Raw genomic sequence first — 115,343 nt, forward strand, 5'->3', positions numbered from 1 at the left:
CCGCGATGGGCTATCCCACCGAGATCTTCGAGGTGACGAGGGAGATCGCCGAGAACTGGGAGAAGTACGCACTGATCGTCAGCGACGTCTTCCCGTTCGCCGAGGCCCGGAAGGCGCTGGAGACCGCGTCGACACCGGGTGCCGCCGACAAGGTCGTCGTCACGTTCTACGACTGAACCCCGGAGTACGAGATGCGGGCGGTTGGCGGCGTGCGCTAGGCTCGCCGGCATGACGAACGCGTATCGATGGTTTGAGTGGCCGGCCGGAGGCCGGCGACACGCCATCTAGCCTGTCGTCAACTTCCCGAGCCGGCGCTTTGTTCACCGAGACCGCCGGCCGGGCCAGGAATCCCGGCACTCCGTGCGCCTTGCCGGCAGAAATCCTGGAACGTCATGACTCTCACCCTCACTGCGGCCGATCTTGACAACCAACGCATCGACCGCATGATCCCGCTGGTCACGCCAGCCCTGCTGCACCACGAGCTGCCGCTCACCCCGTCCGCGGCCGACACCGTGCGACGAGGTAGGGAGGCGGTCGCCCGTGTCCTGCACGGCGAGGACGACCGCCTACTCGTGATCACCGGACCGTGTTCGATCCACGACCCCGCCGCCGCGATCGACTACGCCGACAAACTCGCTGGGACAGCCGCCGAACTCAGCGACGACCTGCTGATCGTGATGCGGGTGTACTTCGAGAAACCCCGCACGCTCGGGGGTTGGAAGGGGCTCATCAACGACCCCCACCTCGACGGCACGGGCGACGTCAACCACGGCCTGCGGATCGCACGGCAGCTCCTGCTCGCGCTCGCCGAGCTGGGGCTGCCCGCGGCGTGTGAATGGCTCGACACGACCATCCCCGCCTACCTGGCGGACACGGTCTCCTGGGGTGCGATCGGGGCCCGCACGGTCGAAAGCCAGACCCACCGCATGCTCGCCAGCGGCCTGTCCATGCCCGTCGGGTTCAAGAACCGCCGCGACGGCCACATCGGCGTCGCGCTCGACGCGATCCGCGCCGCCGCCGGCCGGCACGTCGTTCCCGGCGTGAACCCCAGCGGGCTGCCCGCGATCCTGCACACCACCGGCAACCCCGACTGCCACCTCGTCCTGCGCGGCGGCGACACCGCCCCCAACCACGACCCGGCGTCCGTCCACACCGCACTCACCGCTCTGGACAAGGCCCGCCTGCCAGCGCGGGTCGTGATCGATGCCAGCCACGACAACAGCCGCAAGGACCACGAACAGCAACCTGTTGTCGCCACGGCCATCGCCGAGCAGATCAGCGATGGGCAACACGGCATCGTCGGCGTCATGCTCGAGTCCAACCTCCAGGCGGGCCGCCAGGACCTCCACCCGGAACGTGCACTCACGTACGGCCAGTCCATCACCGACGCCTGCATGGACTGGGACACCACGAAAGCCGTCCTGAACACCCTCGCCGCCGCGACCGCCGCACGCCGAGCCTGAGCCCGAGGCGATGAAAGTACGCCTTCCTCACGCCCACGGTGAGGAAGGCGTACTTTCATCGCACCTCAGCTGGTCCGGAGGTCGAACAGGCGGACGCGCGCCACGTCCAGCGCGCGGGTGATCGCGCCCTGGAGCACACCGCTGTCGCCCAAGGTGCTGGCCACCACGTCCGGTCGCAGTGGGCCCAACTCCTCGATGCGTTCGCTGATCGCGGCGCTCAGCATGTCCAGGTTTCGGCCGACGCCGCCGCCGAGGACCACCACCTCCGGGTCGAGGATGGCGGTGACGGCGGTGACGAGTGAGCCGATCCGGCGGCCCTCGGCGGTCACGATGGCCTTGGCGGTCTCGTCGCCGTCGGCCGCCGCGGCGAAGACCTCGCGGGCCGAGTTGACGACCATGCCGGCCTCGCGTGCCGCAGCCGCCACTCCCGCCGCGCCGGTGACGGCCTCGGTCATCCCCCGCTCCCGACTGTCCGATATGGACACCACGGCGTCCGGGGTTGGGACGAACGACACCTCGCCGGCCGCGCCGCGGGCGCCGGTGTAGAGACCGCCGTTGATGACGATGCCCATGCCGACGCCGGTGCCGATCGACACGAACACGAAGTCCGACCGGCCCTGACCGGCACCGCGGGCCAACTCTCCCACGGCGGCCAGGTTGACGTCGTTCTCGATGGCCAGTTCGATCTCGAGGGCGGTGCGCAGCCGGTCCACGAGGCCGGGCCGCCCCCAGCCCGGCAGGTTCTGCGCGAAGGCGAGGCTGCCGGTGGTCTCGTTCAGCACGCCGGGGCTGCCGACCACCGCGTAGGTCACCGCCGACCACGCTAGGCCCGCCTCGCCGGCGGCCTGGTCCGCGAGCCCGCGCACCCGCCGGACGAGGTCGGCCGCCGACCGCGCCGTGTTCCTGGCGTCCTGCCGAGCGACGATCTCCCCTCGCAGGTCGGCGATCGCGACCCGGACCCAGTCCCGGCCGATGTCGACGCCCGCCACGTGGCCTGCCGTCGCGTTCATGTCGTAGATCGCGGTCGTGGGGCCCGGCCGGCCGCCGACCGCGCCGACCATCACCACGAGCCCGGCCTCCTCGAGGCCGCCGAGGGCCGCTGAGACCGTGGGCTTGGACAGCCCCGTCGCCTTGGCCAACTCGCCCCGCGACGCCGGGCCGTGCTCACGCAACCGGTCCAGCAGCAGCCGCTCGTTCATGGTCCGCAACAGCCGCGGTGTGCCCACCTGGCTCGACATCGAGATCTCCGTCCGTCCCCTATGGACATAGCAGTTGGTAGTAAACTACCTTTCTTACCATCGTTTGGCCACCCGACCCGTCCACGCCACCCGGGGTGACACGAATGCACCGAGTTAGGCCCATCCTCACCGCGCTGCTGTTGCTGACGGCCACCGCATGCGGCAACTCCGAAGCCGGCGGCGACGCCGACAAGACGACCATCGCCCTGTTCCTGCCGGAGTCCAAGACCACCAGGTACGAGGCCTTCGACCGGCCGCTGTTCGAGGCGAAGGTCAAAGAGCTGTGCAAGGACTGCGAGGTGTTGTACGCCAACGCCGACCAGGACGCCGCCAAGCAGCAGAGCCAGGTGGAGTCGGCGCTCACGCAGGGCGCCGACGTGCTGGTGCTCGACGCGGTCGACGCCGCGGCCGCCGCGCCGCTGGTGAACCAGGCCAAGCAGAAGGACGTGCCGGTGATCGCCTACGACCGGCTGATCTCCGGCATCTCCTACGAGTACTACGTGTCCTTCGACAACGTGCGCGTCGGCGAGGTCCAGGGCGAGGCCCTGCTCGACGAACTGGAGAAACGCGGCACGACCGGCGGCAAGGTCGTCATGCTGAACGGATCGCCGACCGACCCCAGCGCGGCGGACTACAAGAAGGGCGCGCACCAGGCGCTGGACGGCAAGGTCGAGATCGGCCGCGAGTTCGACACGCCGGACTGGAGCCCGGACAAGGCGCAGCAGGAGATGGAGCAGGCGATCACCGCGCTCGGCCGCGACGCGATCGTCGGCGTCTACTCCGCGAACGACGGCATGGCGTCGGGCGCCGTTGCGGCGATGAAACGCGCCGGTTACCCGACGCTGCCGCCGATCACCGGGCAGGACGGCGAACTGGCCGCGATCCAACGGATCCTGACCGGTGAGCAGACCATGACGATCTACCTGGACATCCGCGCGCAGGCCGAGAAGTCCGCGGAGCTGGCGGTCGCGCTGACCAAGGGCGAGAAGCCGTCCGCGCCGACGAAGGTGGGCGACATCCCCGCGTTCCTGCTCGACCCGATCGCGGTCGGCAAGAACGACATCAAGGACACGATCGTCAAGGACGGCTTCTACACGGTCGACCAGATCTGCACTCCGGAGGTTGCCGCGGCCTGCGCGGAGGTCGGGCTCACGTGACGCTCGAAGCCACTGACATCGCCAAGACCTACGGTGCGGTGCGCGCGCTCGACGGTGCGCACCTGACCGTGCGGGCTGGCGAGGTGGTCGCGCTCGTCGGCGACAACGGCGCCGGTAAGTCCACTTTGGTCAAAGTGGTCTCCGGCGCCGTCCAGCCCGACAGCGGCACGGTGTCGTTCCTCGGCCGGCCGGTCCGGATCCACCGGCCGGCCGACGCGCAGGCGCTCGGCATCACCACGGTGTTCCAGGACCTCGCGCTGTGCGAGAACCTCGACGTGGTCGCCAACCTCTTCCTCGGCGCCGAGAAACGTTCCTGGAGCGTGCTCGGCGAGGTGGCCATGGAGCGCACCGCGCGTGATCTCCTCACGTCGCTCGACGTGCGGATCCGGGACGTCCGCGCGCCGGTCGCCATGCTGTCCGGTGGGCAGCGCCAGTCGGTCGCCATCGCCAGAGCGCTGCTCGGCGAACCGAAGATGGTGATCCTCGACGAGCCGACCGCCGCGCTCGGCGTCGAGCAGACCGCACAGGTGCTCGACCTGATCCGCCGGCTGCGCGAGCGTGGGCTCGCGGTGCTGCTGGTGTCCCACAACCTCGCCGACGTGCGCGCGGTGAGCGACCGGGTCGTGGTGCTGCGGCTCGGCAGGAACGTCGCCGACCTCGAGACGGCGAACGCGTCGCAGGAACAGATCGTCGCCGCCATCACAGGAGCCACACTATGAGCCAACTCGCCACCGCGGCGTGGGACAGGGCACGGGACCGGGTGCGCCGCGGCGATCTCGGCTCGGCGCCGGTCGCGGTCGGGCTGGTGCTGATCGCGATCGTGTTCTCCTCGCTGAACCAGCACTTCCTTTCGGCGGAGAACCTGACCAACCTGGCGCTGCAGATGGCGGCCACCGGCACCATCGCGCTCGGCATCATCATGGTGCTGCTGCTCGGCGAGATCGACCTGTCCGCTGGCTCGGTCAGCGGGTTGAGCGCGGTGGTGACGACGCTGCTGTACGTGCAGTCGTCGTGGCCCGCGGTGCTCGCCGTCCTCGCCGGACTCGCCACCGCCGCGGTGGTCGGCGTGCTACACGGCGTGATGCGGACCGCCCTCGCGATGCCGTCCTTCGTGGTGACGCTCGCCGGCCTGATCGGCTGGCAGGGCCTGCTGCTCTACCTGCTCGGTTCGGAGGGCACGATCAACCTGCCGTTCGACCACGGCATCGCGACCCTCTCCGACACCTGGTTGCCGCCGTGGCTCGGGTGGCTGGTCGTCGTGCTGCTCGCAGGCGGGCACCTGGCGGCGGCGCTCGTGGTGCGGGCGCGGCGGGTCCAGGCCGAGCTGCCGGTGCCGGCGGCGTGGTTGGTCGCGCTGCGCTCGGCCGGCCTCGCTGCGCTGCTGGCGGTCGCGGTGGCCGTGCTGAACTCCGACCGCGGCGTGCCGCTCACCCTGGTCGTCTTCGGCGGCCTGGTGATCGTGATGGACCTGGTGCTGCGCCGCACCGTGTTCGGCCGCCGGATCTTCGCGGTCGGCGGCAACGCGGAAGCCGCACGACGAGCGGGCATCAACGTGACGTCGATACGGGTGCTGGCGTTCGTCGCCGCGTCCGTGCTCGCCGCCGTCGGTGGCATCCTGGCCGCGTCCCGCCTGGCGGCGGTGAACCAGAGCTCCGGTGGCAGCGACATCCTGTTGATGGCGATCGCCGCGGCGGTGATCGGCGGCACCAGCCTGTTCGGCGGTCGGGGCCGGGCGCACGCCGCCCTGCTCGGCATCCTGGTCATCCAGTCGATCACCAACGGGATGCTGCTGCTGAACGTGAACTCGGCGATCCGCTTCATGGTCACCGCGGCCGTACTGGCGGTGTCCGTGGCGGTCGACTCGCTCGCCAGGAGAGGCGCCACCGCGGGACTGCACTGAGCGACCCCGGTCACATCTCCGTAGGTATATCCGTAGTTCTCCGGTTCATGGAGGTGGTACGTCCGCGCGAAGGTTGTCCGGTGCCTACGGTGATCGCGGACGACGGCGTCCGACTGCACGTCGAGGTGGACGGCGACCAACACGCGGACGTCACCATCGTTCTCTGCCACGGCTACACGCTGACCAGTGCGACCTGGCGACTGCTGCGCAGGCGACTTGGCCACTCGGCCCGGTTGGTGATGTGGGACCAGCGTGGCCACGGGCGTTCGGAGCGTGGCCCGGCCGCGCACGCCACCGTCGAGCAGCTCGGCCGGGACACCGTCGCCGTGCTGGAGCAGGCCGTGCCCGCCGGCCCGGTGGTGCTGGTCGGGCACTCGATGGGGGCGATGGGTGTCCTGGCGCTCGCGCACGCCCACCCCGAGCTGTTCGGCCGTGACGGTCGGGTGGTCGCCGTCGCGCTGATCAACACGTCGGCCGGACCGGTGTCCGGTCTGTCCTGGCTGCCCGCGTTCGTGGTCGGGGCCGCGCACCAGCTCGCCACGCACGCGATGTCGGTGCTGCGCTGGTCCCCGATGTCGGCGCTGCGCCGCAGTGGGGTGGCGCGAACGGTCGCCCGCCTCGTGGCCGTGCGCGGCGCCTTCTCGTCGCCGGTGCCACACCCGGTGACGTCCCTGCTCATGGAGATGATCGAGTCGACCCCGATCGAGGTCGTCAAGGACTTCCTCCCCGGCTTCCGCAACCACCACCTGTTCCCCGCGCTGCCCGTGCTGGGTCAGGTCCACTGCCTCGTGCTGGCCGGTGCGGACGACATGCTCACCCCGCCCGCCGACAGCGAGGCGATCGCGGGCGCGGTACCCGACGCCCGGCTCGTCGTCGTCCCCCGGGCTGGACACATGCTGCCGCTGGAGCACCCCGACCGGGTCGCGCACATGCTCGCCGAACAACTGTCGGACATCCGCGCGTTCGCGATGTCCGCCTGATCCACGCCGGGACGCGGGTACGTCTCAGCCGGACAGTTGCCGCGAGGTCTCCGCTTCCTGGGAGGCGGCCCAGGAAGCCAGCAGGCGCAAGGCTTCCTCGGACGGCGAGCCGGGTTCGGCGGTGTAGATGGTGAGGGTCAGGCCCGGTTCCGCGACCAGCTCCAGGCTCTCGTAGGCGATGGTGACGTCACCGACGACGGGGTGGTGGAAGGTTTTCGTCCCGGTGCCGTGGTGGCGGACGTTGTGGGCGCCCCACCGGGTGCGGAAGTCGTCGCTGCGGGTGGACAGTTCGCCGACGAGATCGTGGAGTTCCTTGTCGTGCGGGTTGCGGCCGGCCTCGGTGCGGAGGATGGCGACAGAGACGTCCGCGAAGAAGTCCCAGTCCGGGTAGAACTGGTGCGAGGCTGGGTCGAGGAACTGGAACCGGGCGAAGTTCGGCGGTCCCTCCCGGCTTTCGTAGACCGGCGAGTAGAAGGCGCGCGCGAGCCGGTTCGCGGCCAGCAGGTCCATCCTGCCGTTGCCGACGAACGCGGGTCCTTCGGTGATCGCGTCCAGAGTCCACCGCAGACTCGGGTGCGGGGTCCACTGTTTCGGCTTCCGGCGGCGGGGTCGCACCATCGCGCTCGTGCCGTCCGCGGCTCGGGACAGATCGAACAGGTATGCCCGCTCCGCGTCGTCGAGTCGCAGCGCACGTGCGACGGCGTCCAGCACGCTGGGCGAGACCCCGGCGAGCGCGCCACGTTCCAGCTTCGAGTAGTACTCGATGCTCACGCCGGCCAACGCGGCGACCTCGCCACGGCGCAGTCCCGGCACTCGGCGGTTGCTTCCCGTGGGCAGTCCGGCCTGCTCAGGGGTGATCTTCGCTCGCCGCGAGACGAGGAACTCGCGGACTTCCTTGCGATTGTCCACCACGCCACCGTAAACCCGGACGGCCAGCGTGAGGGGTGTCCTGTCAGTACACCTCTCAGCAGGAACTCCCAGATCACCGCCAGGACGGGTTCCCTGGACACATACCGGAAGGAGACTTCACCATGCGCGGCACCGTCCTGCACGCCCCCGGCGACATCCGGGTGGAAGAGCGCGACCACCCGAAGATCATCGCGCCGACCGACGCGGTCATCCGCCTGTCCGCGACCTGCGTGTGCGGGTCGGATCTGTGGCCCTACCGCGGCATCCAGAAAATGGACGGGCCGTCCCCCATCGGCCACGAGTACGTCGGCATCGTCGAGGAGGTCGGCGACGAGGTCACGTCGGTCGAACCGGGCCAGTTCGTGATCGGCTCGTTCTTCGCCTCCGACAACACCTGCGAGATCTGCCGGGCCGGCTACCAGTCCTCCTGCGTCCAGCGCGAGGGCCCGGTCGGCGCTCAGGCCGAGTACCTGCGCGTGCCGCTCGCCGACGGCACCCTCGTGGCAACCCCGGACGTGCCGGACGCCGACCTGGTGCCGAGCTTCCTGGCGGCCTCCGACGTGCTCGGCACCGGGTGGTTCGCCGCCGTCGCCGCCGAGGTCGGCCCTGGCAAGACGGTCGCGGTCGTCGGTGACGGCGCCGTGGGCCTGCTCGGTGTGCTGGCAGCGAAGCAGCTCGGGGCGGAGCGGATCATCGCGATGAGCCGTCACGAGCCGCGACAGAAGCTCGCGATGGAGTACGGGGCCACCGACATCGTCACCGAACGCGGCGACGAGGGCGTGGCGAAGATCAAGGAGCTGACGAACGGGCTCGGCGCCCACAGCGTGATCGAGGCGGTCGGCACCCAGGAGTCGATGCTGCAGGCCATCCGCTCGACCCGACCCGGCGGGCACGTCGGGTACGTCGGCGTCACCCACGACGTCGCGCTCGACGGCACGGAGCTGTTCTTCTCCCACGTCCACCTGCACGGCGGCCCCGCCCCGGTCCGGCGCTTCCTGCCCGAGCTGATCGACCTGATCTGGCGCCGCGAGATCGACCCCGGCAAGATCTTCGACCTCGAACTCCCCCTCGACCAGGCCGCCGAGGCCTACCGAGCGATGGACGAGCGCCGCGCCATCAAGGCACTGCTGCGCGTGTGACTTCCCAGAAGGAGCGTGCGTGAGCAACACGCGTGAGCAGGCCGTTGGCCGTCCGCTGGCGGTGGTGCTCTGCCTGCTGACGGTCTTCGGTCCGATCTCCATGGACCTCTACCTGCCCGTGCTGCCCGCGCTCACCACCGAGCTGCACACCGCGACCTCGGCCGCACAGCTGACGGTGACGGCCTGCCTGCTGGGCCTGGCGGTCGGGCAGGTGGTCGCGGGCCCGTTGTCCGACCGCTTCGGCCGCCGCCGGCCCGTGCTGGTCGGGGTCGTCGCCTACGTCGTCACCTCGGTGCTGTGTGCGCTGAGCCCCACGATTCCGGCGCTGGTCGCCGCGCGTTTCGTGCAGGGCCTGGCCGGCGGGGTGGGCATCGTGATCTCGCAGGCGGCGGGCCGTGACCTCTACAGCGGCGGCAAGCTCGTGCGGTACTACGGCCGCCTGACCGTGATCGCCGGGCTCGCCGCGGTCGTCGGCCCGGTCCTCGGCGGGCAGCTCGCGTCGGTCACCGACTGGCGTGGCTTCTTCGTCGTCCTCGCGGGCATCGGCGCGCTGATCCTGCTCGCCTGCGTGTTCGTCTTCCGCGAGACGCTGCCCGAGCGTCATCGGACCACCGGCGGGCTCGTCCAGACCGGGCGTGACTTCGCCCGCCTGCTCTCCGACCGGGTGCTGCTGGGCACGGTCGGAGTCACCGGACTGGTCAGTGTCGCCCTGTTCGCGTACCTGGCCGGCGCCACCTATGTCCTGCAGGACATCTACGGGCTCTCCCCACAGGAGTACTCGTTCGCGTTCGGTCTGAACTCGCTCGGGTTCATGCTGTTCGGCTTCACCGGCGGGCGCCTGTGCGAGCGCTGGTCCGAGCAGGGCACCCTGGTCGTCGGGCTGGTGATGTGCCTGACGGGCGCGGGCGGGTTGCTCGCCAGCGCGGTGTTCCACCTGCCGGTGATCGCGGTGATCCTGTCCCTGTTGACGATGGTGAGCGGGGTGGCCACGATCACCCCGCCGACGACGTCGCTGGCCATGGCGAACTATCCCGACATCGCCGGCACCGCGTCGTCACTGCTCGGACTGGCCCGCTTCGGCGTCGGCGGGCTCGCCGCACCACTGGTCGGTCTCGGCGGCAGCCACGACGCACTGCCGCTCGGGCTCGTCACCGTCACCGCCACCCTGCTCGCCTGCGTTGTCTATCTGGCCGCCATCCGGGGCCGGACCACACGGACCCCCATCGCCGCACCACCGGTCCTCACTCTCTCGGAGGAGAAGACATGGAGCTCGTGACACAGCCGCCGACCACGAAACTGCCGGAGCAGTGGTTCACCGGCGACGCCTGGGCGGACGTGATCCACCGGGGCGAGGACCCGTCCCGCCTGCGGGCGAACATGGTCCGGTTCGCGCCTGGTGCTCGTACCGCCTGGCACTCCCACGGCCTGGGCCAGACCCTCTACATCGTCTCGGGCGTCGCCCTGATCCAGGCCCGTGGCGGCGAGATCGTCGAGGCCCACCCGGGTGACGTGATCTGGACCCCGCCGGGTGAGGAGCACTGGCACGGCGCCGCCCCCACCCAGTTCATGGCCCACCTCGCACTGTGGGAAACCGACGACGTCACGTGGCTCGACCACGTCACCGAAGCCGAGTACACCGCGTCGCGCGTGAGCACCCGACGAGGCGGCCCCACCACGTGAGGCGCGCCGCGCCGGGTACCGGTCAGACGCTGAATACGCGCTCGGCGTCGTCGCGGTTGGTGTGCAGTTCCCAGTAGACAGGGGAGATCTGCTCGGCCGGGGCCGACGGGATGCCGGGCACGACGGCGTCCGAGTCACCGATCATCACGTCGATGCCGATGTGGGCGGCCTGGATGCCCGTGCCGGCCAGTTCCTTGTGCAGGTTGAGCACCCAGTTGCGCAGTGCGGCCGCGGCGGCGTTGACGTTGCCGACCTGCGGAACGGGATCGATCGAACCGGCGCCGGTGGTGTAGAGCAGGGTGCCGGTACCTGCCTCACGCATCGCGGGCAGCACCGCCTGGGTGGCGGTGATGGCGCCGTAGAGCTGGAAGTCCATCTCGTGCTGCACGTGGGACGGGTCGGTTTCGGACGGGACGGTCAGCACGGTGGTGCCGAGCGTGCCCACCGGCGAGTACTCCAGGACGTCGATGCCGCCGAAGTGAGCGGCGGCGTCCTTGAGTGCCTGCGTCAGTGCCTCCCGGTCGAGCACGTCCGCGGGGAACGCGGCGGCGGTGATGCCGTCGGCCTTCAGCTGGCCGACGAGGTCGTCGAGTTTGGCGCGGTTGCGGGAAATCAGGGCGACGTCGAAACTGTTGGCGCCGAACGTGCGGGCGATGGCCAGACCCATACCGGGGCCGGCTCCGACAATGGCGATGCTGGGCACAACAGGTCCTTTCGAGACAGTGGTCACTGGATGGCGGTTTCGGGGCTGGTGCGGGTTTTGAGGACGAAGTCGAAGACCGCGGTGTTGAAGGGACCGGCGAAACCGTGCTCGGCTATGGCTTCCGGGTCCTCGTGCCGGACCGTGTCGGCCCGCAACGACGGCGCGGCGATCCTGGGGCCGACGAAGTCGACGGGGATGACCGGGTCGCCGGCGAAGTAGACCTCGCCGCGGTAGGGCTTGATCAGGTCGGGATGGTGGATCTCGTAGTGGATGTGGGCCGGCCGGTAGAGGCTGCGGCCCACCGCGGCGGCGGCCGTCACCACACTCTCGACCGCTTCGCTTGGTGCGTTCGAGTACGGCACCGGGGTGATGGTCGTGAATGCGTAACGGCCTTCGGCGTCGGTGAGCTGACGGCCGCGCAGGTTGTCCTTCGGCTGGCCGTCGTCCCAGATGCCGGAGTAGATGCCGTCGTTCGAGGCGTGGTAGATCACCATTTCCGCGCCCGCCAACGGACGGCCGTGACCGTCCAGGACGCGGCCAGAGGCGATCAACGGGACGCCCGGTTCGTCGGGCCGCATCGGCAGCCGGCCCGGGTTGTCGATCAGCGGAGAGTCCGGGAGATAGGTCGGACTGTCGACGTCCTCGGAGATCGTGTAGCCGTCGCCGCCGCCCTGGAAGACCTCGCTGAACAACGGCATGGCGCACAACGACAGCGGCACGGCGGTCGCGTCGCGCAGTTGCTGGAGCAGTTCGGCGACCGTGTGCAGGTCGTCGAAGGTGAGGCCGTGTTCGTCACGCATCCTGGCGAGGGCGTCCTTGAACGCCTCGACCAGGCGCACCGCGCGGGGGTTGATCAGGGCTGGGTCGACGGTCCACGGAGCAGGGGTCATGCCGAGGTCCTTCCTGGGTAAGGGTTCAGGAGAAGGTGATGGCGACCTTGCCGAGCGTGCCGGCGCCGAACGCGGCGAACGCCTCTCCCACCTGTGCCAAGGCGTAGGTGGCGGTGACCGGAACACGCAACGCGCCGGAGGCGGCGTCGGCGGCCAGTTGGGCAAGGGTCTGCGGGGTGGGGTTGGCCATCACCGACGAGGCGGTGACGCCTTCGGGGGTGACACCGAGGAGCGTGGCGAACCGCCCGCCGGGACGCAGCAGGCCCGCGAGCTGGGTGTGGTCGCCGGCCAGGTGCAGCACGGCGTCCACGCCGTTCGGTGCGAGCGCGCGGACCTGGGCGGCCAGGTCACCGGCGAAGTCGACCACGTGGACCTGCGCGTCGGTGAGGCCGGTGACGAACTCGGCCTCCGCGCCGGGGCGTGCGGTGGCGATGACCCTGGCACCGCGGGCGACGGCGAGTTGGACGGCGAGCGTGCCGACACCGCCGGTGGCACCGGAGATCAGGACCGTCTCGTCCTTGTCGGGGTCCACCGCGTTCAGGGTGTCCAGCGCGGCCGTGCCCGCCAGACCGAGCGCGCCGGCGTCTCGCACGCTCAGCCCGGCCGGGATGTGGGTCACCCCGTAGGCGGCCGAGACGGTGACGTACTCGGCCAGCGAACCCGTGCCCAGGAACGGCTTCATCACCACGCCGAAGACCGCGTCCCCGACCGCGAACCCCTCGACACCCTCGCCGACGGCCTCGACCGTGCCGGCGAAGTCCTTGCCCACCACCAGTGGGAACCGGTGCTCCATCATCCCCTGCAGGTAGCCCGCGGCGGTGGCGACGTCGAAGCCGTTCACCGAGGCCGACGCCACCCGCACCAGTAACTCCCCCGCCTCCGGCCGGGGGTTCTCGACCTCGCCAACGGCAGGGCCGGCGGGGACGGAGTCCAATGTCGCAGCGTGCACGAAGATCACCTTCACATTAAGTGGAACGGCCTTCCCGTTTCCATGTGACCACGGTAGCAGAAGAAGCGGGAAGGGTGTTCCACTTAGTACAGTGCGGGTATGACGCCTGGTCAGCAGTCCGAATCCGCCCTGCGAGCGGACGCCGAGCGCAACCGTGAACGCATCATGAAGGCCGCCCGCCGCCTCTACGCCACCGAAGGACTCGGGGTCTCCATGGCCTCGGTGGCACGCGAGGCAGGCGTCGGCAAGGCCACCCTCTCCCGCCGGTTCGCCACCCGCGAGGAGCTGATCAACGCCGTCTTCACCGACCGCATGGACGCCTACGCCGCCGCCACCGCCGAGGCACTGGCCGACCCCGACCCCTGGCACGGCTTCACCCACTACATCCAGACCATCTGCGCCATGCAGGCCGCCGACCGCGGCTTCGCGGCCGTGCTCACGATGACCTTCCCCACCGCCAAGGCCCTCGAGACCCGACGGGCGGAGTCCTACGAGGGCTTCCTGGAACTCATCAGCCGCGCCAAGGCCACCGGCCACCTACGCGCCGACTTCACCTCGGAGGACCTCGTCGTCCTACTCATGGCCAACGCCGGCGTCATCGCCGCCACCGCCGACGCCGCCCCCGACACCTGGCGCCGCCTCGTCGGCCAGATGCTCCGCGCCTACGCCTCCCCCGACGCTCCCCTCCCCCCGATGCCCGACGCCCCCGCCTCCCCAGCCCTGTACCGCGCGATGATCCGCTTCGGCCGCCCGACAACGAACGAGCCCTGAGCACGCCAGGCCAGCACGACTGACCGTCGAGAGAGGACACCGCGTTGTCAGACCAGGCTGCCGAAGTAGCCGCCTTCGGCTACGAACTGGGGTCGCTCAAGCGCCTTCGACTCGAACTGGCGACCTACCGCACACGGCAACTGCCTACCTGACCAAACCTGACGCGCGCCACATCACGGCCGACTTGCCAGAGCGGTCGCGTGACGTCATACGCTTGGCGGTCGACGAGTACGAGAACGGATGGATCGAGTCGGCCCGACAGAGCCTCAGGACCGATACCCGGCCGTGCGATCGCGGAAGCGGCGCTCACCGTTTCGCCTCTGGCGTGGCGGGACCGCTGACCACGCCCGACCGATAGCGCGGAAGGTGGGGGCGATCCCCGTCCAGGGCGACGCGACGAACGCGGCGGATCTCGACCGGCTGTACGACACGGTGCGCGCCGCGGGTCATCAAATCGACGTGGTGGTGGCCCCCGAGGTCGGCGCGGTCGACGTCACCTTCGACGTGTTCGAGCTACCCGGCGAACCAGGCCTGTCCATCGCCACCCACAGCGTCGAGGAAGGCTCACCGTCGGCGGACAGGTTCGCCCTCCTCGCCAGCTGGGCGGCGACGCCACCAAAGTCGATCACGAGCCCTGAGCGTCCGGCCTGACGCGGGCGCGGAAGGTGGCCGGGGTGGTGTCGGTGCGCTGCTGGAAGTACTTGGAGAAGTTGGACGGATCGTCGAAGCCGAGCTGTCCGGCGATCCGGGCCACCGGGTCACGGCCGTGGGCGAGGAGGCGTTTGGCCTCGAGCACGACGCGTTCGTCGATGAGTTGTTTGGCCGACAGGCCGGTGTTCTCGCGGGCGAGGCGGTTGAGGGTGCGGGTCGAGTAGCCAAGGCGGGCCGCGTAGTCGGCGACCTTGTGCCGCGTGCGGAAGCTCGCCTCCAGCTCGTCCCGGAACCAGACGAACGCCTGGTGCGTGGGCGGACGGTGGCCGCTGCCGTCCGGGACGGCCATCACCAGGAGAAGCAGCGCCGCGGCGAGAGTGCGGGCCAGCGCGGCGTCCCGAAGGTTCGGCGAGTCCGATGTGGACGCCGCGGCCAGCGCGGCGTCGAGGGCGGCCGCCGCCGGGGTGCCGGCGGCGGTGGTCGCGGTCCAGTGGTTCGGGGTGGCCACGCCAGCCGACCGGATCAGCTCCCAGGTGCCGGTGTCGATCGCGGACGGGGTGAACAGGAATACCGGGCCCTCGATGTCGTCGATGACGCCCCACTGCTGCACCTGCCCGGCACGCACCCAGATCAGATCACCGGGTTCGAGCGGGTAGCCGGTGAAGTCGACGGTGTGCACGGTACTGCCGGACGTGATCTGGATCAGCAGGTCGAAGTCGAGGCGCTGCGGGTCGAGGAACTCGTGCGGACCGCCACGTGCCCGCATGCGCGCCAGCGAGGTGAGCTCGATCTCACCGGTCACCCCGGGTGGCGGGTGGTACCGGACGGCACGGATGGCGTCCTGCTCAACCTGTCCCATTTTTACCATGGTACGTCGCGCCGCGACCGTGAAAAGACCAGGCCAGGTTCATAGCCTTGCGGTCATGGCAGTGAAATTGACCTACGTGTTCGACGCCTACTGTGGCTGGTGCTACGGCTTCGGCCCGGCGGTCCGTGACTTCGCCGCCGCCAACGCCGGGCGGATCGAGCTCGACGTCGTCAGCGGCGGCCTGTTCACCGGAGCCCGGGTCGCGCCGATCGGCACCATGCCGTACGTGGCTGGCGCCAACGCACGCATCGCCGAGCTGACCGGTGTCGAGTTCGGACTCGGCTACTCCGACCTCGTCGCCGACGGCCGGTTCCAGATGGACTCCACGGCCGCCGGCGCCGGTTTCGCGGCGCTGCGGAGGGTCGCGCCCGAGCGGGCCCTCGCGTCGGCGGAGGCCATGCAGCGGGCGTTCTACTTCGTCGGGCTGAGCCTGTCCGAGGCGTCGACGTACCGGCATGTCGCCGACCAGCTCGGCCTGGACGCGGCCGAGGTGGCGGCCGGGTTCGTCTCCCCCGACAGTCGGGTCGCGGCAGTTCACGACTTCACGCGCGCCGCTCGGCTGGGCGTCACCTCCTACCCGACCCTGCTGCTGCACACCGACACCGGCGTGGTCCGGCTGGGCGGGCCAGCGGCCAACGCCATCCAGCTGACCAACGCACTCGACCGCTACCTCGTTTCCCAGTAATAACCCAAAGGACACAACATGAGCACCCTCACCTACACGATCATCGACGCCGCCGACAGCTCGTTGAACAAGACCAGCGTGCTGGTCACCGGCGAGACGGAGGCCGTCGTCGTGGACGCGGCCTTCACCCGCGCCGACGGGCACCGGATCGTCGCCGCGGTCCTCGACTCCGGCAAGCGACTGACCACCGTGCTGATCACCGCAGGCGACCCGGACTTCTACTTCGGCTCCGAGGTCATCGCCGACGCCTTCCCGGAGGCGGTGTTCCTGGCACCGGCCGACGTCATCGAGCACATCCGCGACAGCTACGAGAAGAAGCTGGTCGCGTGGGCGCACCTCGGCGCCAACCTGCCCACGCGGCTGGTCGACATCACGGCGCTGACCGCACCATCGGTCACTGTGGACGGTGTGGACCTGGAAGTGCGCCGCGGCAGCACGGAGTTGGGTGACCGCGCCTGGTACGTCTTCGAACCGGCGGCACGCGTGCTGATCGGCGGTGTGCTGCTGTTCCAGGGACTGCATGTGTGGACCGCCGACTCGGCCACGACCGAACAGCGGACGGAATGGCTCCGCGTCCTCGACGACCTGGAGGCGCTCGAGCCGACCTTCGTGTCCGCAGGCCACCGCATCGCCGGGGCGACCGACCTGACCGCGATCCGGCACACGCGCGAATACCTGCGGTTCTTCGAGAAGACTGTCGCCGACGCGACAGACGCCGCCGCCGCGGAGGAAAGCCTGCTGGCCGCCTACCCGGACGCCGGACTGCGCATCGCCGCCTCGCTCGGCACCAAGGTCGCGAAGGGCGAGATGACGTGGGGCTGACCCCGGACGACACCGCGCCGGCCACCGTCGTCCGGCGCCAGTACCTCGCGTCCGCCGCTGGCGACCTGGCCGCTCTGCGGGCGACCCTCGCACCCGACGTGGAGTGGACGGAGATGGCCGGCTTCCCACTCGCCGGCACCTACCGCACCCCCGATGGCGTGACGACCAACGTCATGGAGAAACTCGCGCAGGACTGGGACAACTGGACCGCCCACGACGACACCTACGTCGTCGACGGCGAGAACGTCGTCGTCCTGGCCCGCTACACGGCGACCCACAGGACGACCCACAAGCCGCTCAACGTCCGAGTGGCACACCACTTCACCGTGCGCGGCGGCCTGATCGTCCGATTCGAACAGTTCACCGACACAGCGCTGGTCCGCGACGCGGCCACCGAGTGATCAGAGCGCTGCCAGGGCCTTCTCGATCGCCTCGAGAACGTGCAGTGGGGCCTTGTTGAGGGGTTCGCGAAGTTGGCGACCGGGCGTCCAGCGGGTCGTGCGGCGGAACACCTCGGCTCGTTCCGGGTCGGTGGCGCGGATCGCGGTGAGCACCGCTCGGTAGGCCTCGGGGTCGTCGATGATCTCGGCGAGGCTGCTCGACAGGTTCAGCTGGCCGCGGGTGGGTGCCGGGCGCGGGTGGTTCTCGGTCCAGGTGTGGGTTCCGCTGCCGACGTCGAAGACCGCGCCGGACGGGAGTTCTACCCGCGCGGTCGTGTTCGGGGGCACCTCGGCGCGGAAGCGCACGCGGTCGCCCTCCCGCTGCCAGCCGGCGCTCGCCCTGCCGTAGGGCGTTTCGTGCCACGCCGAGGCGTCGTCGAGGTCGGCGAGCAGTGTCGGGGTGATGCGGATGGTCCGGTATCCGGGCTCCAGCGGCGCGAGGCCGGCGACCTCGCGGTGCAGCCAGTCCGCCACGGCGCCGAGCGCGTAGTGGTTGAACGACGTCATCTGCCCCGGGTTGATCGAGCCGTCCTCGAGCATCGAGTCCCAGCGTTCCCAGATGGTCGTGGCGCCCATCGTGACCGGGTAGAGCCAGGACGGGCACTCGGTCTGCGTCAGTAGTCGCGACGCGGCGTCGGCGTGTCCGGTGGCGGTGAGCGCGTCGCAGATGACCGGGGTGCCGACGAACCCGGTGGCGATGCGGTAGCCAGACGCGCGGACGAGGTCACGCAGCCGCTCCCCCATCGCGTCCCGCCGCGGGCCGTCGACGAGCCCGAACACGATCGCCAGCGCGTACGCGGTGGGTGCGTCGGACATCATCCGGCCCATCGGGGTGACGTAGGCGTCGCGGAAGGACTCGGCGATCCGGGTGGCCAGGTCGGCGTAGTGCCGCGCCTCCGTGTCGTGTCCTAACTGGACCGCGGCCTTGGCGGTCAGGTCCGCCGAGCGGTAGAAGTACGCGGTCGCGACGATGTCGGCGTCGGTCTTCGCCGCGGCGGGGCGGTCGGGTGGCGCGTCGGGGTCGAGCCAGTCCCCGAACTGCAGACCGTCCTGCCACAGCAGTGTTTCCCCGGCCCGCGCCTCGATCAGGTCCACCCACGTCGCCATCGCCTCGAAGCAGGTTCGCAACCCGTCGAGGTCGCCGAACCGCTCCCACAGCACAGACGGGACGACGGTGATCGCGTCCCCCCACGCGGCTACCGGGTCGAACAGGCCAGGCACCTGCGGGATCACCGCCGGCACGACCATGGGGACAACCCCGCCCGCCGCCCGCTGCTCGAGCATCACGTCCTCGAGCCAGGAGCGGAGGAACGCGTCGCAGTCGTAGAGGAAGGACGCGGTCGGGGCGAACACCTGGATGTCGCCGGTCCAGCCGAGCCGCTCGTCACGCTGCGGACAGTCGGTGGGGATCGACAGGAAGTTACCCCGCATGCCCCAGACCACGTTGTCGTGGAACCGTTGCAGCAACGCGTGTGTGGTGGTGAAGCCGCCGGTCCTGCGCATGTCGCTGTGCACGACGGCGGCCGTGACGCGGTCCGGGGTGAACTCGCCCGGCCAGTTCTCGATCTCGGCGTAACGGAAGCCGTGGAAGGTCCAGCGCGGCTCCCAGATCTCCTCGCCGTCACCGGCGAGCGTGTAGTGGTCCGTCGCCGCGGCGTTCCGGAGTGGACGGACGCCGGGTTCGCCGTGCTCCAGCACTTCCGCGTGGCGCAGGGTGATCGTGTGCCCACGCTCGCCCTCGACGCGGATCCGCAGACGGCCGACGAGGTTCTGACCGAAGTCGAGCACCGTCCTGCCGCTCGGAGTGGTGAGCACGTGCTGAACCGGCAGGTGCTCGACCACCCGCACGGGCGGGGACGAACGCACGGTGGGCACCACGTCCGGTCCGTCCACAATCGAGACCGGCGTCCAGCCCGCGTCGTCGAAGTCGGGCAACGACCAACCCGGCACGCACAGCCGCGCGTCGTAGGTCTCGCCCTGGTAGATGCTGGCGGCGACGACCGGACCCGGCGCGTGCCGCCACCGTTCGTCGGTGCTGACCGTCTCCTCGGTGCCGTCGGCATACTCCAGGACGAGCTGCGCGGCCACCGCGGGCGGGCCGGTGTAGAAACGCCGTGCCGCGTCGCGGAAGCCGAAGCGTTCGGTGTACCAGCCGCCGGTGAGGACGACGCCGATCGCGTTGGTGCCACGCCGCAGAAGGGCCGTGACGTCGTGCACTTCCGCGTTCAACCGCCACTGATAGCTGGTCCAGCCGGGTTTCAGCTCGGCGTCGTCCAGTGGCGTGCCGTTGACCTCGACGTCGTACGCGCCGAGCGCCGTGCTGTACAGCAGTGCCCGCCGCACCTCGCGGCGAACCTCGACGGTGCCGCGGATCAACCGCGGCTCCTCGGCACCCGAACCGACGAACGTGGCGTGCCACTGATCGAGCGCGGCGAAGGTCACCTCGGTCTCCAGGCTCCACGACGACACCGACCCGTCCACGCCGTGGACACGCACGCGGACCCGGGCCGTCTCCCGTGGCCGCAGCGGCGGGAACGGCCACGAGACGAGGACCGAGTCCCGCCCGTGGATCACGACCGAAGTCGTGATTCCCCGCCGCACCACGGAAAGCTCCGCCCGCGCCTGGAGCCAGCCGGGGATCGTGGTGCTCGTCTGCCATGACACGGGGGGCTCAGCGCCCAGCCCTGTTCGTGGCGCACCGACCGTGAGCGTCACCGGACCGCCTCGGCGACGGGCGCGGCGACGGAAACCGCCTCGTGGCTACCGCGTGCCCAGCGGATGATCACCGCGCCGACCGCACCCGACACCAGCGCGAACACGCTCAGCATGGCGAAGAGACCGGACGGGCTCCACGCGATCAGCGCCGGCGTGAGCAGGGCGAACCCCGACGCGGCGAACCGGGCCACGGCCATGGTCGTGCCCTGGACCGTCGCCCGTGCGTTGACCGGGAACGACTCCTGGGTCCAGATCTTGTACAGCGCCTCGCCGATGAACGGGAACGCCAGGTTGTAGAGCACGAGCGCGACGATCATCGCCGGCAGCACGGTGCCACCGGTCACCGCGATCAGAAGTTGGCACGAGGTGAACACGGCGACGCCGCCGGCGAAGAAGCGGCTGCGCCACCTCGTGTCGGCGATGCGGGTGAACGCGATCGTGCCGGCCAAGCCGATGAGCGTGGTCACGAACGACAGCGCCGTCGCCGTGGTCTGGGTGGTACCGCCCACGGTGACGAGGAAGTAGGTCTTGAACGACCCGAACGTGTTGGCGACCAGCGTGAAGAACCCGTAGAACAGCGCTGTCAGCACGATCATCGCGCGGAACGCGGGGGTCGTGAGCAGTGCCCGCAGCGGCAGCGCGGTCGACGGGTCGACCCCGTCCGCGGTGTGCCGGGCGACGGCCTCCGCCTCCAACTGCCGGAACGGCGGGTAGAACGCGCGGAACGCGAACGTCGCGACCCCGAGGACCGCGAGCACGCCGAAGATCAGGCTGACGCCGAGGACGCCGAGCGTGGACACGGCGAACCCGAGCGAGGTCGCGAACACGACACCCGCGGTCCACATCACGTGCGTGAACGCGACCAGCCTGCCCTGCGCGCCGGCCGGCGCCCGTTCGGAGAGCACGGCGATCGACGTTGGCAGGTCCGCGCCGGCCGCGATCCCGATCACGACGACACCGGTGATCAGCACGGCCGGGTTCGGGGCGAACGCGATGGCGGTCGCCGCAACGGCGTACCCGAGGATCGTGACCGAGAAGACGCGTCCCCGGCCGAACAGGTCGGCGATCCGGCCGCCGGTCAGCGCACCGACCGCGATGAACAGGGTCAACGCGGAGCCGAGGACACCGACCGTCCACACATCCAGGTCGAACCGCTCCTGCCACAGCGCGAGCCCCAGCCCGACAGAGATGATCGCGCCCGAGTCGAGGAACGACGCCATGCCGGCGGCGACCGCGAGCTTCCAGTGCCTGGCGTCCGGGGCGGTGGGCGTGTCGGCCATGAGTAGTCCCCTCACCGTTGAAGTGATACGTTTCAATCGGCCCAATGTTCCGAAGGTCGCACTTCAGGAAGGGGATCGTCAAGACCTTTGTAAAACGATTTACTGCCTCACGTCGAGGCCCGGACCACCAGTTCGGGTGAGAACTCGACGTGTGGGCGAACGCCGCCCCCACCCCTGCCGAGGAGGGCGATCTCGTCGAACAGCAGGTCGGCCGCCGCGGCCCCCAGCTCGGCGTGCGGGGTCCGAACGGTGGTGAGCGGCACGATCGTCGACTGGGCGAACTCGATGTCGTCGTACCCGACCACCGCGATGTCGTCGGGCACCCGGACACTCTGGGCGGCGACGAACGCCTGTGTCACACCGATCGCGAGCAGGTCGTTGGCGCAGAACAACGCCTCCGGCCGGCTGGCCGGGTCCCGGCGGGCGATGCCATCGGCACACGCGATCCCGGCCGCGACCGTGCGCTCGGGCACCGGGATGACCTCGAGCGTGGCGTCCGGGACGTCGCCGATCACCGACATCGCCCCGTGCAGCCGGTCCTCGACCTGCCGCAGAGCCAGCGACGAGGTGACGAAACCGATCCGCCGACGCCCCTGCGCCACGAGGTGTTCCACCGCGAGACGCCCACCCAGCACGTGGTCCGTCGACACCGACGCCTGCTCGTCGCCGACCGCGCGCCGCGCGCTGAGCACGCTCGCGATGCCCCGTGTCCGCAGCCGCGCCAGCTCCGGTTCGACGTCGCCGAGGGGCGCGATGATGATGCCGCTGACGCGCTGTTTCTCGAACAGCTCCAGGTAGCTCCGCTCCCGGTCGCGCGAGCCCGTGTCGTTGGCCATGAGCAGGTACATGTCCCGCGCCGACACGCGTTCCTCGATGGCCCTGGCGATCTCGGGGGTCGTCGCGCTCGCCAGCTCGAACGCGATGTAGCCGACCACCGGGCTCGTCCCGGTGCGCAGGACGCGAGCGGCGTCGTTGGGCACGAAACCGAGCGTCTCGACCGCCTGCCGCACCCGCTCCCGCGTCGACGCCGACAGCTTCGCCGGCTTGTGGAAGTAGTTCGACACCGAGGCCGGCGAAACCCGGGCCAACTCCGCGACGTCGCGGATCGTCACCTTGTTCAGCGGTCCTCCCTGATCACCCGGCCCATCGTAGGACCTGGTCGGCACCCATGTGACACCATCGGTCGCCATGGGGCGGGCGCCGGGAATGATGGACGTGGCACGCGAGGCGGGCGTGTCCCACGTGACGGTGTCCCGTGTGCTGAACGACCACCCGTCCGTGCGGCCGGAGACCCGCGCCAGGGTCGAGGCCGCGATCGAGAAGCTCGGTTACCGCCCCAACAGTGTCGCCCGTGCGCTCAAGTCCCGCCGTTCCTCGACGATCGGGGTGGTGCTCGCGGGCGAGGAGCTGTACGAGCTACCGCGCATCCTGCGTGGTGTGCAGGGCGCGGCACAACGGGCCGGGTACTGGGTGAACCTGGCCAGCTGGCAGGGCGGCACGACCAGGGACCTGACCGAGACGCTGCGGCGGCTCACCGACCAGGCGGTCGAGGCCATCGCCGTCATCGCCGACCGGCCCATGGTCGTGGACGCCATGGCCGACATCGTCACGGGCGTGCCGATCAGCGTGATCATGTCCGGCAACGTGCCCAACCCGGAGCTGGGCTTCGTCGAGTTCGACCAGGAACTCGGCGCTCGGCTTGCCGTGGCGCACCTGCTGGAGCTGGGACACCGGCACATCGTTCATCTGGCCGGGCCGACGAGCACCTTCGACTTCTTGGCGCGGGTCGAGGGCTGGCGAGCCGCGATGGCGGACGCGCCGGAGGCCCGCGGCGAGCTACTGGAGGGCGAGTTCGACGGGAACGGCGGCTACCGGCTGGCCCACCACCTCGTCACCCGGCCCGAGGAGCTGCCGACCGCGATCTTCGCCGGCAACGACCTGATGGCCATGGGGGTGCTGGCGGCGTTCGCCCACCACGGCGTCAAGGTCCCGGACGACGTCTCGCTGGTCGGGTTCGACGACATCCCCGGAGCGGCCTACCAGGTGCCGTCGCTCACCACGGTGCGCCAGGACTTCGCCCGGCTCGGTGCGCGTGGCGTGGAGCAGGTGTTGGGGCTGATGGCTGGCGAACCGGCGTCGTGCGAGCGGATCGCCCCCGAACTCGTGGTGCGCCGCAGCACCGCGCCACCCCGGGCCTAGCGTGGCTGGTAGTCGAAGGAGCGGATGTGTGCGCGACTGCCGCTGGGGTGGCCGTTGCTCGTCGCGTAGAGACCCAAGTAGACACCCACGAAACCGCCTGCCCGCTCGGTGCTGAAGAAGGACCGCTCGATGGTGCCCAGACTGGTCTCGTTGTGGCAGAAGGTGTAGCCGGCCTCGTCCGCCTCGATCGTCAGCACCACCTCGTTCTCTGTCACCGGCATGGTTGCCACGCGGGAACTCGTGCCCGCTTCGCGGACTGTCAGCACCACGGTGTCCTTGGTGAGAGCGAGGGTGACGTGGTGGTCCTGGTTCTGGAAGACGACCAGACCTGCCTCCTCCGCCGGATGTGCCGCGGCGAAGCCGATCCGTGCCCGCACGTGGCAGCGCACGTGTTGCTGGCGCCGACCGACGAACGCCGGCACGCCCAGGGTGCTGAGCGGCTCCGGCCCCACGCGGAGGTCGAAACCGTTGGGGGATGGCCTGATGTCGACCGGGCCGCGAAGACTGTTCCACTCCAGACCGAACGCCGGCTCGGCGGTGGACTGTCCTGATGCGATCGATGGCAGCCGCTCCGACAGGCGCACGGCACCCGTCTCGGGAGCGAAGACAGGTCCGTGAGCGGTCCAGGTGACGGGCACCAGGAACACCTCTCTGCCGAGCGTGTGGGTGCCGTCGATGGGCCGTACCCCGAGCGTCACGGCCCAGGTCTCGCCGTCGGGGGTGTCCACGAGGTCGGCGTGGCCGACGTTGTGGATGGGTTCGTCGGGGCCGCGGTGGCGGTGGGTCAGCAGAGGACTGCGTGGATCGGTGACGTATGGGCCGGTGACGGCGTCGGCGTGTGCCGCGGTCACGCTGTGGTTGCTCTCGGTCCCGCCCTCGGCGGCGATCAGGTGGTACCGACCGTCGCGTTTGTACAGATGCGGCGCCTCCACCCACGCGCCGCGAACGGCACCGTGCCAGAGCACGTGCGTGGGGCCGACGAGCTTGAGCCGGTCGGTGTCCAGTTCCCGCAGCCACAACTCCCCCGGGCCGTTCGACGAGTTCGCGTCCCGGCAGGCGGTGAACCAGCACCGGCCGTCGTCGTCGAAGAACAGCGACGGGTCGATGCCGTCGGCGTCGAGCGGGACGGGGTCCGACCACGGCCCGGCCGGGTCGTCTGCGGTGACGACGAACGTGAGGCTTCCCCGCCGGTTCCTGGCCAGGGTCGAGACGACGTAGAACGTGCCGTCGTGCTGGCGGATGGTCGGCGCCCAGATGCCGTCCGAGACGTCCAGCCCGTTCAGCGGCAGCTGTTCCGGCCGGTTCAGCACGTGCGTGAGCTGACGCCAGTGGACCAGGTCGCGGCTGTGGAACAGCGGGATGCCGGGGTAGTAGGCGAAAGACGAGGTGACCAGGTAGAAGTCCGCGCCCACCCGGCAGATCGACGGGTCCGGGTGGCTACCGGGCAGGACCGGGTTGCGGAAGGTTCGCACGGCGGCTCTTTCACCGAAGGGCTTGACAGCATGTAAACGTTAACATCAGATTGGACGCCGACACGCTCCACAGCGCCGAGGAGACCGTCATGACCCGACCAGACATTCGCCGACGGACCAGGGTCAGCGCCATGGTGCTGGCGATCGCCCTGTCGCTGGGGGCCTGTTCCTCCGGTGACGCGTCGTCGGACGGCGGTCCGGTCACGTTGCGGTTCTGGACGTGGAGCCTCAAGGGCACCGACCCGACGGCCAAGGCGATCACCGACCGGTACCACCGGGAGAACCCGAACGTCACCATCGAACTGTCGGAGGTCGGCGGGACCGCCGACACGACCGCCAAGCTGGTGGCCGCCGACCGGGCCGACGACACCCCGGACGTGGTGCAGGTGGAGTACCGGGCGGTGCCCGCGCTGATGGTGGCCGGGGTACTCAAGGACATCACCGGGGACGTGGCCGCCGTCAAGGACGGGGTCGACGCCAACTCGTGGGCCATGACAACGTTCAACAACCAGGTCTACGGCGTGCCGCAGGACATCGGGCCGATGACGCTCACCTACCGCAGGGACCTGTTCGACGCCTACGGGGTCACGGTCCCCACCACCTGGGCCGAGTACGCCGAGGCCGCCGAACAGATCCACGCGAAGGACCCCAGTGTCTACATCGCCAGCTTCGACCCCACCCAGTTCGAGTTCTTCGCCGCGCACGCCGCGCAGGCCGGGGCCCAATGGTGGAGCACCGACGGCAAGGCGTGGCAGGTCGGCATCGACAGCGAGACGTCGCTGAAGACCGCCGACTTCTGGCAGGACCTCGTGAACCGGGACCTGGTCAAGGTCGAGCCGCTGCTCACGCCGGAATGGAACGCCCAGGTCAACAACGGCAAGATCCTCAGCTGGGCCGCCGCGGCGTGGGCGCCCAGCGTGATCTACTCCGTCGCACCGGACACCGCCGGCAAGTGGGAGTCGGCGCCGCTTCCACAGTGGACATCCGGTGACGCCGCCGTCCCCTTCCTCGGCGGCTCCGCCTACCTGGTGCCGGCCAAGTCCCAGCACGCCAAGGAAGCCGCGGCCTTCGCGGCCTGGCTGGGCGCGTCCGACGAGGGTTCGAAACTGCTGCTCGGCCTCGACATCTACCCCGCCGGCAAGGCCGGACGCGAGGAGACCCTGGCACACGAGCCACCGAAGCTGATGCCACAGCAGGCGAACTTCTACCAGGTCGCCGACCAGGTCATCGAGAACACGACGATCCCGATGAGCTGGGGCCCCAACGTGGCCATGGCATCGAGCGCCTTCGAGGACCCGATGAGTGCCGCAGCGCTCAACAAGACCTCCTTCCGGGACGTGTACCGGACAGTGCAGCGGGAGGTCGTCGCCGACCTGAAGAAGTCCGGCTTCACCGTGTCCGAGTAGCCGATGCGTACCAAAGCAGCCCCCTGGCTGTTCGCCGCGCCCGCGATCGTCTTCTTCGTCCTGTTCCTGGTGCTCCCGATCGGCTACACGATCTATCTGAGCTTCCGCGGGTTCCACATCGAGGGCGGTGGCGCGTTCGGGAGACGCGTGGAGGCGTTCGTCGGGCTCGACAACTACCACGCCACACTGACCGACGCCGAGTTCCTCGCGGGTTTCGGCCGGGTGCTGCTCTACGGGATCGTCTCGATTCCCACCGTCCTGGGTCTGGCCCTGCTGTTCGCGCTGCTGCTCGATACCCCGAGGGTGCGGGCCCGCGGCTTCGCCCGTACCGCGATCTTCCTCCCTTACGCGGTGCCCGGCGTGATCGCCAGCCTCATGTGGGGGTTCCTGTACCTGCCGAGCACCAGCCCCATCAACTATCTCGCGGAGCGGTTGCACGCCGGACCGCTGGACTTCTTCAGCGAGCCGGTCCTGTACTTCTCGCTGGCCAACATCGCGCTGTGGTCCGGCGTCGGCTTCAACATGATCATCATCTACACGTCGCTGCGGGCCATTCCCAGCACCGTCTACGAAGCGGCACGCCTCGACGGCGCCAGCGAGGTGCAGATCGCCTGGCGCATCAAGATCCCGCTGGTCGCGCCCGCGCTCGTCCTCACCGGACTGTTCTCGGTGATCGGCACCCTGCAGCTGTACAACGAACCGGCCACCGTACGGCCGATGACGTCCACCATCTCCCGCAGCTGGTCACCGCTGATGGAGATCTACGAGGAGGCGTTCGCGGGCGACAACCTCGGCGGCGCCGCGGCCAGTTCGGTGGTGCTTGCCCTGGGCATCCTCGTCATCTCGTTGCTGCTGCTGAGGTTCCTGCAACGTAGGACGTTCGGCGGCAACGCATGACGCGTCGGCCGTTCTTACCCTTCCTCGTGCTGCTGCTCGGCGCGCTGTACTGCCTGACGCCTGTGGCCTGGGTCGTCATCGCCGCCACCAAGGCCCCGCGCGAACTGTTCACCACCTTCTCCTTCGCACCGGGCAGCGGCCTCCTCGACAACCTCACCAACCTGACCACCCACGGCGACGGCGTGTTCTGGCGGTGGGTGCTCAACTCCCTGCTGTACGCGGGCGTCGGTGGGATCGTGTCCACACTGGTCTCGGCCATGGCCGGCTACGCGCTGGCGAAGTTCTCCTTCCGCGGCCGGGAAATATTGTTCTCGGTGATCCTGGCTGGCGTGCTCGTACCCGCCGTTGTCCTCGCGGTCCCGCAGTACCTGCTGCTGGCCAAGGTCGGCCTCGCCGGGACCTACTGGTCGGTGCTGCTGCCGGTCATCATCAACCCGTTCGGCATCTTCCTGTGCCGGGTCTTCGCGGCCGCCGCTGTTCCGCAGAGCACGCTGGAGGCCGCGCGTCTGGACGGGGCCGGGCAGCTCCGCATCTTCGGCTTCATCGCTGTGCCGCTGATGACACACGGACTGGTGACGGTGTTCCTGCTGACCTTTGTTGGGATCTGGAACAACTTCCTGTTGCCGTTCATCATGCTCTCCGACCAGAGCAAGTACCCGATAACGTTGGGGCTGTACACGTTCCTGGCCCAGGGTGCTGGCGACAGCAACCTCTACCCGCTGGTCATCACGGGATCCGCTGTGTCGGTCATCCCGCTGATCGTCCTCTTTCTGGCCCTGCAACGCCTCTGGCGCGCCGACCTCCTGGCCGGCGCGTTGACCGGTTGACAGAACTAAACAGTCAGCACCACCTTGCCCCACGCGTGGCCGGACTCGACGATGCGGAGCGCGTCCGCGGCCTGATCGAAAGAGAACACCGAGCGAACGTGCGGATCAAGCTCACCACTCGCAACGCGACGCGCCAACTCCGTGAGGGTCGCCGTGGTGGTGCGCCGGGACAATGGCTTGGCGCCCAGTTCCGCCGCGGTCGCCGCATCGGCGACGGTCAGAGCACGGCAGTCCGGCGTGATGAGCGACGACACATCGCGGATCGTGCCGGCCAGGTCGAGGATGGCGTTCACCCCGGCCGGCAGCGAAAGATCGCCGGTGTCGTACGACAGAGCGGTCACGCCCAGTGACTCGACGAACGTACGTTTCGCCGCGCTGGCGGTGCCGATGACCGTCACGCCGGCCGTGCGAGCCAGTTGGGCGGCCGCAACACCGACACCGCCGCCGACACCCAGGATCAGCAGCGTGTCCCCGGGACTCAACCCCAACTGTGCCAAGGCGTCGTACGCGGTGCCCGCCGCCACCGGGAGAGCCGCCGCGTCCGTGAACGACACCTCGGCGGGTTTGGGCGCCGAACGGTCAGCGGGCAACGTACACAGTTCCGCGTAACCGCCGCCGTCGCCGCTGCCGAACACGGCGTCTCCCACCGCGAACTCGGTGACGCCAGCACCGACCCGCTCGACCACTCCCGCGACCTCCCGGCCCATCACCGCGGGCAGTGTGAGCTGGCGGAACGCGCGGTGCATGCCCGCGCGGACCTTCCAGTCCACCGGGTTGACGCCCGCCGCCCGGACCGCGACGAGGATCTCGCCGAGGCCGGGCTCGGGCGTCGGGAGATCCAGCCACGCCTCGGTTTCCGGGCCGCCGTACGCCGTGAACCCGTACGCCCGCACTACAGCTCCCCCGGGAAGTGACAGGCGACGGACCGATCCCCCTCTGTGGCCACGGGATCGACCTCGGCGCAGATCGTGCGGTCGGGGTTGGCCAGCGGCCCGATCGGGCATCGGGTGCGGAACCGGCATCCGGACGGCGGGTTGGCGGGGCTCGGCAGGTCACCGCGCAGCACGATGCGTTCCCGCGCGGGCCCGCCGACGGTCGGCACCGGCGACGACGACAACAGCGCCGCCGTGTAGGGATGCTGTGGGTCGGCGTACACGTCCGCCGCGCGGCCGGTTTCCACAATCCGGCCGAGGTACATGACCGCCACCCGGTCGGACAGGTGGCGCACCACGGACAGGTCGTGGGCGATGAACAGGTAGCCGAGGTCCAGCTCGCGCCGCAGGTCGTCCAGCAGGTTGATGATCTGTGCCTGGATCGACATGTCCAAAGCGGACACCGGCTCGTCGAGGATCAGTGTTTTCGGTTGTCGGGCAAGGGCTCTGGCTATGCCGATCCGTTGGCGCTGCCCGCCGGAGAACGCGCTCGGATACCTGTCGAGGTACTCGGGACGCAACCCCACCCGCGCCATCAGTGACCGCGCCTCGGTGTCCATCTCCCTGCCACGCAGGCCCCGCAACGACAGCGCCTCGCTGATCGACTGTCGCACGGTGCGTCGGGGGTTCAGCGACGCGTACGGATCCTGGAACACATACTGCACCGACGAACGGATGTGCCGCAGCTCGGCCGCGCCCATCGCGGTGACGTCCCGGCCGTCCACCGTGACCGTGCCCTCGGCGATCGGGGTGATGCCGACGATCCCGCGCGACAGCGTCGACTTACCGCATCCGCTCTCCCCTACCAGCCCGAGTGTTTCGCCGGGATGCACGGCCAGGCTGACCGAGTCCACGGCGAACACCGGCGCCTCGCGGCCCAGCAGGCGTCGGCCGGAGCCGACATCGACCCGCAACCCGCGCACCTCCAGCACCGGTTCCGTCTCGACCCGCCGCTCGACAGCCGGCTCGACGACGCGAGCCGGAGCTTCGGGCACGGAGACGTCGGTGCCGTCCTGCACAACGAAACACGCGGACAGCTGACCGTCGCCGATGTCGAGCAGCGCGGGTGTCCCTTCGCGACAATCATCCCGTGCGAACCGGCACCGGGGGGCGAACGCGCAACCCGGTGTCGGATCGGCCGGGTCCGGTGGTGTGCCGGGGATCGCGGGAAGCGGTTGGCCGTCGCGGTCGTCGTCGACGCGGGGCATCGCGGCCAGCAGCGCCGCGGTGTACGGGTGCCGGGGACGCTGGAGCACCTGCTCGACCGTGCCCTGCTCGACGACGCGCCCGCCGTACATCACGACCACGCGGGTGCACATCTCCGCGACCACGCCCATGTCGTGGGTGATGATCGCGATGGCCAGCCCCAACTCGTCACGCAGTCGCAGCAGTAACCGCAGGATCTGCGCCTGGATCGTCACGTCCAGCGCCGTCGTCGGCTCGTCGGCGATGAGCAACGCCGGCTCGTTGGCCAGTGCGATGGCGATGACCACCCGCTGCCGCATGCCGCCGGAGAACTGGTGCGGATAGTGGTCGATCTTCGTGGCGGCGTCCGGAATCCCCACCTGGTCGAGCAGTTCGAGCGCGCGTCCTCGGGCAGACTTCTTGTCGACGCCGTGCAGTGTCATGGCCTCGACGATCTGCGCGCCGACGGTCATCACCGGGTTCAGCGCGGCCTGCGGATCCTGGAACACCATGGCGACGCCGCTCCCCCGCCGGCGCCGCATCTCCTTCTCCGACAGGGCAAGCAAATTCTCGCCGGCGAGTTCGACCGAGCCGTCGACCACCTCGCCAGGCGCGCGCACGATCCGCATGATCGATCGCGCGGTCACCGACTTGCCGGAACCGGACTCGCCGACGATACCGAGGACATCGCCCGGCTCGATGTCGAAGCTGACGTCGTGGACAGCCCGGACCCGCCCGTCCTTCAAGGGAAACTCGGTGCGCAGCCCACTCACCCGCAGCAGCGGCACAGCCGGCGCGGCGGTCACGTTCGGCCGAATGGTCGCCTTCACTTGTTCACCGCCTCGTTGAGCGCGTCCGAGATGAGACTGAACGCCAGCGCCAGCAGCAGGAGGATCAGCGCGGGTCCGATCACGTAGGTCGGCGACTGCGTGACGAACCGCAGACCGTTGTTCAACAGCACGCCCAGCGACGGCGTGGGTGGCTGCACCCCGAGCCCGACGATGCTCAGCCCGGCCTCGATGTACACGCCGGCGACCATCCACACGGCACCGTTGACGACGATCGCGTCCGTCGCGTTGGGAATGACGTGGCGGGAAAGCAGCTGCCATCGCGTCACCCCGAGCACCCGAGCCGCGAGGACGTACTCCCGGGACTGCTGCGTGAGCCAGGCGCTTCGGGCGAGCCGCCCCGCCGTGGGCATGCCCGCGATGGTGATCGTCAGGAACAGCGGCAACCAGCCCGGCCCGAGCACCGCGACCAGGCAGATGCCGAGCAGCACACTGGGAAAGCCGATGATCACGTCGAACAGGCGCTGGAACGCGGCGCCCAGCCACGGATGGATCGCCCCGGACAGACCGAGCAGCATGCCGACGATCATGGCGATCGGCACCGCGAGGAAGATGAGGCTCAGGTCCATCCGCAGCCCGTAGACGCTGCGCGCCAGGATGTCCCGGCCGAACTCGTCGACGCCGAACCAGTGCGCGCCCGAGATCCCGGCGAGCGCGCCCCGGCCCTGCTGGTCGTAACCGCCGGGGAACAACACGGGCGCGAGCAGTGCCGGCACCACCAGGATGCCCAGCAACCCGAGCCCGACGACGCCCCTCGTGGTTCGGAAGGCGGACAGGTACCGGGCTAGGGTGGGACTGAGCCGCGGCACGGCGATGTCGGTCACCGGAATGGTTGTCATTGGCCTTCTCCCAGCCGGATTCGGGGATCGAGGGAGGCGAGGATGATCTCGGTGAGGAGCTGGCACACCACCGCGATGAACACCGCGCCGAGGATCAGCACCTGCAGCACGGTGAAGTCGCGGTTCTGCACGCTCGACACGGCGAGCTGGCCGAGACCGTTGCGGGCGAAGATGGCCTCGATGATCACCGCGCCGGCCAGCACGTGCCCCACCTGGAGGCCGACGGCCACCACCGCGCTGCCGAGGCTGTTCCGCAACACGTGCCGGAAGGTGACGTGTGCCGCCCCGGCTCCTTTGGACAGTGCGAGGTCGACGAACTCCGCGTTCCGCATGGCGAGCATCTCCGTCTGCACGAAGCGAGCCACCACGGCGGCGGGGGTCAGCGCCAACGCGAGCGAGGGCAGGATCAGGTACTGGATACCGATCTCGGGGTTGTCCAGCACACTGACCTCGCCACTGACCGGCAGGACACGGTTGAACACGCCGAACACCAGGATGAGCACGAGCCCGACGAGGAACGACGGGACCGCCACGAACACGCTGTTGGTGACGTCGAGGACAGCGCGAACCCAGCCGTGCCGGGCGGAGGCCGCCAAGACGCCGAGCGTCGCCCCGATCAGCACCACGAGGATGGTGGAGAACACCGCGAGCTCCACGGTGCTCGCCAGCCGGTCGCCGATCAGGCTCGCCACGCTGCGGTGCAGCAGGAACGACTCACCGAGGTTTCCCCGGAACAGCCCGGAGAGCCAGTCCCAGTACTGCACCACCGGTGACCGGTCGAGACCGAGCTGCTGGCGGATCGTCGCGATCTCCCCGGCGCTCGAGTCCGGCCCGGCCAGCACCACGGCGACGTCGCCGGGTGCCAGCCTGGGCAGTACGAACGCGACGATCGAGCTGGCGAACAACACGAACAGCATCGAAGGCGTCTTACGGATCAGAAACCTGGTCATGGCTGTTCCGCCTCCCCGGAATTCAATGTGTTGGTCACGTTGGGGAAGGAACGTTCCGTTTGGTCACGCACTTGTGGCCGGCTTGCGTCACGTTCCCCTGAGGTGCGGTTGCGGAGCACTCGGCCTGATGTCGATCCTGAGGCTGGCACAAGGGGTGTCATGGCTAGTCCGTCAAGTAAGCGGTGTCCAGGTTGATGAAGCCCTGGATGGTCGAGGTGATGCCGTCGACCTTCGCCGAGCGGACGGACAGCGTCGAGCGGGTGAGCACCGGCAGCGCGAACGCCTGGTCCAGGAAGTAGTCGTTGTAGTTCGCGAGCGCCTGCTTCTGCGCGTCGTCGGTCAGCGCTCCCGTGAGTGCGTCGACGACCTTGGTGTACTCCGGGGACGTGAAGTGGGAGTTGTTCTTGTCCGCGACCAGTTCCGGTCGGCTCACCACCGCGCTCGCCGGGGACAGCGCGTTGCTGCAGCGCATGAGGAAGGCGGGCGCCCCGAGGTTGCGTTGCGCGATCCGCTGGTCGTAGTCGGTGGTGCTGACAACCTGCGCCGTCGCGTTCAGGCCAACCTCCTTGAGGTTGTTCTGGACGATCTCGAAGATCGCGACACTTTCCGGGATGTCCGGCACGACGACCGAGAAGGACGCTCCGTTCACGCCGGCCTGTGCCAGCAGCTGCTTCGCCTTCTCCGGCTGGTAGGTGTACCGCTCGCCCTGCTTCGCGTCGTAGCCAGGCGTGGAAGTCTTCCAGGGCAACGCGGTCGCCTCGGCCTGCCCGCCCTCGACCTGGTCGACGATCCGGTCCCGGTCGATGGCGTAGTGGACCGCCTGGCGGACAAGCTCGTTGTCGAACGGCGCCTGGGTCACGTCGAACCCGAGTTCCTGGGCGGCCCCACCGGACTTGACGAGCGCGTAGCCCGGCTCACCGCTGAGCGTGCGGGTGTCGAGCGTCGACAGGCTCATGGCGTACTGCACGCGCCCACTGCGAACGGCCGCGAGCTCCGCCGTCGGGTCGGTGATGACCTGGATCTCGATCTTGTCGAGGTGGGTGTTCTTCGCGTCCCGGTAGCCGGGGTACTTCGCCAGCTCCAGCTTCCCGCCCGGGGTCCAGGACTGCCACGTGAACCGGCCGGTGCCGACGACCTGCTTGCCGTCCTTGTAGTTGGCGAAGGTCTCCTGGTCGACGATCGGCATGATCTCGAAGAGGTCGAACACGTTCGGCAGTGCCCGCTTGAAGGTCAGCTTCACGCCGTGGTCGCCGTCGGCGGTCGCGCTCGCGATCTGTTCGGCGATGAAGCGGGTGCCGACCGTGTTGGCCGGGTTCTGCACCTGCTGGATCGTGTAGATGACGTCGGCACTCGTCATCTTCCGTCCACTGTGGAAGGTGACGTCGTCGCGGAGCTCGAGATCCATGCTCTTGTAGTCCGGCGCCATCGTCCAGGACTTCGCCAGCACGCCCTTCGGCTCGCCGGTCTTCGTGTCGATCTGGGTCAGCGTCTCGAAAACGGCGTACTGGGCGGTGATGTTGCCGAGCGCCGGCGAGAGGAACGACTCGGGCTGCGCGTCGTTGGCCTGCGCGACGGTCAGCGTGCCACCCTCCTTCGCGGAGGCGTTGGCCTTGGCCTGGTCGGCCTGGTCGACAGCGCTCGTGCAACCGGCTGCCATGAGAACGGCGCCTAACGCTGTGGCGACGACCAGTCGCCTGCGCCGATACGACTTCGTCACGATGACTCCCGAAAATGTGTGGTGGGTCTCGTTCTCGATTCAGGTGAAACTCAATGAACCACGAGATGTCCGGAAGGGAGCGCCCAGCGGTCCGCCCAGCGAACCGTCGAACGGCGCGGGACGGCACGCGGCGGTATTGGATGCGAGCATGCGAATCGCCCTTAACCCGATCCAGTGGATGGCAAGTGACGACGGCTGGCTCGACCCGTCGCTGGCTCCCGGCCGCGAGGAGTTGCTGGGCCAGGTGAGGAAGGCCGGCTTCGACGGCGTGATGGCGGAGGTGCCGGCCGGCTGGTCGGTCGAGCAGTACCTCGACGTCGTGGACTCGCTCGGTTTGGCGCTCGCGCCGGGCTATGTCGTCTGCCGGTCCGACGGCCTCGACGGCGCGGAGGCCGAGGTGCTCGAGAACGTCGCCGCGGTCGCCCGCCAGCACGCCGCCCTCGGCCTGACCGACATCGGGCTCGGCATGGGCATGCGCAAGGACGCGCCCCGCGAACGTCATCCTGGCCAGGGCCGTGAGGCGGACGCCGCGCGCCTTGCCGCCGTGACCACGCTCATCGGCCGGATCACGGACGTCATGCTGACCGAAGGCGTACGGCCCGCGTTGCACCCGCACGTGGCGACGTGGATCGAGACCGAGGACGAGGGCCGCGCCGTCCTCGACGCGGTGCCTGAACTGGGTTTCCTGCCTGACACGGGTCACCTCGCGTGGGCCGGGGTCGACGTGCGGGCACTGATCGCCGACTACGCGTCACGGGTGCCGTTCGTCCACGTCAAGGACTGCCGTCTCAGCGTCGCGGAGAAGGGCCGGGCCGAGGGCTGGAACTATCGGCAGACCGTGCTCGCGGGCCTGTGGGCCGAGCCGGGCCGCGGCGAACTGCCACTCACCGAGATCCTGGGCGCCCTACCGGCCGACTTCGACGGCTGGCTCATGGTCGAGGTCGACCGACCCGACATCACCGACCCGTACGAAAGCGCCACGGTGTCGGCGGAGTGGATGAGGGCCAACTACAGCTAGTGCGGTGACCGACCACATTGGCCGGCTCGCGCAGACACCGACGGGCCGGGGCCGCCCCGCTGTGAAAGACGCGTTGGGCTCGTTCAGCCTTCGATCCGCCGATGATCTTGTCGGGTGTCACGCCTTTGCGGGGAGGCGCGGGCCTGGTCAACACTGCTTCGCGTGCGCCGGGCGCGCAGCGCCCGACGCACCCGCAGGGTGAACGCGCCTTTCACAGCGCGAACGGCCAGGGGCCGGGGAACCTTCGCGGTCACAGCGCTAGCGCAGGCGGGGCAGTGCTGTTCCGCACTGTCAGGGTCGTGGCCAGCTCGAGCCCCGTCTGTGCGGGCCGCTCGCCTCGGCCGAGGGCGAGTGCCAGTTCGGTGGCCGCCACGGCCATCTCGACCAGAGGCTGGTGCACCGAGGTAAGCGGTGGGTCGGTCAGGGCCGCGACGGGTAGGTCGTCGAAGCCGACCACGCTCAGGTCGGTGGGGATACGCAGGCCCGCCTCCCGCGCGGCCTGGTACACGCCGAGGGCCTGTAGGTCGTTGCTCGCGAAGATGGCCGTGGGGCGGTCCGGGCGGCGCAGCAGTTCGCGGGCGGCGGCGTGGCCGGCGTCCTGGGTCAGGTCGGTGGGCGCGCTGGTGACCACCGGCAGCTTCGCGGCCTCCATGGCGGAGCGGTAGCCGTCGAAGCGGGCGCGGCAGCACAGGACGTCGTCCGGGCCGGTGATCATGGCGATGCGCTGGTGGCCCAGCTCGGTCAGGTGGCGGGTCGCGGCCCGGCCACCGGACCAGTTGGTCGCGCCGACGAACGGCACGTCGTCCGGTAGTTCGCTGGTGGGGTCGAACACCACGAACGGGATGCCCCTGGCCCGCAGCTGGTCGCGTTGTTCCTGTGACAGCTGGGCGACGGTGACGACGCAGGCCGGGCGGCGGTCGAGCGCGTCGTCGATCCAGTAGCGGATCGCGTTGCCCTGCGGACCGAACTCCGACAGCACGACGCCGACGCGGTGTTTGCGTGCCGCCCGCTGGACGCCGCGGATGATCTCGACGCCCCACATGCTCTCGATCTCGTCGAAGACGAGGTCCATCATGTTGCTGCGGCTCGGCGAGACGGGTTTCTGGTCTCCGGACTCCTTGATGAGCGCCTCGACGCGGGCGCGGGTCTCGGCGGCGACCCCGGAGCGTCCGTTGATCACCTTGGACACGGTGGGGACCGACACGCCGGCCGTCTCCGCGATGTAGGAGATGGTGACCGGTTTCGACGAGTCCACCGGTGGAGTTTACGTCGCGACCACAAGGTCACGCGCCCTCGTAGTCGAACCAGTCGAAGTGGACGGTGCCGGCCGCCGAGTACATGCCGATGACCCGGCCGGTGAAGCCGCCGGCGACCTCGGTCGACAGGTACTTGCCGTCGAGCGTGGCGAGCGTGCCGTCCAACTCCTCAACGCCGAAGGACACGGTGTCCGGGCCGCTGCGGGCGTCACGCACGGTCTCCGTGACGGCCACCTCGACCCGCAGCACGACCAGGCCGGCGGGCACGGGCCGCGTCGCGACCGTCGTGTGCAGTGGGCCGATACGAGCCAGCACCCTGGCCTCGCCGTCCGCGACCTCGATCTCGTAGTGGTGCTGGTCGTCGAGACGCACGACGAGCCCGCACCGGCCCTCCGCCGGGTCGATCCGGGTGCGTGCCCGGAAGGACAGGTGTTGCTGGCGCCGGCCGACGAACGTGCCGTCGAGATCGTCGAGCGAGCCGCGAGCGCGCAGGGTCAGCCACCCTGGCCGGTCCTTGGTCGTGCAGTCCTCGGTGGGCCGGTGCCGCAGTGAGATCCACTGTGGTGCCAGTTCGCTGAGGTCGAAGTCGTCGCGGACCGGCGTGGCCGTGACCGGCTGACGCGGCCACGGCGGCGTGGTCGTCAGTTCCCCGACGACCGGCCAGCCGTCGGTCGTCCAGGTCACCGGCGCGAGGAAGGTTTCGCGGCCGAGCGCGTGCCAGCCGGGAGTGCCGCCACGGGGCCGCACCCCGAGCAGCACCATCCACCACGAGCCGTTGGGCGCCTGCACGAGACCGGCGTGGCCGGTGTTCTGGACGGGGTGGTCGGTGCCGCGGTGGGTCAGGATCGGGTTGGCCGGGCACGGCTCGAACGGGCCCGTGGGCGCCTGGCCGCGGGCGATCGACACCGCGTGGCAGCGCTCGGTGCCACCTTCGGCGATCAGCAGGTACCAGTACTCACCGATCCGGTACAGGTGCGGCGCTTCCGGGGCCTTGGCGCCCGGGGCGCCCGACCAGATCCTGCGCGGCGCACCGAACGACTCCCCGGTGAGCGGGTCGAGCCGGATCTGCGAGACGCCGGCGAACGTGCACCAGCAGGTGCCGTCGGAGTCCCACGCGAGATCCGGGTCGATGCCGGCGATCCCGGGCACGCGGATCGGGTCGGACCAGGGACCGGCCGGATCGGTCGCGGTGAACAGCACGTTCCCGTGACCGGCCACGTTGGTCGTGATGAGCCAGAACCGGCCGTCGTGGTGGCGCAACGTGGGTGCGTAGATCCCGCCGGAGGAGGAGGTGTCACCGGATGGGAGTCGGAGCTGGTTCGGCCGCTCCAGCGCGTTGCCGATCTGGGTCCACCCCACCAGGTCCCGGCTGTGGAAGATGGGCACGCCGGGGAAGTACTCGAAGCTGGAGCAGGCGAGGTAGTAGTCCGCGCCGACCCGGCAGATGCTCGGATCTGGATGGAACCCCGCGATGACCGGGATCAATCGTCGGTCCTTTCGTCAGCCCTTGATCGCCCCGATGAGCATGCCCTTCACGAAGTGGCGTTGCACGAAGGGATACACGACGAGGATCGGGATCAGGGTGAGGGTGACCACCGCCATCTGGATCGACAGCGGGGCGAGTGCCTGGCCACCGGCGAGCTGTCCACTGGTGACACCGGTGCCGGGCGTTGGGTTTCCCAGGAGTGTGTACGTGTAGACGATCATCTGCAGCGGCCACTTGCCGTTGTCCGGCAGGTAGAGCAGGGCGTTGAAGAAGGCGTTCCAGTACCCGACGGCGTAGAACAGGGTGATCACCGCGACCACGGGCCGCGAGATGGGCAACACCACCGACCACAGGATTCGCCACTCCCCCGCGCCGTCGATGCGCGCGGAGCCGATCAGGTCCTGGGCGGTGTTCATGAAGAACCCGCGCATCACGATGATGTTGAACACCGAGATCGCACTGGGCAGGATCAGCGACCAGTAGTTGTCGTACCCGCCCAGCGCGGAGACGACGATGAAGGTGGGGATGATCCCGCCGGAAAAGAACATCGTGACCACCAGCAGCATGAGGATGGTGCGGTGGCCGAAGGAACCGCGCCGGGACAACCCGTACGCGCACAGCACCGTCACCACCATCGACAGTGCCGTCCCGACCAGGGTGACCATCCCGCTCACGACCATCGAGTGCAGGATGAGGTCGTTGCTGAAGATCTGCCGGTAGGACTCGAAGGTCAGGTTGTGGGGCACCAGGACCATGCCGCCGGCGAGGTTGATCGACGCCTGGTCCGACAGGCTGGTGACCACGACGGAGTACACCGGCACGAGAACCGCCGCCAGGACAAGGAAAAGCACGATGCCCTTGCCGGCCTGGCCCGCGGGGGTCGGCTTCTCCTCCCAGACGGGACGCGGGGTGCTCATTTCCGGTACAGCCCGTCCTCGCCGAAGGCGTGTGCGAGCTTGTTGGCCGCGTAGATCAGGATCAGGGACAGGATCCCCTTGAACAGGCCGGCCGCCGCGCCGTAGCTGAAGTTGTTGTTGACCACGCCGTAGTAGAAGGCGAACGTGTCGAGGACCTCGGCGGCGTCCCGGCCCACCTTGTCGCGCTGGATCAGCAGCTGTTCGAAGCCGACGGTCAACGCGTTTCCCAGCCGCAGCACGAGCATGAGCACGATGACGCCACGCATGCCGGGCAGGGTGATGTGCCACGTCCGCCGCCACCGGCCGGCGCCGTCCACAGCGGACGCCTCGTACAGGTTGGGGTTGATCGCCGCGATCGCCGCCAGGAAGACGATGATGCCCCAGCCGGCTTCCTTCCAGACCGCCTGCGCGGTGACCAGGTACGTGAACGTCGCCGGGTCGGTCATGACGTCCCAGGTGCCCATGCCCTGCTGGCGCAGGAACATGTTCAGCGCGCCGGCACCGCCGAGCATCTGCTGGAACAGCGTGACGACCGCACCCACGAGAAGAAGTGCGGCAGGTAGACGATCGACTGGATCACCGATCTGATCCTGCTGCTGAGGATGGAGTTGAGTAGGATCGCCAGCGCGACCGGGACCGGGAAGTACAGCACCAGCTGGACCGCGCTGATCACGAGGGTGTTCTCGAACGCCTGCCAGAACAGCGGATCGCCCAGCAGCGCCTCGAAGTTGGCCAGGCCGACCCACGGGCTGCCCGTGAATCCGGTGTAGACGCTGTAGGACTGGAACGCCATCACCGAGCCGGCCATCGGCACGTACGTGAACCGCCGATGCAGCAACACAATCGTGCGCGGAAACCACTGCTTCGCAAGATCTTCGCCGCAATCACGGTCGTCCTCGGCGTCCTCACCGCCGCTACACCCGCCTCGGCCGCCGCCAACCCGTACCAACGAGGCCCGGATCCGACGCCGGCCAGCATCGCCGCCACCATCGGACCGTTCGCGACAGCGTCGGTCACGGTGGCACGGGGGAACGGCTTCGGCGGCGGAGTGATCTACTACCCGACCGCCACCAACGAGGGCACCTTCGGCGCGATCGCCATCTCCCCCGGCCTGAACGGCACGTGGCCGGGCATCGCCTGGCTCGGCCCCCGACTCGCCTCCCAGGGCTTCGTCGTGTTCGGCATCGAAACCAACAACCTCAACGACAGCCCCACCAGCCGCGGCACCCAACTCCTCGCCGCATTGGACTACCTGACACGCAGCAGTTCGGTGCGTAACCGGGTCGACGCCAGCCGACTGGCCGTGGCCGGGCACTCGATGGGCAGTGGCGGCGCACTCGACGCGGCCCTGCGTCGGCCCGCGCTCAAGGCGGCGATCGGGAACGCACCCCATCTACCGTCGGGAAGCCTGTCCAACGACCGGGTCCCGACCCTCATCTACGCGATGCAGAACGACACCCTGGTGCCCCCGTCGCGCCTGACCACCCTGTACAACACCATCCCGACGACGGTCGAGAGGGCGTACATCGAGGTCGCGGGCGCCGGCCACAACTACATCGGGCAGCCGAGCACCAACCTGGCCCGCACCATGATCCCGTGGCTGAAGATCTTCCTCGACAACGACACCCGCTTCAGCCAGTTCCTCTGCCCCCTGAACAACCAGAACGGCATCTCCCAGTACCGCAACAGCTGCCCACTGATCTAGCGCGGTGACCGACGCGGGGCGGGCAAAGCCCGCTCCGCGGACGGCGTCCAGCGGACTACCGCGCTGGAGTGGTCAGCTTGCGGATCAGCTCGTGGGTGATTCCCAGGCCGGGGAAGGCGGCGAGTGCGGAAAGCGGGAAGTTGCCGATGACCGTGCGCAGTTCCTCGTCGCCGAGGATGCCTGTTGGGTGGCCCTGTTCGTCCACGCCGACGGCTGAGGTGATGGCCGCGTGGCCGTCCGGATCGGACAGCCATTCCTCGAGGGTCGAGAACGCGGTCAGGGTGACACGGGGCGGGATGGCGTCGACGCGAACCGTTGTGTGACAACGGATGTCGCGGGACGATGCGCCGGCCTCGAGTACGAAGTCGCCGCCTTCGACCAGCCATCGGCGGTGTCGGGTCGACCAGTAGGCGAGGTCGCGCGAGCCGAGCGTGAACTCGACCGTCGTCTCCGCGCCGGGGTCGAGCGTGACCTTCGCGAACCGCTTGAGTTCGCGGGGTGGGCGGGACACGCTGCTGTCGAGGTCCGCGACGTAGAGCTGCACCACCTCGGCTCCGGGCAGGGCGCCGGTGTTCCGCACGGTCACGGTGGCTGTGATGGCCAGGTCACCGGTGTCGTGGCTGCCGGTCGTCGACACGTCGAGGCCGCTGTAGTCGAAGGTGGTGTAGGACAGGCCGTGCCCGAACGGGTAGGCCACCGCCAACCCGCTGGCGTCATAACCTCGGTACCCCACGAAGACGCCCTCGCCATAGCGGACGTGCCCGTCCTCGCCAGGGAAGTTGAGGAACGACGGGTTGTCCGCCAACCGCAGGGGGATGGTCTCCGTGAGCCGGCCTGACGGGTTCACCGCGCCCGTGAGGACGTCCGCGATCGCGGCGCCGGCCGCCTGCCCGCCGAGCCAGCACTCGACGACCGCGGCCGCACGTTCGTGCCATGAGGTGACGAGTACGGCGGACCCGTTGGCCAGTACGACCACCACGGGCGCCGGGCCGTCGAGCAACCGGTGCAGGAGCGCGGTCTGTGCGGCGGGCAGTTCCATGTGGGTCCGGTCGAACCCCTCGGACTCCGCGTCGGACGGCAACCCCAGGAAGGCGACCACCACGTCCGCGCCGGCCGCCGCGGCCACCGCCTCCTCGGCCAGTTCCGTGTCCCGGTCCGGCGTGGCCAGGCCGAAGCCGGCGGCGAAGCCGACCTCCGCGGCCGGCAGCGCGCGGCGCAGTTCGTCGAGCGCGTTGTCCACCCTGGTGGGGTTCACCTGGGAGCTTCCCGCGCCCTGGAAACGTGGGGTCCGCGCGAACTCGCCGATGACACAGACGCGTTCACCGGACAGCGGCAGCACGGCGTCGGTGTTCCTGAGCAGCACGATGCTCGCCGCCGCGGCCCGCCGGGCGAGCGCGTGGTGGGCGTCGACGTCCACAGTGGCCGGTTCGCGCGAAGCCGTCCGGTTCACGAGTCGCAGCACGCGCTGGACCGTCGCGTCCAGGTCGGCCTCGGCGAGCTGTCCGGAGTGGACCGCGTCGATCAGGGCCGCGTCGCTGACCCCGAGTTTGGGCGGCATCTCCAGGTCCAGCCCCGCCAGGAGCGCCTCGACGCGGTCGTGCACGGCGCCCCAGTCGGACATCACGAGCCCGTCGAAGCCCCATTCGGTGCGGAGTATGTCGGTGAGCAGCTCGCGGTGTTGGGAGACGTGGACGCCGTTCAGCCGGTTGTACGCGCACATCACCGTCCACGGACTGGCGGTCGTGACGATGTGCTCGAAGGCGGGCAGGTAGATCTCGCGCAGGGTGCGCTCGTCGATGTCGGCACTGACCCGCAGCCGATCGGTCTCCTGGTTGTTGGCGGCGAAGTGCTTGACCGACGCACCCACACCCTGTGACTGGATGCCGAGCACGAGCGCCGCGCCGAGGTGGCCGGCCAGGTACGGGTCCTCGCTGAAGTACTCGAAGTTACGACCGCACAGCGGAGACCGCTTGATGTTGACCCCGGGTCCGAGCACGACGTCGACGTTCTGGGCGCGTGCCTCGACACCGATCGCCGACCCGACCTCTTCGATCAGGTCGACGTCCCAGGACGAGCCGAGCGCACTGGCCGTCGGAAAGCACGTGGCCGGCAGGCTGCCGGAGATCGCGGCCGCCGCCGTCACCCGCAGGCCGTGCGGACCGTCGGACAGCGTGAGTCCCCGGACGCCGAGCCGCTCGATCGCCGCCGTGTGCCACATGTCGGCCCCCAGGCACAGCGACGCTTTCTCCGCCAGGGTCAGGCTCGGAACCACGTCACGCTTCTCCATCGGGCGGCGTTTCCTTTCGTTGGTAAGAACATACACGTGTCAGCTAAGGTGACGGGCGTGACAGCGCAGGGCGGCAGGAGGGTCACCAGCGCGGACGTGGCCCGCGAAGCCGGTGTGGCCCGCTCCACGGTGAGCTACGTGCTCAACGACACGCCGAACCAGACGATCCCGGACGTCACGCGCCGGCGAGTGCTGGACGCGGCCCGCAAGCTCGGCTACGCGCCGTCGGCCGCCGCCCGAACCCTCCGCAAAGGACGGTCGGACGTCGTGCTCTGTCTGCTCCCGGACTGGCCCCTCGGCTACGCCGTCGGGAGCGTGGTCCAGCGGCTGGCTGCCGCGTTCGCACGGCACGACCTCACCTTCCTGGTGCACTCGAACACCCGCGCCGCTCGCCCGCTCCGCGAGGTGTGGAAGGCCATCACCCCGGCGGCGGTGCTGGCGTTGGACCGGTTCTCCGACTCCGACGCCGCGGCGATGCGGGCCGCGGGCGTCGAGGTCATCGTGGCCATGCACGCGTCGAGCCGGCGCCGGCAGCGGGAGGTACGCACGGCGGAGAACCCGATCGGCGTACTGCAGGCCCAGCATCTCGCCGCCACGCATCGAAGACTCGGCTACGCCTATCCCGACGACAAGCGGGTCGCGGTCTTCGCGGAACCCCGGCTGGCGGGTGTCCGCGAAGCATGCGCCGAGCTGGGCCTTCCGGAACCCGAGGTCCGAAACGTTCCCCTCGAACCGGGCGGGGCAGCCGACGCCGTCGCCGCCTGGCTCGCCGGCACGCCACCGGTGACCGGCATCTGCGCGTTCAACGACGAGATCGCCATGGCCGTCCTGGCCGGCATCGCCCGGCTGGGGCTGGAAGCGCCGAGGGACATGGCGGTCGTCGGGGTGGACGACATCCCCGGCGCCGCCGTCACCCAGCCTCCGTTGACCACGGTGATCCAGGACTTCACCGCCATCGCCGAGCACTACGCCGAGGCCGTCGTCGCCGCGTTGGGCGGTAAACCGATCCCGGTGGAGTCGGTCAACGGTGAGTACCGGTTGGCGATCCGCGAATCGGCCTGACACCTCAGGACATCTCCCGCACCAGGAACTCCACAGTGGACCGGTGCAGCCGGGTACGGTGCGGGACGGTGCCCCACGCGTGGTCCGCGCCCGGGACCACCTCCAGTTCGGCGTTGCCGTCGTAGTGGTCGAGGTAGCGGCGTGCGTACTCGACCGGGGCGACGTCGTCCTTGTCGCCGTGGATGATGCGGACGGGACCGCGGTAGCCCGCCGAACGGCCGTAGACGTCCAGGTTCGCGATGTCCTCGACGAAGGCCGCGCTCACCCGGTGGCCGGCGGCGTCGAAGTAGCCCTTCTCCTCGATCTCGGCGGCGAGGCTGACTCCCTTGAGCAAGCCGCTGCCGATCTCGAACGGGGCGACGGCGGCCGGCGACCAGAGGCACAGCGCCCGGACTCCGGGCTCCTCTGCGGCCACGACGCCCGCGACCACACCACCCATGCTCATCCCGACCAGGCCGAGCCGTTCGGGATCGGCGAAGTCCATGGCGCGGGTCGCCCGCAGCACCGACCGCGTCTCCGCGATCTCGCCCGAGATCGTGACGTCGAAGAAGTCGCCGTCGCTCTCGCCGTGGCCGGACAGGTCCACGCGCACCGACGCGATGCCGTTGTCCTCAAGGAGCCGCGACATCCGGACGAAGTCGGGGAGTTCGAGCCGGTTCGCCGTGAAGCCGTGCACGAACACGACCACGGGCCACCGGGTCCCGGCCGGACCCTCCGGAATGTGCACAGTGGACCGCAGGGTCCGGCCGTCGTGCTGGAAGTCGTGGTATCCGATCACGTCGTCGCCTTTTCCGTGTTCTCGATGGTGTCCTCGACGACCAGCAGCGGCTCCTCGAGCTCGTGCGCCTTGGGCAACCGCGGCACCCAGTACAGCCCGATGACGGTCGAGACGAGTGTGAAGCCCAGCAGGAGGAGGAAAAGCAGGCGCGGGTTGGCCGCGGCGAGCGCCGGGGTGCCGAACGCGGCCAGTGCGGCGAGCACGCGGGTGAACGCCATCGTCACGCCGCTGGACGTGCTGCGCAGCAGGGTCGGCACCAGTTCCTGCGACCACACCTTGTAGATGCTCTCGCCGGCGAAGGCGTTGCCAAGCCCGGACCCCAGCAGCACGGCGAGCAGGGTGAACTTGCTGGGGCCGAGCACGGCCGGCAGTGTCCATGCGATCACGATCAGGATCGACCCGCTGACGAACCAGAAGTGCCTGGACGGCCGGTCGATCGCACGCATGAAGATCAGGCCGGCGACGAAACCGACGGGCAGGCCAAGCAGGGACAGCTGCGAGAACTGCGCGACACCACCGCCGGTCAGCGTGGTCCAGAGGTAGGTGCCGAAGCTGCCGAGCGTCGACGCCCCGAGGTTCCAGGTGGCGTAGTACAACCCGGTCGCGATCACCGCGAACACCACCGGCGGCCGGAACAGCTGCCCGACCCGGCTGAAGTGGACCCGTTCGGCGTCCACGACATCACCCGTGTCCACCGCGCGCCGCGCCGCCGCCCATTCCGCCGACTCACGCAGCGTCCACCGCATGACCAACACCACGACCGACACGATGAGCAGGTGGGCGAACATGATCCGGCCGCCGAGCGTGCCCCACGAGCCCACGATCGAGCTCAACACCACGGCCGCCACGATCCCGCCGAGCCAGAGCATGTTCGAGAAGACGACGAGCTTGCCCTTCTTGCCGGGCGGGGCTTCCTCGTTGATCAGGGCCAGTGAGACCGGCAGGTCCGCGCCGATCGCGAACCCGACCGCGACCACGCCGGCATACAGCAGCCCGGGACCGTTCGCGATCAGCAGCAACGCCACGCCGACCGCGTACAGCAGCAGCGAGAGGCTGAAGATCCGCCGGCGCCCGAAGCGGTCACCCAGCCGCCCGCCGACCAGGGCACCCGAGGCGAACATCAACGTCTGCAACCCCAGCAGCGCGCCGATCGTCCCCGGATCGAGTCCCAGGGGCACCGCGTAGGCGCCGCCGATCGCGATCCCGGACGTGACAAGGGCTCCGGAGTCCAGATAGGACGCCATCCCGGCCAGGGTCGCCGTCTTCCACGGGCGGTTGGTCAGCGGCGTTGGATCAGACATCGATTCTCCTCGTTGAGTTTCGGGGCCGGAGTCTGATGAGAACGTTCCAAGGGCATGAGCAGCTGGCAGCCCGTCAGGAGAGGCGGCCACAGAGGGAGCCGCTCCTACTCCTGACCATCACAACTGACTCGTGTCAGTTCGGCTACCTGCACAATGTAAGCTCTGCGACGATCGTTGACAAGACACGAAGCGCCTGTTGACTTACCGCGGACGACCGTCCTAGCTTGTGAAGCGAGGGCTGGATGAATCGTTTCAACCCATCGACGAAGCTGGAGCCGAACGCGCATGACCACCGCGGTAACAGACCTACGCGTCGAGCACCTCGACCACGCGTTCGGCATCCACGTCACCGACCCCCGGCTGTCGTGGCGGCTCCCCGCCGGCGCGGTGGCGCAGACCGCCTACCGGATCCGGACGAGCAACGGCTGGGACACCGGGCGTGTCGAGTCCCCGGAACAGCTTCTGGTCCCCTACGCCGGGCCCGCGCCGCGCTCGGGTGACCGGGTCGAGTGGGAGGTCAAGGTCTGGACCGACCTCGGGGAGAGCGAGTGGTCGGCACCGGCCGTGTTCGAGACGGGACTGCTCGACGCCGGTGACTGGCGCGCCGAATGGATCACCCCGGGCGAGAACCCTGTTGGTGTGCCAGGAAAACGGCCGGCCGCGCTGTTGCGGTACGAGTTCGATGTGGACACACCGGTCGTCTCGGCCCGGCTGTACGCGACCGCACATGGCATCTACGAAGGGTTTCTCAACGGCGAGCGGATCGGCGACGCGGAGCTGACGCCCGGGTTCACCCAGTACCGCACCCGGTTGCAGGTACAGACGTATGACATCACCGAGAACGTGCGGCAGGGCCGCAACGCCATCGGGGTCATCCTGGCCGACGGTTGGTACCGCGGCGTGATCGGCTACTTCCGGGTCGCCGACCAGTGGGGCGACCGACTGGGGCTGCTGGCGCAACTGCACCTCAGGCACGCCGACGGCACCGAAACCGTGCTCGGCACCGGCCCGGCCTGGCGGAGCGGTGAGGGACATGTCGTGGCAGCGGACCTGATCGAAGGCGAGGCCTGGGACCTGCGCCGGTTGCCGCGCGGCTGGTCGAGGACAGGGTTCGACGACTCGGCGTGGTCACCGGTCGCCACCGACGCCCGTGGCTTCGAAGCGCTGGTCGACTCCCCCGCCCCGCCGGTGCGCCGGGTGGAGGAGGTCACCCCGGTGTCGGTGCGCCGGCTCGACGACCGGCGGCAGATCGTGGACCTGGGCCAGAACATCAACGGCTGGGTGCGGCTGTCCACGCTCGGTCCGGCGGGCACCGCGATCCGTCTCGTGCACGGCGAATGGCTCGACCCCGACGGAGACGTGACGACCGAGAACCTCCGCCCCGGGCCGCCACACCCGGAACCCCTGCCGGCCGGGCAGGTCGACGAGGTGGTTTCCTCCGGGGTCCCCGGCGAGGTCTTCGAGCCGCGCCGCACCACGCACGGGTTCCAGTACGTACGTATCGAAAACCACCCGGAGGATCTCGCGCCGCAGGACGTCACGGGTGTCGTGGTACACACGGATCTCCGGCGCACCGGCTGGTTCTCGTGCAGCGACGAGCGGATCAACCGGCTGCACGAGGCGGTCGTGTGGAGCCTGCGGGACAACGCCTGCGACATCCCGACCGACTGTCCACACCGGGAACGGGCGGGCTGGACCGGCGACTGGCAGCTGTTCGTGCCGACCGCCGCGTTCCTGTTCGACGTGGCCGGTTTCTCGGTGAAGTGGCTGCGCGACGTGGCCGAGGACCAGTGGCCCGACGGCACGATCGCCAACATCAGCCCGTCCGCCCCCGGCGAGGGTCTGGCCGGGAAGGTGGAGCATCTCAACGGGTCCGCGGGCTGGGGCGACGCCGCGGTGATCGTGCCGTGGGAGCTGTACCGGGAGTACCGCGACACGCGGATCCTGGCCGAGTCGTGGCCGACGATCGTGGCCTGGCTGGACCGGGTCGGTCGAGCCGCCCGCAACCAGCGCCATCCCGACCGGGCGGCCGCGCGGCCGGAACCAGCGGCGCACGAACAGTATCTGTGGGACACCGGCTTCCACTGGGGCGAATGGCTCGTGCCCGGCGAGGACATCGGCGACCTCGACGCCTACCCGACGCTCGACCGCGGCGACCTCGCCACGGCCTTCTACGCGCACAGTTCAGCTCTGGCGAGCCGGATCGCCGACGTCCTCGGCCTTGACGAGGAAGCGAAGCGCTACCGGGTCCTGAGCGACGAGGTCCGTGCCGCGTGGCAGACCGAGTACCTCACCGCCGACGGGCGACTGACCCCGGACACCCAGGCCAACCACGTTCGCGCGCTTGCCTTCCGGCTCGTTCCCGACGAGCTGCGGGCCACGGTCGCGGCGCGGTTGGTCGAGCTGGTGCGCGCGGCCGGCACCCACCTCGGGACCGGGTTCCTCGCCACCCCTTACCTGCTGCCCGCGCTGACCGACGCGGGTCACCTGGACGTGGCGTACGAGCTTCTGTTCCAGGACACCGCACCCGGTTGGCTCGCCATGATCGACCGAGGGGCCACCACGGTGTGGGAGGACTGGAACGGCGTGTCGGCGGACGGAAAGGCCAACTTCTCGCTGAACCACTACTCCAAGGGAGCCGTCGTCTCCTACCTGCACCAGTACGTGGCGGGCATCGAACCGGACGCGCCCGCGTACCGGCGCTTCCGTGTCCGCCCTCGGCCCGGCGGCGGCATCACGTGGGCCGCGGCCGTCCACGAGTCACCGTACGGTCGTATCGAATCCGCGTGGCGGCTGGACGGTGACCGGTTTCGGCTGCGGGTGGTCGTGCCAGCCGGAACGGAAGCGACCGTGGTCCTGCCCAGTGGCCGGCACGAGACCGCCGGACCGGGCACGCACACGTACCTCGACTGAGGCTCAGCGGAGCAGCGGCAACGAGCCGACGAGCTTGTTGACCTGCTTGCGCGGCCCGTACAGGCCGACACCGACGCTGGCCAGGTCGGCGGTGGAGGTGGCCGCCATCCTGTCGATGTACTCCTCGTAGGTTTTGCAGCCCTGGGCCAGGGAACTGAAGCTGACGAAGAACATCTCGTCCTGCGCGGCCGAGGTCTGCACGATGGTGCCGACCTGCTCGCGCGGTGCCGTCAGGATCGGCAGCGGGGTGTGGATGACGCCGGGGTGGATCACGCCGTCGGCGTCCTTCACGTCCACACCGACGAGTCCCTCGACGCGGTGTCCCATGGTCAGCGAGAGCACGCTCGCCGCGTTGACCGCGAGTCCGGTGGGCAGCTCGTCGCTGACCACGATCGCGCACTTGAACTCTGGCTGTGGGGTCATGGCGGCCAACCTAGCGATCACCGCGGATGTTCCCGGCCCATGCCGTGATAAGTTCGGCCAATCGTCGAAAATCTCGAATTCCGCACGGAACGGGGGCGCTGATGGTGGAGCTGGACGAACTTGACACGGCGTTGCTGACGCTCATGCAGGAGGACGCCCGGCTGACGAACAAGGAGTTGGCCGCCCGTCTGCACGTGGCACAGTCCACCTGCCTGGACCGCATCCGCAGGCTGACCAAGCGCGGCATCCTGCGCGGCCAGCACGCCGACGTGGACCTGCGGAAGATCGGGCGCGGCACCCAGGCGTTGGTGGCCGTGCAGCTACGTCCGCCGGACCGCACGGTGATCGATTCGTTCCAGGCCTTCGTGGCGGGCCTGCCGGAGGTGCTGGCGTACTTCGTCATGTCCGGCAGCGACGACTTCCTGCTGCACATCGCGGTGGCCGACAACGATCAGCTCAGCGCGTTCATCCTGGACCGCCTCACCCAGCGCCGGGAGATCGTGCACGTGCGGACCTCAGTGATCTTCAGTCACGTCCGGCGTTCCGTGGTCGTCCCCCTGCCGGGCGCGGACCAGTCATGAGACGAACAGGGACAGGTCGATCGAGTTCGCCAACGCGTGGTAGCCGGCGACGTTGAAGTGCAGGTGATCGCCCGCGTCGAAGGCCGCCCGAGGGAACGCCGGGTTCGCCGGGTCGCGGACGGCCGCGTCGAAGTCGATGACCGCGTCGAACAGTCCACTGGTACGGATCCAGGTGTTGACCGCCTGCCGCTCGTTCTCGCGGCCGTCGGCGAACCCGGCGGGAGTCACGGTGACGCCGTAGATCGGCAGTCCTCGGGCGTGGGTCCGCTCGATGATCTGCTCGTATGCGGCGATCACGTCGGCCGCGGTGCCGCCGCGGAACAGGTCGTTGATGCCCTCGAACAGCACCACCCAGCGCACGCCGGGCTCGGTGAGGACATCGCGGTCCAGCCGGTTCGGTGCGCTGTCGCCCGCGCCGTCGGCCAGTACCCGGTTGCCGGCGATGCCGGCGTTGAGCACCCCGACCGTCTTGAGGCGCCGGGCGAGCAGGTCCGGCCAGCGCACGTTCTTGTCGACGGCTGAGGCGTCGGCGCTGGCGTCACCGTCGGTCAGCGAGTCGCCCAGTGCCACGACCGCCCCGACCCTCGGGCTCCGCAGCACGTCGACACCGGCCAGGAAGTACCACGGCGTGATGCACGGCCGGGGCGGGATCGTCCAGCAGAAGGTCTCGCCCACCGGCATGTTCACCGCGCCGGTGTGGTTCCCGGGCGTCGAGGTGTAGTTCGTCTGCATGCTCAGCCCGTGGTACGTCGGCGGGCCGGTGGGACCTGGCACGTACAGGGAGATCGCCAGGTCGGTCGCCGCCGACACACGCAGGACCGTGGGATCGCTGGACACCTCCGCGCCCGGGGCGATGGTGACCTGACGCGAACCGCCGAACGTCAGCGTCCTGTCGCTGCCCGCCCGGATCGCGGCGCCGGAACGCCGCAACGCCAGGTGAGCCTCGCCGATGACCAGCGGGGTGGTGCCGTGGGCGTTGGTCAGTCGTACGCGAACGACGTCACCCCCGACGGTGGTGTGCACGATCTGCCGCAGCGTGCGGTCGGTGACCGACGGGCGGTCCCGGCCCGGTCCGCCGCCCTGCGGGCTCGCCGCCCACGTCCCGACCCAGTGCGTCCCGGCGGGTGCCGGAAGCGCACCCACCTGGGTCGGGACCGCACCGGGGACGGCGACAAGCACTGCCATGCACAGCACGCCGACCAGCCGCCCCAGTGCGAACCTCACGACAGAACCTCCAGATCGGTGTTACGGGGTGGAGCTGAACTCGAAAGTGCCAACTCCGACCCGGTACACGTCGTGAGCCCCGTCGCGCCGCAGGAATGTCGCGCCAGGGGTGAGAGGTGAACTCGTGCCGGCGGGCGAAGCCAAGGGTACCCATACGTCACCGCCGGTGCCCGCGGGTGCGGTGACCTGGAGGCGGAACTGGCCCGTGGTGTCCTGAGCCCACTTGACCGTGAGGGGACCCCGCGCGGTCGGCACCTGACCCTGTGCCCAGGCGAGGGTGCTCGGCTGCGGTTTCACCTGCCACGTGGTGTATCCGGGCTCGACAGGTGTCGCCCCGAGGACGGACTCGGTGAGCAGCTGGGTCGGGCCGGCGCCCCATGCGTGGGCGAGGCTGTCGAACCCGCGGGTGGGCAGGCCGTTTCCGTTGACGAACTCCCAGAAGGTGCCGGTGTAGAAGCCGCTGTTCGGGTCGACCTGCACGCCCCACAGGCGACGCATCAGGTCGAGCGCGCCCGCCGTGTCGCCGGCGGAGAACCGGGCCATGACCTCCCATGTGTTGTTCAGCGGCTCGATGGTGTGTCCGCCCGGATCCGCCATGCTCGGGGACGGCTGCGAGATCTGGCTGCCGTGGGGCTGCCACCTGGCCCGGAAGTAGTCCAGGATGCCCTGGACCCTGTTCGCCGGGGCGACCCCGAGGCGGATGGCGTTGACGTTGGCGTCCAAAGGAAAGATGCTGCGCCGGGTGTCGGTGTGCACGTACAGCCCGGCGGTCGCGTTCCACAGGCGCGCGTTGATCGCGGTGCGCAGAGCGTTGGCCTTGTTGGTGTACTCGGTGACCCTGCCCGGTGTGCCGATCCTGCTCTCGAGCCAGATCATCTGCTGCAGCAGTTCGTAGTAGGCGAGGCTGTACTCGGTGACCTCGCCGTTCTGGCGGGTCTGCCAGTAGTCGGGGTCGCCTGTCACCACGAGACCGTTGGCGTCCAACCTGGTCGCGTGGAACGCGGTCGCGGCCTCGAGCTTCGGGAGCAGTGCCCTCACGTACGCGGTGTCGCCGGTGTAGCGGTAGTACTGGATCGCGATGATCGCCGAGTAGGCGGAGTAGGTCACGGCGTAGTCGAACGCGCCACAGCCCCGGAAGCCGACCGCGCTGGTCAGCCTCCCGTTCGAGGCCTGCAGGTTCATGATGCTGTCGATGGAACCCTTCACGTACGGCACGCCGTTGGTCCCGATCGACAGCAGCATCACCGGGTCGGTGATCATCAGGTCGCCGGACCAGATCGCGCGGTCCCGCTTCGCGCCGTCGAAGATGACCGGCACCCCGAAGCACGACGCGACGCCGGTGGGCACCATGTCCATCTGCGCGGTGTAGGCGCCGGCGTACCAGATCCGGTTCAGCTGATCGTCGCTGGAGATGAAGTGACCCTGGTACTTGTCCGGCGTCGCGCGGTACGCGGCGAAGTTCAGGCCGGCCGCGGTCAACGTGAGCGTGCCCGGGGTGGACAACTGGACGGCCGCGAACCGGAACCCGCCGCGCAGGCCGCCGGTGTAGGTCCGCGGTCCGGTGACGGAGAAGGTGATCGGGCTGCCGTTGTCGTTGGCGTACGTGCCATTCGCGGATCTGGTGAGGAACGGCAGTGCCTCACTGGTCGCCACACCGAGCGTGGCAGAGGCCGCCGACGCGGCGGACACCGTGACGTAGGGGTTGCCGCCGACCTCCTTGCCGAAGTCCAGAACGACGACCGCCGGCGAGCCTGACGTCGCGGTGAGCACGGTGGAGCCGCTGCCTTGTCCGGTCAGCGCCGCCGCGTTGGTCACCGAACCGTGCGTCCGCACGACGCTCACCGGCCGCACGTCCGCGCTCGACGGCGCGGGCACGAGGCTCTGCCAGTTCGGGTTCGCCGGCCAGGTCGGCAGATCGCTCGTCGTGCCACTCGCCGGCACCGCCACAGTCAACGCCACCACCACCCCAGCGGCGGCCGCGCCGATCACCCGCCGACGCATCCCACGTGCCCTCGACCCACTGCTGCTTCGCATGAGGAACCGCCTTCCTCCCCGGCCGCCATTGGCCGGCGGGCAGTGCTGTATGAAACGTTTCAATAGGTGGACAGTTGATGGGTAACGTTTTCCAAATAGTGTGGTTTTACTGTAGGAGGCCGTCGTCAGGCAGGTCAAGCCTGCTCACCACTCCGCGAGGGTGCCGTCCTGGTGTCGCCACACGGGGTTGCGCCAGGTGTGGCCGATCTCCGCGGCTCGGCGGACCGCCTGCTCGTCGACCTCGATGCCGAGGCCAGGGCGGACCGGGCGGGTCGCGTGGCCGTCCACGAAGTCGAAGACGCTCGGGTCGACGAGGTAGTCGAGCAGGTCGCCGTCCGCGTGGTAGTGCATGCGCAGGCTCTGCTCCTGGATGAGGAAGTTCGGTACGGCGAAGCCAAGCTGCAGGCTGGCCGCGAGCGCGATCGGCCCAAGTGGACAGTGTGGGGCGAGCGACGCGCCGTGGACCTCGGCGAGGGCGGCGATCCGCCGCACCTCGGAGATGCCACCGGCGTGCGACGGATCCGGTTGTGCCACAGCGACTCCGGCGGCGAGCGGCGCGAGGAAGTCCCACCGCGAGTACAGCCGTTCCCCGGTGGCGAGGGGCACGGTGCTGGCCTCGACCAGGCTACCGATCATGTGCAGGTGTTCCGGGAGCACCGGTTCCTCGACGAACATCGGCGCGACGTCCGCGAGCATGGCGAGGAGCCGGCGTGCCATGGCCGGCGAGACCCGGCCGTGGAAGTCGATGGCGAAGTCCCGTTCGTCGCCCAGGACGGCACGTGCCTGCTCGGCCCTGCGGACCAACGCGCCTGCCTCGTGCAGGCTGTCGATCGCGCGCAGCCGGCCGGTGCCGTTCATCTTCACGGCCGTGAAGCCGGCCTCGACCTGCGCGGCGACCTCGTCGGCGACGGAAGATGGCTCGTCACCGCCGATCCACGAGTACACGCGGACCCGGTCCCGCACCGGGCCGCCGAGCAGCTCGTGGACCGGCGCGTCACGCACCTTGCCGGCGATGTCCCACAGTGCCTGGTCGAACCCGGCGAGCGCGCTCGACAGCACCGGCCCGCCCCGGTAGAAACCGCTGCGGTACAGGCGTTGCCAGTGATCCTCCAGACGCAGTGGATTCTCGCCGATCAGTAGCTCGGACAGCTCGTGCACGGCCGCGCGGACGGTCTCGGCGCGGCCCTCGACGACCGGCTCACCCCAGCCCACGATGCCTTCGTCCGTGCTCACCTTGAGGAACAGCCAGCGGGGCGGCACCAGGAACGTCTCGATCTGCGTGATCTTCACCGTACCGACTCCACGTCCTCGACGGCCTGTGCCAGCAGTGCGCGCATCGCCAGTTCCGCCGCCTCCGGGTCGCCTGCGCTGATCGTCTCGACCACCGCGCGATGCGCCGGCAACGCGTCGCGCACCACGTTTCCCGCGTGTACCAGGGAATCCCGGGCGGCCAGCGCGACCTCGATCATCGCGGCCATACTGACGAGCAGCTCGTTGTGCGAGGCCGCGAGCAGCTGCCGGTGGAAGCGCAGGTCTGCCTCGACCGCCTCGGGGCTCGCCGGGTCAGCCGCCGCCATCGCGTCGAGCGCGGCGGTGAGGGCGGCCAGGTCGTCGTCGTCGCGACGCAGCGCGGCAAGACGCGCACCCGCGGGCTCCACAAAGGACCGCACCTCGGCGAGCTGGTTCAGCAGCTCCCCGGTCGACTGGCTGGCCAGTCGCCAGCGCAGCACGTCCACGTCGAGCAGCTGCCAGTCCGTCCGTGGCCGTACGAAGGTGCCACGCTTCTGCCGGGCGTCCACCAACCCCTTGGCGGCCAACACCTTCAGCGCCTCTCGGAGCACGGTGCGGCTGATGTCGAACTCCGCCTCCAACGCCACGAGGTCAATGGACTCGCCCGGTTTTAGCCGGCCGGCCACGATCCGCGACCCCAGCTCGTTGACCACCTGCCCATGCAGCCCACGACCGGCATACCCGCCGTTCACCCAAGCTCCACTCACGCGGAGTCCTTGTGGACGGTCCAGCCCCCGTCGACCACGAGGCTCGCGCCCGTGACGAACGAGGCGTCGTCCGAGGCGAGGAAGGCTATCGTGGCGGCGATCTCCTCCGGACGGCCGAAGCGACGCAGTGCCGTACCGGCGATGCTGCGCTCGCGATCCCGCTTCGGCACCCGGTCCCATGCCGCGGTCATGACCGGGCCCGGAAGCACGCAGTTGACCCGCACCCGAGGCCCGTACTCGACCGCCACCTGCCGGGTCAGCGCGGTGAGCGCGCCCTTGGTCGCCGCGTACGCGGGGTGACCTGGCAGCCCGACGATCGCGTGCACCGACGACACCAGCACGACGGACCCGCCGTCGGCCAGCAACGGCAGGCACGTGTGCAGCGCGTGGTAGGCGGCGCCGAGGTTCACGTCGAGCTGGCGGGCCCACTCCCCCGGCGTCGTGTCGGTGATCGGCTTGACCACGACCGTGAACGCGTTGCTCACCACCACGTCGAGCTGTCCGAAGTGCTCGATGGCCAGCTCGGCCGCGCGCCGCCAGGTCTGCGGCTCGGCCACGTCCCCGGTCAGGAACAAAGCACCGTCCGTCGCTCCGTCCGGGTTGACATCGATCCCGACCACGCCGGCCCCCTCGGCCACGAGCCGGCGAACGGTCGCCGCACCGATCCCCGACGCGGCGCCGCTGACCAGCACCGCTCGATCGGCAAACCGCGGTTCGCTCATCCGTTCGCCCTCCCTCCCCATCGACGCCAGGCCACGAGAAAACATAAAATACGACAATATCTGTGAATCGCGGCTACCGCCAGGAGTTCAACGGCAGGGAGGCACTGGCACCCGCGTGGGGGAGGGCGGCGAACGCGGGGCCAGTGCCAGGGGAAGGGCTCTACGAGGCGGTGAAGGTGAACCTCCCGGACGGGACTGAGTAGACGGTGTGGCCCTTTTCCACGCGGACGAAGGTCGCACGCGCTGGGGCGGTGGCGCGGCCGTCGCCGGTGGGGAGCCAGACTTCGGCCGTGGTGTTGGCGGGAACGGTGACCTCGAGCTTGAAGCGGCCGTTGGTTCGCGTCCACGAGCTTCGAGCGGTGCCCTGCGGGGTCTCGTAGCTGGTGCGGACGTAGCTGAGATCGCCGGCCGGTTTGGGATGGATGACCAGCGTCCGGTAGGCGTTGGCACCTGGTCGGATGCCGCCGAGGCCGGCCAGGAACCACTCGTCGATCTGGGCGAGGATCATGTGGTTCTTCGAGTCGCCTCGGGTCCAGCGTTCGCCGAGGGTGGTCATCCCGCCCGGGTTGGCCGGGGTGGACGCCATGAAGTAGCCGTAGCTGGGTTGATCGTCCTTCTGGAGGAGGTTCCACAGGACGTCGTCACGGCCGCCGGCCGACAGGGCTCGGATGATGGGGGCCATGCCGATCGTGCCGCCGCTGAAGTGTGGGTTGTCGCCGAACGAGTCGACGAGTGCCTCCAGCACGTCCGCGCGGCGGCCCTCGGGGACGAGGTTCGCGTCGAGCGCGAGTGCCTGCGCGGTCTGGGTGGCGCCGTCCGGGCCGGCGTTCCCAGGCGCGGTGTAGCGGCCGAGGGCGTCGTTGAAGAACGCCTCGTTGAACGACTGCTTGATGCTCTCGGCCAACGCCCGGTACGAGGCGGCGTCCGACGCGTGGCCGGTCAGCTCCGCCATGGTCGCCATTCGGGAGATCGTGACGTAGTAGCCCCACGTGCCCGTGATCCGGCCGGACGTCTGCTCGGGTGCCACCCAGTCGGACAGTGCCGCGTCGACGATGTTGCCGACGGCCTTCTCGCGGCGGATGTAGTCGACGAAGTCGACCATCCGGTCGTAGTGGGTCGTCATCGTCTGGGTGTCGCCGTACAGCTCGTGCAGGAACCACGGGACGAGGACGATCCCGTTGCCCCAGTTGATCTCGTCGCCGAACCGGCCGGTGTAGCCCCAGTCGTACACCGGCGTCTTCAGTGCCACGTTGCCGAACATCGGGGTGTCCGCCATGGACTGTCCCTCGACGAGGTGGTGCATGGTCGTCCGCAGGTACGCGTCGAGCCCGAAGTTGCGGTGGATGGCGCCCATCGGCATGGTGTAGTCGGCCGGATAGGACAGTTTCTCCCGACCGGGGCAGTCGGTGAAGACCGACATCATGTTGCTGGCGAAGGAGTACCGGGCCATGGTGTGGATGCGGTTGATGCGTGGGTTCGAGCTGTCGAACTCCCCCGCCACCGGGACGTCGGCCTGGAGACGGACTCCGGTGACCAGGTCGCGGGTCGGTACGTAGCCTTCCGGCAGGCCGGTCACCTGGATCCACTGCATGCCGAAGTAGTTGAACGTCGGCTGCCAGCGCTCGCCGCCAGGCGAACCATGGGCGGTGTAGGTGTTGAACAGGTCGACGCCGCGTGAGCCGCCGCCACCCATGAGGGAGGCCTGGTTCACGGTGCCGTCAGGGTTGAGCGACTCTGCCGGCGCCATCCTGACCGTGGTGCCCGCCGGCACCTGCTTGAGCTTCAGGCGCGGCCAGCCGGTGATGTTCTGGCCGAGGTCGAACACCCACGTCCCGGGCGCCGGGTTGGTGACGGAGACCGGTGTCAGCTCTTCCTGTGCCCGAACCGGTTCCGCGGTTCTGGCCACGAGCCTGGTGGCGAGGTTGGGTGGTGGCGCGAGGCCAGCACTCTTCCAGTCCATTGTGGAGTCGTCGCGGCGGAGAGCGGTCGGGCTCAGGTCCGAGCCTGGTCGGTTCCATCCTGGTTGCTCGCGGCGGGCGTCGTGGTCCGCACCCGAGTACCAGGCGTCGGTCACCAGCGGGCCGAGGGCGGTGCGCCACGACCGGTCGGTGACGATCACGGCGTTGGTGCCGTCGGTGAAGCGGATCTCCACGCGGCCGACGAACCGCGGGGTCACCGCGGCGCCGGCGGACGGGTCGGTGGCGGCGATGTTGTTGCCGGAGCCGGTGACCTTCGCACCCGCCGTGTGCACTCCGGACAGTCCTGGGGTGAAGGCGATCGTGGTGCCGTCGATGGCGGTGATGACACGGGACTCCAGGCGGTCGCCGCCACCACCCGTGTCGATGTTGATCGTGCCGCCGACGTGGTAGCCGGTCACGGTGTCCAGCGTGACCGTGCTCGCCCCGGCCGGGGTGTCGGCGGCCAGCACGCTGTTGCCCTTGAGCTGGCTCTGCCACCACGAGTACGGCGCGGTGCGACCGACGGCCGGATTGGTCACGCCGCGCCGGACGTACGCGGTGCCGTTGCCCAGTTCGACGCCGACGGTGTTGCCACCGGTTCGCAGCACGGGGGTGAGGTCGTAGGTGCGGTACTCGTTCGAGAGCTGGTAGTTGGAGTTGCCTGGTGCCAGGACCTCGTCGGTCAGTTCCTTGCCGTTGGCGGTGGCGTGGTGCAGGCCCACGCCGGACAGGTAGAGGCGGGCGTCGGCGACCCGCTTGCCGCGCGGAACGGTGAACTGGCGGGCGAAGATGGGCAGGGGTTGGCTGTCGAGCCGATCGGGGTAGTCGATCCAGCGGGCGTCGCCCCAGTCGCTCTGCTCGAGCAGCCCATCGACCAGGTGGCGGGCTCGGACCAGCGGGACGGGTGCGCGTGAGCGTCCCACACGCGCACCCGCCAGGCGACCGTGTCCCGCGATCTCAGCGGGCCGCCGAAACTCACGTGCTGCTCGGCGCTCGGCACCCGACCCGTCGTCCACAGTAGACGACCGGCCGCGAGGTCTCGCGCGGTGCGGGCCGCCTGCACCTCGTAGGCCGTCTGCCGGTCGGCCGGGCAGAGCCGGGCGTGCGGCCGGCACGGCTGTGCCTCGATCATCTGCCAGCTCAGGATCGGGTGCGGGTTGCCGAGCCCGATCGGTGAGCCGGCCCGACCGTCCACACCGAGCCGCACGACGGCGACATGTCCTCCTCCCCCAGTCGAGGCCTCCGCCGTGACGGGCGTGAGAGCCAGGGTCATACCGACAATGACGCGAAGGGACCGGGCGCCGAGCATCGTTGCTCCTTGTCGTTCGCCACTTTCTCGGTCAGGCACCTGACTTGTAGTCGGCGTCCATCGACGCCAGCAGCTCCTCCGGGGTTCCCTGGCCGCTGAAGATGTCCTGCAGGCCGGAGAACATGGTTTGCTGCACCTTGGGGTTGGGCCACAGCTGGTCCATGAACGGCACGGTCCGGTTCTCGGTGAGGAACGTGGACAGCTCGGTCAGCGACTCGTCGATCGTGTAGCCGGTGTCCGGCAGTGTCGGCAGGCCGCCCTGCTTCTCGGCGAACAGGTTCATGCCCTCCGGGGACATCACGAAGTCGATGAACTTCATGGCCAGCTCGGGGTTCTTGGCCTTGGCGTTGACGCCGTACCCGGCGCCCGCGGCCGCGGGGATGATGGTCTGGGCGGGATCGTCGGTCGCCGGCAGGGGCTGGAGCATGAACGTGCCCTTGGGGTTCTGCTTCTTGAGCAGGGCGATCACCCAGTTGCCCTGGATGATGCCGAGCGTCTTGCCGGTGGCGGCGAGTTTCTGGCTGGCCTCGTAGCTCGTGCCGAGCCCGTCCTCGGAGAAGCAGCCGTTCTGGTCCATCTCGACGTACTTGGCGACGGCCGTCGTCCACGCCGAGGTCGCGAAGCTCGTCTGGCCGGCCGCCATCTTCTTGTCGAAGTCGCGGTCCGGGCCGTACACGGTCGTGGCGACCAGCGGGAACAAGGCGATCTGGGTCACCCAGTTGTCCTGGATCCCCAGTGCGAACGCCGGTGTGCCCTTCTCCTTGGCGGCACGACAGAAGGCGAGCAGTTCGGTCCAGGTGCCCGGTGGGGTGAGGCCTGCCGTGGCCATGGCTTCCTGGTTGTAGACGGCGCCGATGCCGTTGATCCCGAAGATCGCGTTGTAGGTCTTGCCGTCGAACTGGGCGACGTCGCTGACCACCTTCGGGTACTTGGTGACCCACGGCTCGGCGGACAGGTCACGCAGGTAGCCGGCTTCCGCCAGTACGTGGACGGTGGCCGGGTTGCCGTTGCCCGGCCACACGCTCATCACGTCGGGGGCGGTGCCGGAGGACAGCTGGGTGCGGATCTGCTGCTGGTACTGGTCGGCGCCGCTGGTCGTGAAGTTGACCTTCACGCCGGGGTTGGCCTTCTCGAAGGCCTTGACGACGTCCTCGACCGAGCCCTGGTCGACCGAGGCGAGCGTGAGGGTGTTGGCGTCGGTGGCCGCGTTCGTGCCTCCGCCGCAGGCGACGACCGTGGCCGCGGTCGTCACGGCTAACAGTGCCGGAAGGATCTTCATGGTGTCTCCTTGGAGAAGGATGCGGTGACGACGTGGTGGCCGGAGGTGAGCCGGAGGGTGGCGCCGGTCTGGTCCAGCACCCCGTCCTGGTCCGTGATCCGGATGCTGTTCGGGTCGGTGGTGGGGACGTCGAGCAGTGCGGTGCTGCCGGGTGGCACGGTGGCGGTCACGGTGACCGTGTCGTCGGTCAGTGACCAGCCGCAGGCGACGCGGCCCCGCGCGGTTTCCTGCTCCGCCTTCGCCCAGCTGAACGTGCCTCCGGGAAGTGGGCGCAGCAGGAGATGTTGGTAGGCAACGGATTCGCCGGTCTGGTCGATGCCGGCGACGCGGCAGAAGAGCCAGTCGCCCACGCTGCCGAGGCTGTAGTGGTTGAACGAGTTCATCGCGGCGGCCTGGAAGCCGTCGTGTTCGGTCCACCCGTCCCAGCGTTCCCAGATCGTGGTGGCGCCGTGGCGGATCGAGTACCCCCAGGAGGGGAACTCCTCCTGTTGCAACAACGTGTAGGCGAGGTCGGCGCGGCCGTGGTCCGCCAGCACCGGACACAGCAGGGCGACCCCGACGAAGCCGGTGGTGAGCCGGTTGTCCCGCTTCTCGACGTCCGCCGCCAGATGCTCCACCGCGAGCGGCACCAGCTCGTCCGGCACGAGCCCGAACGCGAGCGCCAGCAGGTACGCGGTCTGGGTGCCACCCTCCACCCGGCCGTCTTCGTCTATGTAGGACTCGAAGAACGCGTCCCGGATGCCGGCGTGCAGAGTCCAGTGCTCCACCGCGACGTCGTGTCGGCCGAGTACCTCGGCGGCCTGCGCCACGATCTCCGCGCTGCGTGCGAAGTAGGCGGTCGACAGCACGTCCCGTGGCGTGGTCACGTCGATCTGCAGCCAGTCGCCGTAGGAGTTGCCCGTGCGGTGCCGCCACCGCAGATCCGGGTTGTGCCTTCGGATGTGCGCGACCCACGCGACCATCGCGTCGAAGCACTCCGCCAGCACGCGGCGGTCCCCGTAGGTGCGCCACAGGTGCCACGGGATGATCACCCCGGCGTCGCCCCACGCGGGCGCGGCCTCGCGGTACGTGGCGACGAGCGGGGCCACGTCCCGGAACGCGCCGTCGGAGTCCTGCCCGTCGACCACGTCCCGCAGCCAGCGGGCGAAGAACGCGGACACGTCGGCGCCACGGCTGGCGGTCGGCGCGAAGATCTGGGCGTCACCCAGCCAGCCGAGGCGCTCGTCGCGCTGCGGGCAGTCGGTGGGCACGGCGACGAAGTTGCCGCGCTGTCCCCATGAGATGTTGGACCACAGCTGGTTGACCATCGGGTCGGAACACTCGAAGTGCCCGGTCCACGGCGTGTCGTTGTGGAGCACCCTCGCCACGACCTCTGGCGCCGACCGCACCCCGCTGACCTCGACGTAGCGGAAGCCGTGCATGGTGAACCGAGGCTCGAACACCTCGACCGGGGCGCCGGCCGTGACATAGACGTCGGTGGCCTTGGCGCGCCGCAGGTTCTCGACGTACAGCTCGTCGCCGTCGAGGATCTCCGCGTGCCGCAGGACGATCCGCTGGCCGAAGCCGGCGTCCTGGAGGGTCAGTCTGACCCTGCCGACGAGGTTCTGTCCGAAGTCGACGATGAACCGACCGGGTTCCCGTGCGGTGACGGAGATCGGGGCGAGCTCGCGTGTGACGCGGATCGGGTGGTCGGGTTCGGCGACCAGCGGTCCTGGCTCGGTGTCGAGCACCTCGACCGGCCGGCCCGGCTGGTCGGGCGTGGTGGCGTCGACGTGCTCGCCCATCAGCAGATCCGCGAACCGGGTGGCACCCGGCCGTTCGGTCCAGGCGGCGTCCGTGGCCACCACCTGCCGCGAACCGTCGGCGAAGTCGACCACCAACTGGGCCAGGAACTCCGGACGGTCGCCGTAGTGCTGGGCGGCCCCGCGCTCGTCGAAGCCGACGAACCCGCACCACCAGCCTTCCGCGACGACCGCGAGGAGCGCGTTGTTTCCCTTACGCAGCAACGAGGTGACGTCATAGGTCTGGTACTGGAGACGGCGGTGGTACTCCGTCCAGCCCGGTGCCAGCTCGACATCACCGACTCGGACACCGTTGAGCTGGGCCTCGTACACGCCACGTGCGGTCGCGTACAGCCTGGCCCGCACGGGTTCCCGTGCCAGTTCGAACTCGCGTCGCAGGTCGAGTGGCGGCGGCCCGAGCGGGAGATCGTGGTCGGTGGGCGGATCGAACGGTGGTTGCGTGTGGGGATCGCGTCCAATCCAGACGGCGGTCCAGTCGTCGCGGTGCAGCAGGCCGGTCTCGAACCAGCTCTCCCCGGTCGTCCCGTTGTCCGCGTCGTCCCAGACCTCGACCCGCCAGTGGTACCGCGTACCCGAGCGCAGCACCGGACCGTCCCACGGGACGAGGACGTTCTCACCGGACTCCCGGCGCCCGCTGTCCCACACGAGGCGAGCCGGGTCGTCGAGGTCCGCCGCACGCTCCGCGGCCGTGATCCGGTACGCGTGCTGCGCGGCGCCCCGCCGCTCGCTCTCGAGCCGCCACGACAGCCGAGGGCGTGGCTCGCCGAGGCCGAGGGGTTCGTGGCGGTGCTCGGTCCGCAGGTCGTATGGGCGGGTCATCCCTTGAGTCCTCCGGCGAAACCGTTGATGATGCTGCGTTGCAGTGCGAAGTAGACGACGAGGATCGGCACGATGCTGATCACCAGCGCGGCGAAGATGAGGTTCCAGTCGGAGACGTACTGACCGACGAACCCGGCGATCGCGACCGGCATGGTCTGCTGGCCACTGCCGGACAGGTACAGCAGCGGGGTGAAGAAGTCGTTCCACACGGCCACCGCGTTGAGCACCAACGCGGTCACGGTCACCGGCTTGAGCATCGGCAGGACCACGTGCCGAAACCCTTGCAAGGGCGTACATCCGTCGATGAGCGCGGCGTCCTCGAAGTCCCTCGGCAGCGCTCGCAGGAAACCGACGTAGAGGAAGGTGGTGAACGGCACCTGCAGCCCGGAGTAGAACAGGATCAGCGCCCACGGGGTGCCGAGCAGGCCGAGGTCCCGCATGGTCTGGTACAGCGGCAGTGCGGCCAGCTGGAACGGCAGTATCAGGCCCAGCATGATCAGCAGGAACGTCCAGCGGGACCACCGTGCGGTGATGCGGGCAAGCGGAAACGCGGCGAGCGCCGAGGCGGCCAGCACGATCACCACGCTGCCGGCCGTCACGAGAACGCTGTTGGCGAGCGCACCACCCAGCGCGCCCTGTTCCCATGCCTGGGAGAAGTTGTCGAACGTGGGCGAGGTGGTGGGCGCGAGGGGCGACGAGGTGTCCGACGGCTGGCGCACGGCGAGGTTCACCAGCACGTACACGGGGAACGCGACGACGAGACCGGCGGCGATCATCACCAGTTCGAGCCAGAACGTGCGGAGCCGGTACCGGTTCATGACGCGGCCCTTTCGTTGCGCGACAGCACGAGGTACTGCCCGGTGGACGCCACCGCGACGATGACCGTCAGCACGACCGCGAGCGCGATGCTGTAGCCGAACTCCCCCAACGTGAACGCGTCCTTGTAGATCAGCGTCGACAGGGTGTCGGTCGCGTGCCCCGGTCCACCGCCGGTGAGCGCGTACACCTGGTCGAACAGCTTGATACCGCCGATGATCGACAGCATCAGGTTCACCGTGAACGCCGGCGCGAGCAGCGGCCGGATCACCGACCAGAACCGCCGCACCGCACCGGCCCCGTCGATGGCGGCGGCCTCGTAGATCTCACGCGGCACCGACTGCAGCCCGGCCAGGAAGATCACCATCGAGTAGCCGGCGAACTGCCACACGATCACGGCGACGACCGACCACAGCGCGAGATCCGGGTCCCCCAGCCAGTTCTGCCGCCACGACCCCAACCCGAGAACACCGAGCAGGCTGTTGACCGCACCATCCGGGCCGAGCAGGTTACGCCACAGGTAGGCGGTCACGATCGGCGTGATCACCGCGGGCGCGAACAACAGCACCCGCAACACGTTCCGCGACCTGATCGCACTGTTGACGCCAAGCGCCAACAGCAACCCGACCCCGTTCTGGATCACCGTGATCGCCACCGCGATCACCAACGTGTGCCACACCGCCTGCCGCGCGTCCGGATCGCCGACCATCTCGACGAAGTTCCCGAGCCCCACGAACGAGAAGCTCGGCGACAACCCGTCCCAGTCCGTGAAGGCGTAATACACACCCCGGGCACTGGGCACCAACACGACGAACCCGAACAACACCAACGCCGGCACCATGAACCACCACGGCGGACCGGCCCGCCGCCCGCTCCGCCCAGAACGATGGGTGGAGGGGATCGGAACAGGGGCCGCACGCTGGTTCTCGATGGCGACGGTCACTGGCGCCCACCCCTCATTAAAACGTTTCAGACAGCGGGTCCGGCGACCCTTGGGTCGGTTGTGGGTAACGTTTTACACTGAACGGTGCGGCCGACTTTAGAAGTCACACAGAACCCCGTCAAGCCCACTGCCGACCCGAAGTGGCAAACACGGCTAACGTTTCCCACATGGACAGTGGAACCGGGCGGCGGGTGACGATCGTCGACGTCGCGCGCCATGCCAAGGTGTCGACGACGGCGGTGTCGAAGGTGTTGCGTAACGCCTACGGCACGAGCCCGTCGATGCGTGCGAAGGTCCAGCAGGCGATCGAGGAGCTGGGCTACCGTCCGTACGCGGCGGCCAGGGGGCTGCGTGGCAAGACCTACACGATCGGCGTGCTGCTGCCCGACATCCGCAACCCGTTCTTCCCCGACATCCTCGACGGCATCAAGGACACGCTGCGCGACACCGACTACCAGGTCCTGCTCGGCCCCAGCTGCGACAGCGAGAAGGACGAGGCCACGATCACCAACGCGATGATCGACCGGGGGATGGACGGCCTCATCCTCATCGCCCCGCTGCTCCCCCGGCCCCTCCTCGAACGCCTCGCCAAGACCGTGCCCGCCGTCGTGGTCGGGCGGCATGGCCACTCCGACCACTACGACACGGTGACCGACGACGACATCACCGGCGCCGCGCTCATCGTGAACCATCTCGCCGACCTCGGTCACCGACACATCGCCCACATCGAGCACCGCGAAACCGATCCCACCCGCCTGTCCGAGATGCCGAACGCCGTCCGCGCCGAGGGCTACCGGCAGGCCATGCGGACCCGAGGCCTGGAGATCGACCTCGTCTCCACCACCTACACCCAGGAAGGCGGTTACCTGGGCGCCCAACAGCTCCTCGCGCGCCCGCACCGCCCGACGGCCGTCTTCGCCGGCGCGGACATCGTCGCCATGGGCGTGCTGACCGCCCTCACCGAGGCGGGCCTGTCCGTCCCAGGCGACATGTCGGTCGCCGGCTACGACAACACCACCTTCGCCGCGCTCGGCCCGATCTCGCTCACCAGCGTCGACCAGGCCGGTCACGAGATCGGCGGCAACGCGGCCCGGCTCCTGCTGGCCCGGATCGCCGACCGGAAGCGCCCGTCGACCCAGGTCAAGCTCTCGCCGACCCTGGTTGTCCGCCGCACGACCGGCCCGCTGCCGCTCTGACGCGGTTCCGAGGTCTGCCGAAAAAGCGTGCTTTGCGCGGTTACCGGAGCGTCGGCCCGGGTATGTGGAGGTTGCGTCAAGCAGTCGGCGCGGTCCCTATCCCCTCACGTCACAGGACGGCGCCGACATGATCGAACTCGACTTCGACGACACCGCGGTACGCGGGCTGCACGAATACGTCCGCAGGGTCAGCGAAGCTCTGGGACTGCGCGGGGCGGGTTGGTACGTCCACGCCGACGAGCCCGCCTCCGCCTATGTCGCCCTGGACGGGCGGCTCAGCCGCTTCCCCGACCGCGACGTGGCCCTGCTGTGGGAGGAAACCCGAGGGTGGTCGGCGGCGATCGAGACCCACAGCGGCGAGGACCTGCTCGCCGTGGCCCACCTCGACCACGACGCGGTGCCATCGCCGGAAACCGTGGCGGCATGGGTGCGGGAACTGTTCCGCTCCGTCAGGGACCGCGCCTAGAAACTTGGCGCTCGGCGCACGGGTACTCGCACCGCTCTCACGCTCTCCCACCACGGCGGCGGCTGCTATGTTCGAGGGGATGCGACAGTCCGGTGCGGTCACCGACGTGCGCCGCCTCGGCCCGCACGACCACGTGTGCTGGGGTTTTGACGATTTCGCCGAGTTCCGGTCCGCGGCGTTGGCCTTCCTCGAAGCGGGTCTCGGGCTCGGGCAGCGCGTCTGCTACGTGGGCGAGCCCTCCGACGGCGTGTACGAGGCGTTGACCGGCGCCCGGCCCGGCGCCGTCCAACTTCTGTCCGTCGCCGCGCACTACGCCAACGGCCTGGACCCCCGGGAGCAGGTCGAGGTCCATGCCGCGGCCACCAAGGAGGCGCTCGCGGCCGGGTTCACCGGGCTGCGCGTCGCCACCGACGTGACCCCGCTGATCCGTCGGTCCGCTCAGCTCGACGCCTTCGCCCGGTACGAGCACCAGGCCGACCACCTCATGGCCACGCGGCCCTTCTCCGCCATGTGCGCCTACAACCGCACGGTGCTCGGCTCGGACGTGCTCACCCAGCTCTCGATCATGCATCCGCTGACGACGGAGACAGCGCCGTACTTCCGGCTGCACGCGAGCAGCGTGCCCGGTTGCGCCGCGGCCATCAGCGGCGAGCTGGACCTCTCGAACGCCGACCTGCTGGATCTGGCGCTGCGGCGAGCGGAGTTCCGGCCGACCGGTGGTGAGCTCGTGCTCGACGCGGCCGACCTCACGTTCATCGACCGTCGCCGCCTCGCCGCTCTCGCCGATCACGCACGGGACCTGGGCGCGACCCTGGTGCTGCGCACGAACCGGTCCATCCTCCACCGGCTCACGCAACTGCTGAACTGGGACAACGTCAGGATCGACCCGACGTCATGAGGACCGGAGCCGCCGCCGGGCACACCGGGCACTTCCACGAGGCGCTGCTACACGCGTCGGACGAGGAACTACTCGCCGTCGTCGTCCCGTTCCTGATCGGCGGTGTGACCGAAGGCGAACCGACGGTCGTGGCTCTCGGTGAGCAGCACGCGGAGCTGGTCCGCGCGGCCCTACCACCGGAGGTCGTGGACCGGGTGGGCTTCCACCCGGGCGGCGACATGTACCGCAGGCCCGCGTCCGCCATCCGCGCCTACCGCGACATGCTCGCCGACTACACCGCGTCCGGCGCCGACCAGATCCGGATCGTCGGCGAACTACCGACCACCGAACTGGGCACGACCTGGGACTGGTGGTCCCGGTACGAGTCGGCCGTCAACCACAGCTACGACGAGTTCCCGCTGTGGAGCATGTGCGCCTACGACACCCGAACCACCGCGGCCCACGTGCTGGCCGACGTCGCACGCACCCACCCGCGCACGGCCCGGCCCCGCGACCTGCACATCCCGAACGCGGACTACGTGGACCCGGGACGATTCCTACGCAGGCGCGTGGCCTTCGCGCCCGACCCGCTCGAGCTCACCCCGCCGACCGTCGACCTCAAGGATCCGACCACGGCCGAGACGCGTGCCGCGATCGCACAGCTCAACGACGGCATCCTGCCCCCGCGAAAGCTGGGCGACCTGCAGCTCGCGGCCACCGAAGCGGTGGCGAACGGGCTGACCCACGGCACCCCGCCCGTCGTCGTCCGATGCTGGGCCGACACGACCCGCATCGTGATCACCGTGACCGACCGCGGCGGCGGCCCGACCGACCCGTTCGCCGGTCTGCAGGCCGCGGCACACGCCCCGAACGGTGGTTTCGGCCTCTGGCTCGCACACCAACTCTGCGACCACGTCGCCATGGACCACGCCGCCGACGGCTTCACCCTGCGCCTCATCAGCGGCGACCCGTACCAACGGATCAACCGACCACCGGACGGCAAGACCGGGCCCTGACGGAGATCGGGGCCCTCGCTGACGTCAGCGAGGGCCCCGATCTCTTGGTTACTTCTTCAGTGCGTAGGCGTGGATGATCGTCGCCTTGGCGCTGTTGCCGGCGTTGTCCGAGACCGACCACCGAAGTGACGCGAACGTCGCGTTCCTCGGGTGCTTGACCTCGGCCTGCCACTGGCCGTTGCCGGTCACGCGAACCGGCTGCCAGGTCGTCCCGTCGTCGTAGGAGATCTCGACCGTCGGCTTGTTCACCTGGCCCGGCTGTTCAGCTCCGTTGCGCTGCACGTACACCGGGAAACGGAACGTCGTCCCGGCCTTCGCGGCGTTGTGGCTGTCCAGGTTCGGCGCGAACCGGACCGCCAGCGCGGGCACCGTTTCGCGGCGCATTTCGTCGGTGTGGCTCGAGCGGAACGTCCACTCGGCGTCGACCCGGGTGGACAGCGGACCTGTCCTGGTCGTGGTGGCGCGGGCCGTGTAGGTGGCCTCCTCCGGCGGCAGAGTGGCGAAGAAGAAGTTCGAGTACGGGGACTCGGCGACGACCTCACCGTCGTGGACCACCTGGATGGTGCCCGACAGATCGTCGTCAAACCAGGAGAGGTCGGCGTTCTGGTCGTCGATCAGGTCGGTGTTGACCTGCAGGTGGTCGCCCTGGCGGGAGAACCCACTGCCCTTGCTGGTCGGGTTGTAGGCGAACCCGGGTCCGAACACCCCGGTGTTCCACCGTTCGTGGACCGTGGGGCCGAGCTCGTACGACCTCGGCCGGGACGCGGTGCCATGCGTGCCGACCGTCACCACCGGGTCCCAGCTGGTGATCTCGTCGAAGGTCGGGCTCCACTCGCTGCCGGGTGTGTAGTACTCGATCAGCGTGTAGGGCAGCGGCATCGTGAGGAACTTCTCCCGCAGACCGATCTTGCCGGGCTTGGCGACCGCGTACGAGGAGACGACCTTGGCGAGGTCGCGATCGCGGATCGTCGGGGTCATGTCCGCCGGCACCGCGCCGCTGTCGTCGACGTGCCGCACGTTGTACAGGTACGGGCTGGCGTGGAACCCGGGTTCCGTGCCCGTACCGTCCGGCCTGGCGAGTTGGCCGGTCATCGTCACGTCGAACGCGCCGGGCGCGGTCGTCCGCGACGGGCGGGCGAAGGCGTTGCGGAAGTTCATGGCGGACCAACTGGTCCCGACCTGTCCCCACTTGGTCTTCATCTGGTACGAGACGCTCGCCGTGGCCTCGGTGGCCTCCGGCCGGTCCACGGTGAACCCGAGCGGCACGCCGTCCCGCGCGTCGAACGTGTACGCGGTGTGGTTGCCGTCCACCACGAACGCGGGCTCGTTGAACTGGGTCGACAGCGTCGCGCTCGCACGGGTCCACACGGTGCCGTCCAGGAAGTACGTGCCCTTCGGCACCCGCACGGCGACCTGTCCAGCCGGGTCGTACCCGGCGAAGTAGTCCTTCCGGTTGGTGCGGTCGACGAGCCGGAACCCGAAGTGCGGGGTGGGCTGTCCGTCGTGGTCGAGGAAGGTGAGTTTCACGTCGATCTTCTCGATCTCGCGGGTCACGGCGATCGGTGTACGCACACCGGCGCCGGCTCCGGTCGCGACGACCGCGCCGGAGTACTCACCGTCGGCGCCGTCGACCCGGGTGTCGGCGGTCACGGTGACGTCCGTGCTTCCGCCGGCGGGCACGGTGACCTGAGCGGCGGACACGGTGAACATGCCCGCCGGGGCGGGCTTCCCGTCCGGACCGGTCACGTCGACGGTCACGCCCAGGGTCACCGGCGCGGTGCCTTGGTTGGTGTAGGTGACCGTCTTCGCGATCGGCTGGTCGTCGTTGTGCGGGAACAGGGCCGTGCCCAGGCCCAGGCTCACCGGCGACGCCGACACGGTGGCCCCGAGGGCCGCGGGGACGTCGACCCGGCCTGCGCCCTGCTCGTACGCGGTCAGCCCGTCCGTCGGGTCGGCGCTGCTCATGAGCGCTGACTTGAGCCGGTCAGCGGTCCAGTCCGGGTGTGCCCCGGCCAGGATCGCGGCCGCGCCGGCCACGTGCGGGGTGGCCATCGACGTGCCGGACATCGACACGTAGCCGTCGCCGACCGGAGTGCCGTTCCAGCCGTTGGCGGCCCTGGCGGCGACGATGTCCACGCCCGGCGCGGTGATGTCGGGCTTGATCGCGCCGTCGTTGAACCGAGGACCGGTACTGGAGAACGTGGCGAGCTGGTCGTCGCGGTCCACCGCGCCCACGGTGAGCGCGGCGTCGGCCGCCGCGGGGCTGCCGATCGACTGGTAGCCGGAGTTGCCGGCGGCGACGACGAACAACACGCCGGTCTCGGCGGTCAACCGGTTGACCGCCTCCGACATGGGATCGGCGCCGTCGCTCGGGGCGGTGGTGCCGAGGCTCAGGTTGACCACGTCGGCGCCGTTCGTGGCCGCCCACTCCATGCCGGCGATGATCCACGACTCGTGGCCGTCGCCGAAGTCGGTCATCACCTTGCCGTTCAACAGGTGCGCGTCCGGTGCGACGCCCTTGTAGCGGTCGCCGGAACCGGTGATGGTCGACGCCAGGTGGGTGCCGTGACCGTGCCCGTCGTCCGCGCCGTTCGGGTTCCCGGTGAAGTCCTGGGAGCCGGTGACCGCGTCGTCCAGGTCCGGGTGCGTGACGTCGATGCCGGTGTCGAGCACCGCGACCGTGGCGCCGGCGCCGGTGTGGCCGGCCGCCCACGCCTCCGGCGCGCCGATCTGCGGCACGCTGTGGTCCAGGCTGGCCTTCACCTTGCCGTCCAGCCAGATCTTCTTCGCCGAGGTGCGCGCGGTCGCCCAGAAGGTCCCGTCGCGCCCGGCGTTCACGGCCACCGCGCTCACCGACGGCAGCTCACGGACCGCGCTCGCGCCGGCGATCCTCGGTGTGGCGCCCGGATAGTCCACGATCAGGGGCAGTTCCTTCCGGTCACCGAAGCCGGCCCCGGCCAGGTCGGTGACGTCGAACAGCCGCTTGTCGAGCTGCCCGGACCACACCCCGGTCAACGTGTCGTCCGGGAACACGTAGACGTCGCCGTCGACGTCGGTCTGTGTGCGGAACGCGATGTGCTCACGGCCTTTCGCCGCGGCCACGTCGACCCCGTTCGGCCCGCCCAGTGTGACGACGTCGCCGGTCAGCAGCGTCACCGTCCTGGTCGGCTCCGGCGGGTTCGTCGCCGGCGGTGCCGCCGGTGCCGCCGCGGTCGGACCGCCGGTGAACACGGCTGTGCTCGCGGTCGCCACGACGAGCAAGCCCGCACGCACGGCACGGGCTCTTCGCTGGCTCATCCACTCTCCCAGTTCCACGCGGCAGCACCCCAGCGGCCACCGCTTCCTCAGCCACTTGAGACACCGCCTGGATCAAGAACGTTGAGCCAAAATCGATGTCCAACACAGTGATCCCCCACGCACACTGCGGGCGTGGCCGTACTGGAGAGGACCGCGCGGGCGACCGGACTGAGCCTGACCTCGTGGGTCCTGTTCGCGAGTTCCGGCCCACTGGCCAAGGCGGTGATGGTCGCGGGCTGGTCCCCGGCCGCGGTGACGTCGGTCCGGATCGCGCTGGCCGCGGTACTGCTGGTGCCGGTGGTCGCGGTGCTGCGGCCGCGGGCACTGCGGTTCCGCCGCGCCGACCTGTGGCTGCTGCTCGGCTACGGCCTGCTCGGCGTCGCCGGGGTGCAGCTGTTCTTCTTCGTGGCCGTGGCCCGGGTTCCGGTCGGGGTCGCGATGGTGCTGGTCAACCTGGCGCCGGCGCTGGTCGCGCTGTGGGTGCGGGTGGTGCGGCGCACCCGGCTGCCCGGCCTGGTGTGGCTGGGTATCGGGTTGGCCGTGGCCGGCTTGGCCGTGGTCGCGGAGATCTGGCAGGACACCCGGCTGGACCTGCTCGGCGTCGCCGCGGGACTGGCCTCGGCACTCTGTTCGGCCGGGTACTTCCTGCTCGGCGAGCACGGCGCGAGCCGGCACGACTCGTTCGGACTGACCGCCGCCGGGCTGGCGATCGGCGCCGTGGTGATGGTCGCGGTCAGCCCACCGTGGCTGCTGCCCTCGGAGCTGCTCACCGCTCCTTCGGTACTCGGCGGCCTGCGGGCGCCGGTGTGGCTGGCGCTGCTGGTGCTCGCCGTGGTCGGCACCGTGCTGCCCTACCTGGCCGGGCTGCGGGCGCTGCGTGATCTGCCCTCGGCCCGGGCCAGCGTGCTGGCGCTCGTGGAACCACTGGTCGCCGCCGTACTTGCCTGGCTGCTGCTCGGTCAGGCGCTCGGCCTGACGCAGCTGGCCGGGGCGGTGATCCTGCTGACCGGCGCGGTGCTCGTGCAACTGGGCTGACCGGTCTGGTCTCCGCGGTGCTCACATCGTGGACGGCCGCACCGGTCTGCCACCGGAGGGCGTCGGTTCGGTGACCGTGGTGGCGTCGACGCTGACCTGGGCCGACATAGACGCCACCGCCGCGTACGCCCACGGCGGGGACGCCGCCGACTGGCTGCGCACCCGGCCGGGGCGCACCGGCCTGGTCGTCTGGCAGGACGGCTCAACCACGTCGGTCGGCGGTGATGCCGCCGGAACGGGTTGAGCCGCGGCGTCCGTCAGGAACCGTTGGTGTCGTTGGTCGTCTCCTGCTGCCCGGAGCGGCGGAACCCGCTGAACACCTTGTCCGCGACGCCGGAGATCGCCCCGCCCACGTCACTGAACACCTTGACGAGCGGGTCGGTCGAGTTGGTCCACGCGTCCTTGTAGGACTTCGCGGCGCCCTTGACGTCCTCGTTCAACGGACTGCGCTCGTCCTCCGCGTCGCGGCGCTGGTAGTCGCCGGTCAGGATGGTCCGGTACTCCTCGGACGCCGCCCAGCGCTGGAGCTGCGAGGCACGCACGACCGCGAACGGGTGCGGCTGGGGCTCGACCGCGAGGAGCTTGATGATGCTGTCGCGGATGTCCTCGACCTCCTCGTACTCCTTGGCCTGCTCGAGGAATGACGGGATGTCGATCTGCGACGAGTCGGTGGCACCGGCGAGGTACAGGTGCGCACGCAGCGCCGCCGCCGGGTCCTGACCGGCGAGCAGGCCGGCCCGGTCGCAGCTCAGCTCCGACTTGCGCTGCCACTCGTTCAGTGCCGCGATGACCGCGCGCAGGCCGATCACGCCCAGCGGCACCCATGCCACCGAACGCTGGAGCCGCGACAGCCGGTCCAGCAAGGTGAGCAGCACGGCGTGCCCGGACAGCACATGGCCCATCTCGTGGCCGATGACGAAGCGCAGCGCCTCGGTGTCCAGGGCCTCGACGAGCCCGGTGGACAGCAGGATGAACGGCTCGTCGATCCCCCTGGTCCGCGCGATCGCGTTCGGATCGCGGGCCACGTAAAGCTTCGGCACGCGCGGCAGGTCCAGCACCTCGGCGGACTCGTTGCGCAGCCGGTCCAGCACCGGGTACTGCGACGGGCCGACCCGCACGTGGGACGCCACGGCCATCAGCCGCTCGGCCCGCTCGTTGAACAGCGAGTTCAACGTCTTCAGCACATCGCCGACCCCCGGCACGCTCCGCAACGTCGACATCGCACCCTTGTCCGCCGGGTGCTCGTAGGCTCGCGGGCTGATCCCCGGGAACTGGACGCGCGGTGAAGGCTGTTGGACATCAGATTCGGTCACGTTCGTCAACCCCTCCTTGTGGTAACGCCAACGTACGCGTAACCGGTCCGCGCATGGGCCCGCCGGAACCCAATCGGGGGCAAGTTCAGGGTTGTCCCTGAGGGAAACCAGGGCTACGGCTGAGTGGCCGACGGGACGTGTGTGCCGAGGGTGTGCACGGTCCATCCGTTGGGGTAGAGGGATTCGGCCAGTTTCTCGATGACGTTGCGTTCACCGGGTTCGAGGTCGGGCGCCGGTCCCGTGCGGCCGAGTGCGCGCATCACCCTGGTGGAGATCCGTTTCCGCCGCGCCGACGGTTCTGGCAGCCCGCACGCACGCAGGATGCGCGGATCGACCTGTGCCAGCAGGATCGGTGACACGAAAGGCCGGAGGGGACGCGGGAACAACTGCGGGAGGAACGTGAGGAACGCGTCCGCGAGCCGGCGGTTCTGCGGCTCGAACGCGGTGTTCTCGTCGAGATAGGCGTGCCAGTAGGCACGCATCTCGGGCAGGGTCTCCGGGAGCGGTCGGTGGGAGCCGAACGCGCGTGCCTCGGCGCTGTAGTGAATCCGCAGCGACTCCCGTTCGGCGTCGGTGACGGGCCGCCAGCCGAACCGGTCGGCGATCTCCAGCGACATGATCGGCACATCGCAGCCGACGGCCACGAAGTCGTCGGCGTGGATGTCGTACTGGCGATGCATGGCGTTGACCCGGCGTGCGGCGTCCCGCCCCTCCCCCGCGCCGAGCCCGTGGTCGAGCACCGCCTGCACGAGCAGCGTCGTGTCGACCATCCGCTTGGCGGTGTGGTTCTCGAACTGCTTCGTGGCGCTCAGGATGCGTGACATCCGCGGCACGGCGAAGGTCATGAGGTTCCCCGTCACCGCCTGCAGCACCATGATCGCCTGAAAGTCCAGGTAGAACAGTGCGGTGATCTCGCGGTAGTCCTTCTCCGGATCGAGTTCGGAGATCCGGCGCAGCCGAACGTTGCGGTCCTTCACGTACACCCCTGAGCGCGATTCCTGACCAGACACCGAAAACGTATCGTCGGTCCGGTTCGCCCCGGGACGTGGGTGCCTCGGCTACGAGACGGCTTCCAGCGGTTGGTCGTTGCCGCGCCAGGTGGCCGCCAACTCCTCGAGCGGCACGTCGAGTGCCTCGCCGAGGCAGACGATCGTGCCGAATCCGGGGGACGGCAGTCGACCGGTCTCGATCTTGCGCAGGGTTTCCGGCGAGATACCGGCCGCCTGCGCGACTTCGGCCAGGTCACGGCCCGCTCGCGCCTCGCGCAGCAGGGCACCGAGACGCCTGCCGGCTTCGATCTGCTCGGAGGTGAGCGGTTGGCGGACCATGCCCCCAGGATAGGCTGGTATTACTATACCGACAAGTGTTAGGGTTCCGGTATTACTATACCGACACCCTGTGACGCGAGGTATTCGTGATCGAGCTGAAGACGCCTGCGGAGATCCAACGCATGCACGTGACCGGGCGTTTCGTCGCCGAGGTGCTCTCCGAGGTCGGCCGGCTCGCCGACGTGGGCGTCAACCTGTTGGACCTGGAGCACCACGTACGCGGCATGATCAAACGGCGCGGGGCGGAGTCGTGCTACTGGGACTACGCGCCATCCTTCGGCAAGGGCCCGTTCCGCAACGTCATCTGCCTGTCGGTCAACGACGCCGTCCTGCACGGCCTGCCTCACGACTACACACTGCGCGACGGGGACGTGCTCAGCGCGGACATCGCGGTCAGCATCGACGGCTGGGCGGCCGACTCTGCGCGCACGGTCATCGTCGGCACCGCCGCCGAGGAAGACCTGCGGATCATCCGCGCCACCGAGGAAGCGTTGGAGGCGGCGATCGAGGTGGCACGTCCCGGCAACCGCCTGGGTGACATCTCGGCGGCGATCTGGGCGGTCGCCAGCGACTACGGCTATCCGGTCAACAACGAGTTCGGTGGCCACGGCATCGGCCGCACCATGCACGAGGGGCCACACGTTTCGAACAAGGGCCGGGCAGGGCGCGGCCTGACGCTCCGGCCGGGCCTGACCCTCGCGCTCGAACCCTGGCTCGCCCGTACGACCGACCGGATCGTCTACGACGACGACGGCTGGACCATCCGTTCGGCGGACGGTTCACGCACGGCCCACTCCGAACACACGGTGGCCATCACCGAGGACGCACCCGTGGTGCTCACCCGGCGCGAAGAGGAGAACCCGGCGGCGAATGCCGGCTCAGCCGGTCGACTGTCCACAAAGGATGCATAGGTCGAGCTTGGCGGTCACGCCACTTCTCCTGTACAAGTCACACGTCCGGCACAGGACAGGAGGAGTGTGTGACATGGAGTTGCGCGGCGCGAAGATGCTGGTGACGGGCGCCACCGGCGGGATCGGGCGGGCGTTGGCGGTCGAGCTGGCCGCCCGCGGCGGCGAGCTGGTGCTCACGGGGCGTCGTGGCGACGTGCTCGAACCACTCGCCGAGGAGGTGGGAGGCCGGGCTGTCCCGGCCGACCTGGCCGACCGGGACGCGGTGGCGGAGTTGCTGAGCACGGCAGGCGAGATCGACGTGCTGGTGGCCAACGCCGCACTGCCGGCCACGGGACTGCTCGCCGACTACTCGTTCGAGCAGATCGACCGAGTGCTGGACATCAACCTCCGCGCGCCCATCGTGATGGCGAAACTGGCCGGGGAACGCATGGCCGCCCGCGGCCGAGGGCACCTGGTCTTCATCTCCTCACTCTCCGGGAAAACCGCGTCCGGGCACGCATCTCTCTACAACGCGACCAAGTTCGGCATGCGCGGCTTCGCCCTCGCGCTCCGCGAGGACATGCGGCCGCACAACGTCGGCGTCTCCACGGTGTTCCCCGGTTTCATCAGGGACGCGGGCATGTTCGCCGACTCCGGCGCGACCCTGCCCCGCGGGGTCGGCACCCGGTCACCGCGGGACGTGGCACGCGCGACCGCACGCGCCATCGAGAACGACGTCGCCGAGATCGACGTGGCACCGCTGAGCCTGCGCGTCGCCGCACTGATCGGCGGCATGGCACCCGGCCTGGCCGCCGCCGTCCAACGCCGCATGGGCGGCGACAAGGTCACCGAACAACTCGCCGAGGGCCAGCGCCACAAACGCTGACCGGACCGTGTCCATGGCCGGGCCGGCTCTGCACCCCCAGCCCAGAGCCGGCCCGGGATCGCAGCCGCCTGGGTTTCGCGGTCGACTTCCGATCCGCGATCAGCGTGACGCAACCGGCCGGGCGCTGCCTATTGGCGCTTCGGACATGTCGGAACCGCCGCCTTGACTGATTTCCCGGTGCGTGCTCCACACCGCGAAGGCCACCGCCGCGCCAACTCGCGAGGCGACGTCGAGCTTCAGAATGATCCTGCTGACATGGGCTCGCACAGTTCGCTCGCGGATGTCGAGTTCGCGAGCGATCTCGCGATCGGTCCTGTCTCGTGCGACGAGCCGCAGCACGTCCTGCTCTCGCGTACTCAGCAGGGTGAACGGGTTCTTCGGCAGCCCGGTAGCCGACATGCGCTGATCTCCTTCGCAGCACGAAGAAGGAGCGCCTGCACCTCCACGGACAGTCAGGAGGCGGAACGCAGCGTCGACCTCAGCCAACCCACCGAGACAGGAACAGACGACCCTTGTGGTCGCCCACAGTGTCGCACAAACGTCCGCCCCCAAGACGCGTTCGAGACTTCACTGATGTCTCCAAAGACGCGCTGGTGACGTTCAACGACCCGAAAGCGTCTTTCGAGACAGCGCCGGCGGCACAACACGCCGTTCGCAGCATCGCACGGACACCGTCCGTTCCCTCACACGGGTGAGATTTCATAACCACCCGGTCGAGTACTTGCGTAACCGGCGGAACGAGTGGATCGCACCAGGTGACCAACGAGATGTGAGTCACAGGACGCTCACACAAAACTCATGATCACGTATCTGACGCGGCTTTCGCAATTCCTGTCTGAACAGCGTCGCTGCTGACGGCAGGCAGCTCAGGCCACGGGCTGAAAATCTCGTCAGGGTATTTGCGATGTATTTGGGGAGAATACATGGCTAACGAAGTTCTGGACCGCGCACCCGGTTACGCGAATAGTGACGATCTCAACGCAGCGTGTAACACGGAATGCGTTGCTTCCTCTCTGCGGCGGGCCTATCCGCAGGGTTACTCGGAGATGGAAAAGGCCATCACCGACGGTGGGCTCGACCTCGACACGTCGGGGGACGTCGAGGTCCACGCGGACCGGCTGCGGTTGCGCGACCGGTCCGGCGACTTGGAGATCCCCTTCGACATCCAGAGCATCATGCCGCGTGGCGGGACGTTCGACGTCGTGCTCGACCACGACCGGGAAACCGTCCTTCTGCTCGCTGATCAGAAGGCGCCCTCGTACGACCTCCTGTGGCCCTACTACTGGCTCGTCGAGGGAACGGCCGAGCACGGGTTCAGCCCGCCGGCGTCGGGCCTGCGGGAACTGCTGAGGCTCCTGGAGCGCGACGCCGCGCATCGACGGGTTCGGGCCGAGATCTGGGCGATCAGCCAGGGGCGGGACGTCGGCGCGTCGGAGATCGTGCGGACCCTCCAGCGGGCGCGTGCCCACGTCCCACGCGCCGACCCCGAGCTGCTGCGCGCACTGGACGACGCCACCGGGGCTGCCGTCGCGCTCCGGCGCGGGGTCCGGCCGGTGCTGGCGATCCGCCGGGTGTCCCGGCAGGCGATCCTGCGGTCCATCGGCGCCGACGTCGAGACCCTGCGGCAGGCGTTCCTCGCGGTACTGTCCCGGCTCAGGTCGGCACACGCGATCGACCAGGAGCGCGTCGCCGCCATGGCCGAGGACGAGCTGGTGGCGCTGGTCGACGAACTGCGGGAATGCGAGTTCGTCACGACGTTCCTGACGGGCACGACGACGGCGCCGCTGCCACACGGTCCTCGGGACGTCGCGAACCTCGTGCAGGCCCTGTCGTCGACGAACACGTTCCTGTTCTCGCGGGAGCGGTACCGCAGGACCAACCGGACGGCGGCCGGGCAGGGTAGCCGGATCGTCGGCTTCTTTCCCGGCCTCGGCAGCCGGTCCCACTACCAGAACCTGGGCCGGCGCATGCTCGACGCCGGCATTCCCGAGGTGACAGGCATCTACGAGGAGGCGGCGCGCGCGCTCGGCTTCGCAGGCCGGCCGGAGAAGCTCCTGCTGATCCCGGAGAACATGCCCACCGAGCGGATGGCCGCCCAGGGGTTCATCGGGGCCGCGCTTCTGGTGCACAGCCTCGCCATCGAAGCGCACCTGCGAAACAGGGCCGCGGATCACCAGGTACCTGTGCGGTTCGTCGGCTACACCGGGGAGAGCTTCGGCATCATCACCGCCGCGGTCGCCGGTGGCGCCGTGTCGATCGCCGACGGTGTACTGCTCGCGCGGGCGTTCACCCCGCTGATGCTGGTGGCCGCAGAGGGGATCGACCCTGACGACCCGGTCGCGGTGTCGATCGTGGAGTATCTGCCGGAGCACGCGCGACGCACGCGGCAGGTGTCCGAGCCGTACCACGTCGTCGGCCTGCGCGGCGAACCCAGGAACCTGGCCGCCGTCCTGGCCGACATCTCCGCCGTCTATCCCACGACCGACGTCGAGGTGCACAAGTTCTACTCGCCCCGGCAGACGAACGTCTACGTCAGAGCGGGCGCCATGGCCGGCTTCGACGCGTTCGTGGCGCGGTACCAGGACGTCGACGTCGAGGAGCTGAAGGCGCCGACGACGTTCCTCGCACATGCCGAGCGGATGATCGTCGCCCGCCAGGGGTTCGCGAAGTTCATGGCGGACCACGGAATCACGTTCCGCAAGCCGCACACCCCGGTGGTGTCGAACAACGACAGCGGTCTGCTCACCACCGCGACCGAGGTGCGCAACGCGGTGCTGGCGATCACCAACGAGGTCATGGCTTCCCGGAACACCGTGGAAACACTGGAGGACCTCCGCCCGGACATGATCCTCGAGCTCGGGCTCGGCGAGAAGTCGGTACGTCTGCTGGCCGACAACGACGTCGACATCCCGACCACGTCGTACGCCGGGACGGCGAGCGAGACGGGTGCGTTGCTCCATGCCGTCAAACTGATGGGCGGTCTGCTCGAACAGTTGGAGAAGCTACGTCACGCGGGTGACCGGCTGGTCTGGCGGCACTACCGCACACTCCACGAGATCTCGCAACTGTCCAAGAAGGACTCGTTCTTCCGGCGCTACTTCTACCGCAGCCTCGGGCGGGTCGTCGCCAACGAGATGTTCCACCGGGACCGGGCCGGCTCGCCCGCCTTCTACGAGCTGCTGGAGATCTTCCAGCACACCTACAACTATCTGCACCACGTCAACGTCGACGTCGGCGAACTGGTAGGAAAGGCACGGCTGAAGAAGCGGATCGCCGGCGGCGCCGACGGCATCGGCCAGGCGTACGCCGAGCTGACGGTGATCGACGAGACCGGAGCGATCGTCGATCGACGGCAGGTACACGGCGAGCACGCCGAAGCCGTGGTGTTCCACTTCGATCTGCCACCCGACCTCGGCTACGCCGACCTCGTCCGCAACACCCGGATGTTGTTGGACACCCAGCCGGTCGCGCGCCGGATCTACGACGAGGTGTTCGAGAGCCTCGGCATCGAGAACGACGACTTCCTGTCGGCCGACGACACGACAACGCCGTCGGCCAGCCAGCTCGCCGTCGGCCACGCGGTGTACCAGTACGCGCTTTTCCAGGTGCTGCACCAGCATCGCCCCGCCATGTTCATGCACGACTACTACGTCCAGGGCGGCGACCCACTGGGTTGGCTGGTGGCGCTGGCCGTCGCCGGCGCGACCACGTTGCCCGACGTCGTACCGCTGTACGAGGCCCATCTGCGAGCCGAGCCCGCCACGGCCGCGCTCGACCGGATGACCGCCTCACTGCGCAGGTCCGACGTCCCGGTCATTTCACAGGGAGGAGTTCCGTTGCAGTCCAAGAACGAACTGGAGGCGGCGACCCGTGCTGTCTTCCGCTAGCACCGCGCCCGATGTTCGGGTTCGACGCATACACCTGAACGGCAACTGTCAGATCCTGTCGCTCGGCTCGCGGCTCGACCCCGCGCACGTCGACACGGGACCGTTCCGTGCGGAGGTCATCTCCGTGCTGTCGCCATCGGACATCTGGCGCAGGAGGCTCAACCCGGCGCTCGACGACTTCGAGGACCGGGCCACACTGTCCATGACGGACGAGAACACCAGGGTGCTGCACCACGCTCGCGGCCGCAAACTGCTCAGCAGCATGGTCAACTCGTACGTCCACAGCGGAGAGACGGTCGTCGGTTTCGGCAACGGCGGCAGCGAGTCGATGACGCTGTTCGTCAAAAGGGACGACGACGACAGGATCATCGTTCGCAAGGTCCTCAGCGAGGCACTGACCACGGCAAACTGGGACCGGCACGGTGTGGGGGTCATGCTGCCGCCGTTCACCAAGGCGAGACGGCAGGCCGAGTACCTCCAGGCCCTGCCCGACTCCGTGCGCGCCTACTTCCCGGAGGCCATCGACATCATCGACCGGGAGATCCCGGTTCCGGCGCACCTGCGGAGCAACGGCGAGACCACGCACAAAGAGGTCATCGTCGAGATGAGCTACGTGCCCGGCGACGAGGTCAGCAGGTTCGTCGAGCGGCACTCGCCGCCTCCCGCGGTGATCGCGCGCCTGTACACGCAGATCTTCTCGGTCCTGCACCGGGACGTCCACACCGTCGACCGCGTCCCCGCGCCGGGCGCGACCCTGGACACGTCGTACTTCCGGAAGATCGAGGACCGGTTGGCGCTCTGCCGGCGCACCGCACCACACACGTTCAACCGCCGGCTGTTGGACACCGAGCGGATCGTCGTCAACGGCGTGTCGTACCTCAACTCGTCGGCGCTCCTCGCACGGTTGCGGGCGCGCCCGGAGTTCGCGGCGGTCCTCGAGCCGCGGTTCCACTCGCTGGTCATGGGTGACTCCAACACCGAGAACATCAAGATCACCAACGTCGAGCCGCTGCTGCGCGCGCAACGGCTGATCGAGTCCGACGCCGCGTCCGACGAGATCGACCTCGCGCTCGCCGACATCACGCCGGAGTCGCTGGGGCTGCGGTTCCTCGACCCGAGGGCGATCGGTTTTCGCAGCGAGGGCAGGCAGACCCGCGACGACCCGATGTACGACAACAAGCCGTGGCACAACTCGATCGGACACTACGACGAGATCCACCACGAGCAGTTCACGATGCGGGTCCGGCTCGACGACGCCCCTCGCGTGGACATCGAGTTCGTGGCGGGCAATCCGTACCAGCGTGCCTACCAGGTGCGGGACGTGGCGGCACACGACGGCCGGACCGACGAGACAGCACCGCGGGGCATCGAGGACTACTTCCGCTCCGTCATGACCGAGGTGTACGGCCTCGACGACCCGGACTCCGCGCAGCTGCGGGACGACCCGTTCTGGCTGATCCGGTTCGTCTTCATGATGGGCACCCATTTCACGGCCATGCCACCGTTCCACTTCCAGTCCGAACTGGACGGCACGCTCACCGACACCTACCAGACCCAGCGCCGGCCGGTGGCCATCTACTGCGAGGGCATCAAGTGGCTGAACTGGGCACTGGAGATGTTGGAAGGCACCCGCACGGAGTTCCTGGGCGTCCAGGTCCCGCCGCTGCCCTACCCGCACGAGAACAACACCGACAGAAAGGCCATGTCATGACGACTCTCTCGCTCACCGCTCCGGTGTCCGGGCTGAGTGACCTGTCGAACGAGACCCGCATGATCTTCGCACCGTGGAGCCGGATGATCCGCGGCATCGGCCTCGGCCAGTACCCCGTCGACTACGACCCGGCGATCGCCGGGCACATCCGGGAGACGTTCGACCAACTGGCGGCGAAGGTGTCGCCGTCCAACGCCTACCACCTGTTCTGCCGGGCTCTGGCGGACTTCGTGCTGACGGCGGCCGACCCCGCCGGGGAGCGGCTCGAGGAGGCTGTCGGGCCGCTCCTGCAGGCGGCCCGTGCCGAGCGCAACCCCTACTACCGGGCGATGGCGGGCAGTCTCGTCATGGACTCCTTCGCCAAGCTCGGACTCGACCGGTCGCTGCTCGTCAACGACGAGCTGGACTTCCCGGCCGAGGTGCTCGGCATGCTCGACGAGATCGCGCCGGACCAGATCCCCGACGAGAACAAGGGACGGCACGGCGACTACGAGCGGCTGTCCGCCTCGTCCACCGTCTTCCTCGCCATCGGCCAGATCGGGCTGGCCGACCGGCTCGTCACCGACGACCGGAACCACGTCATCGAGGCGCTGAACCTGCTGGAGAACATCCCGGCGCCGTACTTCCGCGGCCGCGCGGGCTCGATGTTCATGTCCGTGCTGGCTCTGCTCGGCTACGAGCGGTACATCTTCGACGGTGAACGGGACTACATGCGGGAGACCCTGCACTACATGTCCCGCGCCGACGAGCTGAAGATCTACCCGTCCTTCCCGCAGGAGCTGCCGATCGCCTGGTCGAAGGTCTATCCGCTGGTGACGATGCTCAACGCCATCGCCATGTGCGGCAGGCCGGAGTACCTGAACGACCCGGTCGACTGGCTGACCGAGGCCAATGCGCTGCTGGCCGAGATCCCGTGGGACGACCGCGTCCACATGAGCCAGTACTGGATCGTCGCACTGCACAACCTGGGGCGGTTGAAGGAACGGTTGCCTGACCTGGACGCCTACCTGGCGGAGATCGTGGCCGTGCTGGACATTGTGGACCCCGGCGGCAACTTCTTCCCCAACGGCATCGCCTACCCGTACATCATCGAGGTGGCCATGCTCACCGGCCGGCTGGATTTGATCCCGAACGAGGCACTGGAACGGATGGTCGACTCGTTTCTCGATCTCGACCGGACCGACGCCGACCGGTACAACCGCGCGTTCCCCGTCAGCTACGCACTGAACGTGCTCGGCGAGATCGGTGCCGCCGAGTTGATCTTCACTCCTCGGGCTCGCTACGGTGACAGGTCACCGATGGCCTGGGTCGTCAAGCGCATGTCCGACGGCGGCGAGAAAGAAGGCCTGCGGCTGTACATGATCCATCACGCCCTGGTCAGCTACGCGCTGCGGCTGCGGGGCGCGGACACGCCGGAAACGGAGCTGTTCCGCAACTTCCAGTTCCATCTCGCCACGGAACAGTGATCCCCTGGGAGGTCACAGCGGGGTCGTCGCGTACTCGCTCATCGACGCAGGCGGCCACACCGGCGTGGCCGCATCGCCTCGTGCCTGCTCATACCAGTGTGTGGCACGGAGTACCGCCATGTCGGCGAACCGCCGCCCGGCGATCTGCAGGCCGATCGGCTTGCCTTCCTGGCTCCAGCCACAGTTGACCGACGACGCCGGCTGTCCGGAGAAGTTGTACGGGGCGGTGAAACCGATGTGCTCGAGTGGACGGTCGACGTCGTTCGTCGGCGACGGCCAGTCCACGGCGAACGTCGTCACCGGCGACACCGGCGACAGCACCAGGTCGAAGTCCGCTGTGGACCGTACGGTCGTGGCCGAGATCTCCAGCATGCGGTTGACACACCGCATCAGCGTGACACCGGGGACGTCGGCACCACCCCGGCACCAGTCCGCGATGTACGGCAGGACAAGGCTTTGCTTCTTGTGGGAGAGCCCACTGAACCATTCCCACCCGCGAACGCGCCAGAAGAGATCGAGGTCTCCCAGCATCTCGGCGGAGAAGAACGGTGGGATCGGCTCGACGATCGCATCACCGGACTCGAACGTCGCCGCGGCGCCCTCGACCGCTTCACGCACGGCACGCTGCGTCTCCAGTCCGCAGCCCGCGTCGAGCAGCAGCCCGACTCGCAGACCCGTGACGTCACCGTCGAGTTGGGACCAGTCGGTGACGAGCCGCGGCAGGCTCGTGTGGTCGCGGACGTCGGCCTGCGCGAGAACCCGCATGAACAACGCCGCGTCCGCGACGGTCCGGGTGATCGGCCCGGCCACCCGGCCGAAGTACGGCGGATCGACGGGAACGAGACCGTAGCTGGGTTTGAGGGTCACGGTCGCCGTCCACCCGGCGGGCAGGCGCAGCGACCCGCCGATGTCCGTGCCGATGTGCAGCGGCCCGTAGCCCGCGGCACACGCGGCGGCGGCGCCCGCGCTCGACCCGCCCGGGTTCCACTCCGGATTCCACGGGTTGTGCGCGAGTTGGTGGAAACTGGACAGTCCCGAGGACAGCATCCCCAGGTCCGGCATGGTCGTCTTGCCCAGAATCACACCGCCGGACTCGCGAACCCGCGCGGCCGCCGGCGCGTCCTCGCCGGCGGGCGCGAGATCGCTGCCCGCGGTACCCATCGGCAGGGGAACGCCCCGGGTGGCGATGTTCTCCTTGACGGTGACCGGAACACCGTCGATGTCGCCGCGCGGCTGCCCGGCGAACCACGCCGCCTCACTGTCCCGCGCGGCCTGCGCCGCCGCCTCCGGGTCGTGTGCGTACAACGCCCCGATGGTCTTCTCCACCGACTCGATGCGCCGCTGCACGGCGGCGTTCACCTCGACCGGAGAGAACGACCGGCTGGCGTAACCACGCAGCAGCTCGACCGCGGTGAGATCTGCGAGTTCCGCGCTCATCACGCCTCCCCGTTGGGCAGAGGGGGTTCGTACCGTCCGTCCTGTGCGGTCCAGCCGCCGTCCACGGTCAGGATCGAACCGGTCACATAGGACGCCGCGTCCGAGACGAGGTAGACGACGGCGCCGGCGATCTCCTCCGCCCGTGCCCAGCGGCCGAGCGCGGTCTTGTCGGCGTAGGCACCCGCCCACGTCTCGTCCGCCGCGAGTTGGACTGTCAGAGGGGTCTCCACCACGCCGGGCCGGATCGCGTTCACGCGTACGCCGCGGCCACCGAACTCGGCTGCCGCGGTCTTGACCAGCCCTTCCAGACCGGCCTTCGTCGCCGCGTAGACGCTCTGGCCCGGTTCGACCGTGCTGGCCCGGATCGAGGAGAACGCCACGATGCTCCCTCCCCCACGCTGCGCCAGCCGACCCGCGAAGTGCCGGATGAGATGGAACGACGCACGCAGGTTCAGCGAGATGACGCGGTCGAACTCCTCGTCGGTGTAGTCGGTCATGCTCTTGCGAACATTGGTCGCTGGTGTGAACACCAGCGCGCTGGCGGACGCGAGGTCCGCCGCGGCGACCTCGATCGCCGAGGAGTCGAGCACGTCGAGCGGGTAGACGCGTGCGTGGTCGCCGGCCAGTTTCGCCGTCCCCTCCGCCGCCGCCTCGTCGCGGTCCGCGAGGACGACATGTGCGCCGTGCGCGGCAAGGGCCAGCGCCGACTCCCTGCCGATGCCGCTGCCCGCACCGACCACCACGACCTCGCGTCCGCTCAGATCGAACAGACCGGCGTAGTCCACTTCAGACCCCCACTTTGATTACGGCCATCTTGGTCACCGTGAGCTCCTCGATCGCGAACCGAGGCCCTTCCCTGCCGATACCGGAGTCCTTCACGCCGCCGTAGGGCATGGTGTCGCTACGGAATCCCGGCACCTCGTTGACGATGACCCCGCCCACCTGGAGACAGTCGATGGCGCGGAACGCGGTGTCCAGCGAGCGTGTCCACACGCTCGCGTGCAGCCCGTACCGGGAGTCGTTCGCCACGGCGAAGGCGGCGTCGATGTCCGGCACGACACGCATGGCGACGACCGGCCCGAAGACCTCCTCGTCCCACAGTTCGAGCCCGCCGGGCACGTCGGCCACGACCGTGGGGCGAAGCAGCCTGCCATCGGTCTGTCCGCCGGCGACGACCTTCGCCCCGGCGTCCACGGCTCGGCTCACCCAGTCCTGAACGCGCTCGGTCGAGCGTTCGTCGATCAGGGCGGACATGTCGGTCGCCTCGTCACGAGGGTCCCCGACGACGACCTCGCGCACCCGCGCGACCACGAGGTCGAGGAACTCCGACGCCACGGCCTCCTCGACGACGACCCGCTGCACCGAGATGCATGCCTGCCCGGACGCGTAGTAGCCGCCCCGGACGACGGCGTCCGCCGCGCGATCCAGGTCGGCGTCGGCCGCGACGATGAGTGCCGCGTTCGAACCCAGCTCCAACAACACCTTCCTGGGCGCGGCGGCGCGTGCGATCGCGTGTCCGACAGCCGACGAGCCGGTGAACGAGACCGCCCCGATCCGTTCGTCCTCGACGAGCACCGCCCCGACCGCCGCGTCACCGGTCACCAGTTGCACCATGGCCGCGGGCGCGCCGTGCCGGGCGGCGGCCGTGCGGACGAGGTCCACGAGCCACAGCGTGGCCAGCGGGGTGTGTGGCGCCGGCTTGCAGACGACGGGGCAGCCGGCGGCGATCGACGGGGCGATCTTGTGCGCGGCCAGCAGGAGCGGATAGTTGAACCCCGCGATGCCGACGACGATCCCGATCGGCACGCGACGCCAGAACCCGACCATGCCGTCACCGGACGGGAGCAGGTCCAACGGGACCGTCTCGCCGTGGATCCTGGCCACCTCCTCGGCCGCCGCGGTGAGCGTGACGAGCGTGCGCGCCACTTCCACCTTGCAGTCACGCAGAGGCTTGCCGGTCTCGAGCACGAGCAGGCGCTCGAAGTCCTCTCGTACGGACTCGAGCAGGTCGCGAGCACCCAGCAGCACGTCCCGCCGTGTTCGAGACGGCAGCGCGGCCACGTCCGCGGCGACCCGGGTCGCCGCGGACAGCGCCATGCGTGCGTGCTCGACGTTCCCTACCGGTGCGGTGGCGACAACCGATCCGTCGTAGGGAAAGTGGACCGGTTCGGTGTGGGGCGTGGTGATCCAGCCGTCGCCGATCGGCAGGCCGTCGGGGTAGCTCGGACTGAACTGACTCACGATTCCAGTGCCGCCTTCTCTTCGGGATCGTCGGTCGGATCGGCGCCAGCCGAGAGGACACCACGGGCCAGCTCCTCGGCGTCCACTCCGGACAGTGCCTTTCTGATCGTGGGTACCGCGGCGACGAGCCTGCGGGTGTAGGCGTGCCGCGGCTGGTCGTACAGCTGGCGGGTGGGGCCGTGCTCGACCAGTTCCCCGTGGTGCAGAACGCCGACGTTGTCGCAGATTCGCCGTACCACGGCCAGGTCGTGCGAGACGAAGATCAGGGTGAGGGAGAACTCCTCCGCGAGGTCCAGCAGGAGGTTCAGGATCTGCGCGCGCACGGAGACGTCCAGCGCGCTGACCGGTTCGTCGGCGACCAGGACCGTGGGTTGTGGCGCCAGCGCCCTGGCGATCGAGATGCGCTGCCGCTGCCCGCCCGAGAACTGGTGCGGGAACCGGTCCGCGGCGGCGGGCGACAGGCCGACCGCCTCGAGCAGCTCGTCGACGCGTTGCGCCGGATTTGGATGGCCCTGTGCGACAAGGGGTTCGGCCACGATGTGCCGCACCCGCATGCGGGGATCGAGCGAGCCCATGGGGTCCTGGAAGACGAACTGCAACTGCCGGCGCAGGAAGCCGAGCTTCCGTTCCGGTGCGCCGGCGATCTCGTGCCCGTCGAAGAGGATCGACCCCGATGTGGGCTGGTCCAGTCCGGCCAGCAGGCGGATCAGCGTCGACTTGCCGGAGCCCGACTCGCCGACGATGCCGAACCGTTCGCCGGCCTGGATGTCGAGGGAGACGTCCCGCAACGCGACCACGGAGTGCCGCCCCCCGGTCAGCGACGTACGCGGCCGACGGTAGACACGGGTGAGGTCCCTGACCTGGATGAGCGGGCTCATGTGTGCTCCCCCGAGTTCCAACACGCGAACCCGCGCTCCGGTTCGCCTGTCCACAGTGGAGACTCGGCGCACTGGTCGGTGGCGAGGTCGCAGCGGGTCCGGAACACGCAACCGCTCGGAAAGCTCCCGGCGGGCGGCACGCTGCCGGGGATCGTCACCAGCCGGCCACCGGCGTGGTCGGTTTCCAGGTCCGACGCCGCGATCAGCCCCTGGGTGTAGGGATGGCGAGGATTCGTGAAGACCTCGCGGACGGTCCCGCTCTCGACGATGCGCCCGCCGTACATGACCAGCACCCGCTCGCAGATCGTGGCGACGACCGCGAGGTCGTGGGTGATGAACAACAGCGCGGAGCCGCGTTCGCGGATGCCGGTCGAGATGAGGTCGAGCATGTGGGCCTGCACGGTGACGTCGAGCGCGGTCGTCGGCTCGTCGCACAGCAGCAGCTCTGGCCCGTTGGCCAACGCGATCGCGAGTACGACGCGCTGGCGCTGACCACCGGAGAGCTGGTGCGGGTAGGCCCTGGCGATCTTCTCGGGATCGGGCAGCCGAACCCGTTCCAGCGACCGGATCGCGGCCGTGCGGGCGTCGGCACGGCTGCGTTCGGTCTTGTGGATCAGCATGACCTCGGCGACCTGGTCGCCCACGCGCATGGTGGGATTCAGGGCGGTCATGGGTTCCTGGAAGACCATCGCCATCCTCCGGCCGCGCAACCCGGAGAACTGCTTCTGTGTGGCGCCGACCAGGTCGTGCTCGACGCCGTCGAGCCTGATCGAACCTTCGCTGTGCACGCCGTCGGGCAACAGGCCCATCAGCGACGTGGCCGTGAGCGACTTGCCCGACCCCGACTCCCCGATGAGCCCGACCCGTTCCCCGGCGCCGATGGCGAACGAGACGTCCTCCACCAGCGTGAGGTCGCCGGCGTGCACGCTCAGCTTCTCCACGGCCAGAACCGGCTTCACGGTGTGCTCCACACTCGTGGGTTGTGTCTCGGTACTCACCTGCGCTCCTCGAGCCTCGGGTCGAGAAGGTCGCGGAGGCCGTCGCCGAGAAGGTTGAAGCCGAGGACGGCCACGGCGATCGCCAGCGCGGGCCAGAGCAGCAGCAGCGGCTTGTCGAAGATGAACTGCTGGGACTCCTGGAGCATGCGGCCCCAGGACGGTGTTGGCGGCACGGTGCCGAAGCCCAGGTAGGACAACGCCGCCTCGGCCAGCACCGCGATGGCGAACGACACCGACGCCTGCACGATGACGACCGCCCCGATGTTCGGCAGGACGTGCCGCCATGCGATGGCGAGCGTCGACCGGCCGGCGACCCGGGCGGCCGTGATGTACTCGGTGGCCATGACCTGCAGCGTTCCGCTCCTGGCCAGGCGCGCGAAGGACGGCACGGTCGCGATCCCGATCGCGATCATCGCGGTCAGCGTGCTGGCACCGAAGACGGCGCCGAACATGATGGCGAGCAGGAGCGCGGGAAACGCCAGCAGGAGGTCGTTTCCGCGCATCACCAGTTCGCTGAGCACGCGCCAGCGGGTCATCGCGGCGAGGATGCCCAGCGGCGTGCCGATCACGGCCGCGACACCGACCGCGATGAAGCCGACGAACAGGGTGGTTCGCGCGCCGACCAGCAGCTGGCTGAAGACGTCCCGGCCGAACTTGTCGGTGCCGAGCCAGTGTTCGGCACCGGGACCGACCAGCCGGACGGTGGGGTCGACCCTGGTCGGGTCGTACGGCGTCCACACGAACGAGATGAGCGCGAACAGCACGACCAGGCCGACCAGCGCGGCGCCGACCACGAAGGTCGGTCCGAGCGGGCGGCGGCGGGTCCGCTGATCCTGGCGGGTCGGCTCCATCAGCTGCCTCGCAGTCGCGGGTCGAGCACAACGTAGAGAACGTCCACGACGAAGTTGATGGTCAGCGCCGCGATGACGAGCAGCATGACGACGCCCTGGACGACGAGGAGGTCGCGGTTCGCCACGGCGTCGAGGAGCAGGCTGCCCAGGCCGGGGATCACGAACACCCGCTCGATCACGACGGATCCGATGAGGAGGGTGGTCATGTGCAGTCCGAGGACGGTGACGACCGGGATCGACGCGTTGCGCAGACCGTGCCGGAACAACGTCCGCATGGAACTGGCGCCCTTGGCCCTGGCGGTGCGCATGTAGTCCTCGCGAAGGACTTCGAGGATCGCCGACCGCACGTACCTGGTGAGCATCGCCCCCTGGATGAGCCCGAGGGACAGGGCCGGCAGGACGAGCTGGGACAGGAACTTCCCCGGCTCGGTCGGCGGGGTCCAGCCACCCGACGGCACGAGTCCCAGCTTGATGGCGAACACGAAGATCAACGCGATGCCCATGACGAACGCCGGGACGGCGATGCCCAGCTGGCTCAACCCGGACACCACGAGCCCCGTGAACCGCCGGTGCCGCAACGCCGACAGCGTCCCGAGTGGAATGGCGATGAGCAGCGCCACCAGGATCGCCGCACCGACGAGCCACGCCGTCACGGCCAGCCGGTCGGCGATCTGCGGTCCGACGGCCGTCTCCGAGACGTAGGACTTCCCGAAGTCCCACCGAAGGAGCCCATCGGCCCAGTCGAAGTACTGCACGTACAACGGCCGGTCGGTGCCGAACTCCGCGCGAAGGCTGGCGACCGCGTCGGGTGTCGCGTTGACGCCGAGCGCGATCTCGGCCGGATCTCCTGGCAGCACCGACATGAAGCCGAACACCAGCACCGACGCGGCGGCGGCGCTGGCGATCAGGATGAGCGCCCTGCGCGCCAGCTGCCGGATGGAGTTGCTCATGGACTTCAGGATCGGGTGATCGACGTGACGTCGAAGGACTCGGTGATCGCGTTCTTCGGCACACCGGACAGGTTGGCGTCGGTCACGGCGAGGTACGGGAACAGGAACAGCCAGTCCGCGGCGGCGTCGTCCGCGATCTGCCGGGCGGCGGCCTTCATGTCGGTGTTCTGCTGCTCCGCCGTGCCCTGGTCCGCCTCGGCGAGCAACTGCTGCACCTTCGGGTTGTTGTAGCCGAAGTAGTAGGTGGCGTTGCCGAACTGGGCGATGTCCCGCGGCTCGACGTGCTGGATGATCGACATGTCGTAGTCGTGCTGCTTGAACACGACGTCGAGCCACCTGGCCGGGAACTCGAGCAGGTCGATGGTGGCGGTGATGCCGACGTCGGCGAGCTGCGACTTGACCACCTGTCCCGCGGCGACGGCGTAGGGGATGTTGGGGAGGCGCAGTCGCAGCTCGAGGTTCGGCGTCCCCGCCTCGGCGAGCAGTGACTTGGCCTTCTCGGGGTCGTGCGGGTACAGGCCCGTGAGGTCCTCGTACCACGGGTCCGTCGGGGGCACCATGCTGCCGATCAGGGTGCCGTAACCGTTCCACGCCGTGTCGACGATGGCCTTGCGGTCGAGCGCGTACTTGATCGCCTTGCGGATCCTGATGTCCTGCAGCGGCCCTGCCGCGTTGTTGAAGGACAGGACCACCTCGCCGTTGGTGATGCCCTCGATGACCTTGAAGCGGCTGTCGTTTTTGAACTGGCTCATGGAGTCCGGCGCCTGCATGGACCCGATGACGTTGACGCTTCCGGTGAGCAGCGCGTTGTTCATGGCGGTCGGGTCGTCGAAGTACTTGAAGGTGACGGACTTCATCGCCGGCTTGTCGCCCCAGTACTCGTCGCGGGCCTTCAGTTCGATCGAGTCGCCCCGAGTCCACTTGGCCACCTCGTACGGGCCGGTGCCGATGGCGGTGTTGGCCAGGTCGGCAACCCCGTTCGGCGAGAACATCGCGCCGATTCGGGTGGTCATCCGGAACAGCCAGTCCCGGCTGGGCTTGGACAGGACGACCTTGACCTCCGTCGGTGAGACGACCTCGACCTTCTCGACCACGTCCATCCCGCTCTTGAGCGCGACCGTCCACTCCGCACTCTTGACCCGCTCGATGCTGAACTTCACCGCGTCGGCGTCGAACTTGTCACCGTTGCTGAACGTGACACCGTCGCGAAGGGTGAAGTCGTAGGTCTTCTGGTCATCGCTGACCGTCCACTTCGTAGCGAGGGCGGGTTCGATCTTCCCGTCGTCGTCGACGGTGACCAGTCCTTCGTAGACGTTGTTCAGCAACACCTGCGGGATGGCCGCGCCTGCCGTCTTCGTGAAGTCGAGGTTCTCTGGTTCGACGGCGAACGCGACGACGAGCGACGTGTCGGTGCTGCCGGCGGTCGCGGTGGAACCCGCACTGCACGCGGCCAGGAGGAGTGCCAGCGGTGCCGCCATCACCTTCAACAAACGCTTCGAGAGCATGACCTACCTCCTGGAGGTTGGAAGAGACACGAGGTGCTCGGTCGGAGCTGAGGGCGCGCCGCCGGCTGGTTGCTGGAGGTTGGTGAGCACGGACGTGCTCAGGTCGGTCGTCGTCGCCGTCCCGCCGAGGTCGGGCGTGTGGGTGGCGGGATCACGCAACGTCGTCGTCACGGCGGACCGGATCCGGTCCCCCGCCCCCTCGACTCCCGTGTGGTCGAGCAGGAGCGCCGCGGACAGCAGGCACGCGACCGGGTTGGCGATGCCCGCGCCGGCGATGTCTGGCGCTGACCCGTGCACCGGTTCGAACAGGCCCGGACCGCGACCGGGAAGGACGTTGGCGCTCGGCGCCATGCCCATGCCACCGACCAGACCGGCGGCCAGGTCGGACAGGATGTCGCCGAAGAGGTTGCTACACAGCAGCACATCGAGGCCGCCGGGACGCTGGACCATGCGCGCGGCCATCGCGTCGACCAGGACGTGTTCGAGTTCGACGTCCGGGTAGTCGAGGTGGACCGACGCGGTGACCTCGTCCCAGAGCGGGTAGCCGTACCGCATCGCGTTCGACTTGGTGACCAGGCTGACCCGGCCACGGCGCTGCCGCGCCAGGTCGAACGCGTAGCGCGCGGTGCGCTCGATGGCGGTGCGCGAGTGGACGGCGACCTCGATACCGAGTTGGCCGACCCGGCCGCCGACGCCGGCGTACTCGCCTTCGGTGTTCTCGCGCACGACGACGAAGTCGATCGGCTCCTCGGTACGGACGGCCGTGGTCACGCCGTCCCAGCTGCGCACCGGCCGGACGTTCACCGCGAGGTCCAGTGCCTGCCGGAGCCCGATGATCAGGCCCCAGATCAGCTCGTCGTCGGGTATGTCGGGCCGGCCGACGGCCCCGAAGAGCACTCCGTCGCACTCGCTCAGCACGTCGGCGCCGTCGGCCGGCATCGCCCGTCCCGTGCGGAGCATGTGCTCGCCGCCCCAGTCCAGCGCGACCGTCTCGACGCTGACGCCGCTCGCCTCCGCGGCCGCGCGCAGGACCGGAAGCGTCGCCTCGATCACCTCGGGGCCGACTCCGTCACCACCGATCGTGGCGATCCGCAGTCCCCGCACGAGAGCCTCCACTCGCCTGGACCTGGTCCGACCAGTCCACCTAGTTGCGTGGTGGGCAGAGTGACACTAGTCTCCGCAGACGTCAAGTCCGCCGGCCCACGAAAGGCGGGGACCTTCTGATGCCCTTCAGCGCGCCGTTTCTGGGAAAGATCGGGCGAACCCATCGTGAGTCCGAGCCCCACTGGCCCGAGCGAACGCGCGCACCGGAGGGTTCGCCGAACGTCATCTACGTGGTCCTCGACGACGTCGGGTACTCGGACTTCGGCTGTTTCGGTTCGGAGATCGAGACGCCGACCATCGACGCGTTGGCGGCCGGCGGGCTGCGGTACACGAACTTCCACACCACGCCGCTGTGCTCACCGACCAGGGCCGCCCTGTTGACCGGCCGCAACCACCACAGTGTCGGGATGCGCCTGCTGTCCAACCTGGACACCGGGTTCCCCAACGGCCGCGGCTACGTGACACCCGCCGCGGCGACGGTCGCCGAGATGCTTCGCGACCAAGGCGTCAACACCATGTGCGTCGGGAAGTGGCATCTCGCGCCCACCGAACACACCACGGCGTCCGGGCCGTACGACCAGTGGCCCCTGGGACGGGGTTTCGAGCGCTACTACGGTTTCCTCGAGGCCGAGACCGACTGCTTCTACCCCGAGCTGACCTACGACAACCACGCGGTCGACCCACCGGGGCGGCCGGAGGACGGGTACCACCTCACCGAGGACCTGGTCGACAAGGCCATCGAGTTCGTGCGCGACCAGACCTCAATCACGCCCGACCGGCCCTTCTTCCTGCACCTGGCTTTCGCGGCCGCACACGCGCCGCACCAGGCGCCGGAGGAGTATCTGACTCGCTTCCGCGGACGGTACGACCGGGGATGGGACGCCATCCGCGCGGAGCGTTACGAACGCCAGCTCCACATGGGAGTGATCCCGCCGGGGACGGAGCTGTCACCGAGAAACCCCGGCGTGCGGCCGTGGGACGAGCTGGAACGCGACGAGCAAAGGCTTTTCGCGCGCATGCAGGAAGCCTACGCGGCCATGCTGGCGCACACCGACACCGAACTCGGCCGGCTCGTCGAGTTCCTCAGCGAGGTCGGCCGGCTCGACAACACGCTGATCTTCGTGATGTCGGACAACGGTGCGAGCCAGGAGGGTGGACCGATCGGCTCGCTGAACCCCACCGCGTTCCAGAACCGGATCGAGCAGAGTTTCGAACGCAACCTCGCCCAGATCGACCTCATCGGCGGGCCACGGTCCCACTCGAACTATCCCTGGGGATGGGCGCAGGCCGGCAACACGCCCTTCCGGCGGTACAAGCAGAACACCCATGAGGGCGGTATCCGTGCGCCGCTGGTGGTCCACTGGCCGGCCGGCATCACGGATGGCGGGGGCATTCGTCCACAGTTCCACCACGTCATCGACGTGACGCCCACCGTGCTCTCCGTTCTCGGCTTCGAGGCGCCCGGCGTGTACCGGGGCACACCGCAGCTTCCGATACACGGCACCGACCTCTCGTACACGTTCGCGGCCGGCGACCAGCCGACCCGGCACGTCACCCAGTACTTCGAGATGTTCGGGCACCGCGGGATCTGGCACGAGGGCTGGAAAGCGGTCGCCTACCACGAGCGGGGCAGCGACTACGCCGACGACGTGTGGGAGTTGTTCGAGGTCGCCAACGACTGGTCGGAATGCCGAGACCTGGCGACGGAACGGCCCGAGGTGCTGCGTGGCCTCATCGAACAGTTCTGGGTCGAGGCAGGCAAGTACGACGTCGTTCCGATCGATGACCGCGGTTTCGCCGAAAGGGCGCGGATTCCGCGTCCCGGATCGCCACGGAACAGGTTGGTCTACAAATACTATCCCGGCATGGCACATCTGCCGGCCGCCGCCGCGCCGCCGACGATGAACAGGAGCCACCGGATCAAGGCGTTCGTCGACCGCACATCCACCGGCGAGGAAGGCGTGCTGGTGGCACTGGGCGGTCACGCCGCCGGCTTCGTGATGTACGTGAAGAACGACCGACTCTGCTTCGAGTACAACTACGTCGGCGAGCGTTATCTGCTCGAGTCGACCGAGACCATTCCTCTTGGCACGTCATGTCTCGAGTTCAGTTTCGAGAAGACCGGCGACGCTCGTGGCATCGGAAGCATTCTCGTCCAGGGGAAGACGGTGGCCGAACGCGAGTTCCCCAGGGTGATTCCGTGGTTCCACGGTTGGGAAGGCCTCGACGTCGGCCGCGACGCGCTGGCTCCCGTCTCGGAGAACTACGATGGTGAATTTCCATATTCCGGCCATTTCGAGTACATCCTGTTCGAGGTCGCACCCTCCGAGGACGAATGGCTCTTCGAGGCGGTCGACTAACCCCGGTCTGACCAGTACACTTAGTTGCGGGTGCCGACTTCGGCGCTCTAGGCTGACAACGTGACGGAGCAGGGATTCCTGGCACGGGGCGTGCTCGGCAAGCGAGGGCCCGTGTCCGCGGCGCCAGGGAGGAAAGGATCGTGAACCAGGTCCAGTTCGAGCCGATCAAGCCAGTGCGCGCGTATGAGCGCGTGGTGGAACAAGTGGAGATGGCAATCCTCAGCGGGAAAGCGCGACCGGGCGAACACCTTCCGAGCGAGCGAGAACTCATGGGTCAGTTCGCCGTCAGCCGTTCGACCGTCCGCGAGGCGCTCCGCGTTCTCGAGAGCCACGGTTTGGTGCAGTCCAGACCAGGCGACCCGAACGGTCCGATCGTGCTACCGATTTCCTCGGCTCCGCTCCAGAAATCGATGACCAGGCTGGCCTCGACGCAGAGCCTGACACTCGTGGAACTGCTCCAGTTCCGAATCCTGCTCGAAGGAACGTCCGCATTCCTGGCGGCCGAACAGCGCACCAAGGAACAACTGGCGAAAATGGAATCGGCGCTGGAGGACCTGATCAGCAGCGCCGACCAGACGCAGACCGAGTTCTCACGCGCCGACCTCGCGTTCCACGAAGCGATGGCGGAGGCGAGCCAGAACACGCTCGTCCAGATTTGCGCGCAGGTCGTCCGAGGGGTCACGCTCGACCTGATCACGGGCAAGGTGGCCCGATCCGAGGCCCCCGACGATCTCATGCAGAGCTGGATCCAACGCCACACGAACGTCCTCGACGCGATCCGCAAGAAGGACGGCCTGACCGCCGCCGCCCTCATGCGCCGGGACCTGTACGACTACTACGCGCCGTACGTGACCGAGGAAGAACAACAACGCCTGCGGCGCATGATGGAAGACGCCGGCCCGGCAACCGGCGGTGCCCGAAAAGCCCGATGATCGTCCCTGGGTGATGCGCGGCTCCGCCGGATCAGGCAACCTGAGGGCGCCGAACCTCGGTCCACCGACGATCTTTGTAGCGTGTCGCATCCTTGCGGCAGGTGCGGCCCAATCAGGCCCGCTTCGCGGGCGGCCGGGGCGCGTGAGGTGCTGGAGGCCGACGCGCATCCGCTGGGGTGTGTGTCCTGAAAGACGCGTTCGGGGCGTCGCCGATGTCTCGAAAGACGCGCTGATGACGTTCAACGACAGAAAAGCGTCTTTCGGGGCATCGCCCGGTGGCACAAACACGCCGTTCGCAGCACGCGGCCGAAGCCGCTCTGCTTTGCCCGCGCGGCCTGCGCGAACAGCCACATCATCAGCGGATCCATGCTGAACGTCTCGAAGGTGCTGGTGGTCGTGCGTTGAAGCACGCCTTCCTCACGCACACGGTGAGGAAGGCGTCCTTCATAGCGGCGTGGCGCTGATGGCAGCCGCGGGTTCGGGCGTCAGCGTAGGGGTGAGGCCGGTGCCGAACAGTGCGAGGGCGAGCCTGGCCTGTTGGGCTGGGGTGATGCCGTCGAACTCCAGTCCCAGCGTGGGCCACCCGCCGCGGGTGACCAGTCTGACGGTGGCCGGCACGACCAGTGCGGTGGCGGGCAGGTCGAGTCGCAGGTGGACACGCTGGCCGGGCCGCGCGGAGGAGGTGTCGCCGGTGACGGAGGCTCCGGTCAACGAGACGTCACGCAGGGTGTAGCGAGTGCCGTTGAGGTGTGCGATGCCGGGGTGGTCGAAGCGGACGGCGGCGCGGCGTTCGGTGCCGAACCGTTCCAGGCGGATGCGGTGGATGGCCGCGACGAGGATGGCGGCGTTGACCACGAGCCAGATCATGACGCCGTGGGCGACCCACGGGGTGTGGTAGGTGAGCGGGGTGAACCCGGCGACGGTGGCCACGTACCAGGCGGCGGCCACCGCGCTGGTGGCAAGGAGACCGATCAGCAGCCGGGGGGTGGCTGTTCGGGTTCGCGTGTCGCCGCTCTGGCGTCCTTTCGCGGTCACGGTGAAGGCGTGTGCCCGGCCGCTGAACAGGGCCAGGGTGGCGTTCAGGTTCGCCGGCAGACGCACGAACTCGAACAGGGTGGCGTGGGTCTGGGTCGCCCGGCCTCGGGCGAACGCGGCCAGGGCGAGGCGCTGGACGCAGTACACCACGGTGAACCAGGTCAGGAACTCCAGCGCGGGTGCGGACACCGGGAGTAGCCCGGAGGCGACGGTGGCGACGGGCAGCAGGATGTAACCCAGGGTGCGCCACGAGTCGAACCAGCCCAGCAGCGTGGCCAGGTAGCTCAGGCACTGCGCGAGGGTGAGCCCGGCCGGGCGCTCCCGCCGCAGCACCTGCATGGCACCGGTGCCCCAACGCTGACGTTGGCTCAGGTACTGCTCGGCGGTGCCGGCGGCGAGCCCGCGCGCGAGGACCTCGTTGTGGTAGACGGTGCGCCAGCCACGGCGGTGCAGCCGGATGGTGGTGTGGATGTCCTCGGTGACGGTATCGGTCGCGACCCCGCCCACCTCGCGCAACGCGGCCAGCCGCACCACGGCGTTGGTGCCGCACCAGAACGCGGCGTTCCACCGGTTGCGCCCCGCGGACAGCGCGCGGTAGAACAGCTCCTGCTCGCTGAACCGCTTCCCGCCACGGCGGTGCACGTGTTCGAAACTGTCCACGTTGTAGAAGTCCTGCGGGGTCTGCACCAACGCCATCCTGGGGTCGTCGAAGTAGCCCACCGTGTGCTCGAGGAAGTCCGCGCGTGCGACGTGGTCGGCGTCGAACACCGTGATCAGGTCCACGTCCAACGTCGGCAGCAACGCGTTGATGTTGCCGGCCTTCGCGTGCTCGTTGCCCACCCGGGCGACGTACCGGGCGCCGAGTTGGGTGGCCAGCTCGGCGACCCAGGGCCGGCGCCCGTCGTCGAGCACCCACGTCTCGTGCGGCACACGCATCGCCACCGCCGCCGCCACGGTCGGCAACAACACCTCGTAGGGCTCGTTGTAGGTCGGGATCAGCACCGCCACCCGCAACCGGGTGTCCCGGACCGGGCGCGGCGCGGCCACCGCGTCCACGTCCCACAAGGACATCAGGTAGAGCAACAGCGACAGCAGCGCCCAGACCTCGAGCACCAACAGCGGCACGGCCAGCCACGGCGAGGCCCCACCCAGCGTGGCCACCGCACGCCACACCAGGTACGCACCGGTCACCGCCACCGCGGACAACCCGAGCAGCCGGCGCCACAACGACCGCAACCGACCGTCCGGTATGGGCAGGTCGGCCCCGGCGAACACGTCCCGAGGCGAAACACTCGGGGCTCCCGCACCGCGGGAGGAAACCAAAGACAGGAAGCTCACAACTCGTAACTGTCAGTGCTACCGGTTGCGGCACCGGTGACCACTCAGGTGCGGTTCGGTTGTATCGCTACTCCTGGGGGTTCGCGACGACGAAGTCGTAGGCCGCGAGTGGTCCGAGTAGTCGGACCGAGACCCGGTCGGCCCACTCCTGCGCGAGCCGCTCGACAGTGGACTCCAGGTCGGGCTGTTTTTCCAGATCGATCAGGCAGGCCACGTGGACAGCGTCCTCGTCGTGGGTCGGTTCCCGGAGGTTCACGGTGGCACCGAACTCGGTGAGCGCGGTGACCAACTCGCGGGTGTCGGCGTCTCGCCTGGCGGCGATGGCGCCGGCGACCCGCTCACCGATGGCCATCCGTCCGGCCTGGGTGACCGCTTCCGGCTTGCCGCGGATGGCGTCCCGCAGCCGCCCCAACTGCCGGTCCTCGCTGAACAGCTGACGCAGGAAGACGTCCATCTCGTACCGACCCTTGATCACGAACTGCGCCTTCCCGTCCAACTCCGCCAACGCCGCGACGAAATCGTCGTGGTGTGGGGCAAGCAGTACCTCGATCACCGCGTCCTCGTTGGCCACCACCGCGCCGAACCGCACCGGGAGCACCGGCACCGCGACGGCTACCTGGTCCAGCAGCGCCTGGTGCGCCATCAGGTCCTCCGACCTGCCAAGGCGCACGTTCGGGTCGATCAGGCTGACCAGCGCCGCGATCTCTCCATGCTTGACGAGAACCACCTCGGCGGGCGGGTCCCCAACCCCCTGTGCGTCATCGGTGACCTCCACATCGGACGGCAGGATCCCGTAGACGTAGACGGCGCGCTCGCCGGCCACGTCGGCTTGGTCGCCGGCAGGCATCTCTGTATCTCCTCGTCGTACCTCGACCCGCTCCTCATGAGCGCTCGGCACGGCATCCCTTGTGCGCCAAGGAGATTGCCGCCAACGTGCGACATGTTCACGGATGTTCGGGGCCTCGATGCGGTTTACCACTCCACTTGGGACACGAAACCGATGACCGGCCCAACGCCGAAAGGATGACCGAGGGGAGGGAGATCGTCGCTACTGGTGGTCGGCCCAGACGTAGCTTTCGGGGAGGAGGTCGGCGATGAGGACGGTTCGGACGCGGTCGCCCGCACCGACGATGACCTTGAGCGTCGGGAAGTAGTCGAGCAGGGCTTGACGGCACCGGCCGCACGGCGGAATGACTCCCCGGTCACGGTCGCCAACGGCGACGATCGTGTCCAGGTCGTACAGGCCCTGGGCGGCCGCCGCGCCGATGAGGACCAGCTCCGCGCAGGGGCCGCCGGTGAAGTGGTAGGCGTTCACCGCGGTGACGATCTGGCCGTCCCGGGCGCGGGCCGCGGCCGCCACGGTGTGGTTGTCACCCCGGCAGCGAGTACGGGCGACGTGCGCCGCGGCCTGGATGAGCTCGTCGTCGACGTGCTGGGTCTGCATGCTCCTATCGTCGCGCCGCATGATCGCCGCGGATCATCGACCCCTGAGCTGTGTGACGTCGGTCCGGCGGCGGTCCGGCTTGAACGGCAGGGTGGTGACGGTCGCCCGGATCTCCCGTTGTGGTGTGCTGCCTGCCCCAGATGACGACCAACTCGGTACCGGGGGTCGAGTGCTCGCGATCGACGACGCACAGGGAGATCATCGCCCGCAGATGAGGACTCACGGTACGGCCGGTCGACACACCGACCGGTTGCCCGGCCACGAGAACCTGGTCGAAGCTGGGACCGAGCCGGCGCGGCAGCTCCATCTGCTCCGGCACGTCACCCTCGCCCAGCAGCGAACCCAACACGGCGGCGACGTCGCTGTCGTTCCACATCAGACCGACCAGCACCCGGGCCGGGCCACCGGCGGCGAAGTCCGCGACCATGGCGTCCCGACTGAGGAAGTCATGGGCGGCGACGGCGCGGCGCGGTCCCCAGCCGAGTTCGCCCGGTGCGGAAGTAGTCGGTCACCCCGCCCGTTGGTACGAAGCTGCCGCCCATCACGTGCCGCGCCCAGTCGGGGGGCGGCGACGAGCAGGTACTCCTCGTCGGCCAGTGGCACCGACTCCAGCGCCCGCCGGGTGGCGATGACCAGGTCGTGGCGACCCGCCCGCAACTCCTCGAGCAGCGGTTCCGGCAGTCCCTGCGTGACGCGCAGCTGCACGCCGTCCGTGACGAGGGAGGCGAGTGCGGGCAGGACGCGGACACACAGCAGCTCGGACGGGCCGGCGAGGTGCACGGGCGCGGTGTGCCGGCCGAGCGGGCCTTCGAGGGCGGCGAGCTGGTCGAGAGGACCCGCGATCTGGGCGGCGAGCTCGTGGGCGTAGGGCGTTGCTTCCACCCCGCGCGGCAGGCGGGTGAACAGCTCATGGCCGGTCTGCTGTTCCAGCGTGCGGATCTGGGCGGTCACGGTCGGCTGGGACAGCCCGAGCGTCGGCGCGGTAGACGGCCAGGAAGGTACGGAGGAGGTTCAGGTCGGCGTGTGCCGGGAGATGCCTGCTGACGACGTCCCCGCTGGAGGTCTGCACGGTGACCATCAACTTCGTCTCCAACGAGGTGATCGTCCAGGGAGTGACGGCCGCGCAGGTGTGGCGCTACCTGGTCGACACGTCCACGTGGGAGTCCTACTACGACAACGTCGCCGATATCAGCTTCCCCCATGGCGGTGGCCCCGCGCTCAAGGAGGATGCCGAACTGGCCACGCAGACACCGAACCCGATGCTCAACGGCCACCAGGCATGGCTGGACGGTCTGGTCCGTGCCGCGTCCGGCAGGATCGGAGCCTGAGAGACACCCGACTCCCGAGGAGCCGCACATGTCGAAACCGCCGTTACCGCCCGCGGCCGTCGAACTACTGCGCCGTCCCAACCCATGCGTGATGGCAACCTTGCGTTCGGACGGCACGCCGGTCTCCACCCCGACCTGGTACCTGTGGGAGGACGGCCGGGTGCTGGTCAACCTCGACGCGGAACGGGTGCGCCTCCAACACCTGCGCCGTGACCCACGCGTCACCGTCACCGTCCTCGACAACGACAACTGGTACACCCACGTCTCCCTCATCGGCCGGGTCACCGACGTGCACGACGACGAGGGCCTGGCCGACATCGACCGCATCGCCACCCACTACGGCGGCGGGACCTACCCGGACCGCGTCCGGCCCCGAGTGAGCGTCTGGATCGAGGTCGAACGCTGGCACGGCTGGGGCGCGCTCAAGGACAGCGACCAGGCGTCCCCCTGAGCACGCGTGGGAACCGGCTGGGATCAGCCAGAGCACCGCGGGTAGCGAAACAGCCACTTCGCAAACGATATGCGAAGCGAGTGGCAGGAAGGCCGCCACAGTTTCCAGCGCATTGAACCAGCCTAACACCCGCCGCAGGGTCGAGGTCGAAAAGTTCGGATTTCGACCGCTGAGGTTGCAGTTCGCGGGGCTCGGTGACGTGGAAACACATGCCAGGATTGGGGAGAGACGTGCGCCGCGAAATCCAGTCCGGGACTCCGGCGACCAGCGTGGTCTCGACGGAGGCCGGTCTGGTGAGCGGAGGCCCGTCGCTCCTGCCATTTTCGGCGATGCGTGCCCGCAGAACCAACACGGCTACCCGATGAGCGAGGACTGCCTGTCGCTCACCGTATGGACAGGGGCGGGCGAGAATCGGCCCGTCCTGGTGTGGATCCACGGTGGACGGTTCATCTGGGGCCACGGCGGCGATCCGTTGTACGACGGTGCCGCGCTGGCGGCCGAGGGCTTGGTGGTCGTCACCATCAACTACCGCCGACTCGTTGGCGTGCCTGGGGGTCGAGGTCATCGACGTGCTGCTGCTGCACTGCGACGATCCGGCGCGTCCCGTCGCCGAGCTGGCGGAGACACTGCTGGGTGTGGTGAAGGCGGGGTACGCGGCGCGGATCGGCGTGTCGAACTGGCCGGCGGACCGTCTTGCCACGCTGGCGCGACACCTGGCGGAGGAGGGTCACCGTGCTGTGGCCAGCTACCAGTTCAGCCTCGCCACCCCGGATCCTGCCCACGTGAGCGGCAGCGCCGACCCCGACATCCTTCGTGTCATCCGGGAGCATCACCTGCCGCTGCTGAGCTGGTCCTCGCAGGCCCGCGGTTTCTTCGCCCGCACGGCGTCGAACGGCTCGGTGGATCCGTTCGACAGCGAGCGGAACCGTGACCGGCGTGCGCGCTGCGTGGCGCTGGCCGGACAACTCGGTTCCCGGCCGGAAACAGTTGCCCTGGCCTGGAACCTGCAGCACCCTGACGTGTGGCCGTCCATCGGCCCTCGTACGACCGAGCAGCTCGACCGTTCACTGGCGGCCCTGCGACTTTCCCTGACCAGCGAGCAGGTTCGCTGGCTGGAGCACGGAGACTGAGCCCTATCCCGGTGTGCCGGCCCGCGATTTCCGTCAACGGAACCATCGCGGGCTTCGGTGCCTCTACCATGTGAGGTTGTCTCGCACGCTGGGGAGGGGATTCACCGATGTCCTTCGGCATCGAGGACAGTGACCGGATGGTGGACGGTTGGGTCCGCCAGGCCCAGGAACGCGCGACGAAATACCAGGCCATGGCCGAACGGTTCGCGGAGATGTCGGTGACCGAGCGGTCCGCGGACGGGACCGTCGAACTGACGGTCAGCTCCAAGGGAATCCTGACCGATCTGCGGATCTCGGAGCAGGCCGGCGCACGGAGAATGGCCGAGGTGTCCGCGGAGGTCATGCGGACCCTGCAGCGCGCACAGTCGAGGATTCCCGAGCTGTTGCAGGATGTGCTGACCGAGACCGTCGGGACGCAGGACGGCGTGGCGAACCACGTGGTGGACGAGGCGAAGAAGACCTTCCCCGAGCCGCCGGAGGACGAGGAAGCCGAATCCGACGCGATGATGATGCGTTTCGACGCGGAAATCACCGACGATCCGGAACCGACCAGCCCTCCGCCACCGTCACAACGTCCGTCGGCTCCGCCACCGCGTCGCCCACGCCGCGACGACGATGACGACGACGGCATGCAGGACTCCATCTATTCCTGACGCATCCATCTGGGAGTACGAGGATGACGGCGGACGGTTTCCAGATCGGCGTTGACCTCAGCGCGCACTCGCAGCAGCTGAAGGGCGTCATGGATGCCCTGAGCCAGGCTGCCGACGCGGCGCGGACGGTGAGCATGCCGACCGACGCGTACGGCATCCTGTGCCAGCCCTTCCGGATGATGCTCGACCCGGTGGAGCAGTGGGGCCTCGACGCGCTGCAGAAGGCGGTCGACGCGACGGAGACCGCCTCCGACCAGGTGCAGGCGGTCGCCAAGACCTACGAGGAGAACGAGCAGGAGTCCGCGGCGCAGTTCAGGGAGATGTACTGATGCCGGACGGAAACTCACTCGTCGCGCAGGCTCCGCAGGACCCCGACGGCCCCGGCCCGTTCACCGCGGGCAACGGTGACTACGGCTATGCCGGCGGAATCGGCATCGCCGAGTCGGCGATCGACACGTTCAACGGCATCAAGGACGGCAACTGGATCGAAGCCGGCCTCGGCGTGGTCGGCCTGGCCGCGGAGGGCGTGTCCGCGGCGATCGACCCGTTCGGCTGGCTGATGTCGTCGGTGGCGTCGTTCCTCATGGAGCACGTGCAGCCGCTGAAGGACATGCTCGACTCGGTGGCCGGTGACCCGCCGGTGATCCAGTCCTACGCCGAGACGTGGGGCAACGTAGCGAACTTCCTGACCAGCACGGAGGAGAACTACACCAATTCGGTCAGGTCCGCCACGTCCAACTGGTCGGGCAGCGCGGCGGAGTCCTACCAGAAACGCTCCGACGAGATGACCGACGCGCTGAAGGGCGCCGCCTCCGTGGCCGGCTCCGTCAGCACGGTGACCATGGTGTTCGGCGAGGTCGTCGCGTTCGTCCGCGAGTTCGTGCGTGACCTGATCGCCGACCTGGTAGGCAAACTGATCTCCTGGGTGCTGGAAACGGTGTTCTCCCTGGGCTTCGGCACTCCGGTCGTCGTGGCCCAGGCCACCGCCGCGATCGCCAAGTGGGCCACCAAGATCGCCGACATCCTCCGCAGACTGACCGACACCATCCGCCGCGTCTCCCCCCTACTGGGCAAGCTCGCCGACGTCCTCGGCAAAGTGGTCAAGGTCTTCGCCAAGGTAGCCGGCAAGGTCACCGGCCTCGACGCCTTCAGCCCCCGCAACGTCCAACCAGGCGGCTTCGTACAGCGCGGCGGCCGAGGCACCGACGGCCCAGACGGCGGCGGCACCGGCACCGGCGACGGCTCAGACGGCGGCTCGAGCAGCGGAGACGGTTCGGACGGCGGCGGTTCGGGCGGTTCGGGCAGCGGCGGTTCCAACAGCGGCGGTTCCAACAGCGGCGGTTCCAACAGCGGCGGTTCCAACAGCGGCGGTTCCAACAGCGGCGGTTCCAACAGCGGGAACGGCGGGGGTTCCAGCGGCGGTGGCTCCTCCTCCGGCTCCTCCGGCTCCTCGGGCGGCGACTCCGGTGCCGGATCCAACGGGCCTGGTTCCGGGCCCGGCACCCGAACACCGGCTGGCAGTTCATCGAGCAGCAGCTCACCGGACGGTGGTTCACCAAGCGGCGGTTCATCGGGCGGATCATCAAGCGGTGGTTCGTCGGGCGGTTCACCGAGCGGTGGTTCGCCAGCTGGCTCGCCTGGCGGCGGTTTACCGGGTAGCAGTTCGCCCAGCGGGCACGCTCCGAGCAACACCGGTGGCGGGAGTCCGATCCCAGGCACGCAGAGCCCGTCCGCACCGGACAGCGGCACACCGAACCACCCAAGTACCGCCAGCCCCAGCGATGGCCCACCCGCAGGAAACACGCCAAACAACGGTGGCGGAAACCCCAACCCAGCAACACACTCCCCAAGCCCAGCCGGACCCGATGCCGGCACACCCAACCAACCAAGCGGCGCCAGGCCTAGCGATAGCTCGCCAGCCGGAAACAGTCCGAACACCGGTGCCGGAAACCCCAGCCCGACGCACTCCCCAAGCCCAGCAACACCCGACAGCGCCACACCAAACCACCCCAGCGGCGCCACGCCCAGCGATAGCTCACCCACTGGAAACGCACCAAACAACGCTGGCGGAAACCCCAGTCCAGCAACACACTCCCCGAGCACGCACAGCCCCGCCGCGCCGGATGCCGGCACACCGAACCAACCAGGCGGTGCCCCACACCAACAAAGCCCGGCCACCCCGACCGGCAGCGCTCCCAACACCGCGCACAACTCACCGAACGGCCCGGCAGCCCCCAGCACCCACGGCCCCGACAGCACCCCGAGCGGCCACAGCCCGTCACCCGCGTCTCCGCACACCCCCACGCACTCACCGGACGGCAGCCCCGCGCCTAACGGCAACCCGCCGTCCTCGCCGACACCACCCACGACCGTCGGCGGCGGAACCCCGCACTCACCGAGCGGCCACTCGCCCACACCGGGCAACCACGCACCGAGCCCGGACACACCACACCGCCCTGACGGGGCGACCACTCCAGGCAGCACCAGCCCTGGCTCCGCCACGACACCCACCGCTCCCACGCCGGTCGCGCCGCACCTGCCAACTCAACGCACGGACGGCCCGAACGCACCGCAGTCACCCGCCGGCCCTCCGATGGGCGGCATGCCGGCAAGCCCCGGAGGAAGCCCCGGTGGCTCACCGGGAGGCGGTACCCCCGCAGGTGGCCGCCCGACCGCAGGCTGGACCGGCACACCAGGCAGCCCCGCGCCGCACACACCGAGCCCGCACAGCCCAGGACCCCAGAACCCGGGACGGCAGAGCCCAGGTCAGCAGAGCCCAGGTCAGCAGAGCCGTCCCGGCCCGCAGTCCCCGAGCCAGCACGCGCCGACCCCGACCAACCCGGGCCAGCACCGCCCCGGATCGCAGGCTCCAGGCCCACAGGCTCCCGGACCGCAAGTGCCTGGCCCACGCACTCCAGGGCCACACAGTCCCGGGCCGCAAGCTCCCAGCCCACGGACCCCCGGCTCGCACGGTCCCGGACAACAAGCCCCCGGCTCTCACGGCCCCGGGCCCGGCGGCCCACCCCGCCAGCCGGTGCCACGCGGGTTCGATCCAGGAAGCCCCGGCGGCCCGAACCGCCCAGGCGGCCCCGACACTCCACGTCACACCAACCCCAACGAGCACAGCCCGGACGGCCACCCACGCGACCCACAGTCAAGCGACCCACACCGCAACGACCCGAACCACGACCCAAACCAGCCGGACACGCCCCCGGACCGGGACCCGCTGCCACCGGACCAGGTCAACGGCCAGCACGCCGACCAAACCCCGGCCGGCACCTCGTACCACCGCGGCGACCCCGAGATGGGCGACCTGCCGCACCGCGTGCAACCCGACCCGGACGGCCGCTACACCGTCGACGTGCACGTCACGCCGGAGGGCAACGCCAGGATCGGCGGCCGCGACTACACCCCGGAAGAGTTCGCGGACATCCTGCGCCGCAACGGCGACTACGACGGCCGCCCAATCCGCCTAATAGGCTGCGACGCCGGTTCGAACGACTTCGCACGACGCCTGTCCCGCGACCTCGACACCCCGGTCCTGGCCCCGGACCGTCCAGCGTGGACCGACTCCAACGGCCGCGTCTTCTCCTCCGACTACGACATCGGCCCCGACGGCAGGGTGCAACCGAGGATCCCTCCGAACGGCGAGTGGTCAGTCCACAACCCGGACGGCACGACCCATCGAGCCAGCGACGACGGCTTCACCCCTGACACGAAGGACACCGACAAGCAGGACCTCGACCCGAGCGACGCGCAGGCTCGTGGCGACGACGGGAAGCCACCATTCGACCAGCAACAGCGCGACCAGGACATGCGCGATCTTCGAAGGGAGAATCGCGACCGACGCACCGAGGGCCTCGACGAGGTCAGACAACTCAACGGTAACCGTAACCCGACTACTGACGACGTGCGGCGGCCCCACGAACGGGCACTGACCACCGCGCGCTTCCGCAGCGACGACGACGTAGAGGACCTCTACAGCTTCAGCGGGACCGGTCATGACTGGAGGCCCGCCAGCGAGGGCCCCGCATGGCCGAGGCACGAGCGCATCTTCGGCACCAGGGAGGCTGGCACATACCGACCCGAACTGGGACAGCCAGATCCTGACAGGACATTCGGGCGTACCCACGACTCGGAGCCAAAGCTGCTGGAGGAACTCGTTCGTGACGAGTTCGCCCGCCGGTCTGGTCTGAGCCGTGACGAGGTCGACGACATTCTCAAGAAGCAGATCGAGAAGATCAGGCGCGAAGAGGCCGCAGGAGACAGGCAGTATCGAGACAGCCTCAAGGGCGAGGTCGCCCGGGCACAGGACAAGATGGACGGTGCACTCGACGAGATCAACCGGAGAGCCAAGGAGAGGGCAGAAGCGAGAGGTGGAGAATACTCGGAGATCACAAGGGACGCCGTGTCCGGTGACCTCCGGATGGTGGTTGATCTTCCCTCGACCAAACGGGACAACATCCCTCCGGAGTACCAAGTCTGCGACTCCTGCACCGACGTTATAATCCAGTTCAAACGGCTCTTCCCGAATGTTCGAGTGGAAGTTGTCAACCTCGCTGGTGAAAGGCTCATGTAGTGACAGAATCGCCTGTCGACCCCGCCCAGCGAATCAGGGCAGCCTTCGATGAGACCATTGCGGACGGACTACGCGCCGACTCGGTGGCCGGAGCGTCGGACGAGGAGATCGACGAGATGGCCGCATCGCAGGGCGCCGCAGCCGTCCCCGCCGCCGTACGTGAGGTGCTGAGGCTCGTCGGGCGTCAGCATGGCCTGTGGCTGGCAGGCAGCACTCTTGGCATCACCTTGGGGGACGGGGCCAAAAGCGGCGCGCTGGCAACCATCAGCTCGCTCGGCGACCCGTTGCGCGACTCAACGGGTTCACTCGTGCTCGTCGAGCACGGTGCGTACACCTATCACATCATCGACGGTGCGGATCTGGATTCGGACAATCCCGCGGTCTGGTTGGTCACGGAGGGGGAACAGGTCACACGTCAATGGGACAGCGTGACGAGCTGGTTCGAAGCGATCAGCCCAGACGTGGAACGGTACCGGGAGCGTCTGGAAATCATGCGCGAAACCGGCGACGACTTCCTACCGGCTTGGGTTCAGTACATTGACGTCGGGTGACATCCAGCCGCTGGACCCACAGCAGCGGCAGACTCTGATCGAGCAGATCAGACGGTTGATCGCTCCTGGTTTGCCTGTGCGGGTGCGGATCGAGTACCGAGCGGTGGGGCGGCACATCGAGGCGGACGTGCTGATCACTGGGCCGGACGGGGTTGCTCGGCCGGTGCGGCCGGATCCGATGGTCGTGCAGTTGCTCGGCACCTTGCGCACCGCCATGTATCAGCCTGGCCGCGGAACGTGGCTGTCGGCTGTCCTTGAGTTCGCACCGTCCGCGGCTCCGGCCACGCAGTTCGTGACCGACGAAGAGCCACGCTGGCGGAGGGTGCCGCCGCCGATCGGGTTTGCTGACGAGCTGCGCTTCTTCCCGCGTGAGGACAAGTTCGTTCCCGACTGGCTGCGGGCCCGGACCGGGGCCACCGCAGCCGACGAGTACGGGATGCGCCAGCCCCGCGTATACGACGGACTCGACGCCGACGGCAAACCCGTCGTCAACAGGGCACCGCTGCCACCCGCCGAACGTGACCGCGTACTCGACTACCTCACCAACGCACCGGTCGTGCTGGCCGCGCGGTCCTACGACGTCGACGCGTTCTCACCAGACCGGCCACCTGCGGTACCGCTGAACTTCCGGACCGACGGCAGCTGGGTCTGGCCCGGCTCCGTCCCTTACTACCTGCGCGAACACTCCATCGCGCCCGATCCGGACCTGCTTGACCACATCCGGAAGCGCCAATTCCGCGTCCCCGACGTCAGTGAGCCGGCCAGGGAAAACGCCGTGGGCGCGATCACCGGCGGTGAGTCACTCGACTAGAGCGTGATGAGCTGAGGCGAGAACCAGCGCCGCCGCCAGGCTGGTGCCCAGGATGGTCGCGGCCATCACCAGCGGGGTGACGCCGAAGACGGACGCCACGGCCGGCGGTACGAGCGCGCCGACACCGAAGTGGACCAGGCCCAGCAGCGCCGACGCGGTGCCCGCGGGCCGACCGTGCCTGGCCAGCGCCAGCGCGATCCCGTTGGGCATGATCAGTCCGACGGACGACACGACGAACAGCAGCGGGACCAGCACCGCCCACACCGACGTGGACGTCAGGACACCGAGCAGCAGGGCCACCGCGGACACGACAGCGATGAGCACACCCGCGGTCAGCAGCCGGCGCGGGCCGAGGCGTTTTACCAGCAGCGCGCCGATCCGTCCCATGAGGACGATGCCCGCCGCGTTGGCCGCGAACATCAGGCCGTAGACCTGTGCGCTGAGCCGGTAGCCGTCCTGCAGCACGAAGCTGCCCATGGCGATGTAGGTGAACATCGTGCACATGCCGAGCGCGAGCACCAGCGCCGAACCGACGAACGCTCGATCTCGAACAAGGGTGGCCACGGTGTGGCCGATCGTGCCGAGTCCGCCGCCGTGTCGCCGGTCTGAAGGCAGCGTCTCCGGGAGTGTCGACGCGGCGAACACGAGCGCGACGCCGATGGCGGTGAGCAGTCCGAACACGCCCCGCCAGTCGGTCAGGCGCAGTGCCTGGCTCCCCAGCAGCGGGGCGATCACAGGAGCGACACCGAGCACGGCGGTCAGCAGTGAGAAGACGCGGGCTGCGTCACTGCCGGAGAACCGGTCCCGGACCATCGCGCGGGCGATCACGATGCCGGCGCCGCCGGCGAGTCCGTTCAGCAGCCGCAATGCCAGCAGCACCTCGATCGTCGGGGCCATCGCGCACAGCAGCGAGGTCACCGCGAACAGCGTCACGCCGACGATCAGCGGTCGCAGTCGGCCCACCCGGTCGCTGAGCGGGCCGGCGACGAGCTGCCCGCACGCCAGACCAACCATGCACAGCGACAGCGACATCTGCGCCGCCACCTCGGACGCGTTCAGGTCACGCGCCAGCTGCGGCAGGCCCGGCAGGTACAGGTCCATCGAAAGTGGACCGAACGCCGAGAGCGCACCCAGCGTCAGCAGCCACCGCCGCCCGATCGGGCTCACTCCGCGGAAAGGATGCCGGTGAGCACCCGCAGTGCGCGTTCCCGGTGCTCGTCGAGCCCGGCGACGACCTCGTCGACGGCCTTGCGGCGCACCGCGTCGAGGATCTCGTCGTGCGCGTGGATCGTCCTCGACCGCTCCTCTGGCGAGTTGTAGTACATGGCCCGGTAGGCCTCGGTGGAGTCCCACAACAGCCGGATCAGGCGCATCGTGTGTGTCTGGTCCGGCGACTCCAGCATGCCGAAGTGGAACCGGCGGTTCGCCTCGAGCTCGGCGGCGACGTCACCGCGGTCGGCCGCGTCGGCGCAGTCGCGGGCGGCGAGCGCGATGCGTTCGACGGCGTCGTCGTCGAGGGCCGGGACCGACTGGCGCACCGCGCGTTCCTCCAGCAACCCGCGCAGTGCGTAGATCTCCCGCAGGTCCTCGACACGTAACTCGGTGATGAAGTAGCCGCGGCGAGGCCGGTAGACGACCTGACCCTCCTGCTCCAGCGCCCGCAGTGCCTCGCGCACGGGCGCCAGGCTGACGCCGAGGCCGTCGGCGATCTCCTCCTGCAGGACGCGCTGCCCGGGCCGGTAGCGGCCCGCGACGATGGCGCGACGCAGCTCGTCCAGCACGTGCTGCGTGGTCGTTCCTGGTCCGCCCGGCCGCGTCGTCATCGCGGCGACCCTACCCGCTCACCGGAACGCGTCGACGCCGGTCAGCGCGGCGCCGATGACCAGCGCGTGCACGTCGGCGGTCCCCTCGTACGTGACGACCGACTCGAGGTTTGCCATGTGCCGGATGACCGGGTACTCGAGGGTGATGCCGTTCGCGCCGAGCACCTGCCGGGCGGTGCGGGCCACCTCCAGCGCCGCGTTGACGTTGCCGAGCTTGCCCATGCTGACCTGCGCAGGCGCCAGCATCCCGGCGTCCTTGAGCCGTCCAAGGTGGAGTGCCAGCACCGTGGCGCGGTTGACCTCCAGCGCCATCGCCGCGAGCTTCTGCTGCTGGATCTGGAACGACGCGATCGGCTTGCCGAACTGGACCCGGGTGCCGGCGTACTCGACCGCGGCCTCCAGGCAGGCACGCGCCGCGCCGGCCGCGCCCCACACGATGCCGTACCGGGCCTCGTTCAGGCAGGACAGCGGCCCGCGCAGCGAGGTCGCCTCCGGCAGCATCGCCGAGTCGGGCAACCGGACCTCGTCGAGGATCAGCTCGGACGTGACCGACGCCCGCAGCGACAGCTTCCGGTGGATGTCCTGGGTGGTGAAACCCGGTGTGCCCTTCGGCACCAGGAAGCCGCGGACACCCTCCTCGGTCCGGGCCCAGACCACCGCCACGTCCGCCAGCGAACCGTTGGTGATCCACATCTTCTGTCCACGCAGGACCCAGTCCCCGCCGTCGCGGCGGGCATAGGTCCGCATCGAGCCCGGATCCGACCCGGAGTCCGGTTCGGTGAGGCCAAAACAGCCGACCGCCTCGCCCGCCGCCATCCTCGGCAGCCACTCCCGCTTCTGCTCCTCGGAGCCCCACCGGTGAATGGCGTACATCGCGAGCGAACCCTGCACCGACACCAGGCTGCGGATGCCGCTGTCCCCCGCCTCCAGCTCCAGGCAGGCCAGCCCGTAGGCGGTCGCGCTCGTGCCCGCGCAGCCGTAGCCGTCGAGGTGCATGCCCAGCACACCGAGCTTGCCCAGCTCACCGACCAGCTCGCGGGGCAGCCGCCCCTCGTCGAACCACTCCCCGACCTCGGGCACCACGCGGTCACGCACGAACGCCCGCACGGTGTCGCGGATGTCCCGCTCCTCGTCCGACAGCATCGCGTCGACGGACAGGAAGTCGTGCGCGGCCACGGTCATCGCGATCTCCTTGACCTTCGGGATTTTCGCTGCGATCCTCGATTTTCGAAAATCGAGGATTGGATGGTCGCACGTGCCCCCAGCGCTTGACAACCTCCGCGTCGTGGACTTCTCACGTGTCCTCGCCGGTCCGTTCGCCACGATGCAACTGGCCGATCTCGGCGCCAAAGTCACGAAGATCGAACGTCCGGAAACCGGCGACGAGACGCGTGCGTGGGGCCCGCCCCACGACGAGCACGGCCAGGCCACCTACTACCAGGCGGTCAACCGCAACAAGGACGTCCTCGTCCTCGACCTCACCGACCCGGACGACCGCGCGCGGGCCCGACAGCTCGCCCTCGCCGCTGACGTCGTCGTCGAGAACTTCCGACCTGGTCTGATGACCGGGTTCGGGCTGGACTACGACCAGCTCAAGGCCGACAACCCCGGCCTGGTCTACTGCTCGATCACCGGCTTCGGCCGAGGGGCGGGCGCCCAGCTTCCCGGCTACGACCTGCTGATCCAGGCGCTCGGCGGGCTGATGAGCATCACCGGCGCGCCCGACGGCGAGCCGCAGAAGGTCGGCGTCGCGGTCGTCGACGTGCTGGCCGGGCTGTTCGCCACCACCGGCATCCTCGCCGCGCTGCACCACAGAAGGTCGACCGGCGAGGGTCAACGGGTGGACGTCGACCTGCTGTCCAGCCTGCTCGCCGGGCTCGTCAACCAGGCCAGCGCCTACACCGCGGGCGGCGTCGTGCCGGCACGGATGGGCAACCAGCACCCCAGCATCGCGCCGTACGAGCTACTCCCCTGCGCCGACGGCGACCTCGTTCTCGCGGTCGGCAACAACCGCCAGTTCGCGGCACTGTGCGAGGTGCTCGGGGTGCCCCGGCTCGCCACCAACCCGCGGTTCGCCACGAACGGCGCCCGAGTTCGGCACCGGCGGGAGCTGCGCACCGAACTGACGCTGCTGCTCGCCACCCGGACGGCCGCCGAGTGCACGGAAGCCCTCACCAGCGCGCGCGTGCCGGCCGGGGTCGTCAACGACATCGCCGGCGCGTTCGACCTCGCCACCCGCCTCGGGCTCGACCCGATCGTCCATCTCCCCCGCCCCGACGGCAGCACGGTCTCCTTGTGCCGCAACCCCATCAACCTGTCCGCGACCCCGACCGCCTACCGCACCGCGCCACCCGCTCTGCCCACAAAGGACACCTGAGGCCCGGCTCCGTGGTTGACTATGTCTGGATTGGATGAATTGGTCGATCGAGCGTAG

102 protein-coding genes and 3 pseudogenes are annotated in these 115,343 nt (G+C 69.2%); 45 read left to right on the plus strand and 60 right to left on the minus strand.

Going from position 1 to position 115,343, the window contains the following annotated elements:
• The first annotated feature begins 392 nt into the window (after positions 1-392).
• Positions 393-1,463, plus strand: a complete 1,071-nt coding sequence (locus VF106_RS22015) for a 3-deoxy-7-phosphoheptulonate synthase (protein WP_330841673.1) — start codon at positions 393-395, stop codon at positions 1,461-1,463.
• Positions 1,464-1,528: 65 nt separating this feature from the next.
• Here VF106_RS22015 and VF106_RS22020 read toward each other — a convergent pair whose 3' ends face one another.
• On the minus strand, positions 1,529-2,701 hold the full coding sequence (locus VF106_RS22020) for an ROK family transcriptional regulator (protein WP_330841674.1): 1,173 nt from the start codon (positions 2,699-2,701) through the stop codon (positions 1,529-1,531).
• A gap of 104 nt (positions 2,702-2,805) precedes the next feature.
• On the opposite strand from VF106_RS22020, the gene VF106_RS22025 reads away from it, so the two are divergent.
• The 4 genes from VF106_RS22025 to VF106_RS22040 all read left to right on the plus strand — a co-directional run bounded on the left by VF106_RS22025 (position 2,806) and on the right by VF106_RS22040 (position 6,738).
• Entirely contained in the window at positions 2,806-3,858 is a 1,053-nt protein-coding gene (locus VF106_RS22025) for an ABC transporter substrate-binding protein (RefSeq protein ID WP_330841675.1), read from the plus strand.
• The gene (locus VF106_RS22030; RefSeq protein ID WP_414639041.1) at positions 3,855-4,577 is read left to right on the plus strand and encodes an ATP-binding cassette domain-containing protein; all 723 of its coding nucleotides are present in this window, start codon (positions 3,855-3,857) and stop codon (positions 4,575-4,577) included. The genes VF106_RS22025 and VF106_RS22030 overlap by 4 nt, the downstream gene beginning before the upstream one ends.
• Complete coding sequence (locus VF106_RS22035; RefSeq protein WP_330841676.1) at positions 4,574-5,758, plus strand: sugar ABC transporter permease; 1,185 nt, start codon at positions 4,574-4,576, stop codon at positions 5,756-5,758. Before VF106_RS22030 ends, VF106_RS22035 begins: the two co-directional genes overlap by 4 nt.
• Positions 5,759-5,838: 80 nt before the next feature.
• Positions 5,839-6,738 (plus strand): alpha/beta fold hydrolase, encoded by a 900-nt coding sequence (locus VF106_RS22040; RefSeq protein WP_330841677.1) that lies wholly within the window; start codon positions 5,839-5,841, stop codon positions 6,736-6,738.
• Between the two features lie 24 nt (positions 6,739-6,762).
• Here VF106_RS22040 and VF106_RS22045 read toward each other — a convergent pair whose 3' ends face one another.
• Positions 6,763-7,647 (minus strand): helix-turn-helix transcriptional regulator, encoded by an 885-nt coding sequence (locus tag VF106_RS22045; RefSeq protein WP_330841678.1) that lies wholly within the window; start codon positions 7,645-7,647, stop codon positions 6,763-6,765.
• A gap of 122 nt (positions 7,648-7,769) precedes the next feature.
• Here VF106_RS22045 and VF106_RS22050 point away from each other — a divergent pair, with 122 nt between their 5' ends.
• The 3 genes from VF106_RS22050 to VF106_RS22060 are packed head-to-tail and all read left to right on the plus strand — an operon-like array spanning position 7,770 to position 10,466.
• Positions 7,770-8,786, plus strand: a complete 1,017-nt coding sequence (locus tag VF106_RS22050) for a zinc-dependent alcohol dehydrogenase family protein (RefSeq protein WP_330841679.1) — start codon at positions 7,770-7,772, stop codon at positions 8,784-8,786.
• A 19-nt stretch (positions 8,787-8,805) separates the two neighbouring features.
• On the plus strand, positions 8,806-10,062 hold the full coding sequence (locus tag VF106_RS22055) for a multidrug effflux MFS transporter (protein WP_330841680.1): 1,257 nt from the start codon (positions 8,806-8,808) through the stop codon (positions 10,060-10,062).
• The gene (locus VF106_RS22060) at positions 10,050-10,466 is read left to right on the plus strand and encodes a (R)-mandelonitrile lyase (RefSeq protein ID WP_330841681.1); all 417 of its coding nucleotides are present in this window, start codon (positions 10,050-10,052) and stop codon (positions 10,464-10,466) included. Before VF106_RS22055 ends, VF106_RS22060 begins: the two co-directional genes overlap by 13 nt.
• 22 nt (positions 10,467-10,488) lie before the next feature.
• Here the strand turns inward: VF106_RS22060 and VF106_RS22065 are convergent, their stop codons facing one another.
• The 3 genes from VF106_RS22065 to VF106_RS22075 are packed head-to-tail and all read right to left on the minus strand — an operon-like array spanning position 10,489 to position 13,008.
• Positions 10,489-11,169, minus strand: coding sequence for an SDR family NAD(P)-dependent oxidoreductase (locus tag VF106_RS22065; protein ID WP_330841682.1), 681 nt, complete (start codon positions 11,167-11,169; stop codon positions 10,489-10,491).
• A 23-nt stretch (positions 11,170-11,192) separates the two neighbouring features.
• Positions 11,193-12,059, minus strand: a complete 867-nt coding sequence (locus VF106_RS22070) for a dioxygenase family protein (RefSeq protein WP_330841683.1) — start codon at positions 12,057-12,059, stop codon at positions 11,193-11,195.
• 25 nt (positions 12,060-12,084) lie between these two features.
• Positions 12,085-13,008, minus strand: a complete 924-nt coding sequence (locus tag VF106_RS22075; RefSeq protein ID WP_330841684.1) for an NADP-dependent oxidoreductase — start codon at positions 13,006-13,008, stop codon at positions 12,085-12,087.
• A gap of 99 nt (positions 13,009-13,107) precedes the next feature.
• Between VF106_RS22075 and VF106_RS22080 the strand changes: the two genes are divergently transcribed.
• A complete protein-coding gene (locus tag VF106_RS22080; protein WP_330841685.1) occupies positions 13,108-13,779 on the plus strand; it encodes a TetR/AcrR family transcriptional regulator in 672 nt (223 codons plus the stop codon).
• A gap of 366 nt (positions 13,780-14,145) precedes the next feature.
• A complete protein-coding gene (locus tag VF106_RS22090; protein WP_330841686.1) occupies positions 14,146-14,430 on the plus strand; it encodes an MmyB family transcriptional regulator in 285 nt (94 codons plus the stop codon).
• On the opposite strand, the gene VF106_RS22095 is transcribed toward VF106_RS22090, so the two are convergent.
• Positions 14,405-15,289: a helix-turn-helix domain-containing protein gene (locus VF106_RS22095; RefSeq protein WP_330841687.1), complete on the minus strand. Its 885-nt coding sequence runs from the start codon at positions 15,287-15,289 to the stop codon at positions 14,405-14,407. The two genes, VF106_RS22090 and VF106_RS22095, sit on opposite strands and share 26 nt — an antisense overlap.
• 64 nt (positions 15,290-15,353) lie before the next feature.
• Between VF106_RS22095 and VF106_RS22100 the strand changes: the two genes are divergently transcribed.
• Genes VF106_RS22100 through VF106_RS22110 form a run of 3 tightly spaced genes read left to right on the plus strand, consistent with a single transcriptional unit; the run spans position 15,354 to position 17,206 of the window.
• Positions 15,354-15,983 (plus strand): DsbA family protein, encoded by a 630-nt coding sequence (locus VF106_RS22100; RefSeq protein WP_330841688.1) that lies wholly within the window; start codon positions 15,354-15,356, stop codon positions 15,981-15,983.
• A gap of 18 nt (positions 15,984-16,001) precedes the next feature.
• Positions 16,002-16,805 carry an MBL fold metallo-hydrolase gene (locus VF106_RS22105; protein ID WP_330841689.1) on the plus strand — a complete coding sequence of 268 codons (804 nt, stop codon included), beginning with the start codon at positions 16,002-16,004 and terminating at the stop codon, positions 16,803-16,805.
• Complete coding sequence (locus VF106_RS22110) at positions 16,796-17,206, plus strand: nuclear transport factor 2 family protein (protein ID WP_330841690.1); 411 nt, start codon at positions 16,796-16,798, stop codon at positions 17,204-17,206. Before VF106_RS22105 ends, VF106_RS22110 begins: the two co-directional genes overlap by 10 nt.
• On the opposite strand, the gene VF106_RS22115 is transcribed toward VF106_RS22110, so the two are convergent.
• The 3 genes from VF106_RS22115 to VF106_RS22125 form a co-directional block, all read right to left on the minus strand.
• Complete coding sequence (locus tag VF106_RS22115; protein ID WP_330841691.1) at positions 17,207-19,909, minus strand: family 78 glycoside hydrolase catalytic domain; 2,703 nt, start codon at positions 19,907-19,909, stop codon at positions 17,207-17,209.
• Positions 19,910-19,956: 47 nt separating this feature from the next.
• Positions 19,957-21,240 (minus strand): MFS transporter, encoded by a 1,284-nt coding sequence (locus VF106_RS22120; RefSeq protein ID WP_330841692.1) that lies wholly within the window; start codon positions 21,238-21,240, stop codon positions 19,957-19,959.
• Positions 21,241-21,347: 107 nt separating this feature from the next.
• The gene (locus VF106_RS22125) at positions 21,348-22,352 is read right to left on the minus strand and encodes a LacI family DNA-binding transcriptional regulator (protein ID WP_330841693.1); all 1,005 of its coding nucleotides are present in this window, start codon (positions 22,350-22,352) and stop codon (positions 21,348-21,350) included.
• A 76-nt stretch (positions 22,353-22,428) separates the two neighbouring features.
• On the opposite strand from VF106_RS22125, the gene VF106_RS22130 reads away from it, so the two are divergent.
• Positions 22,429-23,439, plus strand: coding sequence for a LacI family DNA-binding transcriptional regulator (locus VF106_RS22130; RefSeq protein WP_330841694.1), 1,011 nt, complete (start codon positions 22,429-22,431; stop codon positions 23,437-23,439).
• Here the strand turns inward: VF106_RS22130 and VF106_RS22135 are convergent.
• Complete coding sequence (locus VF106_RS22135) at positions 23,436-24,911, minus strand: glycoside hydrolase family 43 protein (RefSeq protein ID WP_330841695.1); 1,476 nt, start codon at positions 24,909-24,911, stop codon at positions 23,436-23,438. The genes VF106_RS22130 and VF106_RS22135 overlap by 4 nt on opposite strands.
• 89 nt (positions 24,912-25,000) lie before the next feature.
• Here VF106_RS22135 and VF106_RS22140 point away from each other — a divergent pair, with 89 nt between their 5' ends.
• The 3 genes from VF106_RS22140 to VF106_RS22150 are packed head-to-tail and all read left to right on the plus strand — an operon-like array spanning position 25,001 to position 28,041.
• Entirely contained in the window at positions 25,001-26,317 is a 1,317-nt protein-coding gene (locus VF106_RS22140; RefSeq protein WP_330841696.1) for an ABC transporter substrate-binding protein, read from the plus strand.
• A gap of 3 nt (positions 26,318-26,320) precedes the next feature.
• Positions 26,321-27,214 carry a carbohydrate ABC transporter permease gene (locus VF106_RS22145; RefSeq protein ID WP_330841697.1) on the plus strand — a complete coding sequence of 298 codons (894 nt, stop codon included), beginning with the start codon at positions 26,321-26,323 and terminating at the stop codon, positions 27,212-27,214.
• Positions 27,211-28,041 carry a carbohydrate ABC transporter permease gene (locus VF106_RS22150; protein WP_330841698.1) on the plus strand — a complete coding sequence of 277 codons (831 nt, stop codon included), beginning with the start codon at positions 27,211-27,213 and terminating at the stop codon, positions 28,039-28,041. The genes VF106_RS22145 and VF106_RS22150 overlap by 4 nt, the downstream gene beginning before the upstream one ends.
• Before the next feature lie 5 nt (positions 28,042-28,046).
• Here VF106_RS22150 and VF106_RS22155 read toward each other — a convergent pair whose 3' ends face one another.
• The 5 genes from VF106_RS22155 to VF106_RS22175 form a co-directional block, all read right to left on the minus strand.
• Positions 28,047-28,934 (minus strand): NADP-dependent oxidoreductase, encoded by an 888-nt coding sequence (locus tag VF106_RS22155; RefSeq protein WP_330841699.1) that lies wholly within the window; start codon positions 28,932-28,934, stop codon positions 28,047-28,049.
• Positions 28,934-30,988 carry a dipeptide ABC transporter ATP-binding protein gene (locus VF106_RS22160; RefSeq protein ID WP_330841700.1) on the minus strand — a complete coding sequence of 685 codons (2,055 nt, stop codon included), beginning with the start codon at positions 30,986-30,988 and terminating at the stop codon, positions 28,934-28,936. Before VF106_RS22160 ends, VF106_RS22155 begins: the two co-directional genes overlap by 1 nt.
• Positions 30,985-31,845 (minus strand): ABC transporter permease, encoded by an 861-nt coding sequence (locus VF106_RS22165; protein ID WP_330841701.1) that lies wholly within the window; start codon positions 31,843-31,845, stop codon positions 30,985-30,987. The genes VF106_RS22160 and VF106_RS22165 overlap by 4 nt, the downstream gene beginning before the upstream one ends.
• Positions 31,842-32,795, minus strand: a complete 954-nt coding sequence (locus tag VF106_RS22170; protein ID WP_330841702.1) for an ABC transporter permease — start codon at positions 32,793-32,795, stop codon at positions 31,842-31,844. The genes VF106_RS22165 and VF106_RS22170 overlap by 4 nt, the downstream gene beginning before the upstream one ends.
• 163 nt (positions 32,796-32,958) lie before the next feature.
• On the minus strand, positions 32,959-34,512 hold the full coding sequence (locus VF106_RS22175; RefSeq protein WP_330841703.1) for an ABC transporter substrate-binding protein: 1,554 nt from the start codon (positions 34,510-34,512) through the stop codon (positions 32,959-32,961).
• Positions 34,513-34,660: 148 nt separating this feature from the next.
• Between VF106_RS22175 and VF106_RS22180 the strand changes: the two genes are divergently transcribed.
• Entirely contained in the window at positions 34,661-35,530 is an 870-nt protein-coding gene (locus tag VF106_RS22180; protein WP_330841704.1) for a sugar phosphate isomerase/epimerase family protein, read from the plus strand.
• A gap of 250 nt (positions 35,531-35,780) precedes the next feature.
• On the opposite strand, the gene VF106_RS22185 is transcribed toward VF106_RS22180, so the two are convergent.
• Genes VF106_RS22185 through VF106_RS22205 form a run of 5 tightly spaced genes read right to left on the minus strand, consistent with a single transcriptional unit; the run spans position 35,781 to position 40,027 of the window.
• Positions 35,781-36,785, minus strand: coding sequence for a LacI family DNA-binding transcriptional regulator (locus VF106_RS22185; RefSeq protein WP_330841705.1), 1,005 nt, complete (start codon positions 36,783-36,785; stop codon positions 35,781-35,783).
• A gap of 28 nt (positions 36,786-36,813) precedes the next feature.
• Complete coding sequence (locus tag VF106_RS22190) at positions 36,814-38,271, minus strand: glycoside hydrolase family 43 protein (protein WP_330841706.1); 1,458 nt, start codon at positions 38,269-38,271, stop codon at positions 36,814-36,816.
• A gap of 15 nt (positions 38,272-38,286) precedes the next feature.
• The gene (locus VF106_RS22195) at positions 38,287-39,189 is read right to left on the minus strand and encodes a carbohydrate ABC transporter permease (protein WP_330841707.1); all 903 of its coding nucleotides are present in this window, start codon (positions 39,187-39,189) and stop codon (positions 38,287-38,289) included.
• Positions 39,186-39,731: an ABC transporter permease subunit gene (locus VF106_RS22200; protein ID WP_330841708.1), complete on the minus strand. Its 546-nt coding sequence runs from the start codon at positions 39,729-39,731 to the stop codon at positions 39,186-39,188. Before VF106_RS22200 ends, VF106_RS22195 begins: the two co-directional genes overlap by 4 nt.
• Positions 39,677-40,027, minus strand: coding sequence for an ABC transporter permease family protein (locus VF106_RS22205; protein ID WP_330841709.1), 351 nt, complete (start codon positions 40,025-40,027; stop codon positions 39,677-39,679). The genes VF106_RS22200 and VF106_RS22205 overlap by 55 nt, the downstream gene beginning before the upstream one ends.
• Between VF106_RS22205 and VF106_RS22210 the strand changes: the two genes are divergently transcribed.
• Entirely contained in the window at positions 40,019-40,894 is an 876-nt protein-coding gene (locus VF106_RS22210; protein WP_330841710.1) for a dienelactone hydrolase family protein, read from the plus strand. The genes VF106_RS22205 and VF106_RS22210 overlap by 9 nt on opposite strands.
• Before the next feature lie 55 nt (positions 40,895-40,949).
• Here the strand turns inward: VF106_RS22210 and VF106_RS22215 are convergent, their stop codons facing one another.
• Entirely contained in the window at positions 40,950-43,181 is a 2,232-nt protein-coding gene (locus VF106_RS22215; protein WP_330841711.1) for a glycoside hydrolase family 3 C-terminal domain-containing protein, read from the minus strand.
• A 57-nt stretch (positions 43,182-43,238) separates the two neighbouring features.
• Here VF106_RS22215 and VF106_RS22220 point away from each other — a divergent pair, with 57 nt between their 5' ends.
• Positions 43,239-44,243 (plus strand): LacI family DNA-binding transcriptional regulator, encoded by a 1,005-nt coding sequence (locus tag VF106_RS22220; RefSeq protein ID WP_330841712.1) that lies wholly within the window; start codon positions 43,239-43,241, stop codon positions 44,241-44,243.
• A 4-nt stretch (positions 44,244-44,247) separates the two neighbouring features.
• Here the strand turns inward: VF106_RS22220 and VF106_RS22225 are convergent, their stop codons facing one another.
• A complete protein-coding gene (locus VF106_RS22225) occupies positions 44,248-45,021 on the minus strand; it encodes an alpha/beta hydrolase family protein (RefSeq protein ID WP_330841713.1) in 774 nt (257 codons plus the stop codon).
• Positions 45,018-46,322 (minus strand): MFS transporter, encoded by a 1,305-nt coding sequence (locus tag VF106_RS22230; RefSeq protein ID WP_330841714.1) that lies wholly within the window; start codon positions 46,320-46,322, stop codon positions 45,018-45,020. The genes VF106_RS22225 and VF106_RS22230 overlap by 4 nt, the downstream gene beginning before the upstream one ends.
• Before the next feature lie 285 nt (positions 46,323-46,607).
• On the opposite strand from VF106_RS22230, the gene VF106_RS22235 reads away from it, so the two are divergent.
• A complete protein-coding gene (locus VF106_RS22235; RefSeq protein ID WP_330841715.1) occupies positions 46,608-49,235 on the plus strand; it encodes a glycoside hydrolase family 78 protein in 2,628 nt (875 codons plus the stop codon).
• Positions 49,236-49,238: 3 nt separating this feature from the next.
• Here VF106_RS22235 and VF106_RS22240 read toward each other — a convergent pair whose 3' ends face one another.
• Positions 49,239-49,658 carry a PTH2-like family protein gene (locus VF106_RS22240; protein WP_330841716.1) on the minus strand — a complete coding sequence of 140 codons (420 nt, stop codon included), beginning with the start codon at positions 49,656-49,658 and terminating at the stop codon, positions 49,239-49,241.
• Positions 49,659-49,759: 101 nt separating this feature from the next.
• Here VF106_RS22240 and VF106_RS22245 point away from each other — a divergent pair, with 101 nt between their 5' ends.
• A complete protein-coding gene (locus tag VF106_RS22245; protein ID WP_414639042.1) occupies positions 49,760-50,239 on the plus strand; it encodes an Lrp/AsnC family transcriptional regulator in 480 nt (159 codons plus the stop codon).
• Here the strand turns inward: VF106_RS22245 and VF106_RS22250 are convergent.
• From VF106_RS22250 to VF106_RS22295, 11 genes and pseudogenes are all read right to left on the minus strand, one after another.
• Positions 50,234-51,463 (minus strand): SGNH/GDSL hydrolase family protein, encoded by a 1,230-nt coding sequence (locus VF106_RS22250; protein ID WP_330841717.1) that lies wholly within the window; start codon positions 51,461-51,463, stop codon positions 50,234-50,236. The genes VF106_RS22245 and VF106_RS22250 overlap by 6 nt on opposite strands.
• A 21-nt stretch (positions 51,464-51,484) precedes the next feature.
• Positions 51,485-53,497 (minus strand): alpha-L-rhamnosidase C-terminal domain-containing protein, encoded by a 2,013-nt coding sequence (locus VF106_RS22255; RefSeq protein ID WP_330841718.1) that lies wholly within the window; start codon positions 53,495-53,497, stop codon positions 51,485-51,487.
• A 144-nt stretch (positions 53,498-53,641) separates the two neighbouring features.
• Entirely contained in the window at positions 53,642-54,787 is a 1,146-nt protein-coding gene (gene dgoD, locus VF106_RS22260) for a galactonate dehydratase (RefSeq protein ID WP_330841719.1), read from the minus strand.
• Positions 54,784-55,494, minus strand: a complete 711-nt coding sequence (locus VF106_RS22265) for a FadR/GntR family transcriptional regulator (protein WP_330841720.1) — start codon at positions 55,492-55,494, stop codon at positions 54,784-54,786. Before VF106_RS22265 ends, dgoD begins: the two co-directional genes overlap by 4 nt.
• Positions 55,491-56,216 carry an SDR family NAD(P)-dependent oxidoreductase gene (locus VF106_RS22270; RefSeq protein ID WP_330841721.1) on the minus strand — a complete coding sequence of 242 codons (726 nt, stop codon included), beginning with the start codon at positions 56,214-56,216 and terminating at the stop codon, positions 55,491-55,493. The genes VF106_RS22265 and VF106_RS22270 overlap by 4 nt, the downstream gene beginning before the upstream one ends.
• A gap of 160 nt (positions 56,217-56,376) precedes the next feature.
• Positions 56,377-59,097, minus strand: a complete 2,721-nt coding sequence (locus VF106_RS22275; protein ID WP_330841722.1) for a family 78 glycoside hydrolase catalytic domain — start codon at positions 59,095-59,097, stop codon at positions 56,377-56,379.
• Positions 59,097-59,483 (minus strand): annotated as a pseudogene (locus tag VF106_RS51195) (glycoside hydrolase family 78 protein); the annotation flags it as partial. The gene VF106_RS22275 and the pseudogene VF106_RS51195, both read right to left, overlap by 1 nt.
• Positions 59,484-59,514: 31 nt before the next feature.
• Positions 59,515-60,762 carry an ABC transporter substrate-binding protein gene (locus tag VF106_RS22280; RefSeq protein WP_330841723.1) on the minus strand — a complete coding sequence of 416 codons (1,248 nt, stop codon included), beginning with the start codon at positions 60,760-60,762 and terminating at the stop codon, positions 59,515-59,517.
• Entirely contained in the window at positions 60,759-63,383 is a 2,625-nt protein-coding gene (locus VF106_RS22285) for an alpha-L-rhamnosidase (RefSeq protein WP_330841724.1), read from the minus strand. Before VF106_RS22285 ends, VF106_RS22280 begins: the two co-directional genes overlap by 4 nt.
• Complete coding sequence (locus VF106_RS22290; protein WP_330841725.1) at positions 63,380-64,201, minus strand: carbohydrate ABC transporter permease; 822 nt, start codon at positions 64,199-64,201, stop codon at positions 63,380-63,382. Before VF106_RS22290 ends, VF106_RS22285 begins: the two co-directional genes overlap by 4 nt.
• A complete protein-coding gene (locus VF106_RS22295) occupies positions 64,198-65,040 on the minus strand; it encodes a carbohydrate ABC transporter permease (RefSeq protein WP_330841726.1) in 843 nt (280 codons plus the stop codon). Before VF106_RS22295 ends, VF106_RS22290 begins: the two co-directional genes overlap by 4 nt.
• 269 nt (positions 65,041-65,309) lie before the next feature.
• Between VF106_RS22295 and VF106_RS22300 the strand changes: the two genes are divergently transcribed.
• From VF106_RS22300 to VF106_RS22315, 4 genes are all read left to right on the plus strand, one after another.
• The gene (locus VF106_RS22300; RefSeq protein ID WP_330841727.1) at positions 65,310-66,338 is read left to right on the plus strand and encodes a LacI family DNA-binding transcriptional regulator; all 1,029 of its coding nucleotides are present in this window, start codon (positions 65,310-65,312) and stop codon (positions 66,336-66,338) included.
• A 127-nt stretch (positions 66,339-66,465) separates the two neighbouring features.
• On the plus strand, positions 66,466-66,804 hold the full coding sequence (locus VF106_RS22305) for a DUF6292 family protein (protein WP_330841728.1): 339 nt from the start codon (positions 66,466-66,468) through the stop codon (positions 66,802-66,804).
• 79 nt (positions 66,805-66,883) lie between these two features.
• A complete protein-coding gene (locus tag VF106_RS22310) occupies positions 66,884-67,702 on the plus strand; it encodes an MEDS and STAS domain-containing protein (protein ID WP_330841729.1) in 819 nt (272 codons plus the stop codon).
• Positions 67,699-68,697 carry an anti-sigma factor RsbA family regulatory protein gene (locus tag VF106_RS22315; RefSeq protein WP_330841730.1) on the plus strand — a complete coding sequence of 333 codons (999 nt, stop codon included), beginning with the start codon at positions 67,699-67,701 and terminating at the stop codon, positions 68,695-68,697. The genes VF106_RS22310 and VF106_RS22315 overlap by 4 nt, the downstream gene beginning before the upstream one ends.
• A gap of 48 nt (positions 68,698-68,745) precedes the next feature.
• Here the strand turns inward: VF106_RS22315 and VF106_RS22320 are convergent, their stop codons facing one another.
• Positions 68,746-71,994, minus strand: coding sequence for a S8 family peptidase (locus tag VF106_RS22320; protein ID WP_330841731.1), 3,249 nt, complete (start codon positions 71,992-71,994; stop codon positions 68,746-68,748).
• 132 nt (positions 71,995-72,126) lie between these two features.
• Between VF106_RS22320 and VF106_RS22325 the strand changes: the two genes are divergently transcribed.
• Together VF106_RS22325 and VF106_RS22330 are read left to right on the plus strand one after the other, a co-directional pair.
• Positions 72,127-73,029, plus strand: coding sequence for an EamA family transporter (locus VF106_RS22325; protein WP_330841732.1), 903 nt, complete (start codon positions 72,127-72,129; stop codon positions 73,027-73,029).
• 19 nt (positions 73,030-73,048) lie between these two features.
• Positions 73,049-73,273, plus strand: a pseudogene (locus VF106_RS22330) (FAD:protein FMN transferase); the annotation flags it as partial.
• A 13-nt stretch (positions 73,274-73,286) separates the two neighbouring features.
• Here the strand turns inward: VF106_RS22330 and VF106_RS22335 are convergent.
• The 3 genes from VF106_RS22335 to VF106_RS22345 all read right to left on the minus strand — a co-directional run bounded on the left by VF106_RS22335 (position 73,287) and on the right by VF106_RS22345 (position 75,670).
• The gene (locus VF106_RS22335; RefSeq protein ID WP_330841734.1) at positions 73,287-74,342 is read right to left on the minus strand and encodes a M48 family metallopeptidase; all 1,056 of its coding nucleotides are present in this window, start codon (positions 74,340-74,342) and stop codon (positions 73,287-73,289) included.
• Positions 74,343-74,455: 113 nt separating this feature from the next.
• Entirely contained in the window at positions 74,456-75,319 is an 864-nt protein-coding gene (locus VF106_RS22340) for an oxygenase MpaB family protein (RefSeq protein ID WP_330841735.1), read from the minus strand.
• Positions 75,320-75,400: 81 nt separating this feature from the next.
• Positions 75,401-75,670, minus strand: a complete 270-nt coding sequence (locus VF106_RS22345; protein ID WP_330841736.1) for a helix-turn-helix domain-containing protein — start codon at positions 75,668-75,670, stop codon at positions 75,401-75,403.
• An 86-nt stretch (positions 75,671-75,756) separates the two neighbouring features.
• On the opposite strand from VF106_RS22345, the gene map reads away from it, so the two are divergent.
• A complete protein-coding gene (map, locus tag VF106_RS22350) occupies positions 75,757-76,581 on the plus strand; it encodes a type I methionyl aminopeptidase (protein ID WP_330841737.1) in 825 nt (274 codons plus the stop codon).
• Positions 76,582-76,654: 73 nt separating this feature from the next.
• Positions 76,655-77,446 carry an SDR family NAD(P)-dependent oxidoreductase gene (locus VF106_RS22355; protein ID WP_330841738.1) on the plus strand — a complete coding sequence of 264 codons (792 nt, stop codon included), beginning with the start codon at positions 76,655-76,657 and terminating at the stop codon, positions 77,444-77,446.
• Positions 77,447-77,545: 99 nt separating this feature from the next.
• Here VF106_RS22355 and VF106_RS22360 read toward each other — a convergent pair whose 3' ends face one another.
• The gene (locus tag VF106_RS22360; RefSeq protein ID WP_330841739.1) at positions 77,546-77,845 is read right to left on the minus strand and encodes a response regulator transcription factor; all 300 of its coding nucleotides are present in this window, start codon (positions 77,843-77,845) and stop codon (positions 77,546-77,548) included.
• Between the two features lie 647 nt (positions 77,846-78,492).
• On the opposite strand from VF106_RS22360, the gene VF106_RS22365 reads away from it, so the two are divergent.
• Genes VF106_RS22365 through VF106_RS22375 form a run of 3 tightly spaced genes read left to right on the plus strand, consistent with a single transcriptional unit; the run spans position 78,493 to position 84,510 of the window.
• A complete protein-coding gene (locus VF106_RS22365; protein ID WP_330841740.1) occupies positions 78,493-81,333 on the plus strand; it encodes a hypothetical protein in 2,841 nt (946 codons plus the stop codon).
• The gene (locus tag VF106_RS22370) at positions 81,317-83,044 is read left to right on the plus strand and encodes a hypothetical protein (protein ID WP_330841741.1); all 1,728 of its coding nucleotides are present in this window, start codon (positions 81,317-81,319) and stop codon (positions 83,042-83,044) included. Before VF106_RS22365 ends, VF106_RS22370 begins: the two co-directional genes overlap by 17 nt.
• Positions 83,041-84,510 (plus strand): hypothetical protein, encoded by a 1,470-nt coding sequence (locus VF106_RS22375; RefSeq protein WP_330841742.1) that lies wholly within the window; start codon positions 83,041-83,043, stop codon positions 84,508-84,510. The genes VF106_RS22370 and VF106_RS22375 overlap by 4 nt, the downstream gene beginning before the upstream one ends.
• 12 nt (positions 84,511-84,522) lie before the next feature.
• On the opposite strand, the gene VF106_RS22380 is transcribed toward VF106_RS22375, so the two are convergent.
• The 9 genes from VF106_RS22380 to VF106_RS22420 form a co-directional block, all read right to left on the minus strand.
• Positions 84,523-85,947, minus strand: a complete 1,425-nt coding sequence (locus tag VF106_RS22380) for an amidase (RefSeq protein WP_330841743.1) — start codon at positions 85,945-85,947, stop codon at positions 84,523-84,525.
• Positions 85,947-86,732 carry an SDR family NAD(P)-dependent oxidoreductase gene (locus VF106_RS22385; protein WP_330841744.1) on the minus strand — a complete coding sequence of 262 codons (786 nt, stop codon included), beginning with the start codon at positions 86,730-86,732 and terminating at the stop codon, positions 85,947-85,949. The genes VF106_RS22380 and VF106_RS22385 overlap by 1 nt, the downstream gene beginning before the upstream one ends.
• 1 nt (position 86,733) lies before the next feature.
• The gene (locus VF106_RS22390; protein ID WP_330841745.1) at positions 86,734-88,188 is read right to left on the minus strand and encodes an aldehyde dehydrogenase family protein; all 1,455 of its coding nucleotides are present in this window, start codon (positions 88,186-88,188) and stop codon (positions 86,734-86,736) included.
• On the minus strand, positions 88,185-89,066 hold the full coding sequence (locus VF106_RS22395) for an ABC transporter ATP-binding protein (protein WP_330841746.1): 882 nt from the start codon (positions 89,064-89,066) through the stop codon (positions 88,185-88,187). The genes VF106_RS22390 and VF106_RS22395 overlap by 4 nt, the downstream gene beginning before the upstream one ends.
• Positions 89,063-89,998, minus strand: a complete 936-nt coding sequence (locus VF106_RS22400; protein WP_414639043.1) for an ABC transporter ATP-binding protein — start codon at positions 89,996-89,998, stop codon at positions 89,063-89,065. Before VF106_RS22400 ends, VF106_RS22395 begins: the two co-directional genes overlap by 4 nt.
• Before the next feature lie 62 nt (positions 89,999-90,060).
• Positions 90,061-90,915, minus strand: a complete 855-nt coding sequence (locus tag VF106_RS22405; protein WP_330841747.1) for an ABC transporter permease — start codon at positions 90,913-90,915, stop codon at positions 90,061-90,063.
• Positions 90,915-91,865: an ABC transporter permease gene (locus VF106_RS22410; protein ID WP_330841748.1), complete on the minus strand. Its 951-nt coding sequence runs from the start codon at positions 91,863-91,865 to the stop codon at positions 90,915-90,917. The genes VF106_RS22405 and VF106_RS22410 overlap by 1 nt, the downstream gene beginning before the upstream one ends.
• A 5-nt stretch (positions 91,866-91,870) precedes the next feature.
• Positions 91,871-93,370, minus strand: coding sequence for an ABC transporter substrate-binding protein (locus VF106_RS22415; protein ID WP_330841749.1), 1,500 nt, complete (start codon positions 93,368-93,370; stop codon positions 91,871-91,873).
• 3 nt (positions 93,371-93,373) lie between these two features.
• Complete coding sequence (locus tag VF106_RS22420; protein WP_330841750.1) at positions 93,374-94,474, minus strand: isocitrate/isopropylmalate dehydrogenase family protein; 1,101 nt, start codon at positions 94,472-94,474, stop codon at positions 93,374-93,376.
• A gap of 119 nt (positions 94,475-94,593) precedes the next feature.
• Here VF106_RS22420 and VF106_RS22425 point away from each other — a divergent pair, with 119 nt between their 5' ends.
• Positions 94,594-96,834 (plus strand): arylsulfatase, encoded by a 2,241-nt coding sequence (locus tag VF106_RS22425; protein WP_330841751.1) that lies wholly within the window; start codon positions 94,594-94,596, stop codon positions 96,832-96,834.
• 194 nt (positions 96,835-97,028) lie between these two features.
• The gene (locus tag VF106_RS22430) at positions 97,029-97,766 is read left to right on the plus strand and encodes a FadR/GntR family transcriptional regulator (RefSeq protein WP_330841779.1); all 738 of its coding nucleotides are present in this window, start codon (positions 97,029-97,031) and stop codon (positions 97,764-97,766) included.
• Between the two features lie 239 nt (positions 97,767-98,005).
• Here VF106_RS22430 and VF106_RS22435 read toward each other — a convergent pair whose 3' ends face one another.
• From VF106_RS22435 to VF106_RS22460, 6 genes are all read right to left on the minus strand, one after another.
• The gene (locus tag VF106_RS22435; RefSeq protein ID WP_330841752.1) at positions 98,006-98,191 is read right to left on the minus strand and encodes a hypothetical protein; all 186 of its coding nucleotides are present in this window, start codon (positions 98,189-98,191) and stop codon (positions 98,006-98,008) included.
• Positions 98,192-98,210: 19 nt separating this feature from the next.
• Positions 98,211-100,076: a glycosyltransferase gene (locus tag VF106_RS22440; RefSeq protein WP_330841753.1), complete on the minus strand. Its 1,866-nt coding sequence runs from the start codon at positions 100,074-100,076 to the stop codon at positions 98,211-98,213.
• Positions 100,077-100,206: 130 nt separating this feature from the next.
• Positions 100,207-100,986 (minus strand): GvpL/GvpF family gas vesicle protein, encoded by a 780-nt coding sequence (locus VF106_RS22445; RefSeq protein ID WP_330841754.1) that lies wholly within the window; start codon positions 100,984-100,986, stop codon positions 100,207-100,209.
• Positions 100,987-101,187: 201 nt separating this feature from the next.
• On the minus strand, positions 101,188-101,583 hold the full coding sequence (locus VF106_RS22450) for a cytidine deaminase family protein (RefSeq protein ID WP_330841755.1): 396 nt from the start codon (positions 101,581-101,583) through the stop codon (positions 101,188-101,190).
• Between the two features lie 4 nt (positions 101,584-101,587).
• A complete protein-coding gene (locus VF106_RS22455) occupies positions 101,588-102,010 on the minus strand; it encodes a hypothetical protein (protein WP_330841756.1) in 423 nt (140 codons plus the stop codon).
• Positions 101,959-102,534, minus strand: a complete 576-nt coding sequence (locus VF106_RS22460) for a LysR family transcriptional regulator (RefSeq protein WP_330841757.1) — start codon at positions 102,532-102,534, stop codon at positions 101,959-101,961. The genes VF106_RS22455 and VF106_RS22460 overlap by 52 nt, the downstream gene beginning before the upstream one ends.
• Positions 102,535-102,653: 119 nt before the next feature.
• On the opposite strand from VF106_RS22460, the gene VF106_RS22465 reads away from it, so the two are divergent.
• The 6 genes and pseudogenes from VF106_RS22465 to VF106_RS22490 all read left to right on the plus strand — a co-directional run bounded on the left by VF106_RS22465 (position 102,654) and on the right by VF106_RS22490 (position 105,474).
• Complete coding sequence (locus VF106_RS22465; protein WP_330841758.1) at positions 102,654-102,911, plus strand: hypothetical protein; 258 nt, start codon at positions 102,654-102,656, stop codon at positions 102,909-102,911.
• A 28-nt stretch (positions 102,912-102,939) separates the two neighbouring features.
• A complete protein-coding gene (locus VF106_RS22470) occupies positions 102,940-103,362 on the plus strand; it encodes a PPOX class F420-dependent oxidoreductase (protein WP_330841759.1) in 423 nt (140 codons plus the stop codon).
• A 199-nt stretch (positions 103,363-103,561) separates the two neighbouring features.
• Positions 103,562-103,882, plus strand: a pseudogene (locus VF106_RS22475) (carboxylesterase family protein); the annotation flags it as partial.
• A 19-nt stretch (positions 103,883-103,901) separates the two neighbouring features.
• Entirely contained in the window at positions 103,902-104,492 is a 591-nt protein-coding gene (locus tag VF106_RS22480; RefSeq protein WP_330841760.1) for an aldo/keto reductase, read from the plus strand.
• Positions 104,493-104,599: 107 nt separating this feature from the next.
• Positions 104,600-105,145: a YbaB/EbfC family nucleoid-associated protein gene (locus VF106_RS22485; RefSeq protein ID WP_330841761.1), complete on the plus strand. Its 546-nt coding sequence runs from the start codon at positions 104,600-104,602 to the stop codon at positions 105,143-105,145.
• A 23-nt stretch (positions 105,146-105,168) separates the two neighbouring features.
• Positions 105,169-105,474 (plus strand): type VII secretion target, encoded by a 306-nt coding sequence (locus VF106_RS22490; RefSeq protein ID WP_330841762.1) that lies wholly within the window; start codon positions 105,169-105,171, stop codon positions 105,472-105,474.
• An 85-nt stretch (positions 105,475-105,559) separates the two neighbouring features.
• Here the strand turns inward: VF106_RS22490 and VF106_RS22495 are convergent, their stop codons facing one another.
• A complete protein-coding gene (locus VF106_RS22495) occupies positions 105,560-105,730 on the minus strand; it encodes a hypothetical protein (RefSeq protein WP_330841763.1) in 171 nt (56 codons plus the stop codon).
• 177 nt (positions 105,731-105,907) lie between these two features.
• Positions 105,908-106,168, minus strand: coding sequence for a hypothetical protein (locus VF106_RS22500; protein ID WP_330841764.1), 261 nt, complete (start codon positions 106,166-106,168; stop codon positions 105,908-105,910).
• A gap of 2,281 nt (positions 106,169-108,449) precedes the next feature.
• Between VF106_RS22500 and VF106_RS22505 the strand changes: the two genes are divergently transcribed.
• The 3 genes from VF106_RS22505 to VF106_RS22515 are packed head-to-tail and all read left to right on the plus strand — an operon-like array spanning position 108,450 to position 111,086.
• Positions 108,450-109,724: a DUF8616 domain-containing protein gene (locus tag VF106_RS22505; protein ID WP_330841765.1), complete on the plus strand. Its 1,275-nt coding sequence runs from the start codon at positions 108,450-108,452 to the stop codon at positions 109,722-109,724.
• Positions 109,724-110,275, plus strand: a complete 552-nt coding sequence (locus tag VF106_RS22510; RefSeq protein WP_330841766.1) for a hypothetical protein — start codon at positions 109,724-109,726, stop codon at positions 110,273-110,275. Before VF106_RS22505 ends, VF106_RS22510 begins: the two co-directional genes overlap by 1 nt.
• Complete coding sequence (locus VF106_RS22515) at positions 110,262-111,086, plus strand: ferredoxin (protein WP_330841767.1); 825 nt, start codon at positions 110,262-110,264, stop codon at positions 111,084-111,086. The genes VF106_RS22510 and VF106_RS22515 overlap by 14 nt, the downstream gene beginning before the upstream one ends.
• Here VF106_RS22515 and VF106_RS22520 read toward each other — a convergent pair.
• Genes VF106_RS22520 through VF106_RS22530 form a run of 3 tightly spaced genes read right to left on the minus strand, consistent with a single transcriptional unit; the run spans position 111,075 to position 114,091 of the window.
• Positions 111,075-112,253 carry a multidrug effflux MFS transporter gene (locus VF106_RS22520; protein ID WP_330841768.1) on the minus strand — a complete coding sequence of 393 codons (1,179 nt, stop codon included), beginning with the start codon at positions 112,251-112,253 and terminating at the stop codon, positions 111,075-111,077. The two genes, VF106_RS22515 and VF106_RS22520, sit on opposite strands and share 12 nt — an antisense overlap.
• Positions 112,250-112,909, minus strand: coding sequence for a GntR family transcriptional regulator (locus VF106_RS22525; RefSeq protein ID WP_330841769.1), 660 nt, complete (start codon positions 112,907-112,909; stop codon positions 112,250-112,252). Before VF106_RS22525 ends, VF106_RS22520 begins: the two co-directional genes overlap by 4 nt.
• An 18-nt stretch (positions 112,910-112,927) precedes the next feature.
• Positions 112,928-114,091: an acyl-CoA dehydrogenase family protein gene (locus tag VF106_RS22530; protein WP_330841770.1), complete on the minus strand. Its 1,164-nt coding sequence runs from the start codon at positions 114,089-114,091 to the stop codon at positions 112,928-112,930.
• Positions 114,092-114,164: 73 nt separating this feature from the next.
• Here VF106_RS22530 and VF106_RS22535 point away from each other — a divergent pair, with 73 nt between their 5' ends.
• A complete protein-coding gene (locus VF106_RS22535; RefSeq protein WP_330841771.1) occupies positions 114,165-115,286 on the plus strand; it encodes a CaiB/BaiF CoA transferase family protein in 1,122 nt (373 codons plus the stop codon).
• Positions 115,287-115,343: the final 57 nt, after the last annotated feature.

Origin of the sequence: Actinophytocola sp. (assembly GCF_036378875.1) — a bacterium.
GTDB lineage: Bacteria > Actinomycetota > Actinomycetes > Mycobacteriales > Pseudonocardiaceae > Actinophytocola.

Bases quoted from the DNA above. Each gene is read 5' to 3' on its own strand.
- VF106_RS22150 (WP_330841698.1), top strand. From the start codon at position 27,211: ATGACGCGTCGGCCGTTCTTACCCTTCCTCGTGCTGCTGCTCGGCGCG.
- VF106_RS22105 (WP_330841689.1), top strand. From the start codon at position 16,002: ATGAGCACCCTCACCTACACGATCATCGACGCCGCCGACAGCTCGTTG.
- VF106_RS22500 (WP_330841764.1), bottom strand. From the start codon at position 106,168: ATGTCGGCGATCTTGGTGGCCCACTTGGCGATCGCGGCGGTGGCCTGG.
- VF106_RS22210 (WP_330841710.1), top strand. From the start codon at position 40,019: ATGCAGCAACACAATCGTGCGCGGAAACCACTGCTTCGCAAGATCTTC.
- VF106_RS22470 (WP_330841759.1), top strand. From the start codon at position 102,940: ATGTCGAAACCGCCGTTACCGCCCGCGGCCGTCGAACTACTGCGCCGT.
- VF106_RS22170 (WP_330841702.1), bottom strand. From the start codon at position 32,795: ATGACCAGGTTTCTGATCCGTAAGACGCCTTCGATGCTGTTCGTGTTG.
- VF106_RS22425 (WP_330841751.1), top strand. From the start codon at position 94,594: ATGCCCTTCAGCGCGCCGTTTCTGGGAAAGATCGGGCGAACCCATCGT.
- VF106_RS22235 (WP_330841715.1), top strand. From the start codon at position 46,608: ATGACCACCGCGGTAACAGACCTACGCGTCGAGCACCTCGACCACGCG.
- VF106_RS22365 (WP_330841740.1), top strand. From the start codon at position 78,493: ATGGAAAAGGCCATCACCGACGGTGGGCTCGACCTCGACACGTCGGGG.
- VF106_RS22025 (WP_330841675.1), top strand. From the start codon at position 2,806: ATGCACCGAGTTAGGCCCATCCTCACCGCGCTGCTGTTGCTGACGGCC.
- VF106_RS22455 (WP_330841756.1), bottom strand. From the start codon at position 102,010: ATGGTCGCGGACTTCGCCGCCGGTGGCCCGGCCCGGGTGCTGGTCGGT.
- VF106_RS22305 (WP_330841728.1), top strand. From the start codon at position 66,466: ATGATCGAACTCGACTTCGACGACACCGCGGTACGCGGGCTGCACGAA.
- VF106_RS22280 (WP_330841723.1), bottom strand. From the start codon at position 60,762: ATGAAGATCCTTCCGGCACTGTTAGCCGTGACGACCGCGGCCACGGTC.
- VF106_RS22495 (WP_330841763.1), bottom strand. From the start codon at position 105,730: ATGAGGAACGACGCCACCGACGACATCAGCCAGCCGAACGGGTCGATC.
- VF106_RS22410 (WP_330841748.1), bottom strand. From the start codon at position 91,865: ATGAGCAACTCCATCCGGCAGCTGGCGCGCAGGGCGCTCATCCTGATC.
- VF106_RS22300 (WP_330841727.1), top strand. From the start codon at position 65,310: ATGGACAGTGGAACCGGGCGGCGGGTGACGATCGTCGACGTCGCGCGC.
- VF106_RS22315 (WP_330841730.1), top strand. From the start codon at position 67,699: ATGAGGACCGGAGCCGCCGCCGGGCACACCGGGCACTTCCACGAGGCG.
- VF106_RS22375 (WP_330841742.1), top strand. From the start codon at position 83,041: ATGACGACTCTCTCGCTCACCGCTCCGGTGTCCGGGCTGAGTGACCTG.
- VF106_RS22100 (WP_330841688.1), top strand. From the start codon at position 15,354: ATGGCAGTGAAATTGACCTACGTGTTCGACGCCTACTGTGGCTGGTGC.
- VF106_RS22405 (WP_330841747.1), bottom strand. From the start codon at position 90,915: ATGGAGCCGACCCGCCAGGATCAGCGGACCCGCCGCCGCCCGCTCGGA.
- VF106_RS22270 (WP_330841721.1), bottom strand. From the start codon at position 56,216: ATGAGCGAACCGCGGTTTGCCGATCGAGCGGTGCTGGTCAGCGGCGCC.
- VF106_RS22145 (WP_330841697.1), top strand. From the start codon at position 26,321: ATGCGTACCAAAGCAGCCCCCTGGCTGTTCGCCGCGCCCGCGATCGTC.
- VF106_RS22285 (WP_330841724.1), bottom strand. From the start codon at position 63,383: ATGACCCGCCCATACGACCTGCGGACCGAGCACCGCCACGAACCCCTC.
- VF106_RS22165 (WP_330841701.1), bottom strand. From the start codon at position 31,845: ATGACAACCATTCCGGTGACCGACATCGCCGTGCCGCGGCTCAGTCCC.
- VF106_RS22245 (WP_414639042.1), top strand. From the start codon at position 49,760: ATGGTGGAGCTGGACGAACTTGACACGGCGTTGCTGACGCTCATGCAG.
- VF106_RS22015 (WP_330841673.1), top strand. From the start codon at position 393: ATGACTCTCACCCTCACTGCGGCCGATCTTGACAACCAACGCATCGAC.
- VF106_RS22395 (WP_330841746.1), bottom strand. From the start codon at position 89,066: ATGAGCCCGCTCATCCAGGTCAGGGACCTCACCCGTGTCTACCGTCGG.
- VF106_RS22255 (WP_330841718.1), bottom strand. From the start codon at position 53,497: ATGCGAAGCAGCAGTGGGTCGAGGGCACGTGGGATGCGTCGGCGGGTG.
- VF106_RS22140 (WP_330841696.1), top strand. From the start codon at position 25,001: ATGACCCGACCAGACATTCGCCGACGGACCAGGGTCAGCGCCATGGTG.
- VF106_RS22070 (WP_330841683.1), bottom strand. From the start codon at position 12,059: ATGACCCCTGCTCCGTGGACCGTCGACCCAGCCCTGATCAACCCCCGC.
- VF106_RS22130 (WP_330841694.1), top strand. From the start codon at position 22,429: ATGGGGCGGGCGCCGGGAATGATGGACGTGGCACGCGAGGCGGGCGTG.
- VF106_RS22290 (WP_330841725.1), bottom strand. From the start codon at position 64,201: ATGAACCGGTACCGGCTCCGCACGTTCTGGCTCGAACTGGTGATGATC.
- VF106_RS22195 (WP_330841707.1), bottom strand. From the start codon at position 39,189: ATGAGCACCCCGCGTCCCGTCTGGGAGGAGAAGCCGACCCCCGCGGGC.
- VF106_RS22095 (WP_330841687.1), bottom strand. From the start codon at position 15,289: ATGGGACAGGTTGAGCAGGACGCCATCCGTGCCGTCCGGTACCACCCG.
- VF106_RS22345 (WP_330841736.1), bottom strand. From the start codon at position 75,670: ATGGTCCGCCAACCGCTCACCTCCGAGCAGATCGAAGCCGGCAGGCGT.
- VF106_RS22450 (WP_330841755.1), bottom strand. From the start codon at position 101,583: ATGCAGACCCAGCACGTCGACGACGAGCTCATCCAGGCCGCGGCGCAC.
- VF106_RS22380 (WP_330841743.1), bottom strand. From the start codon at position 85,947: ATGAGCGCGGAACTCGCAGATCTCACCGCGGTCGAGCTGCTGCGTGGT.
- VF106_RS22035 (WP_330841676.1), top strand. From the start codon at position 4,574: ATGAGCCAACTCGCCACCGCGGCGTGGGACAGGGCACGGGACCGGGTG.
- VF106_RS22320 (WP_330841731.1), bottom strand. From the start codon at position 71,994: ATGAGCCAGCGAAGAGCCCGTGCCGTGCGTGCGGGCTTGCTCGTCGTG.
- VF106_RS22525 (WP_330841769.1), bottom strand. From the start codon at position 112,909: ATGACGACGCGGCCGGGCGGACCAGGAACGACCACGCAGCACGTGCTG.
- VF106_RS22360 (WP_330841739.1), bottom strand. From the start codon at position 77,845: ATGTCGGCTACCGGGCTGCCGAAGAACCCGTTCACCCTGCTGAGTACG.
- VF106_RS22230 (WP_330841714.1), bottom strand. From the start codon at position 46,322: ATGTCTGATCCAACGCCGCTGACCAACCGCCCGTGGAAGACGGCGACC.
- VF106_RS22060 (WP_330841681.1), top strand. From the start codon at position 10,050: ATGGAGCTCGTGACACAGCCGCCGACCACGAAACTGCCGGAGCAGTGG.
- VF106_RS22240 (WP_330841716.1), bottom strand. From the start codon at position 49,658: ATGACCCCACAGCCAGAGTTCAAGTGCGCGATCGTGGTCAGCGACGAG.
- VF106_RS22080 (WP_330841685.1), top strand. From the start codon at position 13,108: ATGACGCCTGGTCAGCAGTCCGAATCCGCCCTGCGAGCGGACGCCGAG.
- VF106_RS22530 (WP_330841770.1), bottom strand. From the start codon at position 114,091: ATGACCGTGGCCGCGCACGACTTCCTGTCCGTCGACGCGATGCTGTCG.
- VF106_RS22310 (WP_330841729.1), top strand. From the start codon at position 66,884: ATGCGACAGTCCGGTGCGGTCACCGACGTGCGCCGCCTCGGCCCGCAC.
- VF106_RS22020 (WP_330841674.1), bottom strand. From the start codon at position 2,701: ATGTCGAGCCAGGTGGGCACACCGCGGCTGTTGCGGACCATGAACGAG.
- VF106_RS22215 (WP_330841711.1), bottom strand. From the start codon at position 43,181: ATGGAGAAGCGTGACGTGGTTCCGAGCCTGACCCTGGCGGAGAAAGCG.
- VF106_RS22490 (WP_330841762.1), top strand. From the start codon at position 105,169: ATGACGGCGGACGGTTTCCAGATCGGCGTTGACCTCAGCGCGCACTCG.
- VF106_RS22180 (WP_330841704.1), top strand. From the start codon at position 34,661: ATGCGAATCGCCCTTAACCCGATCCAGTGGATGGCAAGTGACGACGGC.
- VF106_RS22505 (WP_330841765.1), top strand. From the start codon at position 108,450: ATGGGCGACCTGCCGCACCGCGTGCAACCCGACCCGGACGGCCGCTAC.
- VF106_RS22120 (WP_330841692.1), bottom strand. From the start codon at position 21,240: ATGGCCGACACGCCCACCGCCCCGGACGCCAGGCACTGGAAGCTCGCG.
- VF106_RS22295 (WP_330841726.1), bottom strand. From the start codon at position 65,040: ATGGTGCCGGCGTTGGTGTTGTTCGGGTTCGTCGTGTTGGTGCCCAGT.
- VF106_RS22445 (WP_330841754.1), bottom strand. From the start codon at position 100,986: ATGCCTGCCGGCGACCAAGCCGACGTGGCCGGCGAGCGCGCCGTCTAC.
- VF106_RS22415 (WP_330841749.1), bottom strand. From the start codon at position 93,370: ATGCTCTCGAAGCGTTTGTTGAAGGTGATGGCGGCACCGCTGGCACTC.
- VF106_RS22485 (WP_330841761.1), top strand. From the start codon at position 104,600: ATGTCCTTCGGCATCGAGGACAGTGACCGGATGGTGGACGGTTGGGTC.
- VF106_RS22355 (WP_330841738.1), top strand. From the start codon at position 76,655: ATGGAGTTGCGCGGCGCGAAGATGCTGGTGACGGGCGCCACCGGCGGG.
- VF106_RS22050 (WP_330841679.1), top strand. From the start codon at position 7,770: ATGCGCGGCACCGTCCTGCACGCCCCCGGCGACATCCGGGTGGAAGAG.